The organism is Streptomyces sp. NPDC001407 (assembly GCF_042895325.1).
Taxonomy (GTDB): Bacteria; Actinomycetota; Actinomycetes; order Streptomycetales; family Streptomycetaceae; genus Streptomyces.
The window spans coordinates 46,734-133,354 of sequence record NZ_JBIAWF010000023.1 but is presented as its reverse complement, the minus strand read 5'-3'; the positions used below and the strand labels follow the sequence as shown (position 1 = coordinate 133,354).

Here is an 86,621-nt window from a genome sequence, read left to right as displayed (position 1 = left end):
CACGGCCGCTTCCTCACGCCATCACGAACGGCCGGAACACCGCCCACGTCACGGCCGACCAGCCACGATCAACAAGATCGTGTTACGAGCTCTAACGGGGCTCACGACTCGTACAGGTTCTTCTTGCTCAGCTCGTGCACATGATCGTGGTCGTGCGCGTGGGCGTGGCCGTGCGTGTGCCCATGCGCGTCCTCCGGCCCCGGTACGTGCGGCTCCGTCACCGGCAGCGAGGAGTCCGCCGAGAGGTCCCACGCCGAGGCGGACCGCCCCCGCGCCACCATTTCCGAGCCCAGCGCCGCGACCATCGCGCCGTTGTCCGTGCACAGCTTCGGGCGCGGCACGCGCAGCGTGATGCCGGCGTCCTCGCAGCGGCGGGCGGCCATGGCGCGCAGGCGCGTGTTCGCGGCGACCCCGCCGCCGATCATGAGGTGGTCGACGCCGTTGTCCTTGCAGGCCCGCACGGCCTTGCGGGTCAGGACGTCCACGACCGCCTCCTGGAAGGACGCCGCCACGTCCGCGACCGGCACCTCCTCGCCCGCCGCGCGCTTGGCCTCTATCCAGCGGGCCACGGCGGTCTTCAGGCCGGAGAACGAGAAGTCGTAGAGCGGGTCGCGCGAGCCGGTCAGGCCGCGCGGGAAGCGGATGGCGTCCGGGTCGCCCTCGCGCGCGTACCGGTCGATGACGGGGCCGCCGGGGAAGCCGAGGTTCAGCACGCGCGCGACCTTGTCGAACGCCTCGCCCGCCGCGTCGTCGATCGTCGAGCCCAGCGGCCGGACGTCGGAGGTGATGTCCGGCGCGAGGAGCAGCGAGGAGTGCCCGCCGGAGACCAGCAGGGCCATCGTCGGCTCGGGCAGCGCGCCGTGTTCGAGCTGGTCGACGCAGATGTGCGAGGCCAGATGATTCACGCCGTAAAGCGGCTTGCCCAGGGCGTACGCGTACGCCTTCGCGGCGGACACCCCGACGAGCAGGGCGCCGGCGAGGCCGGGGCCCGCCGTGACGGCGATGCCGTCCAGGTCCTTGGCGCTGACCCCCGCCTCCTTCAACGCCCGCTCGATCGTCGGGACCATCGCCTCCAGGTGGGCGCGGCTCGCGACCTCGGGCACCACGCCGCCGAAGCGGGCGTGCTCGTCGACGCTGGAGGCGACGGCGTCCGCGAGCAGCGTGTGGCCCCGGACGATGCCGACGCCCGTCTCGTCGCAGGAGGTCTCGATGCCGAGGACGAGGGGTTCGTCAGCTCTGGGAGCCATGGGTCATTCCTTGCACTGCGGAGTTCGGATCGGAAAGGCGCATCACGAGCGCGTCGACGTTACCGGGCTGGTAGTAGCCGCGGCGCACCCCGACCGGCTCGAAGCCGAAGCGCTCGTAGAGCCGCTGGGCGCGGGTGTTGTCCACGCGCACCTCGAGGAGGACCTCACGGCACTCGAAGGCGGTCGCCGTGGTGAGCAGCTCGGCGAGCAGCCGGGCGCCGAGGCCGGTGCTCCAGTGCTCGTAGGCGACGGCGATGGTCTGTACGTCGCCGGTACCGTCGATCGCGGCGAGACCCGCGTAACCGACGATGTGGCCGTCGGGGGCCTCGGCGACCACGTAGCGGCGGTTGGCACCCGCCCCGCGGGCGTGGGCCAGCTCGGACCAGAACAGGCCCTTGGACCAGGCGTCGTCCGGGAAGAGCACGCGCTCCAGCTCCAGCACCGGCCCGATGTCCCACCAGCGCATCTCGCGGATACGCACTGTCTCGGTCACTTCGGTGTGACCACCTTGTAGTTCGCGGGCACCTGCGCGTCCGGACGGCGCAGATAGAGCGGCTGGACCGGCAGGAACTCCCCGCCCGTCCGCAGCCTCTCCGCCGCCAGCGACGCCAGGGCGCCCGCCGACTGGTGCTCGGGCATGTCGGTGCGCACGTCCGTGAAGGCGTCGGGGTAGAGCAGCCCGCCCGCGCCGATGACGGTCAGCCCGGCGAGCGGCTCGGTGAGGTCGGCGGGGCGGTCCACGGCGGGCTCGGTGACGCGGGTACGCGCGTCGCCGTACCGCGCCCAGTAGACCTCCTTGCGGCGGGCGTCCGTCGCCACGACGAACTCGCCCTCCAGCCCCTGCTGCCCCGCCGCGTACGCGATCCCGTCGAGCGAGCACAGCCCGTGGACGGGGACGGAGAGCGCGGCGCCGAAGGTGGCGGCCGTCACGATGCCGACGCGCAGGCCGGTGTACGGGCCGGGGCCGACGCCGACGACGATGCCGGTCACGTCGGCCAGGGTGCGACCCGCCTCGCCGAGCACCCGGTCGACGGCGGGAAGCAGCAGCTCACCGTGCCTGCGAGCGTCCACCTGGCGCGATTCGGCGATGACTTTGTCGCCGTCGTGGAGGGCGGCAGTGACGGCGGGGGTTGCGGTATCAAGAGCGAGCAGCAGCACACTGACAGCCTACGGCGCGCCATGGGGCGGACGGTGCCCGCGCCCGCTCCCGCCGAGGGCGCGGCGGGGGCGTACGCGGGTGCTACGGTCAGCCGCATAGCCGTACGCAGGACGAAAGGGTGCGCAGCGTGGCACGCAGCAGCTCGGGAGCGATGGTGGCCGCGCTCACGGCGGTGGCCCTGGCCGGGGTCGGGTTTCTCGCCTATCAGGCGGACGCCGCGCCCGGACGCCCGCACGCCGCCGCTTCCGCTTCGCCCTCCGGCTCCGGCGAGGCGTCGCCCGGCCAGGACGCCGGCGGCAAGGACAAGCCCGCGCAGGACCCCGCCACGACCGTCCCGGCGAACTCCGGCACCGGGAAGCGGGTCGTGTACGCACTCGGGGCCAAGCGGGTGTGGCTGGTCGGCGCGAACGGGCAGCCGACCCGGTCCTTCGAGGTCGCGCCCAGCGCGGTGAACCCTGCGCCGGGATCCTACAAGGTGACCTCGCGGACGCCCACCGGCAACGGCTCGGACGGCGTCCCGATCGAGCACATCGTGCGCTTCCACCAGGACGCGGCCGGTGTCGTCTTCGGCTTCAGCGCGGCGGTCGACGGGTCGTCGCCGAAGCCCTCCGCCACGCAGAAGACCGGTGGCATCCGGGAGCAGCCGGCGGACGGGCGGGCCATGTGGGAGTTCGCGGTGAGCGGGGCGAGCGTGGTGGTGGTCCCGTAAGGGGTCACCGGCCGTCGGGGGCGGTGCGCCGTTCACCCTGACGGGTTTCTTTTTCCCTGCCGCGGTCGCTGCCGCGTTCGCTGTTGCGCTCGCTGTCGTGCGAGGCGGGGGCCTCTTCCTTCACGCCGCCGGACGGTTGCGTTCCTCTTCGGGTTCGGGTGCCCGCGGGGGCGTCGACACCGCGTCCGCCGCCGCGCACGCGGCCAGGAGATCTCGCATCGACAGAGGCCGCTCATCGGACCGCTCGTCGTGGCGGTCGGCAGCAGGCGCAGGCTCGGCGGCGGGTTCTCGGGCCGTCATGAGTGCCTCCTGAGGCAGCTGGGCAAGGTTAGGTAGACCTAACCGTGTCTCTGCCTTCCATGTGACCATGCCGGAGACCGCCCGCGCAACATCTTGCCGACGGCTTGTCGGAATGAAACGGCGTACGGCGGCGGGCCCCGTACCATCGACGGGTATGAACGCCCCGCATGACATCTCCACCGCCAACATCGCCCACCTCACCGTCAAGTCCGCCGAGGACATGCGGGACTTGGGCCGCAGGCTGGCCGCGCTGCTGCGGCCCGGCGATCTGGTCCTGCTCACGGGTGAGCTGGGCGCGGGCAAGACGACGCTGACCCGCGGGCTGGGCGAGGGCCTGGACGTACGGGGCGCCGTCACGTCCCCCACCTTCGTGATCGCCCGCGTCCACCCGCCGCTCGGCTCCGGCCCGGCCCTCGTCCACGTCGACGCCTACCGCCTCAACGGCGGCCTGGACGAGATGGAGGACCTCGACCTCGACGTCTCCCTGCCGGAGTCGGTCATCGTGGTGGAGTGGGGCGACGGCAAGGTCGAGGAGCTCTCGGACGACCGCCTGCACGTGGTGATCGAGCGGGCGGTGGGGGCGGAGGCGGATCTCTCCGAGGGGGCGGACGATGTGCGGGGGGTTCGCTTCGAGGGTGTGGGCGAGCGGTGGGCTGACGCGGACCTGGGTGGGCTGGGCTGATTTTTCGGGTGCGGGCCATTGCCGCCTGCGGCGGGCTTTGTTCCCCTACCCCGCCCCTTCCCGGCTGCATCTGATGTGCGGCTCCGCCGCGTGGGGGGCGCGTGCCCCAGGCCCCCGGCCGCGGGTGCGTTGGCGCCTGCGGCGCTTTCTTCCCCTACCCCGCCCCTTCCCGAAACTGGGGGCAAGCCCCCAGACCCCCGAAGCACGCTCCGCGCGCTGTCCTCAAACTCCCCCAGCTACCTCCCCCAGACTCCGTCCGGGGGTGCCCCCAGAGGTGCCCCCAACGGGCTGAATGTGCTGGCTACGGTCCGCACATCTCAGCCCGTCCGGGGTTTGAGGACGCGGCCGCAGGCCGCCCCCGCCGCAGGCGGCAACGGACCCGTAGCCGGAAAAGCTTCCGCTCAGACCCGCCGCCGCCCCGCCGAAACCCGCTCGCACGACGCACCCGCCGCAGCCGAAAGCAGCTCCATCAAGCAGCCGGAAACCACTTCCGGCTGCTCCATCATCGCCAAGTGCCCCACCCCCGGGAGCAGCACCAGACGGGCCCTCGGGAGGACCTCCGCGATCGCCTCCGAGTGCTTGCTCGGGATCATCAGGTCCTTCTCGCCACCGATGACCACGACGGGGCAGTCGGCGAACGTACAGAGCGCCTCCACCTTGTCGTGCTCCGCGAAGACTTGGTAGAACTCCGCGACGATGTCGACCGGGGTCGCCTCCAGGAGGCGTTCGGCGAAGCGGGTGACGGCCGGGTCCACGTCGCGGGAGCCGAAGGAGTAGCGGCGGATGAGGCCCGCGAAGAGGTCGGCGGTGGCCCGGCGGCCGCGCTCTACCAGTTCCGGCTGCGCGGTCATCACCTTGAAGACGCCCGGCAGCACCCGCCGCACCACGCTCATGCCCGCGGCCGGCAGCCCGTACGTGTTGGCCGCGAGGCCGCCCGAGGAGGTGCCGACGAAGGCAGTGCCGACGACTCGGTCGGCGATCAGCTCGGGGTACTGCGCGGCCAGCGCCATCATCGTCATGCCGCCCATGGAGTGCCCCACGAGCACCAGGGGCCCCTCGGGGGCGGCGGCGTCGATGACCGCCTTGAGGTCGCGGCCGAGCAGGTCGATGGAGACCGGGACGCTCCCGTCCAGCTGGGAGCGGCCGCGCTCCGAGCGGCCGTGGCTGCGCTGGTCCCAGAAGACCGTGCGGACGGCCCCGCGCAGGGCGGCCCGCTGGAAGTGCCAGGCGTCCTGGCTCAGGCAGTAACCATGGCTGAAAACCACGGTGACCGGAGGGGCCGTACGCCGTCCGAAGATCCGCTTCAGCAGCGTCTCCTGAGCGCCGCCCGAGGGGCCGGCCGGGCCGTCCTCCACCTCGTCGACCTCGTAGTAGAGCTCCGTGCCGTCCTCGGCGACCGCCCGGCCGGGCCGCCCCCGCAGCGTGCCGTACGGGCCCATCGAGTCCAGCGCGAGCCGGGCCTTGCGGCGTACCCCGCGCCCCACGGTCAGGCGCTCCACCGCCACGCCGACCGCGGCTCCGGCGGCCACCACGCCGATCGCGGCCGTGGCGACGCCCGCGCCCCGCCGCCACCCGGCGGACCCGACCGCATCCACCACGTCGGCCACCCCCGTCACACCGGTTCCGTCGGTGTTCGCGCTGTCGCTCATGCCGTGCCCCCCGTGTCCTAGCTCTCCTGCCCGATCACGTCCGTGCTCTCGTTCACGTTCTCCCGCGCGGCACCGTTCACACCCGCGCCCTCGTCCACCGTCTCACCTACATAGACGCGAGGCACCCGTCCGGTGATGCGCGTGACGACCTCATAGGCGATGGTTCCGGTCGCCCGTGCCCAGTCCTCGGCGGTCGGCTCGCCCCGGTCGCCCGGCCCGAACAGCACCGCCTCGTCGCCCGCACGCGCGCTGTCGCCGCCCAGGTCGACCACGAACTGGTCCATGGCCACCCGGCCCGCGACCGTCCGCCACTTGCCCCCGATCAGCACGGGCCCGGTCCCGGAGGCGGCCCGTGGGATCCCGTCCGCGTAGCCGACGGGAACGAGGGCGAGAGTAGTGGCACCCGGCGTGACGTAGTGATGCCCGTATGAGACACCGTGCCCGCCCGGCACGCGCTTGACGGAGGCGAGGGACGCGGACAGCGTCATCACGGGCCGCAGGCCGAGCTCGGCGGGCGTGCCGAGCTCGGGGCTCGGGGAGACGCCGTAGATCGCCAGGCCGGTGCGGACGAGGTCGAAGTGGCTCTCCGGGAGCGTGAGGGTCGCCGGGGAGTTGGCTATGTGCCGCACCTCCGGCTCGATGCCCTGCCCCTCGGCGTAGGCCACCGCGTCCTTGAAGACCCGCAGCTGCGCCTGGATGGACGGGTGGCCGGGCTCGTCCGCGCACGCGAAATGCGACCACAGGCCGGTGACCTCGATCAGGCCCTCGTCCTCCGCGGCGCGGGCGGCGGCGATCAGTTCCGGCCAGTCGTCGGGCTGGCAGCCGCTGCGGCCGAGGCCGGTGTCGATCTTCAGCTGTACGCGGGCGGTGCGGCCGCACGCGCGGGCGGCCTCGCTCACCTCGCGCACGGCCCACAGGCCGCTCACCGACACGTCGATGTCCGCCTCGACGGCCTCCCGCCAGGGCCCGCCCGGCGTCCACAGCCAGCACATCAGGCGGCCCCGGTCACCGGCCGCGCGCAGTGCCAGCGCCTCGTCCGGCGTGGCCGTGCCGATCCAGGCCGCACCCGCCTCGCGGGCCGCCCGGGCGCAGGGGATCGCGCCGTGGCCGTACGCGTCCGCCTTGACGACAGCCATCAGCTGCGCCCGGGGCGCACGGGCGCGCAGCAGGCGTACGTTGGCCCGCAGGGCGGCCAGGTCGACCAGGGCACGGGCGCGCATCGGTGTCTCGTTCATCCCCGTCAGTCTCTCAGGTGTCCGTTTCCGTGCGCCCCCACTGCCGGATCCACGGCAATACGGGGGCGTGCGGCAGGCCCGAAGGTGACACTGGGGAGCATGAGGACTGCGTACAGCGTCGAGACCGTACGGGCCGCCGAGCGCGCGCTCATGGCACAGCTCCCCCAGGGCGCCCTGATGCGGCGCGCGGCCGCCGGACTCGCGGCAGCCTGCGCGGATCTGCTGGGGCGTACGTACGGGACGCGGGTCGCGCTGCTCGTCGGGAGCGGGGACAACGGCGGGGACGCGCTCTACGCGGGCGCCCGGCTGGCCCGGCGCGGCGCGGGTGTCACCGCCGTCCTGCTCGCCCCGGAACGTACGCACGCGGGCGGCCTGGCCGCGCTGCGGGCGGCAGGCGGCCGGGTCGCCTCCGCCGAGGCCGCGGACCGGGCCGTGCGCCGGGCCGACCTCGTCATGGACGGGATCGTCGGGATCGGTGGCAAGGGCGGGCTGCGGCCGGAGGCGGAGGCGCTGGTGCGGGCCGCGTACGCCGGAGGCGGCCTGATCGTCTCCGTCGACCTGCCGAGCGGTGTCGACGCGGACACCGGCGAGGTGCACGGCGCGGCCGTCCACGCGGACGTGACCGTCACCTTCGGCGCGTACAAACCCGGCCTCCTGCTCGACCCCGCGCGCGAGCACGCGGGCGCGCTGCGGCTGGTCGACATCGGGCTGCATCTGCCGGCCGGGCCGGACGTCGAGGCGCTCCAGCACGCGGACGTCGCCTGGCTGCTGCCGCGTCCGCAGGCGGAGAGCGACAAGTACCGGCGCGGTGTCGTCGGCGTCGTCGCGGGCTCGGCCCGCTATCCGGGCGCCGCGGTGCTCGCCGTGGCCGGCGCGCTGCACGGGGGCGCGGGGGCCGTGCGCTACGTCGGCCCCGCGGCGGAGGCGGTCATCGCCCGCTTCCCCGAGACGCTCGTCTCCGCGGGCCCGCCGTCGAAGGCGGGGCGGGTGCAGGCGTGGGTCGTCGGCCCCGGTCTCGGTGACGGCGCCGAAGCGCGGCAGGCCCTGGAGGACGTCCTGGCCTCGGACGTCCCGGTCCTGATCGACGCGGACGGGCTCCGCCTGCTCTCCCCCGAGACCCTGCGGGCCCGCTCCGCCGGAACCGTCCTCACCCCGCACGCGGGCGAGGCCGCCGTCCTCCTCGGCCGGACCCGCGAACGCGTGGAGTCGGCCCGCCTGGTGTCCGTACGCGCCCTGGCCGAGCACTACGGCGCCACCGCCCTCCTCAAGGGCTCCACCACGGCGATCGCCTCCGCCGGCCGCGCGGTGCGCGTCAACCCCACGGGCACTCCCTGGCTCGCGACGGCGGGCAGCGGCGACGTCCTGTCGGGCCTGACGGGCGCCCTCCTGGCAGCGGGCCTCACGGGCTACGACGCGGCGTCGGTGGGCGCGTATCTCCACGGCCTGGCGGCGCGTTCCTTGGGCCAGGCCCCGGTCACGGCGTCGGCGGTGGCGGAGGCGCTGCGGGGGGTGTGGCGGGAAGTGGTGGAGGGGTGAGGGTCGCCTGATCCCCTTCGCCCGATCGAGTGATGGTGGGTACGGGTGCGTACCCGTACGCTGTCCGGGGACGGAAGGAGACCGAATCGTGGCAGATGCCAACATCCGCATCCCCGCCGAAGCACGCGACCGACTCGCAGAGGTCGCCGCGGCGGAAGGCCTGTCGCTGCGTTCCTATCTCGCCCGCCTCGCGGACGAGCTCCTCACCCCGGCCGAACGCGCCGAACGCGCCGAACGGACCCGGCAGTTGCTGCACACGTGGAACGGCTACGACCCCAGCGAGGACGACATGGTCCGGCTGGACGCCGATCTGGACCGGCGCCTCGCCGAGGCGATGCGGTGAGCGACCAGATCCACGTCCTGCTCGACGAAACGGCTCTGGCCGCCGCCGGCCAGGGCAACATCGTCGTCTCCCGGCTCATCCACCGCGCGGCCACGGAAGCGGGCTGGTATCTGTACGCCCCCACCTGCGCACTCGTGGAGGCCGACCGGGCACGGCCCGGCATCGCCGAGCACTTCGCGGCGCTGCCCGGCATCACGATCCTCGACCTGGACCTGCCCGCGGCCCTGGCCGTCGCCCGCGAGGCGACCTGGGCGGCCGCGCACACCCGGCACGCGGCCGAGCCGACACCCGAGCGCCCTGACGGCGCGTTCGTCGCGACCGCCGCCCCGAACCGATGGGCGGGGCAGCCGGTGCGGGTGCTCGACGTCAACCCCTGACGGCAGCACTCGCCCGGCTCGGCATCCGCAGCCCACGGCGCCGCGCGTGGTCTCACGAGCCGCGCTACGCGTGCCGCCGTTCCGCCGTCACCGTGAGTTCCGTGCCTGTGGGGAGGCGGTGGGCGTTGAGGACCGGGCCGCTGTGTTCCACGGAGATGCGGCAGGAGCGCAGACCCGCCAGGTGGGCCGCGTCCAGGGGTTCCGTCGAGGAGCCGCAGTAGAACCAGAGTTCCTCCAGGCCCGGAAAGGCGCGCGTCAGGTGGGCGAGGCCGGCGAGGTCGCAGGGCTCTTCGAGGAGCAGACGCCGCACGCGCGGCAGCGGTTCGGCACAGGCCAAGGTGGTCAAGGACTCGCCGATGGTTCTCAGTTCCCGGAGCGCCGGGAGGCGTTCCAGCCTCAGGCGGGCGCGCGCGGTGGTCTCGGCGCCGAAGTATGTCACCGAGCTGAGCGCGTGGCACCGGGCCGCGTCCCGCAACCGCAGTTCGGCGGACGGGCCCCAGCCCAGCCGCAGGTACTGGAGGTTCGGCGGCGGGGACAGCTCCAGGCCGGGCCGTGCGTTCATGAAGGGCCAGTCGAGGGTCAGCACCTCCAGGCTCGCCATGTCCGCCACCGCGTCCAGGTCGCCGGGCTCATGGCTGACCGCGAGGTTCAGCGTGTGGAGTGCCTGGCTGTTCACGGCGCGCAGGTGTGACCACCCGCGCGACTCGACGATGCCGAGCACCGAAAGCGGCGGGCAGGAGCGCAGCGCGCGGAGGTCGACGACCTCCGGGTTCGAGCGGTACGACAGGGTGTTGAGCACCGGCGTGCCCAGGTCCGTCAGATCGTCCGCCGTCAGCGCGCCCACGCACCGCACCCACGGCCGCCCGCCGAGCCGTTTCAGCGCGGAGACCTGGGCCTTCGACTGCACCACGAACTCCAGGGCCTCCAACCCCTCACCCTTATAGGCGAGTTTGGCTATCACGTCGTCGGCATAGTGGTCGGTGTCGAACCGGTCCCACGCCCAGGCGAGCTGGGCGCGCACCCCCAGGTCGCGGTGGTCGGCGTATTCGGACAGCAGGGGAATGGCCCGGGCATCGGCCGTCGTCGTCGCGGCCACGACGACGGCGTGCGCGACGTCGTCCGACTTGCTGCCGAATTTCTGCAGCCGTTCGCTGTCCGGCCCGGGCAGCAGATCGAGGATGACCCCGCCCGCCCGCGCCAGCACCTTCGCCGACTGCACGTCGCGCGGCGGCACCAGCCGCAGCGCCGCGTCGGCCACCCGTCGGCGTACGGCCGGGTCGAGCTCCGTCGCGTGCTCCAGGCAGGCCGCCGCCAGCAGCCGCAGCCGCTGCCGGTGCGGCTCGTCCCGGGCGGCCCGGTCCAGCAGCATCCCCAGCAGCTCGTCCCTGCCGCGCCGGTTCGCATGGCCGACCGCCATGCGCAGGACGTCCTCCCACTGGTCGTCGTGCGCGTGCTCGACCAGGACCCCGAAGTCGCCCTCGTCGACGGCCGCCTGGGCACCCAGGTAGTCCTGGAACGTGCGGTGGATGAAGTCCAGCGTGTCCGTCGTCGGCTGCCGCAACAGTCCGCTCCGCAGCACCAGATGGCGCAGGATGCCCGCCGCGTCCCCCTGCTCCGCCAGCGACGGCATGTACGGCAGCGCTCCCTCGACGATCCGTACGGCCTTGGGCCACTCGATCTCGGAACGGCCGTTGCGGATCAGCCAGTACGCGATCTTCTGCAAAAGCACGACCTGCTGGGCGTGGTCGAGCCCCGGCCCGGGTATGTCGCGCTCCCGGTCCCGCCGTACGAGCAGCAGCTCCAGCGCGGCGCGGTACAGCTCCATCCGGCCGTCCGGGAGGCTGCCGCGCCGGGAGCGGTTGAGCGCGCAGATCAGCGCGCACATCAGGGGGTTGGTGGCGAGCCGGCCGAGGTCCGGCTTGGTCACCACCGCCTTCGCGAGCGCCGCCCGGAAGGCCCCGATCCGCTCGCTGCCGCGCGCGCTCGCGGCAGCGTGCCAGCGGTCGATGAAGGCGGCGACGTCGCCACGGCTCATCGGTAGCAGCTCCAGCTCCGTGAACCCGGCGTCCGCGAGCCAGCCCTCCCGTACGGCGGAGGGGCGGGTCGTGATGACGTACCGGGCGTCCGGATAGGCGGCCAGCAGCTCCTTGATCCAGGCGAGGGTGCGGCGCCGGTCGGCCTCGGGGACCTCGTCCACCCCGTCGATCAGCAATAGGACACTGCCCTCGGCCAGCCGCCGCGTCACCCAGCCCCGGGCGGCGGGCTGCCCGGACAGCGGCCGGGCGGCGGTGTGCAGGAACTCCTCCGGCCCCGGCAGACCGCCCTGCCGGATGAGCGTCCGCAGCGGGAGCGGCAGCGGCACACAGTCACGTAAATGGTCCAGTCCGGGCGGGAGTTCGCCCTTCGCGGTGAGTGTGGTGAGCCACTGGAGCAGCGTCGTCTTGCCCGAGCCGGCGGCGCCGCGCAGCAGGACGCGGCGCTGCCCGGCGAGGGCCGCCTCGGCGCGGCGCGGGGAGGTCACCGGGGGACAGCGGTTCTCGGGCCGGTCCGCGCCGCGGCCGCCCATGTCGAAGCCCGTCGCCATGTCCCAGTGCGTGCCGCGCCCCGGCCGCCGCGCGAGCCGCTCGACGCCCGCCATCTCCAGGCTCAGGTAAGCCGGGCTGAGCGGCCACGTCTCCCCTTCGGTGTCGGACAGCGTCAGGCCGACGATCGTCAATTCCCCGGCACGGCTGCCGAGATACTCCCGCAGCCGCCGTTCGAACGTCTCCTCCTCGGCCTCAAGAGGCGAGGCCAGCGCCCGCGTCACCGGCTTGTGGCCGTGCTCGGCGCACAGATCCAGGAACTCCGGGTCCGACCACATGCGGAACATGGGCGTCACCACCAGCCGTCCGTGGCGCCAGGCGACCGGGTCCTCGCAGACGACACCGCACAGCAGGCCGCCCACGAAGACGGCCGCCCCGGACATGCCTTCCCACGGCGATCCGCCGTCGGCGAGCGGCGCCGGGGCACCATGGTCACTGTCCAGCACATGGCGGCCGCCGAGCAGCCCGCTGCCGGGCTTGAGGGTGCCGACGAGCTGTTCGGTGTCGAGCTCGCCGTACGCGTCCCGGGCCGCCTGCGGGAAGCCGATCGCCTGTGCGTCGCGCCAGACCCGCAGTTCGCCGACCCGCCCCCAGATCACCGGCTCGAAGCCGGCCGCCACCTCCGGCGGCACCAGGTCCCGCTCGGCGAGGAGCAGCGCGACGTCGCCCTTGTCGTCGTCCCGGCTCCACAGCGTCCGGGAGTTCACGAGCCCGACACCGCCGGGAACGGCCACCCGCACGGAGCCCTCGGCCACATGAGCGGCCGTCAGCACCAGACGTGGAGCGAGCAGATAGCCGCTGCCTTGCGTCCGCTGTCCGATGACTGCCGCGATGCGTTCCTTCGCCGGGTGCACGGTGCACAGGCTATCCAGCGCTCGGGCCCGACCGGCAGGTCATTCAGTACGCGACCGTGAACCGCACCCGCCGATGCTTCGGCCACTCCGCCTCGTCCAGCAGGGCCACCGCCAGATCCTCCATGGAGATCGCGGAGTTGCCCTCGGCGTCGACCAGGAGCTCGTCCGTGCCCAACCGGTAGGCGCCGGTGCGTTCGCCCGGTGCCAGCCGGGCCGCCGGGCTGAGGTAGACCCAGTCCACCGTCGTCTCCGCGCGGCAGACCGCCAGCTGTTCCGTGCCTGCCAGCGTGATGGGCCGGATGGCCGCGGGGGCGAGCGCCGGGTCGTCCCTCACCGCTCTGCCGCCGCTGCCCGGAACGGTCAGGCTGCCCGCGCCGCCGACGACCAGCAGCCGTACGCCGGTCCGGGCGAGCCCGGCCAGCAGGGCCCGCGTGGTGGCGGCGTGCTCGCTCTCGTGGCCGGGCGCCGGGCGGGTCGCGCTGATCACGAGGTCCTGGCCGGCGCTCAGGGCGGCCACGTCGTCGGCGACCGCGGCGTCACCGGTCCGCGCCTCGACCCCGGCGGGCAGGTGGGGGAAGCGGGCCGGGTCCCGTACGACAGCGGTCACTTCGTGGCCGCGGGACAGCGCCTCCGCCACCACGCGGCTCCCGACGTTCCCAGCCGCTCCGAAGACAGTGATGCGCATGGTTCCGAACTCCTTTGGTTCAACGGGTGGATGAGACACGGACGGCGTCGTCCCGTACAGGAAGAGGCACCGCCTCCGCCTGCGGGCGGCGGATCTGCGCCACGACCAGAGAGGCGAGGACGACGAGACCGCCGAGGGACTGCGCCGGGGTGAGTTCCTGGTCGAGGACGAGCCAGCCGAGCGCCGTGGCGACGACCGGGCTGAGCAGGCCGAGGAAGGTGACGTCGGTCGGGGGCAGGGCGCGTATCCCCCGGAACCACAGGGGGTAGGCGAGGGCGGCGCCGACGATCGCGAGGTAGGCGTAACCGGTCAGGTTCGCGCCGGTCAGCGACACCGGGGGCGGGCCCTCGACGAAGAGCGCGACCGGGAGCAGCAGCAGGCCGCCCGCGACGAGCTGCCAGCCGGTGGTCGCGAGCAGCGGCGCGGGCGAGGCCCAGCGCTTGCTGAGGATCACCCCGGTGGCCATGACGACCGCGCTGCCGAGCCCCGCCGCGATCCCGAGGGCGTCGAGCCGTGCATCGGCCTGGAGTACGAGCAGGCTGACACCGGCCACGCCCGCCGCGCCGGTGATCACCGTGCGGGCGGTCAGCCGCTCGCCGAGCAGTCCGGTGGCGAGGCAGGCGGCCAGCAGCGGCTGGAGCGCGCCGAGGGTGGCCGCGACGCCGCCCGGCAGGCGGTAGGCGGCGACGAAGATCAGCGCGAAGAACGCGCCGATGTTGAGCGCGCCCAGCACGAGCGCCCGCCACCACCATGAGCCGCGCGGCAGGCGGCGGGTGACGGCGACGAGGGCGAGCCCGGCGGGCAGCGCGCGGATCACCCCCGCGAGGAGGGGACGGCCGGGCGGCAGCAGCTCGGTGGTGACGAGGTAGGTGGAGCCCCAGATGGCGGGCGCCATGGCGGTCACGAGGATGATTCCGACGCGTTTGCTTAGCACTAAGCAAACATAGCTTTTCACTTAGCGCTAAGCAATGTTTCTTAGCGATGAGACAGTGGCTAGGCTGGGGACGTGGCAGATCAAGTGGACCGGATCCGGGAACAATGGGCCGCACAGCGCCCCGACCTCGACGTCTCCCCCATGGGCGTCATCGGCCGCCTCCAGCGGCTCTCACGGCTCGTCGACGCGGAGCTGCGCCGTACGTTCGCCGCGCACGACCTCGACATGGCGTCCTTCGACGTCCTCGCGACCCTGCGGCGCAGCGACCCCCCGCACCGGCTGACGCCCGCGGAGCTGATGCGGGCGTCGATGGTCACCTCGGGCGCGATCACCCAGCGCCTGGACCGCCTGGAGGCCCGCGCCCTCGTGGCCCGCACACCGAACGACTCGGACGGCCGAGGCGTGTACGTGACCCTCACCGAGGCGGGCCGCACCCTGATCGACAAGGCACTCCCGGACCACCTCGCGACGGAGAACCGCCTGCTGTCCCCCCTGACGACCACCCGCCGCGACGCACTGGCGGACGAACTCCGGGTGCTGCTGGAGTCGTTGGGGGACGTGCCGCGCTGACGGATACGCCGTTACGGCCACGGCGCGCCCGGGGCGTTCTCACCCCTCCCCCACCGGCTCGCCCTGTTCGCCTCCGCGACCTTCGCGCTCAGCTCTTCGGGCTGATGCGAGGCGCAGTCGCAAGAGCGCAGGGGTGAGCTCGGCTTGATGTCGATCCCGTGGGCGGTCGCCCAGACGTAGACGCCGCACAGCCCGCTCTGTGGTTCCGCCGCCGCGGGGCGGGGGGCCGGCTCGGGCTCCGGGACGGTGAGTTCGGGCGTACGTGCGCCGAATCTCGCCCTCGCCCAGTCGGCGACCCGGTGGATAAGCTTCGGCATGTTGACGCTCCAGGGTGTTGACCATGCCCCCGGGTCGTTCGCCCGGCCGCGGGGGTCCTCTGACCCCCTTAGCGTGCCGCCGCACAAGCGGGGCGACTTTCACGAAAAGTGAAAGCCTCCCCACTTGACGCGGCAGCCCTAAAGCCCCATCCAGCGCGCGAAGTTGGCGAGGGTGCCGTTGGCCGCTCGATCCGCCCGGCGCAGCGCCTCCACCGTCTCCCTTGCGTGCGGGTGGTAGCGCGTCTGCTGAGGAGCTGCGGCACGGGCCTTGAGCAAGGAGTCGAAGCACGCCTGACGGTCGCCCGTCCACAGCTGGGCCCGGCTCAGGTCGAGGTAGTAGTGACCGACCCGGTCAGGGAATGTCCGTCCGAATTCCGCAGGCAGCCGCATCGTCTCAGCGGCTTTCACCGCCCGCCCGTAGTTCCCCAACTCGGCTTCCATCGAGACTCGGTGGATCAAGGTGTTCGACGGCCCGAACGACAGGACGTAGTTCTGCGTATCGCCACCCAGCCGCTCGGCGGTCTCCCACGCCTCCTGCCACTGCGCTCGCGCGTTGTCCTCCTGCGCCTTACCCGCGGGACCGCTCCGCGCCGCCAGCATCGTGGCGCGCAGACGAAGATTCCCCTGCACGCACAGCGCCGACCGGTCACCACGCCGGGCACCTTCCTCCACGTCGGTCAGCGACCGCTCCATGAGCCGCAGCCCGACTTCGTGACGCCCTGTGTTGAAACTCGACTGGGCGCGCAGATAGGCGGTGAGGATGACCATGTACGGATCGCCGGAGCGCTCCGCGCTGTAGGACATCCGCGCCAGGACGATGTTGCCCAGGTCGAGGTGTCCAAGCTTGTACACCACGTCGTGCACGCAGCGATAGGCGTACGCGAGCAGGCGGTGAGCCCGCTCTTGCTGGCCACCACTGTGCTGGTGCGTCGCCTCGATCAACTCGTCGATGACCGGCGCCACTTTGGTGGCGGTCGTGAAATAGTCGGCGGCCCGGCGGGCCTCGCCGATGGCGCCCACATCCGCCGCGATGTCGGCCAGGGGGCGCGGCGGCAGCTCGGGGTCGAGCGGGACGTCCCAGTTCTCAAGGCTTGCCCGGATGGCCGCGAGGGGCGCGTCGAACCGATCCGCGCGCTGCTCCGCCGCGTACGGCTGGCCCACCAGGACACTGCTCTCGATGCCCAACGCGCGGGCGCAGGCGGCGACGACGGCGGGTGAAGCGGGCTTGTGTCCGCTCTCGACCTTGCTCAGCAGGCTGTAGGAGACGTTGGCCCTGTCGGCCAGACCGCGCTGCGTGAGGTGTGCGATATGGCGCTGTTCCGCGATGCGTGCGCCGATGTGCGTGTCATTGCTATCGGGCATACTTGGCTCCGTTCTGACTCGACACCAGAACGGTACCTCTGTCCACCAACAGGGGAACGGTGAACGGCTCCCGGGTAGTTGGGGGCCGTTCACCGCATCAGGGGTGCCGTCGGCCCCACGACGGACAACAGCCCCGGCGGAGCCGCAAGCCCGGGGCCCCGCCTCACTTCTCCGCGATCACCACCGCCGACGCCACGCCCGCGTCATGGCTCAGCGAGACGTGCCAGGACCGTACGCCCAGTTCCTCGGCGCGCGCCGCGACCGTGCCGGTGACCACCAGGCGTGGCTGGCCCGTCGACTCGGTGGTCACCTCCGCGTCCGTCCACAGCAGATTCCCCGGTGCACCCAACGCCTTGGCCACGGCCTCCTTCGCGGCGAAGCGGGCGGCGAGGGAGGCGATGCCCCGCCGCTCGCCGCCCGGCAGATACAGCTCGCGCTCGACGAAGAGCCGGCCGGCCAGGCCCGGCGTGCGGCGCAGGGCCGCGTCGAAGCGCTCGATCTCGGCGACGTCGATGCCCACTCCGACGATCATTCGACGGTCACCGACTTCGCGAGGTTGCGCGGCTGGTCGACCTCGTTGCCGCGCGCGGTGGCGAGCTCGCAGGCGAAGACCTGGAGCGGCACGGTGGCCACAAGGGGCTGGAGCAGCACGGGAGTCTGCGGGATCTCGATGAGGTGGTCGGCGTAGGGGCGTACGGCCGTGTCGCCCCGCTCGGCGATCACGATCGTCCGGGCGCCGCGCGCGCGGATCTCCTGGATGTTGGAGACGATCTTGTCGTGGAGCACCGAGCGGCCGCGCGGGGAGGGGACGACCACGACGACCGGCAGGTCCCGCTCGATCAGCGCGATCGGGCCGTGCTTGAGCTCACCGGCGGCGAAGCCCTCGGCGTGCATGTAGGCCAGCTCCTTGAGCTTCAAGGCGCCCTCCAGTGCCACCGGATAGCCCACGTGCCTGCCGAGGAAGAGCACCGTGTTCTTGTCCGCCAGGGAGCGGGCCAGCTCGCGTACGGGCTCCATCGTCTCCAGCACCTCGTCCACCTGCGTGGCGATGGCGGACAGCTCGCGCACGACCGAGCGGACCTCGTCGCCCCACTTCGTGCCGCGCACCTGGCCCAGGTACAGCGCGACGAGGTAGCAGGCGACCAGCTGGGTCAGGAACGCCTTGGTGGACGCCACGGCGACCTCGGGCCCGGCGTGGGTGTAGAGCACGGCGTCGGACTCGCGGGGGATCGTCGAGCCGTTGGTGTTGCAGATCGCCAGTACGCGCGCGCCCTGCTCCCGCGCGTGCCGCAGGGCCATCAGGGTGTCCATCGTCTCGCCGGACTGGCTGATCGCGATCACCAGCGTGCGCTGGTCGAGGATCGGGTCGCGGTAGCGGAACTCGCTCGCCAGCTCCGTCTCGCACGGGATCCGCGTCCAGTGCTCGATGGCGTACTTCGCGATCATGCCCGCGTGGTACGCCGTGCCGCACGCCACGATGACGACCTTGTCGACCTCGCGCAGCACGGAGGCGGGGATGCGCACCTCGTCCAGCGCCAGCGTGCCTGCCGCGTCGATCCGGCCGAGGAGGGTGTCCGCGACGGCCTTCGGCTGCTCGGCGATCTCCTTGAGCATGAAGTAGTCGTAGCCGCCCTTCTCGGCGGCGGAGGCGTCCCAGTCCACGTGGTACGCGCGGACCTCCGCGGGCGCGCCGTCGAAGTCCGTGACGGTCACGCCGTCGCGGCGCAGCTCCACGACCTGGTCCTGGCCGAGTTCGAGGGCGTCGCGGGTGTGGGCGATGAAGGCGGCGACGTCGGAGGCGAGGAAGGACTCGCCGTCACCGACGCCGACGACCAGCGGGGAGTTGCGGCGGGCGCCGACGACGACGTCCGGCTCGTCGGCGTGCACGGCGACGAGGGTGAACGCGCCCTCCAGCCGGCGGCACACCTGCCGCATCGACTCGGCGAGGTCGCCGCAGGAGGAGAACGCCTCGGACAGCAGGTGCGAGACGACCTCGGTGTCGGTCTCGGACGCCAGGGCGTGGCCGCGCTCGGCCAGCTCGGCGCGCAGCTCGGCGAAGTTCTCGATGATGCCGTTGTGGACGACCGCGACCCGGCCCGCGTTGTCGAGGTGCGGGTGGGCGTTGGCGTCGGTGGGCCCGCCGTGGGTGGCCCAGCGGGTGTGGCCGATGCCGGTGGGGCCGGACGGCAGCGGGCGGTCGGCGAGCTCCTTCTCCAGATTGGCGAGCTTGCCCGCCTTCTTGGCGGCCGCGAGCCCGCCGTCGGCGAGCACGGCGACCCCGGCCGAGTCATAGCCGCGGTACTCCAGGCGCTTCAGCCCGGCCAATACGACGTCGAGGGCGCACTGCCCTCCCACATAGCCAACGATTCCGCACATGCGCAGCAGCGTACGGCCCAGGGCCGGGCGGGTGCCCCCAATGGCGGAACGTGGGCGCACCGAAGTGTCCACGCGCCCCCGTACGCCCCTCAACGCCCCCGCTCGATGCGGTCGATCGCGTCCTGGACCAGTTCGAGGTACTCGACCTCCTCGCAGCGCGGCTTGCTGCCGAACTCATAGCGGTCCAGGCAGTCGCCCAGATCCTGGCCCAGATCCTCGTCCGGCAGCTCGGCGGCCAGCTCACCGGCCACCAGCGCGGCGAAGCCGTCACGGGGATCCGGCACCGCCCTGATCACCGGGGCGGGGCGCAGACGGCGCGCGAGACGGCGCAGGAAGTGGCGCAGGGAGACCCTTGCGGAGTTGCGCAGGGCGAGGAGAACGAACACGGCGTTCCTAGCGGGGGTCGGCGGCCGGTGGTGGGAGACGGTGGCCGGAGAGGGGGACCGTAGTCCTGACCCGCCAGTAGGTACAGGGTCCCCGCGGAACTTCACCGTCCGGCGTCACGCGACTCACCCAAAACCGGTGAGAACCCCCACATCCGCCACCCGGAAGTGAGCCGCGCGCCCCACCCGCGCACAATGGGCCCGTGCCGACCACCTCAGAGCAGCAGCAGCGCCGCCGCGACTCGTCCCCGTACGTGGACCTGACCCGCGCGGAGTGGAGCGCCCTGCGCGAGAACACCCCGCTGCCCCTGACCGCCGAGGAGGTCGAGCGGCTGCGCGGGCTCGGCGACGTCATCGACCTCGACGAGGTGCGCGACGTCTATCTGCCGCTCTCCCGGCTGCTGAACCTCTACGTCGGCGCCACCAGCCAGCTGCGCGGGACGCTCAACACCTTCCTGGGCGAGGCCGGGACCCGTGGCCACGGCTCGCAGCCGGGCACGCCCTTCGTCATAGGGGTCGCCGGCAGCGTCGCCGTCGGCAAGTCGACCACCGCGCGCCTCCTCCAGGCGCTGCTGGCCCGCTGGCCCGAGCACCCGCGCGTCGAGCTGGTCACCACGGACGGCTTCCTGCTGCCCAACGCCGAGCTGCACCGCCGGGGCCTGATGTCGCGGAAAGGTTTCCCCGAGTCCTACGACCGCCGGGCCCTCACCCGCTTCGTCGCCGACGTGAAGGCGGGCAAGGAGGAGGTGACCGCGCCCGTCTACTCCCACCTGATCTACGACATCGTCCCCGGCGAGCGGCTCACCGTGCACCGCCCGGACATCCTGATCATCGAGGGCCTCAACGTCCTCCAGCCCGCCCTCCCGGGCAAGGACGGACGCACGCGGGTGGGGCTCGCCGACTTCTTCGACTTCAGCGTCTACGTGGACGCGCGGGCCGAGGACATCGAGCGGTGGTACTACGAGCGGTTCAAGAAGCTGCGCCTGACGGCGTTTCAGGATCCGCACTCGTTCTTCCGGCGGTACACGCAGGTGCCGGAGGAGGAGGCGCTGGATTACGCGCGGCGCAACTGGCGGACCATCAACAAGCCGAATCTGCTGGAGAATGTGGCGCCGACGCGGGGACGCTCCAACCTGATCCTCCGGAAGGGGCCGGATCACAAGGTGCAGCGGCTGTCGCTGCGCAAGCTCTAGGGGTACGGGCCTCAAGGTCCGCCTGCTGCGGGCTGATTCCTCTTCCCCAGCCCCGCCCCTTCCCGCAGCATCTGATGCGCGGCTCCGCCGCGGCCGGGGCTCCGCCCCGGACCCCTGCCCGGGTGCGGCTCGAGTGCGCCTGCGGCGGGCCTTGTTCCCCTACCCGCCCCTTCCCGAACTGGGGCTGCGCCCCAGACCCCGAAGCACGCTTCGCGCGCTGTCCTCAAACTCCCCCAGCTACCTCCCCCAGACTCCGTCCGGGGGCACCTCCCAGCGGTAGCTGGGGGAGTTTGAGGACGAGCGCCGCAGGCGCTGCGCGTCAGCCGACGCACCCGCGCATCGGGGTCTGGGGCAGCGCCCCAGTTCGGGAAGGGGCGGGTAGGGGAAAAGGCCCGCCGCAGGCGCGAGCGGGCCGCAGCCGAAAAACCTACCCCAGCGCCGACTTGACCGCGTCAGCGAGCCGTTCCGCGACAGCCTGCGCCTGCTCGATGTCCGGTGCCTCGACCATGACCCGCACCAGCGGCTCCGTACCGGAGGAACGGAGAAGCACACGCCCCGTAGCCCCGAGCTCCGACTCCGCCGCGGCGACAGCCGAAGCAAGCTCCTCGGACGTCTTCACGCGCGACTTGTCGACATCCCGCACGTTGATCAGGATCTGCGGCAGTCGCTCCATGACACCGGCGAGGTCGGCCAGCGAGCGGCCCGTCGCGGCGACACGAGCCGCCAGCATCAGGCCGGTGAGGGTGCCGTCGCCGGTCGTCGCGTGGTCGAGGACGATGACGTGGCCGGACTGCTCGCCGCCGAGGGCGAAGCCGTGCGCCTTCATCTCCTCCAGCACATAGCGGTCGCCGACCGCGGTCTGGACGAGGTCGACGCCCTCGCGCTCCATGGCCAGCTTGAAGCCGAGGTTGGACATCACGGTGGCGACGACGGTGTTCTTGCGCAGCGAGCCCGCCTCGCGCATCGCGAGCGCGAGGACGGCCAGGATCTGGTCGCCGTCGACCTCGTTGCCCTTGGCGTCCACGGCCAGGCAGCGGTCGGCGTCACCGTCGTGGGCGACGCCCAGGTCGGCGCCGTGCTCGACGACGGCGGCGCGCAGCTTGTCCAGGTGGGTGGAGCCGCACTCGTGGTTGATGTTGAGACCGTCGGGCTCGGTGCCGATGGTGATCACCTCGGCGCCGGCCCGCGCGAACGCCTCGGGGGAGACCCGGGCGGCGGCACCGTGGGCGCCGTCGATGACGACCTTGAGGCCGTCCAGGCGGTTGGGCAGCACGCCGATGAGGTGGGCGACGTAGTTGTCGAAGCCCTGGTCGTACTCGCGGACGCGGCCGACACCGGCGCCGGTGGGCCGGTCCCAGGGCTCGCCGGAGGCGTGCGCCCGGTAGGTCTTCTCGATCCGGTCCTCCAGCTCGTCGGCGAGCTTGTGGCCGCCGCGGGCGAAGAACTTGACACCGTTGTCCGGCATGGCGTTGTGGCTGGCGGACAGCATCACACCGAGGTCCGCGCCGAGCGCCCCGGTGAGGTACGCCACGGCCGGCGTCGGCAGCACGCCGACCCGCAGGACGTCCACACCGGCGCTGGCGAGCCCGGCCACCACGGCGGCCTCCAGGAACTCCCCGGACGCGCGCGGGTCCCGGCCCACCACGGCCACGGGGCGGTGGCCCTCGAACGTACCCGCCTCGGCGAGCACATGCGCCGCGGCGACCGACAGACCGAGCGCCAGCTCGGCTGTCAGATCGGCGTTGGCCACACCGCGCACACCGTCCGTACCGAAGAGTCGTCCCACTGGTGTCCTCCGAAAAAACGCGGGGGTTACGGGGCCCGGGAGGGGCCCCCGCGAAAGAAAGGTGTCGAAACCGGAACCGGAGCGTTGCGCCCGGGTACATCCAGGTATACGCCCCGTGCCGCCGATAGCCGAACGCCCCGGCGGGCACGGAGCGTGCCGCCGGGGCGTTCGAGCAGAAGCAGCGAAGCCGCTGTTTAGCGCTTGCTGTACTGCGGAGCCTTGCGGGCCTTCTTCAGACCGGCCTTCTTGCGCTCGACCGCACGGTCGTCGCGGCTCAGGAAGCCGGCCTTCTTCAGCGGGCCGCGGTTGTTCTCCACGTCCGCCTCGTTCAGCGCGCGGGCCACACCGAGGCGCAGGGCGCCGGCCTGGCCGGACACGCCGCCACCCGCGATGCGGGCGACAACGTCGTAGCGGTCGTCGAGCTCGAGCACCTTGAAGGGCTCGTTGACTTCCTGCTGGTGCACCTTGTTGGGGAAGTAGTCCTCAAGGGTGCGGCCGTTGATCTTCCACTTGCCGGTGCCCGGGATGATCCGGACGCGGGCGATGGCGTTCTTGCGACGACCCAGGCCGGCGGCCGGCTGCGGGTCACCGAAACGGGACGCGAGCGACTCGGAGGTGTACTCCCCCTCGACGATCTCGGTCTCGGTGGTGTACTCCTCGACGCCAACCTCGTCGTCGATGACGGGGGTCTCGGCGGTGGTCTCAGCCACGATTCTCCTCAGATACTTTCTGTCTGGTCGGCGGTGGCCGGGACTAGCCCTGCTTGACCTGGGTGATCTCGAACGGGACGGGCTGCTGGGCGGCGTGCGGGTGCTCGCTGCCCGAGTAGACCTTCAGCTTCGAGAGCATCTGACGGCCGAGGGAGTTCTTGGGGATCATGCCCTTGATGGCCTTCTCGACGGCCTTCTCGGGGCTCTTGTCGAGCAGCTCGTCGTAACGAACCGCACGGAGACCACCCGGGAAGCCGGAGTGGCGGTACGCCAGCTTCTGGGTCTTCTTGTTGCCGGACAGGTGCACCTTGTCGGCGTTGATGATGATGACGAAGTCACCCATGTCCATGTGCGGGGCGTACACGGGCTTGTGCTTGCCACGCAGCAGGTTGGCGGCCTGGGAGGCCAGACGGCCCAGGACGACGTCCTGCGCGTCGATGATGTGCCACTGGCGCGTGACATCGCCGGGCTTGGGGCTGTACGTACGCACGGTCGTAGCCTTCGCTTCTTCAGTGAGTGTGGGTCCTGACACGTCTCTCCGGGCGGTCAACCGACACTGGCGGCGACTCGGGGACGCAACCCGAACGCGCACCGGTGGTTATCGGCCCGATGAGCAAGCGTAAGGGCCCCTCGCGTGAGAACGACCAAGCCAATACGCATAACGAACTCGTAGAGTACCGGTCGCCTACCGGCGGGGTCAAAACACATCGTCTCACCGGCGGCGGAGCCCGGCCAGCCAGCCCGTACGGGCCACGGCCCGTGGCCTTGCGCGGCACCGCTGCGCCTGCGGCGGGCGGCCTCAAGCGCCGGCCGGGCTGGATTTTCGTGCCCACCGCGGGCGTGTGCGGCCGAAGTGCGACATCAGCCACATTCAGCCCGTTGAGGGCACCTCTGGGGGCACCCCCGGACGGAGTCCGGGGGAGGTAGCTGGGGGAGTTTGAGGACAACGCGCGAAGCGTGTTGCGGGGTCTGGGGCGAAGCCCCCCGCGCGGCGGAGCCGCACATCAGATGCAGCCGGGAAGGGGCGGGGCAGGGGAAGAAAGCGCCGCAGGCGCCAACCGGCCCGCAGCCGGGGGCCTGGGGCACGTGCCCCAGTGCGGGAAGGGGCGGGGCCGGGGAAACTACCGCCGCCGTACCACCCGCGCCTCGTCCCACACCGGCTCCGACACCTCCCGCACCAGGCCGTCCGAACCGAAGACCACGAAGCGATCGAACGCACGAGCGAACCACCGGTCGTGCGTCACGGCGAGCACCGTGCCCTCGTAGGACTCCAGCCCCTCCTGGAGCGCCTCCGCCGACTCCAGGTCCAGGTTGTCCGTCGGCTCGTCCAGCAGCAGGGCCGTCGTCCCGGACAGCTCCAGGAGCAGGATCTGGAAGCGCGCCTGCTGCCCGCCCGACAGCTTCTCGAAGGGCTGGTCGCCCTGCTTCTCCAGCTCGTACCGCCGGAGCACGGACATCGCGCCGCCCCGGTCCTTCGCGTGCTCGGTCCACAGGATGTCCACCAGCGTGCGCCCCAGCAGCTCGGGGTGGGCGTGGGTCTGGGCGAAGTGCCCGGCCACCACGCGGGCGCCCAGCTTCCACGCGCCCGTGTGCGCCACGTCGTCACCGGCGAGCAGCCGCAGGAAGTGGGACTTGCCGGAGCCGTTCGAGCCGAGCACCGCGACCCGCTCGCCGTAGAAGACCTCCAGGTCGAACGGCTTCATCAGGCCCGTGAGCTCAAGCTTCTCGCAGGTCACGGCCCGGACGCCGGTGCGCCCGCCGCGCAGCCGCATCCGGATGTCCTGCTCGCGCGGCGGCTCCGGCGGCGGGCCGGCCTCCTCGAACTTCCGCAGCCGCGTCTGGGCGGCGGCGTAGCGCGAGGCCAGCTCGTGGCTGACCGCGGCCGCCTGCCGGAGGCTGATCACCAGCTTCTTCAGCTGGGCGTGCTTCTCGTCCCAGCGGCGGCGCAGCTCCTCGAAGCGCGCGAAGCGCTCCTTGCGCGCCTCGTGGTACGTGCCGAAGCCGCCGCCGTGCACCCAGACGTCCGACCCGGCCGGGCCCGGCTCGACGCTGATGATCTTCTCGGCGGCGCGGGCGAGCAGCTCACGGTCGTGGGAGACGAAGAGCACGGTCTTCTTCGTCTCGCGCAGCCGGTCCTCCAGCCAGCGCTTGCCGGGCACGTCGAGATAGTTGTCCGGCTCGTCGAGGAGCAGCACCTCGTCCGTGCCGCGCAGCAGCGACTCCAGGACGAGCCGCTTCTGCTCACCGCCGGAGAGCGTGCGCACCTCGCGCCACTGCGCCTTCTCGTACGGGACGCCGAGCGCGGCCATCGTGCACATGTCCCAGACGGTCTCCGCCTCGTAGCCACGCGCCTCGGCCCAGTCGGACAGGGCCTGGGCGTAGGCCATCTGCGCGGCCTCGTCGTCCCGCGTCATGATCGCGTTCTCGGCCTCGTCCACGGCCGCCGCCGCTTCCCTGATCCTCGGCTGCGCCACGGAGACCAGCAGGTCACGCACCGTACGGCCGTCCCGCACGGAGCCCACGAACTGCGGCATCACGCCGAGCCCGCCGGTGACCGAGACCGTGCCGCCGTGCGGCTGGAGCTCCCCGGAGATCAGCCGCAGCAGCGTCGTCTTGCCCGCGCCGTTCGCACCGACGAGCGCGACCGCGGCGCCCTCGCCGACCCGGAAGGAGACGTCACCGAGCAGCGCCCGGCCGTCCGGAAGATAGAACTCCAGGTGCGCTGCTTCGACGTGTCCCATGGATGGGATTGTCGCCGCCGGCGAGGGGTGCGACCAACCGGTTTACGATGCACGCCATGAGCTTTGGGCAGGGAGGGCCGTACGGCCCGGGGGAACCCCATCGGCCGACTCCGCAGTGGGGCCCGCCCCCGCCGCCGCAGACCCCGGACTGGTCGGCGCTCGCGGACGACGCCGCCGCCCGCGGCCGCCGCCGCAAGTGGCTCCTCTTCGGTGGCGGCGGCGCGCTCGCCGTGGTCGCGGTCGCCACCGCCGTGGCCGTCGCGGTCACCGGCTCGCACGGCGGCGGCAAGCAGTCCGGCCTGCCCGCGCCCGAGAAGCTGCCGAAGTCCTCCGGCGCCCCGGAGCCGTCCTTCTCCGAGGCCGCCCCGCCGCCCCCGCCGAACCCCCTCGACTTCATATCCAGCGCCGACAAGGACAAGGCGCCGCTGAGCACCGAGACCCTCTTCCCGCACACCAAGCCGGTCCTCTACAAGCGCAAGTACGAACGGACCGCCACCGCCACCACCACGGACTGCGCCTCCGCGACCCAGGGCGGGCTCGGCTCCGTCCTCACCGACAACGGCTGCCGCGAGGTGCTGCGCGCCACGTACGTACGGGACGGGATCGCGGTCACCGTCGGCGTCGCCGTCTTCGACGACAAGGCGGCCGCGGCCAAGGCGAAGGACCAGTCCTCGGGCAACATCGCCTCCCTCTCCGGCGACAACGACCCCGCCTTCTGCCGCGCGACGGCCTGCCGGCTGACGGCGAACGCGCAGGGGCGCTACGCGTACTTCACTGTGGCGGGGTACGCGAACGGGAAGGCGGTGGGCGAGAGCGATACCGCTGCGCTGACGGCCGGTCGTGACGTCTCGGACTACACGTTCCGCCGCATCATGTACCGCGCTCAGGCCCAGGCGGCGGACTCGGTACGGTCGGCTGCGCCGCGGGCTTAGCGGGTTTTTTCTTCCCCAGCCACGGGTGCGGGCCGGTTGGCGCCTGCGGCGGGCTTTGTTCCCCTGCCCCGCCCCTTCCCGAAACCGGGGCTTCGCCCCAGGCCCCTGACCGCGCTCCGCGCGGTGTCCTCAAACGCCGGACGGGCTGGATTGCACGGAACGTGGGTTCGTAACCTGCGGGCCGCGGACAACGAACTACGGTCCGCGCATCCAGCCCGGCCGGCGTTTGAGGCCGCCCGCCGCAGGCGGCGAACCGGCCCGCAGCCGGGGGCCTGGGGCACTCGCCCCAGTTTCGGGAAGGGGCGGGGCTGGGGAAGGAAAACCGTCACCCCGACGGATCCCCGTCCTCGTCGTCCTCCGCCGACCCCCCAGGCGCAGAGCCCGGAGAAGAAGCCTCCCCCGCCACCCCCCGAAGCTTCGCCACCTGCGCCCGCAAAAGCGCGGGCGGAATCGACACCCCGTCCGGATCCGAAAGGCTCGTCGCGAAGAACATCGCGAGCATCCGGCCCGACCGCACGGCAGTGATCAGGCTGGGGGCCCGCTCGGCCACGTTCTCCAGGCGGATGGCCACCGCCTCGTCACCCAGCTCGGGCGGGGACAGCGTGCGGACCGCCTCGAACTCCTGCGGCTCGCCCTCTCCCGTTCGCATCCGGAAACCGTCCGCGCAGGCCGCGGCCGCGGTCCGCAGGGCCTCCAGGGTGTCGGCCGCGCCGTCGCCCGCGTACTCCGAGACGCGGATCATGCCCATGAGGCCCTCGAAGTCCATGTCCTCGCCGGTCTTGGCGAAGGTGCGCACCACCGTCGCGGTGGGCGCGGGGCGCAGCTGGGAGCCCAGCGCGTCGGCCAGCGGCCGGCACGCCTCGGTGTCCGTGCGGGGCGTGCCCGCGCCCGCCGCGCCCTCGCCCGCCTTCTCGATCTGGAAGCCGGGCACCTCGTGCGCCCCCAGCTCCACATGTCTCAGCTCGGCCGGAGCCGCCGCCCGCACGGCGTCGGGCTCCCTCACCCCGGCCTTCTCCGTGCGGGGCACCCCACGGGGCCCGCCGCCATCGACACCGCACCCGGCCGTCAGCCCGAGGGCCACGACCGCGGATACCACCGCCACCATCGCCTTCACACCCCCAGCGTCCCAGCGCCCGCGGGGTCCGTCCGCTCGCCACGCCCGGCGCTCCGGTTACCCTCTGGACGGCTGTCCGAGCGCCTCCGGCGCACGGCCGGCGGGGGCGATCTCCCCCTTGACCCACGACCTGTGAGCCAAGCCACAATGTAGGCTTCGCAGGCAACCGATACCCCTCCCAACGGTCTTTACCGACGGATCGGACCGCACTCGACCAACACTTGGCCAAGCGGTCCGCACAAGGGGCACACCCGGACACCCAGGCCAGGGGGAAGGACGGACGCGGCGCCCGACGTGCCGCGCACACACCGCCATGAAGATCTCTTTCCTTTTGCAGAACGCCTACGGCATCGGCGGCACGATCCGCTCCACGTTCAACGTCGCCGGCGCCCTCGCGGCCCGGCACGACGTGGAGATCGTGTCGATCCACAGAACCGGTGGCACGCCCAAGCTCCCCCTGCACCGCAAGGTCAAGCTGGTCCACCTCATCGACACCCGCGCCGAGACCGGCGCCGACCGGGACAACCCGGCCCTGGAGCAGGACAGCGCGCTGGTCCCGCCCGTCGAGGCGAAGGGCGCGCAGTTCAGCGCGCTCACCGACAAGCGCGTCGCCGAGCACCTCGCCCGCACCGACGCCGATGTCGTGATCGCCACCCGGCCCGGCCTGGTGATGTATCTGGCGGAGTTCGGCCAGGACCGCTATCTCAAGATCGGCCAGGAGCACCGGATCTACGGCACGCACGAGCCGAACATCCGCGCCGCCCAGGACCTCGCCATCCCGAAGCTGGACGCCCACACCGCCGTCTCGGAGGCCGACGCGGCCACCCACCGCGAGCACTTCCCGGGTGTGAAGACCAAGCTGATCGCCCTGCCCAACGGCGTGCCCCCGTCCGAGGTCGAGCCCTCCGACGGCACCGCCAAGCTGGTCGTCGCCGCGGGCCGCCTCATCCCCGTCAAGCGCTACGACCTGCTGGTCAAGGCGTGGGCCACCGTCGCCGCCAACCGCCCCGACTGGAAGCTGCGGATCTACGGCCGCGGCCCCCAGCAGGCCAAGCTGCGCGAGCAGATCGACAAGCTCGGTCTCAACGAGCACATCCGCCTCATGGGCCCCCACTCCCCCATCGAGACCGAGTGGGCCAAGGGCTCCATCGCCGCCGTGACCTCCCGCGAGGAGTCCTTCGGCATGACGATCGTGGAGGCCATGAACTGTGGCGTGCCCGTCGTCGCCACCGACTGCCCGCACGGCCCCGGCGAGATCATCAGCGACGGCAAGGACGGCCTGCTCGTCACCAACCTCGACAGCGACGCCATCGCCAAGGGTCTGCTCAAGCTGATCGAGGACGACGAACTCCGGCACGCCATGGGCAAGGCCGCCCTGGTCTCCGCCGAGCGCTACCAGCCGGACGCCATCGCCCGCCGCTACGAGGACCTCATCGAGAGCCTCGGCGGCGACACCGGCACCACCCCGGCCCCCGCAGGCAGCGCCCCGAGCGAACCGCGCAAGCCCGCGCCGGTGCCGCTGTCGAAGGTGCTGCGCCGCACCGCCGGCAAGCTCATCCGCCCGCTGCGCCGCTCCGTCGCCAAGCCCGCCACCCCGGCGGTCAAGGCGGCCATAAAGGAGATCGTCCGCAAGCCGCTGCGCTGCACCGCTTCCTGCCGCGTCGACGCCGACGGCAATCTCGTCGTCTCCGTCGACCGCAAGGGCCTCTCCGGCGAGAAGCTGTCCCTGACGGTCACCCGCCGCAAGGAGGGCAAGCCGGTCAGCGTGCCGCTGAAGGCGGCCGCCGACGGCAAGGGCCCCTACACCGCGGTGCTCGACCGGCGCGAACTCCGCCTGGGCGAAGGCCGTTGGGACTTCCACGTCGTACGGGGCGACGACGGCGCCCGCCGCCGGGTCGTCTCCCACCTCGCGGAGGGCCGTGGCCTGGTGGAGCTGGAGCCCCTGGCCGGCACGCCGTTCACCTGGTGGGTGCCCTACCCCACCGTCGACGGCTTCCTCGCGCTGCGCGCCTGGAACCGCAAGGAGCACGCGGAGGCCCGCACGGTCCGGCAGGGCAACAACGCCCTGACGGTCGAAGGCACCCTGCACGGCACGGAGTTCACCGCAGGCAGTGAGCCCGTCCTCGTCGCCACCCCGCGCATCGAGGCGGCCTCGGCCGTGACCGCACCGGTGACGGTCGTCAACGGCACGGCCTTCACCTTCAACCTGCCGTACGCCGACCTGCGCCACGCCCGCGCGGGGGACGAGAACACCGTCTGGGACCTTGCGGTGCGCCCGGCCCCCGACGCCGAGCCGATCCGCGTCGCCCGGCTCATCGGCGACATCGTCGACCGGAACAAGACCGACATCTATCCGGTGATCGACGGCATCAAGCCGTACTTCACGGTCAACAGCGACCTGGCCGTCAGCTGCCCCGCTCCTGACGCTTCCTGACGTCGCATCAAAAAGCGCCGGGCGGGCTGGAGTTCCAGCCCGCCCGGCGCTTTCGCGAGGTCGTGGATCAGCAGCAACCCGCCCCGGGCAGGGTGCGCTTGTTGCGTGCCTCCCGGTTGCGCGCGGCGAGTTCGGAGTCGGCCGGATAGCCGACCTCTTCGAGCGTCAGCCCGTGCGGCCGTACGACATGCACCGCGGAATCGCGCACGCCCGCGGCCAGCACCTTGCCCGGCCAGTCGACCGGCCGGTGCCCGTCGCCGACGAACAGCAGCGCGCCCACCAACGAGCGCACCATGTTGTGGCAGAAGGCGTCGGCCTTCACGGTCGCGGTGACGACACCCGACGCGTCGCGCTCCCAACTCAAGCGCTGGAGCGTGCGGATGGTGGTCGCGCCCTCGCGCTTCTTGCAGTACGCGGCGAAGTCGTGCTCCCCGAGCAGCGCGCGCGAGGCGGCGTTCATCGCGTCGACGTCCAACGGCCAGTCGTGCCACAGGACATGACCGCGCAGCAGCGGGTCGACGCCGCCCACGTGGTCGGTCACCCGATAGGCGTACCGCCGCCAGATCGCCGAGAACCGGGCGTTGAAACCGGCCGGCGCCTCCGCGACCTTCCACACCCGCACATCGTGCGACAGCCGCCCGGCGAGCCGGCGCAGCAGCTTCTCCTCGTGCTCGGCCCACACCTCGGCCGGCAGGTCGACGTGCGCGACCTGCCCGCGGGCGTGCACACCGGAGTCCGTACGGCCGGCGACCGTCAGCTCATAGGTCTCGGACGACCGCGTCACCGTACGGAGGGCCGACTCGATCTCGCCCTGCACGGTGCGCAGGCCCGAGCGCTGCTTGGCCCAGCCGGAGAAGTCCTTGCCGTCGTACGACAGATCCAGCCGCACCCGCACAAAGCCGGGCTCAACTTCGTCACTCACCGAGAGTTCCTCGTTTCAAGAATTTGCGGCGCCACGAAAAACGCGGAACGGGCCCGCCCCCGAGGGAGCGGACCCGTCCGTGCACGCATCAGATGCGTCAGGCGTCCTTGGACTCCTCGGCCGGAGCCTCGGCAGCAGCCTCGGACTCCTTGACCGCACGCTTGGTGGCGGCCTCGGCCTCGGCGACGGTCGCCTTCTTCGCGATCTCACCCTCGACGAGCTCGATCACGGCCATCGGGGCGTTGTCGCCACGACGGTTGCCGACCTTGGTGATACGGGTGTAGCCACCCGGACGCTCGGCGAAGCGCGGGGCGATCTCGGTGAAGAGCGTGTGGACGATGCTCTTGTCCGTGATCGTCTGAAGAACCTGGCGACGGTTGTGGATGTCGCCCTTCTTCGCCTTGGTGATCAGACGCTCGGCCACGGGGCGCAGGCGACGGGCCTTGGCCTCGGTGGTGGTGATGCGGCCGTGCTCGAAGAGCGACTTGGCGAGGTTCGCCAGCATCAGCTTCTCGTGCGCGGCACCGCCGCCCAGACGGGCACCCTTGGTGGGACGCGGCATGGTGTTTCTCCTTTAGTCTGCCCCGGCCGTATCAGGTACCGGAGTCAGTATCCGAGCAGGCGGTCGCCTGTCGAAGATCCGGACAAGCCCCGAAGGGGCGGGTCCGGAAGGGGCGCGGGGAACCGCGCGATCAAGCACAGCGCACCCGCACCCAAGAACCGTCGGTCGGTCCCGAGCTCTTAGTACTGCTCGGTCTCGACGAACCCGGCATCCGCGTCGTCGTCCGCGCCAAAGGCGTCCGCCGCAGCGGTCGGGTCGAATCCGGGCGGGCTGTCCTTGAGGGCCAGGCCCATGCCGGCCAGCTTCGCCTTGACCTCGTCGATCGACTTCGCACCGAAGTTGCGGATGTCGAGCAGGTCGGCCTCGGAGCGGGCGACGAGCTCACCCACGGAGTGGATGCCCTCGCGCTTGAGGCAGTTGTAGGACCGAACGGTGAGCTCGAGCTCCTCGATCGGCAGCGCCAGGTCGGCGGCCAGGGCGGCGTCCGTCGGGGACGGGCCCATGTCGATGCCCTCGGCGTCGATGTTGAGCTCGCGGGCCAGACCGAACAGCTCGACCAGGGTCTTACCGGCGGACGCCATGGCGTCACGCGGGCGCATGGCCTGCTTGGTCTCGACGTCGACGATCAGCTTGTCGAAGTCGGTGCGCTGCTCGACTCGGGTCGCCTCGACCTTGTAGGTGACCTTGAGCACCGGCGAGTAGATGGAGTCGACCGGGATACGGCCGATCTCCTGGCCCACCTGCTTGTTCTGGACGGCGGAGACGTAGCCGCGACCGCGCTCGACGGTCAGCTCCATCTCCAGCTTGCCCTTGGCGTTCAGCGTCGCCAGGACCAGGTCGGGGTTGTGCACCTCGACGCCGGCCGGCGGGGCGATGTCCGCCGCGGTGACCAGGCCGGGACCCTGCTTGCGCAGGTACATCACGACCGGCTCGTCGTGCTCCGAGGAGACGACCAGCTGCTTGATGTTCAGGATGAGGTCGGTGACGTCCTCCTTGACGCCCGGCACGGTGGTGAACTCGTGCAGGACCCCGTCGATCCGGATGGACGTGACCGCCGCACCGGGAATCGAGGAGAGGAGCGTACGACGCAGGGAGTTACCGAGGGTGTAGCCGAAGCCCGGCTCCAGCGGCTCGATCACGAACCGGGAGCGGAACTCGTCGACGACCTCTTCGGTCAGCGAGGGGCGCTGAGCGATCAGCATGCGAAGCATCCTTCAGTCATGGACACCCACTATTTGATGTCCTGAGGTACTACAAGGGTACGGGCGGCACGGCTCCGGAGAGCCGTACCGCCCAGACCCAAAGGCAACCCGTGAGGCGGGCCGCTGCGTCAGACGCGGCGGCGCTTCGGCGGACGGCAGCCGTTGTGCGGGGTGGGGGTGACGTCCTGGATCGAGCCGACCTCGAGGCCGGTCGCCTGGAGCGAACGGATGGCGGTCTCGCGACCGGAACCCGGGCCCTTGACGAAGACGTCAACCTTGCGCATGCCGTGCTCCTGCGCGCGGCGGGCAGCCGACTCGGCGGCCATCTGCGCGGCGAACGGAGTGGACTTGCGGGAGCCCTTGAAGCCGACGTGGCCGGCGGAGGCCCAGGAGATCACGTTGCCGGACGGGTCCGTGATCGAAACGATGGTGTTGTTGAACGTGCTCTTGATGTGCGCGTGGCCGTGAGCGACGTTCTTCTTTTCCTTGCGACGCACCTTCTTGGCTGCGCCCTGACGTCCCTTGGGGGGCATGTCTTACTCCTGTGGAGTGGAGGTGATCGGTCCTACAGCGAAGACCGCGTGGTCAAGCGTCCGCTGAGGACTACTTCTTGCCCGGCTTCTTCTTGCCGGCGATCGCGCGACGCGGGCCCTTGCGGGTACGAGCGTTCGTGCTGGTGCGCTGACCGTGGACCGGCAGGCCACGACGGTGACGCAGACCCTGGTAGCAGCCGATCTCGACCTTGCGGCGGATGTCGGCCTGGATCTCGCGACGGAGGTCACCCTCGGTCTTGAGGTTGGCGTCCACGTACTCGCGGATCTTGACCAGGTCCTCTTCGGGAAGGTCACGAACGCGGGTGTTCGGGTTCACACCGGTCGCGGCGAGAGTCGCCTGCGACTGGGTGCGGCCGATACCGAAGACGTAGGTGAGTGCAACCTCCACGCGCTTGTCACGCGGGATGTCAACACCGGAAACGCGTGCCATTGAATGGCTCCAGTTGATTCTCGGGGGTCTTCCACAGTGCCGCTCTCGACCGCCGACCGCTCTTGATCAAGAGCGGTGGTACGTTCCGAGTCCCCGGCCCCCGCCGGAGGTGTCGCCAGCCGTGGCTGGACGGGCCCTGCGTATGTACGTATTGCTTGCGTCGCGCGAAGTAACTGCGAAGTGCAGGTTCTGCGTCAGCCCTGGCGCTGCTTGTGGCGCAGGTTGTCGCAGATGACCATGACCCGGCCGTGGCGGCGGATCACCTTGCACTTGTCGCAGATCTTCTTGACGCTCGGCTTGACCTTCATGGGATGTCAGGTTCTCCGGGTCAGTGCCGTCGCCCCACAGAGAGGGGGCTTCGACAAGATCTACTTGTAGCGGTAGACGATCCGGCCACGCGTCAGGTCGTAGGGAGAGAGCTCCACGACGACCCGGTCATCCGGGAGGATGCGGATGTAGTGCATCCGCATCTTGCCGCTGATGTGCGCGAGGACCTTGTGACCGTTCTGGAGCTCCACCTTGAACATCGCGTTCGGCAGAGACTCGATCACGGTGCCCTCGATCTCGATGGCACCTTGCTTCTTGGCCACGCTTCGCCTTTCGAATCGGCTACCTTGATCAACTCTCGTGATCGAACACGTCCTACGAAAAGCAGGCATGCGGATACACGAGAGCCGACGCGTCAGTCTACGTCAGGGCAACCCGAAAGACTAATCCAGGGGTGACTGCCCAGCCGCAGAGATCCTTATGCCAGCGGGTCCGGGGCGGCCACGATGCCGTACTCCGCCAGCTTCGCCTTGCCGCCGTCGACCGCCGTCAGGACCAGCGGGCCCTGCTCCGTCAGGGCGACGGAGTGCTCCCAGTGGGAGGACCAGGTCAGGTCGTCCGTGAGGACCGTCCAGTCGTCCTCCAGGACGTGCGTACGCGGCGTGCCGAGGCTCACCATCGGCTCGATGGCGATGCAGAAGCCGGGGACGAGCTTGGGGCCCTTGCCGCGCTTGCGGGAGACATAGTTCAGCAGGTGCGGGTCCATGTGCATCTCGCTGCCGATGCCGTGCCCGCCGTAGTCCTCGATGATCCCGTACTTCCCGGTGGCCGGGCGGGGCTGGCGGCGGATGTAGCCCTCGATGGCCTTGGAGATGTCCACCAGGCGGTTGCCGTTCTTCACGGCCGCGATGCCGGCCCACATCGACTCCTCGGTCACCCGGGAGAGCTCGACCAGCTCCGGAGCGTGACCGGTGCCCACGAAGGCCGTGAAGGCCGCGTCACCGTGCCAGCCGTCCACGATCGCGCCCGCGTCGATGGAGATGATGTCGCCGTCCTTCAGGACGGTCTTCGTGTCGGGGATGCCGTGGACGACGACCTCGTTCACCGAGGTGCAGATCGTCGCGGGGAAGCCGCCGTAGCCGAGGAAGTTCGACTTCGCGCCGTGCTCGGCCAGCACCTTGCGGGCGACCTCGTCCAGGTCCTTGGTCGTCGCACCCGGCACGGCCGCCTCCCGGGTGGCCGCGTGAATGGCGGCGACGACCAGTCCCGCCTCGCGCATCTTCGCGATCTGCTCGGGAGTCTTGATCTCCACCATTACGGCTGACGCCTTTCTCCGGAACGACTTGAAAAACGCGGGGGCGAACCCGCCACAACACCATACGGCCGCGATGCCCGGGCGGGCATCGCGGCCGTAGAGGACCTGCTTGGGATCAGGCTTCCTGAGGTGCGAGAGCGCCCATGGCGCGCTCCGTGACCTCGGTGACCTTGCCGAGGGCCGGGATCGTCACCACGAGGCCCTGCGCCTTGTAGTAGTCGATGATCGGCTCGGTCTCGGTGTGGTAGACCTCGAGACGCTTGCGGACGGTGTCCTCGCGGTCGTCGTCACGCTGGTACAGCTCGCCGCCGCAGGCGTCGCAGACGCCCTCGGCCTTCGGCTGGTTGTAGACGACGTGGAAGACGTGGCTGCTGTCGTTGCGGCAGATCCGCCGGCCGGCGATCCGCTTGACGACCTCGTCCTCCGGGACCTCCAGGTCCAGGACCGCGTCGAGCGCGAGGTCCTTGCCCTTGAGGTACGCGTCGAGCGCCTCGGCCTGTCCGACGTTGCGCGGGAAGCCGTCGAGCAGGAAGCCGCCCGCGGCGTCCTCCTGGTCCATCCGGTCCTCGGCCATGCTGATGGTCACCGAGTCCGGGACCAGCTGGCCGGCGCGCATGTACTCCTGCGCCTTCTGCCCGAGCGGCGTGCCCTGGCTGATGTTCGCCCGGAAAAGGTCACCCGTCGAGATGTGCGGGATCGCGAGATTCTTGGCGAGGTACGCGGCCTGCGTACCCTTGCCGGCGCCGGGCGGCCCGACGAGGACGATTCGCATCAGCGGAGGAACCCTTCGTAGTTGCGCTGCTGAAGCTGGCTCTCGATCTGCTTCACAGTCTCCAGACCGACACCCACGATGATCAGGATGCTGGTTCCCCCGAACGGGAAGTTCTGGTTCGCGTTGAGTGTGACCAGTGCCACGGTGGGCACCAGGGCGATCAGGCCCAGGTAGAGAGAGCCGGGCCACGTGATGCGGTTCAGCACGTAGCTCAGGTACTCCGCGGTGGGACGACCGGCCCGGATGCCCGGAATGAACCCACCATACTTCTTCATGTTGTCGGCAACTTCTTCGGGGTTGAAGGAGATCGCGACGTAGAAGAAGGCGAAGAAGACGATCAGCAGGAAGTACGTGACCATGTAGACGGGGTGGTCACCCTTGACGAGGTTGGAGTTGACCCACGTCGCCCAGCCCGCCTTGGAGCCGGTGAACTGCACCAGCAGCGCCGGGATGTACAGCAGCGACGAGGCGAAGATGACCGGGATCACGCCGGCCTGGTTCACCTTGAGCGGGATGTAGGTCGACGTGCCGCCGTAGGACCGGCGGCCGATCATGCGCTTCGCGTACTGCACGGGGATGCGGCGCTGGGCCTGCTCGACGAAGACGACGAGCGCGACCATGGCCAGGCCGCAGATGATGACGAGCCCGAACTCCAGCCAGCCGCCCATCAGCTTGCCCTGGAGCTTGATGCCCCACAGGCCGCTCGGGAAGCCCGCCGCGATGGACGTGAACATCAGGATGGACATGCCGTTGCCGATGCCGCGGTCGGTGATCAGCTCACCGAGCCACATGATCAGGCAGGTGCCCGCGGTCATGGTGATGACCATGGTGGCGGTGGCGAAGATGGACTTGTCCGGAACGATCTGGTTGCCGACCGCACAGCCGCTGAACAGCGCGCCGTTGCTCGCGGTGGCCACGAGGCCGGTGCCCTGGAGGATCGCGAGGGCGACGGTCAGATAACGCGTGTACTGCGTGATCTTGGCCTGCCCGGACTGCCCCTCCTTCTTGAGGGCCTCCAGCCGGGGAATGACCACGGTGAGCAGCTGCAGGATGATGCTTGCCGTGATGTACGGCATGATCCCGAGCGCGAAGATCGTGATGTGCAACAGCGCGCCACCGCTGAACATGTTCACGAGGCCGAAGAGGCCCTGGCCGCTCTTGGCCTGGTCCATACACGTCTGGACGTTGGAGTAGCTGACGCCCGGGACCGGTACATGCGCACCGAGCCTGAAGAGCACCATGATGCCCAGCGTGAACAGCAGCTTCTTGCGCAGGTCGGGCGTCTTGAACGCCCGGGCGAACGCGGTGAGCACGGTGCCTCCTGCGCCTCTCACGCGAGAACGCGAGAGGTGACGGTCTTGAGGATCGACGAATACATATCAGTCAAAATCCGCACGGACAGGGGCCGCGCGGAGGTTAACAGTGCACGCCACCTTACCGGCGACCGTGCCCCCCTTGGAACGACCAACCGGGGATGCCCCTTTTGGGACATCCCCGGTTGTCAGATCAACGAGCTCAGACGAGCTCGGTGACGGTGCCGCCGGCAGCGGCAATCTTCTCCTTGGCGGAGCCGGAGACGGCGTCGACCGTCACCTGCAGCGCCACGGAGATCTCGCCCTGGCCCAGGACCTTGACGAGCTGGTTCTTGCGAACCGCACCCTTGGCGACCAGGTCGGCCACCGTGACCTCGCCACCCTGCGGGTAGAGCGCGGCCAGCTTGTCCAGGTTCACGACCTGGAACTCGGTACGGAACGGGTTCTTGAAGCCCTTGAGCTTCGGGAGACGCATGTGGAGGGGCATCTGCCCACCCTCGAAGCGCTCCGGAACCTGGTAACGGGCCTTGGTGCCCTTGGTACCACGACCTGCGGTCTTACCCTTGGACGCCTCACCACGACCCACACGGGTCTTGGCGGTCTTGGCGCCCGGGGCGGGCCGGAGGTTGTGGACCTTCAGCGGGTTCTGCTCCGCCATGTCAGTCGACCTCCTCAACCGTCACGAGGTGGCGGACGGTCTGCACCATGCCGCGGATCTCGGGACGGTCCTCCTTGACGACCACGTCGTTCATGCGCTTGAGACCAAGCGAACGAAGGGTGTCGCGGTGGTTCTGCTTGCTACCGATGTAGGACTTGACCTGCGTGACCTTGAGGCGAGCCATTACGCACCCGCCCCTGCACGCGCCCGCAGCAGTGCGGCGGGGGCGACGTCCTCCAGCGGCAGGCCACGACGGGCCGCGATCTCCTCGGGGCGCTGAAGGCCCTGAAGCGCGGTCACCGTGGCGTGCACGATGTTGATCGGGTTCGAAGAACCGAGCGACTTCGACAGGATGTCGTGGACGCCGGCGCACTCGAGCACCGCACGCACCGGGCCACCGGCGATAACACCGGTACCGGGGGACGCGGGCTTGAGCAGGACGACACCAGCCGCCTTCTCGCCCTGGATCGGGTGCGGGATGGTGCCCTGGATGCGGGGGACCTTGAAGAAGTTCTTCTTGGCCTCTTCCACGCCCTTGGCGATGGCCGCGGGAACTTCCTTGGCCTTGCCGTATCCGACACCTACGGTGCCGTCACCGTCGCCCACCACGACCAGCGCGGTGAAGCTGAAGCGGCGACCACCCTTGACAACCTTGGCGACGCGGTTGATCGCGACAACGCGCTCAACGTACGCGGTCTTCTCGGCGGCAGCGCCACCGTCGCGACCCTTCCGGTCCCGCCGCTCGCCGCCACCGGCACCGCTTCCGCGGCGCTGGGGTCCAGCCATTGGATTTACCTCTCTCTGTTACGTCCGCTAGCTCCGGAACCGGGGCTTAGAACTTCAGCCCGGCTTCGCGGGCGGCGTCAGCCAGAGCGGCAATGCGCCCGGCGTACCTGTTGCCACCACGGTCGAACACGACGGCCTCGACACCGGCGGCCTTGGCGCGCTCGGCAACCAGGGCGCCGACCTGCTTGGCCTGCGCGGACTTGTCGCCCTCGCCACCACGGATCGAAGCGTCCAGGTTCGACGCCGACGCCAGGGTGTGACCCTTGATGTCGTCGATGACCTGAGCGGTGATACCGCGGTTCGAACGCGTCACGACGAGGCGCGGACGCTCCGCCGTACCCGAGACGTTCTTGCGAATGCGGACATGGCGGCGGGCCTTGGCGGCACGCTTGTAAGCGTCGCCCTTGGCGATCTTCACACCGTATGCCATGGCTTACTTACCAGCCTTTCCGACCTTGCGGCGGATGACCTCGCCGGCGTACTTGACGCCCTTGGCCTTGTACGGGTCGGGCTTCCGCAGCTTGCGGATGTTCGCCGCGACCTCGCCGACCTTCTGCTTGTCGATGCCCTCGACGCTGAGCTTGGTCGGGGACTCCACCTTGAAGGTGATGCCCTCGGGGGCCTCGATCAGGATCGGGTGGCTGTAGCCCAGGGCGAACTCCAGGTTGGAGCCCTTCGCCTGGACGCGGTAACCGACACCGCTGATCTCAAGAGCCTTGCTGTAGCCCGTGGTCACGCCGGTGATCATGTTCGCCACCAGCGTGCGGGACAGGCCGTGCAGGGCCTTGTTCTGACGCTCGTCGTTCGGGCGGGTGACGACAAGGGTGCCGTCCTCGGCCTTAGCGATCTCGATGGGCGCGGCGACAGCGTGCGTGAGGGAGCCCTTGGGGCCCTTCACGTGCACCGTGCGGCCATCGATGGTGACGTCCACACCAGCGGGAACCTGGATGGGCAGCCGTCCAATACGCGACATTGGCTATTCCTCCGTTCCCGATTACCAGACGTAGGCGAGGACTTCCCCACCCACGCCCTTCTTGCTGGCCTGCTGGCCGGTCAGGAGACCGTGGGACGTGGAGATGATCGCCACGCCCAGGCCGCCGAGGACCTTCGGCAGGTTGGTGGACTTTGCGTAGACCCGCAGGCCCGGCTTCGAGATGCGCTTGATGCCGGCGATCGAGCGCTCGCGGTTCGGGCCGAACTTCAGCTCGAGGGTCAGGGACTTGCCGACCTCGGCGTCCTCGACCTTCCAGCCGGTGATGTAGCCCTCCTGCTGGAGGATCTCCGCGATGTGCGACTTGATCTTGCTGTGCGGCATCGACACGGTGTCGTGGTATGCCGAGTTAGCGTTTCGCAGACGGGTCAGCATGTCTGCGATCGGATCGGTCATGGTCATGTTTGGCCTTCGGCCTCTCTCGCCGGGGTTTCCTATGTGCGCCATCCCTCTCCCCGATCAGTGTCGGGACGGGTGCGGCGCGGGGACCTTCGGCGTAGTAAGCGACTTTGCGGGCGGCGGGCGCCCAACCCTTCCACTCTACGCGAGTGGGGGCGGGGCCCCCGCCGACCAGATGCTTACCGAGAGCCCTGGTCAACCCAAGTGGGTTGTTACCAGGAGCTCTTGGTCACGCCCGGCAGCTCGCCACGGTGAGCCATCTCACGAAGGCACACGCGGCAGAGGCCGAACTTGCGGTAGACGGAGTGCGGACGGCCACAGCGCTGGCAGCGCGTGTAGGCACGCACACCGAACTTCGGCTTGCGGGCAGCCTTGGCAATAAGAGACTTCTTCGCCATCTCGCTTACGCCTCCTTGAAGGGGAAGCCGAGGTGACGAAGGAGGGCGCGACCCTCGTCGTCGTTGGTCGCCGTGGTCACCACGGTGATGTCCATACCCCGGACGCGGTCGATCTTGTCCTGGTCGATCTCGTGGAACATGACCTGCTCCGTGAGACCGAAGGTGTAGTTGCCCCGGCCGTCGAACTGCTTCGGGGACAGACCACGGAAGTCGCGGATGCGCGGCAGCGCGAGCGACAGCGTACGGTCCAGGAACTCCCACATGCGGTCACCACGGAGGGTGACGTGGCAGCCGATCGGCTGCCCCTCGCGCAGCTTGAACTGCGCGATCGACTTGCGGGCCTTGGTCACGGCCGGCTTCTGGCCCGTGATCGTGGTGAGGTCGCGGATGGCGCCCTCGATCAGCTTGGAGTCGCGGGCGGCGTCGCCCACACCCATGTTGACCACGATCTTGGTCAGGCCGGGGATCTGCATGACGTTCTCGTAGGAGAACTCCTCGCGGAGCTTCCCGGCGATCTCGTCACGGTAGCGCTGCTTGAGACGCGGTGCGTTGGTGGTGGCAGTCATCAGATGTCCTCACCGGTGCGCTTGGCAACGCGGATCTTGTTGCCCTCGTCGTCGAAGCGGTAACCGACACGAGTGACGACCTTCTTGCCGTCCTTCTCCACGATCAGCTGAACGTTGCTGACGTGGATGGGGGCCTCGGTCGTCACGATGCCGCCGGTCTTGGAACCACGAGCGGTCTGGCCGGCCTTGGTGTGCTTCTTGACCCGGTTGACACCCTCGACGAGAACACGGTCCTCAGCGGGCATGGCCTGAATGACCTTGCCCTGCTTGCCCTTGTCCTTACCGGTGATGACCTGAACCAGGTCGCCCTTCTTGATCTTCATCGGTTACAGCACCTCCGGCGCGAGCGAGACGATCTTCATGAACTTCTTCTCGCGCAGCTCTCGGCCCACGGGGCCGAAGATACGGGTGCCGCGGGGGTCACCGTCGTTCTTGAGAACGACAGCGGCGTTCTCGTCGAAGCGGATGTACGAGCCATCCGGACGGCGGCGCTCCTTGACGGTGCGAACGATGACCGCCTTGACGACGTCACCCTTCTTCACGTTGCCACCGGGGATCGCGTCCTTGACGGTGGCGACGATGACGTCACCGATGCCCGCGTAGCGGCGACCCGAACCACCGAGAACACGGATGCAAAGGATCTCCTTGGCACCAGTGTTGTCGGCGACCCGAAGTCGCGACTCCTGCTGGATCACGTCTATCTCCTGATCGTCTGCCGGTTCCCGGCGGGGGCCTCGAGTGAATCGAGACCCCACGCCGAGCCTGGCGGAACTTATCCGAGGGGAGACCCCCTCAGACGGTAATTGCGGAATTCCCTTGCGGGAATTTCCTTACTTGGCCTTCTCGAGGATCTCGACGATGCGCCAGCGCTTGCTCGCCGACAGCGGACGCGTCTCCATGATGAGGACGCGGTCGCCGACACCGGCAGCGTTCTGCTCGTCGTGCGCCTTGAGCTTGTTCGTACGGCGGATGACCTTGCCGTACAGCGCGTGCTTGACGCGGTCCTCGACAGCGACGACGACGGTCTTGTCCATCTTGTCGCTGACGACGAGACCCTCACGGGTCTTGCGGAAGCCGCGCTCGTTCGTCTCAGTCACATTCTTCTCGCTCATCAGGCGCTCTCCACCGTCTCGATGCCCAGCTCGCGCTCGCGCATCAGGGTGTAGATCCGGGCGATGTCCTTACGGACGGACTTGAGCCGACCGTGGTTCTCGAGCTGCCCGGTCGCCGCCTGGAAGCGGAGGTTGAACAGCTCTTCCTTGGCCTCACGGAGCTTCGCGACGAGGTCCTCGTCGTTCAGCTCACGCAGCTCGGTCGCCTTGATACCAGCGGCCATCACGACTCACCTGCCTCGCGCCGAACAATGCGGCACTTCATCGGAAGCTTGTGGGCGGCGCGGGTGAGCGCCTCACGAGCAACCTTCTCGTTCGGGAAAGACAGCTCGAACATCACCCGACCGGGCTTGACGTTCGCGATCCACCACTCCGGAGAACCCTTACCGGAACCCATGCGGGTTTCGGCCGGCTTCTTCGTCAGCGGGCGGTCGGGGTAGATGTTGATCCACACCTTGCCGCCGCGCTTGATGTGACGGGTCATGGCGATACGAGCGGACTCGATCTGCCGGTTCGTCACGTAGGCCGGGGTCAGGGCCTGGATGCCGTACTCACCGAAAGCGAGCTCGGTGCCACCCTTGGCCATGCCCGAGCGCTTCGGGTGGTGCTGCTTGCGGTGCTTGACCCTGCGAGGGATCAGCATGTCGGTCAGGCCTCCGTTCCGGTGGACTCAGCCGGAGCAGCGGCAGCGGCCTCGGCCTTGGGGGCCTCGGCACCTGCGCTGCTGCCCTGCTGCGGCTTGCGGCCGCGGCCGCCACGCTCGCCACCACGGCCACCGCGGGCCGGGCGGTCCTGGGCGCCGCCACGGGACGGGCGGTTGCCCGCACGCGCCGCGGCGTTCTCGGCGCGGACCTCGGCGATGTTCTTGACGTCGCCCTTGTAGATCCAGACCTTCACGCCGATGCGGCCGAAGGTGGTCTTGGCCTCGAAGAAGCCGTAGTCGACGTTCGCGCGGAGCGTGTGCAGGGGCACACGGCCCTCGCGGTAGAACTCCGAGCGGGACATCTCGGCGCCGCCGAGACGGCCACCGCACTGGATCTTGATGCCCTTGGCGCCGGCCTTCATCGTCGACTGCATGCTCTTGCGCATGGCGCGACGGAAGGAGACGCGGGAGGACAGCTGCTCGGCGACGGCCTGGGCCACCAGCTGAGCGTCCACCTCGGGGTTCTTGACCTCGAGGATGTTCAGCTGGACCTGCTTGCCGGTCAGCTTCTCCAGCTCGCCGCGGATGCGGTCGGCCTCGGCGCCGCGGCGGCCGATGACGATGCCCGGACGAGCGGTGTGGATGTCGACGCGGACGCGGTCGCGGGTGCGCTCGATCTCAACCTTCGAGATACCGGCGCGCTCCATGCCCTTCGTCATCATGCGACGAATGGCAACGTCTTCCTTGACGTAGTCCTTGTACAGCTTGTCGGCGTACCAGCGCGACTTGAAGTCGGTGGTGATGCCGAGGCGGAACCCGTGCGGGTTAACCTTCTGGCCCATTACCGGGTTCCTTCCTTGCTGCTGACGACCACGGTGATGTGGCTGGTCCGCTTACGGATCCGGTAGGCACGGCCCTGGGCACGCGGACGGAACCGCTTCAGGGTCGGGCCCTCGTCCACGTACGCCTCGCTGATGACCAGCGAAGAGGCGTCGGTGTGGTCGTAGTTGTGTGCAGCGTTGGCGATGGCGCTGTCCAGCACCTTGCCAACCGGCACGCTCGCGGCCTGCGGGGCGAAACGCAGGACCGCCTGAGCCTCCGTGGCGTCCATGCCACGGATGAGGTCCACCACGCGGCGGGCCTTCATGGGCGTGACGCGGATGTACCGCGCCTGGGCCCTGGCTTCCATGGTTGTCCCTTCGGTGTCAGTCATAGTCGTTCACACCCCGCCTTAGCGGCGCTTCGACTTGCGGTCGTCCTTGACGTGGCCGCGGAAGGTGCGGGTCGGCGAGAACTCGCCGAGCTTGTGGCCGACCATCGACTCGGTGACGAACACCGGGACGTGCGTCTTGCCGTTGTGCACCGCGAGCGTGTGGCCCAGCATGGCCGGCACGATCATGGAGCGACGGGACCAGGTCTTGATGACGTTCTTGGTACCAGCTTCGTTCTGGGCGTCCACCTTCTTGATGAGGTGGCCGTCGACGAAGGGTCCCTTCTTGAGACTACGCGGCATCTAAACCCGCTCCTAGCGCTTCTTGTTCGTCTTGCGGCGGCGGACGATGTACTTGTTGCTCGCCTTCTTGGGAGAACGAGTACGACCCTCCTTCTGACCCCACGGGGAGACCGGGTGGCGACCACCGGAGGTCTTACCCTCACCACCACCGTGCGGGTGGTCGACCGGGTTCATCGCCACACCACGCACGGTCGGGCGAACGCCCTTCCAGCGCATACGGCCGGCCTTGCCCCAGTTGATGTTCGACTGCTCGGCGTTGCCGACCTCGCCGACGGTGGCGCGGCAGCGGACGTCGACCAGGCGGACCTCACCGGACGGCATGCGCAGGTGGGCGTACTGGCCCTCCTTCGCCAGCAGCTGCACGGACGAACCGGCAGAGCGGGCGAACTTGGCGCCGCCACCGGGACGGAGCTCGATCGCGTGGATCGTCGTACCGACCGGGATGTTGCGCAGCGGCAGGTTGTTGCCCGGCTTGATGTCGGCGCCAGCGCCGTTCTCGATCCGGTCACCCTGCTGGAGCTTCGCGGGGGCGATGATGTAGCGCTTCTCGCCGTCTGCGTAGTGCAGCAGCGCGATGCGCGCGGTGCGGTTCGGGTCGTACTCGATGTGAGCGACCTTGGCCGGCACGCCGTCCTTGTCGTGACGACGGAAGTCGATCACGCGGTAGGCGCGCTTGTGGCCACCACCCTGGTGGCGAACGGTCACACGACCGGCGTTGTTACGGCCGCCCTTGCTGTGCAGGGGGCGGACCAGCGACTTCTCCGGCGTGGACCGCGTGATCTCGACAAAGTCGGCGACGCTGGAGCCACGACGGCCCGGGGTCGTCGGCTTGTACTTGCGGATACCCATTTCTCAGTCCTCGTCCGATTCCGGACGACTCGGACTCCGTTAGGAGACCGGGCCGCCGAAGATGTCGATACGGTCGCCCTCGGCGAGGGTCACGATGGCGCGCTTGGTGTTGGCGCGCTTGCCGAAACCGGTCTTGGTGCGCTTGCGCTTACCCTGACGGTTGATCGTGTTGACCCCGGTGACCTTGACCGAGAAGACCGCCTCGACGGCCTGCTTGATCTGGGTCTTGTTCGCGCGCGGGTCGACGATGAACGTGTACTTGTTCTCGTCGAGGAGCGCGTAGCTCTTCTCCGAAACCACCGGCTTGACCAGGATGTCACGGGGGTCCGTGTAGGTCTTGCTGGTGACCACGGCGACAGTCGCCTCGCTCATCAGGCGTCGCTCCCTTCGAGCTCGCCGGCCGTCTTCGCGGCCACGAAGGACTCGAAGGCGGCCTTCGTGAAGACCACGTCGTCCGAGACGAGCACGTCGTACGTGTTCAGCTGGCCCGGCTCCAGGATGTGGACCTGGGGCAGGTTGCGGGCGGACAGCCACGCGGCCTCGTCGGCACGGTCGACGACCAGGAGCAGGTTCTTGCGCTCCGAGATCTTGCCGAACAGCGACTTGGCGGCCTTGGTGGAAGCCGAGCCCTCGACCACGCCGGTGACGACGTGGATGCGGGAGTGACGCGCCCGGTCGGTGAGGGCACCGCGCAGGGCGGCGGCCTTCATCTTCTTCGGGGTCCGCTGCGAGTAGTCACGCGGCACGGGACCGTGCACGACGCCACCACCGGCGAACTGCGGCGCGCGGGTCGAGCCCTGACGGGCGCGACCGGTGCCCTTCTGGCGGTACGGCTTCTTGCCGCCGCCTCGGACCTCACCGCGGGTCTTGGTCTTGTGCGTGCCCTGACGGGCAGCGGCCAGCTGCGCGACGACGACCTGGTGGATCAGCGGAACGCTGACCTTCGCGTCGAAGATCTCCGTGGGGAGCTCGACGGTCCCGGCCTTGTCGCCTGCCGGCGAAAGGATGTCAATGGTGCTCATCGTTACCTCAGGCCCCCTTGGCCGCGGTACGGACCAGGACGAGGCCGCCGTTCGGACCAGGAACCGCGCCCTTGATCAGGAGCAGGCCCTTCTCCGCGTCAACGGCGTGGACGGTCAGGTTCTGGGTGGTGACCCGCTCGTTGCCCATACGGCCCGCCATGCGGAGGCCCTTGAACACACGGCCCGGGGTGGCGCAGCCACCGATGGAACCGGGGGAGCGGTGCTTGCGCTGGGTGCCGTGACCGGCGCCGAGGCCCTTGAAGTTGTGACGCTTCATGACACCGGCGAAGCCCTTGCCCTTGCTCTTGCCGGTGACGTCGACCTTGACGCCCGACTCGAACACGGCAGCGGTGATCTCCTGGCCGAGCGTGTACTCGCTGGCGTCAGCGGTACGCAGCTCCACCAGGTGGCGGCGCGGGGTGACGTCGGCCTTGGCGAAGTGACCCTTGAGGGGCTTGTTCACCTTGCGCGGGTCGATCTCGCCGAAGGCGATCTGGACCGACTCGTAGCCGTCGCTGTCGTTGGTGCGGACCTGGGTGACGACACAGGGCCCGGCCTTGACGACGGTCACCGGGACGACCCGGTTGTTCTCGTCCCAGACCTGGGTCATGCCGAGCTTCTCGCCCAGGACGCCCTTAATGTTCTTAGCCATCTCGCGCGTCACCTCAGAGCTTGATCTCGATGTCGACGCCCGCCGGCAGGTCGAGGCGCATGAGCGAGTCAACCGTCTTCGGCGTGGGGTCGAGGATGTCGATGAGGCGCTTGTGCGTGCGCATCTCGAAGTGCTCGCGCGAGTCCTTGTACTTGTGCGGCGACTTGATGACGCAGTACACGTTCTTCTCAGTGGGCAGCGGCACCGGGCCCGCGACCGACGCACCAGTGCGCGTCACCGTCTCGACGATCTTCTTCGCCGAGGAGTCGATGACCTCGTGGTCGTAGGCCTTGAGCCGGATGCGGATCTTCTGTCCCGCCATGGCTACTTCGTAGTCCTGTCTCTCGTAACGCTCTGGGACTCGGTGTGCTGCGCCTCTTGCGAGGCGCTGCCCTTCTCCGACCCACGCGGTCGGGCGTGTCGCGCCCCTTCCGGAAGATTTCCCGGAGGAAATTCCCTTACGAAGGGGGCTGTGGGGGAAGGACACCCACCGAGTGCCTGGCCGGGGCCGCGCCAACGCTTCCCGGAAGATTCCCGTACTTCCACCCCTGAAAAGGGGTGACGAGTACTGCGGGACTCGCTTCCAGTCCTCCCGGCGGGAGGCGCGCAAGCATCAGCTCACAACCGAGCAACCTGAACAGTGTGCCATACGCGCCCGAAGGGGCGCCAATCGCAGCCGAAGAAGGTACCCCGACCGGCTCAGTTGTCAAACCACCTCGCCGACATACGGGACACTATGGTCGCGTAGGCCCAGGCCGCCCACAAGCGGTCAGCCGGCCCGACCGTCGCGCCGGCACCCTGAGCCTCCCTGGCCTTACCCGCCTTTGCCGTGGTTTGCCGTGGTCTTGAGCAACCCGCGCGATCCCTCTCACGTCCTCTGACACGCTGGGGCAGCCGGGGACTGCGTGCTGCACAACGAGACGGAGTCACTTAGTTGAACACCTCACAGCGCATGGTGATATCCCGCCGGACCGCGCTCGCCGGCCTGGCCGCCACCTCCCTGGCGGTCGCGGCGGGGTGCAGCGGCGGCGGGGGCGGCCACAAGTCCAAGGCCTCCCCCAGCCCCATAAGGGCGGTGGACCCCCATGCCACGCAGTCGTTCAACGGCGTGAAGAACCCCCTGCTGCTCCAGGTCATGGCGCACCCCGACGACGACCTGTTCTTCATGAACCCCGACGCCCTGCACATCGTGGAGTCCGGGGTGCCCGTCGTCTCGGTCTATGTGACGGCCGGCGAGGCCGTGGGCCAGAACTGGATCGAGGGCATGCCCAAGGGCAAGCCCGACAAGGCCGCCTATTCCTCGGCCCGCCACCAGGGCCTGCGCCAGGCGTACGCGGAGATGCTGGGCGTGGACAAGTTCACGGGCTGGAAGAAGTCCGTCCTGGACCTCGGCAACGGCGTCGAGGCCGAGACCAACGAGCTGTCCAACGGCAACCGCCGCGCCCAGCTGGTCTTCCTCAACATCGCCATGCTCTCCGCCCACGAGATGCGGCTGCCGCTGCTGTGGGAACGCCCGTCCGCCGAGATGCAGAGCATGGTCGCCACGGGCTCCCCGTGCACCACGGTGAGCAAGTACACCCACAGCACGCTGGTGGACACGCTGGCCACGATCATGGACCGCTTCAAGCCGTCCGTGATCCACACGATGGACCCGGACCCCGACTACCAGGTCCACGACGCCACGCACCCCAAGGACAACGACTACGGCGCCTGCTCCGACCACCGCGACCACACGCCGACCGCCCTCTTCACCTGGAAGGCGATGTCGCAGTGGGTCGCCGACGCCACGAAGCGTGACGGGCACACCCCGCGCTTCGTGACCACGTCGTTCCGCGGCTACTACAACCAGCGCTGGCCGCACAATCTGCCGCCCGAGGTCGTGGAGCAGAAGCACCGCCTGGTCCAGGCGTACGGCGGCGACCCCAAGTGGGAGTGCGGCAACCCCGCGGGCTGCGGTGACTACGGCCAGGGCGGCGACCGCCCGATCAAGAACCGCAAGGGCTGGATCCGCTCCACGCACTACCGCTACGAGGGCGCCACCACGGCCCCGGACACCGATAAGTCGGGCCGTCTGGAGGCGTACGGCGTGCTCGGCATGCAGGCGGTGCGCTGGCAGGAGACCTCCGCCGGGAGCGGCCGCTGGGGCGACCCGCAGAACCTCGGCGGCGGCCCCCTCGCCCCCGCCCTGGCCTCCGTCAAGGACACGGCCGGGCGCAGGCTGCTGTTCGGCCTGCGGTTCTCGGCCCTGGCGGGCCAGGGCCGGCCGGACACCCGCGAGATCGTGGTGCTGGAGCAGGGCTCCCCCGACGGCGCGTTCAAGGACTGGAAGCCGCTCGGCAACCCCGAGCACAAGGCCGACCGCGGCCGCCGCGTCGGCATGCCCGCCGCGATCGCCACGCCGGACGGCCGGGTGCACCTCTTCGTCCGCAACGCCGGCAAGGGCGTATCCAGCCGCGTCCGCGAGGCCGACGGCAAGTGGGGCAAGTGGCAGAGCCTGCACGGCCAGGAGATCCAGGACGGCCTGACGCTGGCCCTGGACCAGGACAAGCGGGTGCACGTCTTCGGCACCGGCCGGGACACCGTGCACCACTGGAGCCAGGACGCGCCGGACAAGCCGGTCCGCGCGATGCCCCTCAAGGGCCTCCCCCAGCCCGGCGGGCTCCCCGGTGCCACCCTGGACCCGGACGGGCGCCTCGCGGTCGTCTACCGCACTCCCGAGGCCGCCCAGCCGTCCGTCCACCGCTTCAAGCCCGGCTCCGACGACGTCGCCACCACCGAGCTCAAGGAGTTCTCGGGCTACGGCCCGCTCGACGCCCACACCCTGGCCGTGCGCGGCGGCAGCGACACCGTGACCGTCCTCGGCCGGGCCGTCGACGGCAAGCTCCAGGTGGTGGACGCCGGCTCCGGCGACGCCTCGCCGAGGACCGGCCCCGACCAGGTCGCCGTGGGCACCCCCGCGGTCCTCACCGACGCCGGCCACCAGCTGTGCGTGGTGGCCATGGGCACGGACGCGAGCCCCTGGGTCTGGCGCCCCGAGAGCGGCTGACAGCCGCGCGGAAGCCCGTAGGACAGCCCCCGGAATTCACCCTCCGGGGGCTTTGCCTTATCCCCAGTACGAGCGATTTCCCGGCAGGAGACACGACCCGTCGTGGAAAAGCGGAAGGGCCCGCACATCCGAAGATGTGCGGGCCCTTCCCGACCGTTCAGGTCAGACCTTCAAGCAAGAAGACTTACTTGTTGATCTTGGTGACCTGGCCGGCGCCGACGGTGCGGCCGCCCTCACGGATGGTGAAGCGCAGGCCCTCCTCCATGGCGACGGGCTGGATCAGGGAGACGGACATCTCGGCGTTGTCGCCGGGCATGACCATCTCCGTGCCCTCCTTGAGGGTCACAACACCGGTCACGTCAGTCGTACGGAAGTAGAACTGCGGACGGTAGTTGTTGAAGAACGGGGTGTGACGGCCACCCTCGTCCTTCGACAGGATGTACGCCGTGGCCTCGAACTCGGTGTGCGGCGTGACCGAACCCGGCTTGATGATGCACTGGCCGCGCTCGACGTCCTCGCGCTTGATGCCACGGAGGAGCAGACCGACGTTCTCACCGGCCTGGCCCTCGTCGAGCAGCTTGCGGAACATCTCGATGCCGGTGACCGTGGTGGTGGTCTTCTCGGTCTTGATGCCGATGATGTCGACGGTCTCGTTGACCTTCAGGACACCACGCTCGATACGACCGGTGACGACGGTGCCACGACCGGTGATCGTGAAGACGTCCTCGATCGGCATCAGGAACGGCTTGTCGACGTCACGCTCGGGCTGCGGGATGTTCTCGTCGACGGCCTTCATCAGGCCGAGGAGCTTCTCGCCCCACTCCTTGTCGCCCTCGAGCGCCTTGAGCGCCGAGACCTGGACGACCGGAGCGTCGTCGCCGTTGAACTCGTACTCGTTGAGGAGCTCACGGACCTCGAGCTCGACGAGCTCCAGGATCTCCTCGTCGTCCACCATGTCGGCCTTGTTCAGGGCGACGACGATGTACGGAACGCCGGACTGGCGGGCCAGGAGCACGTGCTCCTTGGTCTGCGGCATCGGACCGTCGGTCGCGGCGACCACGAGGATCGCGCCGTCCATCTGGGCGGCACCGGTGATCATGTTCTTGATGTAGTCCGCGTGACCGGGGCAGTCGACGTGGGCGTAGTGACGCGACTCGGTCTGGTACTCAACGTGAGCGATCGAGATCGTGATACCACGCTGACGCTCTTCGGGCGCCTTGTCGATCTCGTCGAACGGCGTGAAGGGGTTGAGCTCCGGGTACGCGTCGTGCAGCACCTTGGTGATCGCCGCGGTAAGAGTGGTCTTACCGTGGTCGACGTGACCGATGGTGCCGATGTTGACGTGCGGCTTAGTCCGCTCGAACTTCGCCTTCGCCACTGGGTCCTCCTACGGAGTGGTTCTGTACGCCTTACTCATCGGCGCCAGGTGATCTTTGCTGGGGTGCCGTCCGCCGGGGCATCCGCCACGCATCGAAAGGAACACAGTCCTCACGGTACGCGGTGGAATGCCCCGACAGTCGGTGTAAAGCCTAAAGCGTGAGCTTTGCGTGCGGAGACGCGGTTACTCGCCCTTGGCCTTCGCGATGATCTCCTCGGCGACGTTCCTCGGAACCTCGGCGTAGGAGTCGAACTGCATCGAGTAGCTTGCGCGACCCGACGTCTTGCTGCGGAGGTCTCCGACGTAGCCGAACATCTCCGACAGCGGAACCAGGCCCTTGACGAGCTTGGCGCCGTGACGGTCCTCCATGGCCTGGATCTGGCCACGGCGGGAGTTGATGTCACCGATCACATCGCCCATGTAGTCCTCGGGGGTGGTGACCTCGACGGACATCATCGGCTCGAGCAGAGCCGGGGACGCCTTGCGAGCACCCTCCTTGAACGCCATGGAACCGGCGATCTTGAAGGCGAGTTCGGACGAGTCGACGTCGTGGAAGGCACCGTCGAGCAGCGTCACCTTGACGCCGGTCAGCGGGTAGCCGGCCAGCACGCCGAACTCCATGGCCTCCTGGCAACCCGCGTCCACGGACGGGATGTACTCCCGCGGGATGCGGCCACCGGTGACCTTGTTCTCGAACTCGTAGCCATCGCCCTCGAGGGGCTCGATGGCCATCTGCACCTTGGCGAACTGGCCGGAACCACCAGTCTGCTTCTTGTGCGTGTAGTCGATACGCTCGACGGCCTTGCGGATCGTCTCGCGGTACGCGACCTGCGGCTTGCCGACGTTCGCCTCGACGCGGAACTCACGGCGCATACGGTCGACCAGCACGTCGAGGTGCAGCTCGCCCATACCCGCGATGATGGTCTGGCCCGTCTCCTCGTCCGTGTGGACCTGGAAGGACGGGTCCTCCTCGGCGAGACGCTGGATGGCGACACCCAGCTTCTCCTGGTCGCCCTTGGACTTCGGCTCGATGGCGACCTGGATCACCGGGGCCGGGAAGTCCATGGACTCGAGGATGACCGGGTTCGACGCGTCACAGAGGGTCTCACCGGTGGTGGTCTGCTTCAGACCCATGACGGCGACGATGTCACCGGCACCCACCGACTCGATCTCCTCACGCTTGTTCGCGTGCATCCGGTAGATCTTGCCGATGCGCTCCTTCTTGCCCTTCACGGAGTTCTGCACCTGGGTGCCGGTCTCCATGCGGCCCGAGTAAACCCGGACGAAGGTGAGCTTGCCGAGGTGCGGGTCGCTCATGATCTTGAAGGCAAGGCCGGCGAACGGCTCGTCGTCGGACGGCTTGCGCTTCACGACCTCATCGGCGTCGTTGACCGCGTGGCCCTCGACGGCCTCGATGTCGAGCGGCGACGGCAGGTAGCGCACGACCGCGTCGAGCAGGGGCTGAACGCCCTTGTTCTTGAACGCGGTGCCACAGAACACCGGGGTGACGGTGACGGAGTCGGCGCCGCCCTTGGAGGCGAGCGTGATGCGGCGGATGGCCGCCATCAGCTGCTCCTCGGTGGGCTCCTTGCCCTCGAGGAACAGCTCCATCATCTCGTCGTCGTGCTCGGCGACGCCCTCGAGGAGCTTGCCGCGCCATTCCTCGGCGGCCTCGGTGTGCGTGGCCGGGATGTCGACGACGTCGTACATCTCGCCCTTGGCGGCCTCGGCGGACCAGACCAGCGCCTTCATCTGGACGAGGTCGACCACGCCCTTGAAGTCGGCCTCGGCACCGATCGGCAGCTGCATGACCAGCGGCACCGCACCGAGGCGGTCGACGATCATGTCGACGCAGCGGTGGAACTCGGCGCCGGTGCGGTCGAGCTTGTTGACGAAGCAGATACGCGGAACGCCGTAGCGGTCCGCCTGACGCCACACGGTCTCGGACTGGGGCTCAACACCGGCAACGCCGTCGAACACCGTCACGGCACCGTCGAGGACGCGCAGCGAGCGCTCCACCTCGACGGTGAAGTCGACGTGGCCCGGGGTGTCGATGATGTTGATGGTGTGGTCGACGTTGTTCAGCGGCCAGTGGCAGGTCGTCGCGGCAGACGTGATCGTGATGCCGCGCTCCTGCTCCTGCTCCATCCAGTCCATCGTGGCAGCGCCGTCGTGGACCTCACCGATCTTGTACGAAACACCGGTGTAGAACAGGATCCGCTCGGTGGTGGTCGTCTTGCCCGCGTCGATGTGGGCCATGATCCCGATGTTGCGGACCTTGGCCAGGTCAAGCGAAGTGGTGGCCATATGGCTCAGTCTTCTCTCGGTTCTCGATGGGGGTAGCGACTACCAGCGGTAGTGCGCGAAGGCCTTGTTGGACTCGGCCATCTTGTGCGTGTCCTCACGCTTCTTGACCGCGGCGCCCAGACCGTTGGAGGCGTCCAGGAGCTCGTTCATGAGGCGCTCGGTCATGGTCTTCTCGCGACGGGCGCGGGAGTAACCGACGACCCAGCGGAGCGCCAGGGTGGAGGCGCGGCCCGGACGGACCTCGACCGGCACCTGGTAGGTGGCGCCACCGACACGACGGGACTTGACCTCGAGAGCCGGCTTGACGTTCTCGAGGGCGCGCTTGAGGGTGATGACCGGGTCGTTACCGGTCTTCTCGCGCAGACCCTCCATGGCGCCGTACACGATGCGCTCGGCGGTGGAGCGCTTTCCGTGCAGCAGGATCTTGTTGATCAGGGAGGTGACAAGAGGAGAACCGTAGACCGGGTCGATGATGACCGGGCGCTTCGGGGCGGGGCCCTTACGAGGCATTCTTACTTCTCCTTCTTGGCGCCGTAGCGGCTGCGAGCCTGCTTACGGTTCTTGACGCCCTGCGTGTCGAGGGAGCCGCGGATGATCTTGTAGCGAACACCCGGCAGGTCCTTCACACGGCCACCGCGCACGAGCACGATGGAGTGCTCCTGCAGGTTGTGACCCTCACCCGGAATGTAAGCGGTGACCTCGATGCCGGAGGTCAGACGCACACGCGCGACCTTACGGAGCGCCGAGTTCGGCTTCTTCGGGGTGGTCGTGAAAACACGCGTGCAGACGCCACGACGCTGGGGCGAACCCTCGAGCGCGGGCGTCTTGTTCTTCTCGACCTTGTCCTGCCGGCCCTTTCGGACCAGCTGCTGGATCGTAGGCACCGTTTCTCCGGTTTCTGTGTGCCGATCACGATAAAACTAACCTGGGAGCAAACACCGACCCACGCGGTCGGGTGTGTCGAAGGCTGCAGACCACCGCCGAAGACGGCTAGGCGCAGATTTCGGTGTCTCGGACCGGTGACGGTCCGGGTCTCCCGCACGGTCTAAAGGCACGCACGAGAGCCCAGGGACACCCCAGGCACAAGGTCAGAGCGTACCTAGCGCATGGGCTGCGGTCAAAACAAATGCACACGCGGTGGACACCCCGGCGCGCGCGGCGCGGCGCGACCCGGGGCCCGTTTCCCCGGGCCCCGCACGGGCGACCGGGGCGTCGCCGAAGATGACGATCACTCTACCGGCCGAACGAGTGAGAGTGACAACACGCCGCAGGGCGGCCACCCCTCGAAAGGGATGACCGCCCTGTGCGTTCGACTTGCGACTTACTGGTTGTACGGACCGTAGTCGTAGTCCTCCAGCGGGACCGCCTGGCCGGAGCCGGTGCCGAAGGGCGAGTAGTCGATGTCGTCGTAGCCGACGGCCGAGTACATCGCGGCCTTGGCCTCCTCGGTGGGCTCCACCCGGATGTTGCGGTAGCGGGACAGGCCCGTACCGGCCGGGATGAGCTTACCGATGATGACGTTCTCCTTGAGGCCGATCAGGGAGTCCGACTTGGCGTTGATCGCCGCGTCGGTGAGCACCCGGGTCGTCTCCTGGAAGGACGCCGCCGACAGCCACGACTCGGTGGCGAGCGAGGCCTTGGTGATACCCATCAGCTGCGGACGGCCGGAGGCGGGGTGACCGCCCTCGGTGACCACACGACGGTTCTCGCCCTCGAAGCGCGAGCGCTCCACGAGCTCGCCCGGCAGCAGCTCCGCGTCGCCGGACTCGATGATCGTCACGCGGCGCAGCATCTGCCGGATGATGATCTCGATGTGCTTGTCGTGGATCGACACACCCTGCGAGTTGTAGACCTTCTGGACCTCGCCGACCAGGTGGACCTGGACGGCGCGCTGACCCAGGATGCGCAGAACGTCGTGCGGGTTGGTGGCACCGACGGTGAGCTTCTGGCCCACCTCGACGTGCTCACCCTCGCTGACCAGCAGACGGGCACGCTTGGAGATGCCGAAGGCGGTCTCCTCGGAGCCGTCGTCCGGGGTGACGACGATCTTCTTGGTCTTCTCGGTCTCCTCGATGCGGACGCGGCCGGCCGCCTCCGAGATCGGGGCGACACCCTTGGGCGTACGGGCCTCGAAGAGCTCGACGACACGGGGCAGACCCTGGGTGATGTCGTCACCGGCCACACCACCGGTGTGGAAGGTACGCATCGTCAGCTGGGTACCCGGCTCACCGATGGACTGGGCCGCGATGATGCCGACGGCCTCACCGATGTCGACCAGCTTGCCGGTGGCCAGCGAGCGGCCGTAGCAGAAGGCACAGGTGCCGACCGCGGACTCACAGGTGAGGACCGAGCGGGTCTTGACCGTCTCGACGCCGTGGGCGACGAGCTGGTCGATGAGCACATCGCCCAGGTCGACGTTGGCAGGCGCGATGACCTTGCCGTCGACGACGACGTCCTCGGCGAGCATGCGGGCGTAGACGCTGGTCTCGACGTCGTCCGCCTTGCGGAGCACGCCGTCGGCACCCTTGGACGCGATCTGCAGCTTGAGGCCACGCTCGGTGCCGCAGTCCTCCTCGCGGATGATCACGTCCTGCGAGACGTCCACCAGACGACGGGTCAGGTAACCCGAGTCGGCGGTACGCAGGGCGGTGTCCGCGAGACCCTTACGGGCACCGTGGGTGGAGATGAAGTACTCCAGCACGGACAGACCCTCACGGAACGACGCCTTAATGGGTCGCGGGATGGTCTCGTTCTTCGCGTTCGACACCAGACCACGCATACCGGCGATCTGACGCATCTGCATCATGTTTCCTCGGGCACCCGAGTCAACCATCATGAAGATGGGGTTCGTCTTGGGGAAGTTCGCGTTCATCGCCTCGGCGACCTCGTTGGTCGCCTTGGTCCAGATCGCGATGAGCTCCTGCGTGCGCTCGTCCTTGGTGATCAGACCGCGCTCGTACTGCTTCTGGACCTTCTCGTCCTGCGCCTCGTAGCCCTTGACGATCTCCTTCTTCGCCTCGGGAACGACGACGTCGGAGATGGCCACGGTGACACCGGAACGGGTCGCCCAGTGGAAACCGGCCGCCTTCAGGTTGTCGAGCGTCGCCGCCACGATGACCTTGGGGTAGCGCTCGGCCAGGTCGTTGACGATCTCGGAGAGCTGCTTCTTGCCCACCGAGTAGTCGACGAACGGGTAGTCCTCGGGCAGCAGCTCGTTGAAGAGCGCGCGGCCCAGCGTGGTGCGCAGGCGGAAGCTGTCCCCCTGCTGCCACTCCGGCTCGCCCTCCTCCTGCGCCGGCGGGGTCCAGCCACGCGGCGGGACGGTGCCGATCGGGAAGCGGATGTCGACCTTCGCCTGGAGCGAGAGCTCGCGGGCGTCGAACGCCATGATCGCCTCGGCGACCGAGCCGAAGGACCGGCCCTCGCCGATGACCTTGCGCTCCTCCTCGTCGGTGGTGAGGAAGAACAGGCCCAGCACCATGTCCTGGGTCGGCATGGTGACCGGACGGCCGTCGGCCGGCTTGAGGATGTTGTTCGAGGACAGCATCAGGATGCGGGCCTCGGCCTGCGCCTCCGCGGAGAGCGGCAGGTGGACGGCCATCTGGTCACCGTCGAAGTCCGCGTTGAACGCGGTGCAGACGAGCGGGTGGATCTGGATGGCCTTGCCCTCGACCAGCTGCGGCTCGAAGGCCTGGATGCCGAGGCGGTGCAGCGTGGGCGCACGGTTCAGCAGCACCGGGTGCTCGGCGATGACCTCTTCGAGGACGTCGTACACAACGGTGCGGCCGCGCTCGACCATGCGCTTGGCCGACTTGATGTTCTGCGCGTGGTTCAGGTCGACCAGGCGCTTCATCACGAACGGCTTGAAGAGCTCCAGCGCCATGGCCTTGGGCAGACCGCACTGGTGCAGCTTCAGCTGCGGACCGACGACGATGACGGAACGCGCGGAGTAGTCCACACGCTTACCGAGCAGGTTCTGACGGAAACGACCCTGCTTGCCCTTCAGCATGTCGCTGAGGGACTTCAGCGGGCGGTTGCCGGGACCGGTGACCGGGCGACCGCGGCGGCCGTTGTCGAACAGCGCGTCGACGGCCTCCTGAAGCATCCGCTTCTCGTTGTTCACGATGATCTCGGGGGCACCGAGGTCAAGGAGACGCTTGAGGCGGTTGTTGCGGTTGATCACACGGCGGTACAGGTCGTTCAGGTCGGAGGTCGCGAAGCGGCCACCGTCCAGCTGCACCATCGGACGCAGGTCCGGCGGGATCACGGGGATGCAGTCGAGCACCATGCCGCTGGGGCTGTTGCGGGTCTGCAGGAAGGCGGAGACGACCTTGAGGCGCTTGAGCGCACGGGTCTTCTTCTGGCCCTTGCCGGTCCGGATGATCTCGCGGAGGCGCTCGGCCTCCTCGTCGAGGTCGAAGGACTCCAGGCGCTTCTGGAGCGCGGCGGCGCCCATCGCACCCATGAAGTAGGTGCCGAAGCGGTCGCGCAGCTCGCGGTAGAGCAGCTCGTCGCCCTCGAGGTCCTGGACCTTGAGGTTCTTGAAGCGGCTCCACACCTCGTCGAGGCGGTCGATCTCGCGCTGCGCACGGTCGCGCAGCTGCTTCATCTCACGCTCGGCGCCCTCGCGCACCTTGCGGCGCACGTCGGCCTTGGCACCCTCGGCCTCCAGCTCGGCCAGGTCGGCCTCGAGCTTCTTGGCGCGGGCCTCCAGGTCGGCGTCGCGGCGCTGCTCGATCTGCTGGCGCTCGACGGAGACGTGGGCCTCCAGCGAGGGCAGGTCGCGCGTGCGGCGCTCCTCGTCCACCCACGTGATCATGTAGGCGGCGAAGTAGATGACCTTCTCGAGGTCCTTCGGGGCGAGGTCGAGCAGGTAGCCCAGGCGCGACGGGACGCCCTTGAAGTACCAGATGTGGGTGACGGGGGCGGCGAGCTCGATGTGGCCCATCCGCTCACGGCGCACCTTGGCGCGCGTGACCTCGACGCCACAGCGCTCACAGATGATGCCCTTGAAGCGGACACGCTTGTACTTGCCGCAGTAGCACTCCCAGTCCCGGGTCGGACCGAAGATCTTCTCGCAGAAGAGTCCGTCCTTCTCGGGCTTCAGGGTGCGGTAGTTGATGGTCTCCGGCTTCTTGACCTCGCCGTGGGACCAGGTTCGGATGTCGTCCGCGGTCGCCAGGCCGATCCGCAGCTCGTCGAAGAAGTTGACGTCGAGCACTGTTCGTCAATCCCTCTTTCAGGGTTTGTGCCCCCTCGCGCCAGCGAGTTAGTGGGCTCTACATCATGGTCTGGGGGTCCGGGGACGGTGGGGGGCTTCCGGAGAAGCCCCCCACCAGACCCGTCAGACCTCTTCGACGCTGCTCGGCTCGCGCCGGGACAGGTCGATACCGAGCTCTTCCGCCGCGCGGAAGACGTCCTCGTCCGTGTCGCGCATCTCGATGGACATGCCGTCCGAGGACAGCACCTCCACGTTGAGGCACAGCGACTGCATTTCCTTGATGAGCACCTTGAAGGACTCGGGAATGCCGGGCTCGGGGATGTTCTCGCCCTTGACGATGGCCTCGTAGACCTTCACGCGGCCGGTGACGTCGTCGGACTTGATGGTCAGCAGCTCCTGGAGGGCGTAGGCGGCGCCGTATGCCTCCAGCGCCCACACCTCCATCTCACCGAAGCGCTGGCCACCGAACTGGGCCTTACCACCCAGCGGCTGCTGGGTGATCATGGAGTACGGACCGGTCGAGCGGGCGTGCAGCTTGTCGTCGACCAGGTGGTGCAGCTTGAGGATGTACATGTACCCGACCGAGATCGGGTCCGGGAACGGCTCGCCGGAGCGGCCGTCGAACATCCGGGCCTTGCCGGAGGGCAGGACCAGGCGGTCACCGTCGCGGTTGGGGATCGTGGACTCGAAGAGACCGGCGATCTCGTCCTCGCGGGCACCGTCGAAGACCGGGGTCGCGACGTTGGTGCCGGCGGCGACCTCGTCAGCGCCGATCGCCTGGAGCCGCTTCATCCAGTCCTCGTCGCCCTCGACCTTCCAGCCGCGGCTGGCGAGCCAGCCGAGGTGGATCTCGAGGACCTGTCCCGGGTTCATTCGGGACGGGACACCGAGCGGGTTGAGGATGATGTCGACCGGGGTGCCGTCCTCGAGGAAGGGCATGTCCTCGACCGGAAGGATCTTGGAGATGACACCCTTGTTGCCGTGGCGGCCGGCGAGCTTGTCACCGTCGGTGATCTTGCGCTTCTGCGCGACGTAGACGCGGACCAGCTGGTTCACGCCCGGCGGCAGCTCGTCGCCCTCTTCGCGGTCGAAGACGCGGACGCCGATGACCTTGCCGATCTCACCGTGCGGCACCTTCAGCGAGGTGTCACGGACCTCACGGGCCTTCTCACCGAAGATCGCGCGGAGCAGGCGCTCCTCCGGGGTCAGCTCGGTCTCACCCTTGGGCGTGACCTTGCCGACGAGGATGTCGCCGGCGACGACCTCGGCACCGATACGGATGATGCCGCGCTCGTCGAGGTCGGCGAGGACCTCCTCGGAGACGTTCGGGATGTCCCGGGTGATCTCCTCCGGGCCGAGCTTGGTGTCACGGGCGTCGACCTCGTGCTCCTCGATGTGGATCGAGGAGAGGACGTCGTCCTGCACGAGGCGCTGCGACAGGATGATCGCGTCCTCGTAGTTGTGACCCTCCCACGGCATGAACGCCACGAGCAGGTTCTTGCCGAGCGCCATCTCGCCCTCGTCCGTGGACGGACCGTCGGCGAGCACCTGGCCGGACACCACGCGGGCGCCCTCGTCCACGACGACCTTCTGGTTGAAGGACGTGCCCTGGTTGGAGCGGGAGAACTTGGCGACCCGGTACGTGTTGTACGTGCCATCGTCGTTGGCGACGGTGACGTAGTCCGCGGAGACCTCCTGGACCACACCGTCCTTCTCCGCCTTGATGACGTCACCGGCGTCGACCGCGCAGCGGTACTCCATGCCGGTGCCGACCAGCGGGGCCTCCGCCTTGATCAGCGGAACGGCCTGGCGCATCATGTTCGATCCCATGAGCGCGCGGTTGGCGTCGTCGTGCTCGAGGAAGGGGATCATGGCGGTCGCGACCGACACCATCTGGCGCGGGGAGACGTCCATGTAGTCGACGTCGTCGCCGGCGATGTAGTCGATCTCGCCGCCACGGCGGCGGACCAGCACCCGGGACTCGGCGAAGCGCATGTCCTCGGTGAGGGGGGCGTTCGCCTGGGCGATGACGAAGCGGTCTTCCTCGTCGGCAGTCAGGTAGTCCACGTCATCGGTGACGACACCCTCGACGACCTTGCGGTACGGGGTCTCGACGAAGCCGAAGGCGTTGACGCGGCCGTACGAGGCGAGCGAGCCGATCAGACCGATGTTCGGGCCTTCGGGCGTCTCGATCGGGCACATGCGGCCGTAGTGCGACGGGTGCACGTCTCGCACCTCGAAGCCGGCCCGCTCACGGGACAGACCACCGGGGCCCAGCGCGGACAGACGGCGCTTGTGGGTCAGGCCCGACAGCGGGTTCGTCTGGTCCATGAACTGGGACAGCTGGCTGGTGCCGAAGAACTCCTTGATGGAGGCGACGACCGGCCGGATGTTGATCAGGGTCTGCGGCGTGATCGCCTCGACGTCCTGGGTGGTCATCCGCTCGCGGACGACGCGCTCCATACGAGCCAGACCCGTGCGGACCTGGTTCTGGATGAGCTCGCCGACGTTGCGCAGGCGACGGTTGCCGAAGTGGTCGATGTCGTCGGTCTCGACGACGATCGAGGTGCCGTTCTCGCCGACCGTCTCCAGCTCACCCGCGTGCAGCTTGACCAGGTACTTGATCGTCGCGATGACGTCGTCGACGGTCAGCACACCGGCGTCGAGGGGGGCGTCCGCGCCGAGCTTCTTGTTCACCTTGTAGCGGCCGACCTTCGCGAGGTCGTAGCGCTTGGGGTTGAAGTAGAGGTTCTCGAGCAGCGTCTGCGCGGCCTCGCGCGTCGGCGGCTCGCCCGGACGCAGCTTGCGGTAGATGTCGAGCAGCGCGTCGTCCTGGCCCTGGGTGTGGTCCTTCTCCAGGGTGGCGCGCATGGACTCGTACTCGCCGAACTCCTCGAGGATCTGCTCGGTCGTCCAACCGAGAGCCTTGAGCAGGACGGTCACGGACTGCTTGCGCTTGCGGTCGATGCGGACACCGACCATGTCGCGCTTGTCGACCTCCATCTCCAGCCAGGCACCCCGGGACGGGATGATCTTGGCGGTGAAGATGTCCTTGTCGGACGTCTTGTCGATGGAGGAGTCGAAGTAGACGCCCGGCGAGCGGACCAGCTGCGAGACGACGACACGCTCGGTGCCGTTGATGCAGAAGGTGCCCTTGTTGGTCATGAGCGGGAAGTCGCCCATGAAGACCGTCTGGGACTTGATCTCGCCGGTCTCATTGTTGGTGAACTCGGCGGTGACGAAGAGCGGGGCCGCGTACGTGAAGTCGCGCTCCTTGCACTCGTCGATGGAGTTCTTCGGCGGCTCGAAGCGGTGGTCGCGGAAGGTCAGCGACATCGACCCGGAGAAGTCCTCGATCGGGGAGATCTCTTCGAAGATCTCCTCCAGACCGGACTTGGTGGGGACGTCCTGACCGCTGTCCAGCGCAGCCTCGACGCGAGCCTTCCAGGCGGCGTTGCCGAGCAGCCAGTCGAAGCTCTCGGTCTGCAGCGCAAGGAGGTTCGGAACCTCGAGGGGCTCCTTGATCTTCGCAAAAGAGATGCGCAGCGGGGCGGTGCTGGCGCCGGTGTTCGTATTGGCAGTCGAGGCGTTGCGCGAGGCGGCCAAGAGGGGGTCCTTCCGAGGGCTCGGACTCACTACGCGCGTACCGGCCCCACTTCGTGCATTTGGATAGGAAATCCCAGGTCAGCGGGTTTCCATCGGCAGTGCTCGACAGTGGGCATGCCCCTGGTGACGGGCAGGGAGCAGCTAACAGGCAGCGCAAAGGGTCAGTGTAGCCACTTGGCCCACTGATGTCCAGAGCGGATTTCCGGAGACCGGTGCGATACCAATCTCTCCCTCCGGGATCCTGTTGTTCCTCAGTGCCTGGAGCAAGGCTTCCCTCTTCGCCGCCGATCCATGCCTCGCGCTGCGGATCGATGTGGCGACGCGTCCTGAGAATTGCGCGCGGCGTGCCGTTCGTCAAGGCCCCTCGGCCTACGGGTGCCCTCCGTGGCGCCCGAGCGCCTGCCGGTCGGCAGACACCGATGATCACCATACTCGCCCCTGGCCCCAGGGCAACAAGCCGTCGCGGGAACGCCCAAGGGCGACCACCCGCATGGGTGATCGCCCTTGAGACGTGAAACAAGGAGTCAGGAGACTCCGTGGGTCACTTGACCTCGACGGAGGCGCCGGCGCCCTTGAGGGCCTCGGCGGCCTTCTCCGCGGCGTCCTTGGCGACCTTCTCGAGGACCGGCTTCGGGGTGCCGTCGACGAGGTCCTTGGCCTCCTTCAGACCCAGGGAGGTCAGCTCGCGCACGACCTTGATGACCTGGATCTTCTTGTCACCGGCGGCGGTGAGGATGACGTCGAACTCGTCCTGCTCCTCGACGGCCTCGGCGGCACCGGCGGCGGCGCCACCGGCGGCGGCAACGGCGACGGGGGCGGCGGCGGTGACGTCGAAGCGCTCCTCGAAGGCCTTAACGAACTCGGAGAGCTCGATGAGGGTCATCTCGTCGAACTGGGCGAGCAGGTCGTCCTGGCTGAGCTTCGCCATGATGGCGGTCCTTCCACTAATTCGGCTGGTGCCGGATGTACATTTCGGCGGGCGTACTACGGGCCCGCTGCGACCGTGACGGACGCGAGTGGTTCAGGCGTGTGCCTGCCATGCCCCGGAGGGGCATGGTGCAACTACTCGGCAGCCTCGGCCTCGACGGGAGCCGGCGTACCGGCACCGCCCTGCTCGGCCTTCTTGGCACGAAGCGCCTCCGCGGTGCGGACGAACTTCGAGGGAAGCGCCTGGAAGAGCGCGGCAGCCTGGGACTGCTTGCCCTTCATGGCGCCCGCCAGCTTGGCGAGCAGAACCTCGCGGGACTCGAGGTCCGCAAGCTTCTTGATCTCATCGGCGGACAGCGCCTTGCCGTCAAGGACACCGCCCTTGATGATCAGGTTCGGGTTGTCCTTGGCGAAGTCACGAAGACCCTTCGCCGACTCCACCGGGTCACCGGTGACGAAGGCAACAGCCGTCGGACCAGCGAAGAGCTCGTCCTCCAGCGTGATCCCGGCCTCGTTGGCCGCGATCTTGGTCAGCGTGTTCTTCACCACGGCGTACTGGGCGTTCTCACCGAGCGAACGACGCAGCGTCTTGAGCTGCGCCACGGTGAGACCGCGGTACTCGGTCAGCACAGCGGCGTTGGAGCTGCGGAACTTGTCCGTCAGCTCGGCAACCGCGGCAGCCTTATCGGGCCTCGCCATGAGCCTCGGCCTCCTTCCGGGTGATTCGGACCGCTACGCGAAGGGACCTGGGCAAAACGAAACGCCCCGGCGCAGGCGCTCGGGGCGTGCACTCGACCGGCCGGACCAGAGGTCCTCACGGGAGTTCAACCACAAATCACCTGCGCAGGTCGCCCGCAGCTAGCGGATCCTTCGGCCACCACACCTTCACTACGAAGGCACAGCAACGACCAGCGGTCTTTGGCTTCTGGAACAAGGTACGGGAAGGGGCACCCCGAGGCAAATCGGCCGTGCTCAGACGCCCTGACCGCCCTGGCCACCCTTGGCGCCCTTCGCCGCCGCGGCGAGGTCCACGACCTCGGACTCGGGCGGCGCCTCCACGGTGACCGGCTTGTTCACGTCGCGGAACTTCATGGTCAGGTCCATCGGGCCCTTGGCCGTGGCGGCCCGGGTGCGGACCTGCTTGGTGTGGTCCTGTCCGTCGACCCAGATGTCCATCTGGAGCTTGTCGGCGCCCATCTTGGCGTACTCGTCCAGGGTCTTCTCCCGGCGCTCGCGCACCTCCGGGGACTTGCCCGCCAGGCTCTGGCGCATCTGGTCGAGGGTGACCGTGCCGGTGTAGTGCGTGGTCCGCACGCCGTCGATGGACTCCTCGCCCGCCTTGGTGAGGTCCTTGGCGCTGCCGATGCCGCTGGCGTCGTCGGCGGGGTTGCGGTCGGCCTGGCTGCCGAGCTTCGCCCGGGAGCCGGCGCCCTGCAGGCCGGAGACGTCGAACTTGATCCAGCGCGAGTCGCCCTTGGCCTCGTCGGACGCCCTCATGTAGAACGCGCCGCCGACCATCCGGAACTCGACCGCGCCGGACTCGTCGGCCGAGGCGCCCTCGACCCGCATCTTCATCCGCATGGCCCGGGACTTCATGTCCATGGCCGCCTCGCCGTCGATCGTGCCGGCCTCGGGCTGCCGTCCGGTCACGCTGTACGAGAGCGAGGTGATCTTCTCGGTCTTGGCGGTCGCCCGCCGCACCGCGGCCAGGGTGGTGGCGTCCGCGGGCTGCCGCTGTGCGCCGCTGCCCTCGGCCTCGGCCGAGGCACCGGCCGCCGGTGCCGCCTTGCTCTCCCCCGAGCCCGAACAGGCCGCGGTGCCGCACAGCAGCGCGGCGGACAGCACGGCGCCCGCCGCGTTGCGATAGGTCGAACGCATGGTCCCCCCAAGATCCTGGAAATACGACATCGACCGCCAAAAGCGATCACATGGCGATCATCAGGATCGTAGTCCCCGCCACTGACATCAACCCATCGAATTAACGAGTACCGAACAAAAGAGCCGGGCCCCACGCCTCCGGAGAGGTGTGGGGCCCGGCTCTTTGCAACGATCACTCGCTACGAGGGGTCGATTCAGACCGTCTCGTCCTCGACCAGGAGGTTGCGGGTGCGGTTGGAGTCCAGCGCGATGCTGGGGCCCATCGTCGTCGTGATGGACGCCTTCTTGATGTAGCGGCCCTTCGCGGCGGACGGCTTGAGGCGGGTGATCTCCTCGAGCGCGGCGGCGTAGTTCTCGACCAGCTTGGTCTCGTCGAACGACACCTTGCCGATGATGAAGTGCAGGTTCGAGTGCTTGTCGACGCGGAACTCGATCTTGCCGCCCTTGATGTCCGTGACAGCCTTCGCCACGTCCGGGGTGACCGTGCCGGTCTTCGGGTTCGGCATCAGACCACGCGGACCGAGCACGCGGCCGAGGCGGCCGACCTTGCCCATGAGGTCCGGGGTGGCGACGACGGCGTCGAAGTCCAGACGGCCCTTCGCAACCTCGTCGATCAGTTCGTCGGAGCCGACGATGTCGGCGCCGGCGGCTTCCGCGGCCGCAGCACGGTCACCGGTCGCGAAGACCAGGACCCGGGCGGTCTTACCGGTGCCGTGCGGGAGGTTCACGGTGCCGCGGACCATCTGGTCGGCCTTGCGCGGGTCGACACCCAGGCGCATGGCAACCTCGACGGTCGCGTCGAACTTGGTGGTGGAGGTTTCCTTCGCGAGACGGACGGCCTCGAGCGGGGCGTAAAGGCGCTCCGCCTCGATCTTGGCGTCCGCAGCGCGGAGAGTCTTGCTGCGCTTCACTGCTGCTCCTCAGTGGTTATGGAGTCGTGGTACGGACCAGCGCTGGCCCTTCCACGGTTACTGCGAGGTGGCTGTCAGCCCGCGCTCTTGTCGCTCGGGCTTCCTCACTCGCTCGCTGCGCGGACGGCCTCGCTACGCTCGGCCGGCCACTGCGCGAACTCGCTCGTCAGCCCTCGACCGTGACGCCCATGGAACGGGCGGTGCCGGCGATGATCTTCTCGGCGGCGTCCAGGTCGTTGGCGTTCAGGTCGGGCATCTTGGTGGTGGCGATCTCACGCACCTGGTCGCGGGTGATCTTCGCGACCTTCTTGGTGTGCGGCTCGCCGGAGCCCTTCTCCACGCCCGCGGCCTTGAGGATCAGCTTCGCGGCCGGCGGAGTCTTCGTGACGAAGGTGAAGGAACGGTCTTCGTAGACCGTGATCTCCACCGGCACGACCATGCCACGCTGCGACTCGGTCGCGGCGTTGTAGGCCTTGCAGAACTCCATGATGTTGACGCCGTGCTGACCCAGCGCGGGGCCGACCGGCGGGGCCGGGTTCGCGGCACCGGCGCTGATCTGGAGCTTGATAAGCCCCGTGATCTTCTTCTTCTTGGGAGGCATTGCTCTCTCCGGGTCCTAGTGAGAGTTTTTTTGCCGGCGCACAGTGCGCGCAGGCATACCGCACCACGATAACGGGTAACATGCTGCGGCCAAAAACCGAGCAGGTCAGACAGGCTGCGAGCAGCCGATCTGACCTGTTCGGAGGCGTATGTCCAGGAGGAACTAGTTCTTCTGGATCTGGTCGAAGCTGAGCTCGACCGGGGTCTCGCGGCCGAAGATCTCGACGAGGCCCTTGACCTTCTTCGAGTCGGCGTTGATCTCGTTGATCGTGGCCTGGAGGGTCGCGAACGGGCCGTCCGTGACGGTGACCGAGTCGCCCACCTCGAAGTCCAGCACCTGGACCTCGACCTTGCGGGACGGCGCCGGCTTGCCCTCGGCCTCGGCGGCCTCGCGGGCGGCCTTCTCCTCGGCCTCCGGGGCGAGCATCTTGACGATCTCGTCCAGGGTCAGCGGGTACGGGTCGTAGGCGTTGCCCACGAAGCCGGTGACACCCGGGGTGTTGCGCACGACGCCCCAGGACTCGTTCGTCAGGTCCATGCGCACCAGCACGTAGCCGGGGAGCTTGTTCTGGCGGACGGTGCGGCGGTCGCCGTTCTTGATCTGGACGACCTCTTCCTGCGGCACCTCGGCCTGGAAGATGTAGTCCTCGACGTTGAGCGAGACGGCGCGCTGCTCGAGGTTGGTCTTCACGCGGTTCTCGTAACCCGCGTAGGTGTGGATGACGTACCACTCACCGGGCAGACCGCGCAGCTCGTCGCGGAGCGCGGCGACGGGGTCGACCGGGGCCTGCTCCTCGGCGGGCACCTCGTCGGCCTCGACCGCGGCGGCGGCCTCGGACTCGGCGTCGCCCTCGACGTGCAGGGCGGCCTGCTCGGCGGGCTCGCCGGCGGCGGTCTCCTCGGCGTCGAGCTCGTCGATGCCGTCGGCGTTCTCGACGATCTCCTGCGCGGTGTCGTCGCCCTCGACCTCGGCCGAGGCAGCCGCGACCACGTCGGCCTCTGCCGCCTCGACGGAGTCGACGGCGTCGTTCAGGTTCGGGTCAGACACGTGGCTGCTTCTTCCTGGCTTCAAGGGGTGGAACGTGCGAAGGGGCGGCTCTGCAGAGAAGCAGCCGCCCTACGCGCGGGCTCAGCCGAAGACGTACTTGACGGCGTTGGAGAACCCATAGTCAATCACGGTGACCAGGCCAATGACGATGACGACAAAGACGATCACTACTGTGGTGTACGTCGAAAGCTGGTTCCGCGTGGGCCAGACGACCTTGCGGAGCTCTGCGACGATCTGGCGGTAGAACAGCGCGAGGCGGCCGAAGGGGCCCTTCTTCCCGCGCTTTCCGCCACGGCGGCCCTTCTTGGCGGCCACCTCGTCCTCGGGACGACCGCTCTCAGGCGTCGCGGTGGAGCCCAGGGCTTCCGTCACTACGTCCTCACCTGAATCCGGGTCGTGAGCCGTGCCGCGCCCGGTTGAGCCGCACGGCGGTGCATTTCAGTACGTACGCATGCACGCACCCTGGAAACGATGCGTGTAGCAGGGCCGAAGGGACTTGAACCCCCAACCGCTGGTTTTGGAGACCAGTGCTCTACCAATTGAGCTACGACCCTTTGTGGTTCCCCCAACCTACCGCATCCGGGCGTACGCACGGTGTGCGTGCAGCGGACGTGCCGGTGAGGGGCCAACGACGGATGAGTGTACGTGCTCCGGGGGCCCGCGTCGAACAGCGCCACCCGAGGCGCCCACGGCCCAGGCGCCGCAGGGGCACGGCGGACGCACGGCGGTGGCGGTGCGGGCAACTCGTGTGCCCCGGTCCCGCCCGGTCTGCGACGATGCCTGCATGAGCGCTGCGACTCCTTCCGAGCCCCCCGTACAGTCCCCCACCGAGCGCCGGGTGTCGGCCCGTATCGGATCGATCTCCGAGTCCGCCACCCTCGCCGTGGACGCCAAGGCCAAGGCCCTCAAGGCCGCCGGGCGCCCCGTGATCGGCTTCGGCGCGGGCGAGCCCGACTTCCCCACCCCCGGCTACATCGTCGAGGCCGCGGTGGAGGCGTGCCGCACTCCGAAGTACCACCGCTACACCCCCGCGGGCGGCCTGCCCGAGCTGAAGAACGCGATCGCCGCCAAGACGCTGCGCGACTCCGGCTATGAGGTCGACGCCTCCCAGGTGCTGGTCACCAACGGCGGCAAGCAGGCCATCTACGAGGCCTTCGCCGCGATCCTCGACCCGGGCGACGAGGTCATCGTGCCCGCCCCGTACTGGACCACCTACCCGGAGTCGATCCGCCTCGCGGGCGGTGTGCCGGTCGACGTCGTCGCCGACGAGACCACCGGCTACCGCGTCTCGGTCGAGCAGCTGGAGGCGGCCCGCACCGAGCGGACCAAGGTCCTGCTCTTCGTCTCCCCCTCGAACCCGACCGGCGCGGTCTACAGCCGCGAGCAGGTCGAGGAGATCGGCCGCTGGGCCGCCGAGCACGGCCTGTGGGTGCTGACGGACGAGATCTACGAGCACCTGGTCTACGGCGACGCGGAGTTCTGCTCCCTGCCGGTGGTCGTCCCGGAGCTGCGCGACAAGTGCATCGTGGTCAACGGCGTCGCCAAGACGTACGCGATGACGGGCTGGCGCGTGGGCTGGATCGTCGGCCCGAAGGACGTGATCAAGGCCGCGACCAACCTCCAGTCGCACGCCACGTCCAACGTCTCCAACGTCGCGCAGATCGCCGCCCTGGCCGCGGTCTCCGGTGACCTGGACGCCGTCGAGGAGATGAAGGTCGCCTTCGACCGCCGCCGCCGGACGATCGTGCGGATGCTCAACGAGATCGACGGCATCGTCTGCCCGGAGCCGGAGGGCGCGTTCTACGCCTACCCGTCCGTGAAGGGCCTGCTGGGCAAGGAGATCCGCGGCAAGCGGCCCGCCACCTCGGTGGAGCTGGCCGCGCTGATCCTCGACGAGGTCGAGGTCGCGGTGGTGCCGGGCGAGGCCTTCGGTACCCCGGGTTACCTGCGCCTGTCCTACGCCCTGGGCGACGAGGACCTGGCCGAGGGCATCTCCCGGATGCAGAAGCTGCTGGCGGAGGCCAAGGCCTGACGGCCGCTGCCCTTCACTGCCTTTCGCAGCCTTCGGCTGTTTTTCGCGGGTCCCCGGCCAGGTGCCGGGGGCCCGCAATTCTTTTCGGCCGGTTCCCGTTCAGGGAAAGTCCCTTCCGGTTCCGGGGCCCGTGCGGCAGGATCTCCCAATGGAGAGTGTTCGCGACGTCAAGCTGCTGCCGAAGGCCCATCTGCACCTGCACTTCACCGGGTCCATGCGCCCGTCGACCCTGCTGGAGCTGGCCGACAAATACGGGGTGCACCTGCCCGAGGCGCTCAGTGGCGGCGAACCTCCCCGGCTGCGCGCCACCGACGAACGCGGCTGGTTCCGCTTCCAGCGGCTCTACGACATCGCCCGGTCCTGCCTGCGCTCCCCCGAGGACATCCAGCGGCTGGTGCGCGAGGCCGCCGAGGAGGACGTGCGCGACGGTTCGGGCTGGCTGGAGATCCAGGTCGACCCCACTTCGTACGCGCCCCGGCTCGGCGGGCTGATCCCGGCGCTGGAGATCATCCTCGACGCCGTCGACAGCGCGTCACGGGACACCGGCCTCGGCATCCGCGTCATCGTCGCCGCGAACCGCATGAAGCACCCGCTGGACGCCCGCACGCTGGCCCGGCTCGCGGTGCGGTACGCCGACCGCGGCGTCATCGGCTTCGGGCTCTCCAACGACGAGCGGCGCGGCCTCGCCCGTGACTTCGACCGCGCCTTCGAGATCGCCCGGGAAGGCGGCCTGCTCGCCGCGCCGCACGGCGGCGAGCTCGCGGGCCCCAGCAGCGTCCGCGACTGCCTGGACGACCTGCGCGCGGGCCGCGTCGGGCACGGTGTGCGCGCCGCGGAGGACCCGCGGCTGCTCCGCAAGCTCGCGGAGCGCGGGGTGGCCTGCGAGGTCTGCCCGACGTCGAACGTGGCACTGGGCGTCTACGAGAAGCCGTCCGACGTGCCCCTGCGGGTGCTCTACGAGGCGGGCGTCCCGATAGCCCTGGGCGCCGACGACCCGCTGCTGTTCGGCTCGCGGCTGGCCGCGCAGTACGACGTGGCGCGCGAGCACCACGGCTTCACGGACGCGGAACTGGCGGAGCTGGCCCGCCAGTCGGTCCGGGCGTCGCGGGCGCCGGAGGACGTCCGGGAGAAGCTGCTGGCCGGTGTGGACGAGTGGCTGGCGGCTTAGCCCGGCGCGCGCGTCAGAGCGCGCAGCCCACCGTCACCGGCTCGTTGACGAGGGTCACGCCGAACGCCGCGTGGACGCCGTCGCGGACCTCGCGGGCGAGGGCCAGCAGGTCCTCCGTCGTGGCACCGCCGCGGTTCGTCAGCGCCAGGGTGTGCTTGGTGGAGATGCGGGCGGCTCCCGCGCCGTAGCCCTTGGTGTAGCCGGCCTTGTCGATCAGCCAGGCCGCGGAGGTCTTCATGAAGCCCTCCCCCGCCGGGTACGAGGGCGGCAGGACGCCCGCGCCGAGCCGCTCGGCGACCCGCTCCAGGAACGCCGCGTGCTCGGCCTCCGTGAGGATGGGGTTGGTGAAGAAGGAGCCCGCGGACCAGGTGTCGTGGTCCTCCGGGTCGAGCACCATGCCCTTGCCCGAGCGGAGCTTCAGCACCGTCTCCCTGGCCTTCGCGGCCGGTACGCGCTCCCCCGCCGCCACGCCGAGGGCGCGGGCCGTCTCGGCGTACTTGAGCGGCGCGGACAGCCCGTCCGCGTCCTCCAGCCGGAAGCGGACGCGGAGCACGACGTGGCGCGTGGGGTCCTGCTTGAAGCGGCTGTGGCGGTAGGAGAACGCGCACTCCTCGTTGGTGAGGGTGACGACCTCGTCAGTGCGGCGGTCGTAGGCGACGACCTCGGTGATGGTCGCGGAGACCTCCTGGCCGTACGCGCCGACGTTCTGGATCGGGGTGGCACCGGCGGAGCCGGGGATGCCGGCGAGGCACTCGATGCCGGCGAGCCCGGCCTCGACGGTGCGGGCCACGGCGTCGGACCAGTTCTCGCCTGCGGCGAGCTCCAGGTCGGTGCCGTCGAGGGTGAAGCCGGTGGTGGCGATGCGCAGGGCGGTGCCGTCGAAGCCCTTGTCGGAGACGACCAGGTTGCTGCCGCCGCCGATGATCAGCAGCGGGGTGCCGGCCGCGTCGGCTTCGCGTACGGCCGCGATCACCTCGTCGTCGGTGGTGGCGGTGACCAGGCGGGTCGCGGGGCCACCGAGACGGAAGGTGGTCAGGGGGGCGAGGGGGGCGTCGTGGAATTCCTGCACGCGCCCCAGAGTATGCGCTGCGCCGTGCGGGTGGCCGGGGGGTGCGGCCGCCGCCCGCAGCGGTAAGGGGCACCCGCCCATGGCGGGTGCCCCTTACTCAGCTGCTTCGGAGGGCGTTTCGGAGGGCGTCGCTCAGGTGAGCCTGACGACCGCGCGGGACATGCCGAGCACCTTCTGGCCCGCGCTCTTGACCAGCAGGTCGACGCGAACCGTACGGGTCTCGTCGTCCTTGGCCGCGACCTTGCCGCCGACCTCGATGACGGCGCCCTCGTCGTCGTTGGGCACGACGACCGGCTTGGTGAACCGCACGCCGTACTCGACGAGGGCACCCGGATCGCCGGTCCAGTCCGTCACCACGCGGGCCGCCTCGGCCATAGTGAACATGCCGTGCGCGATGACGTCCGGCAGCCCGACCTCCTTGGCGAACTTCTCGTTCCAGTGGATCGGGTTGAAGTCGCCCGAGGCGCCCGCGTAGCGCACGAGAGTGGCACGGGTCACCGGGAAGGACTGCACGGGCAGTTCGGTGCCGATCTCGACGTCGTCGTAGGAAATGCTCGCTGCCATCACGCCTCCTCGGCGGCGCGTGCCACCAGCATCGTGTGCGCGGTCACCACATGCTCACCGGACTCGTCGTGCACATCGCCACGGACGGTCACCAGGTCGTTGCCCGCCATGGACTTGATCGCCTCGATCTTGGAGGTGACCGTCAGCCGGTCGCCCGCGCGGACCGGGCGGGTGTAGGCGAACTTCTGGTCGCCGTGCACCACACGGTCGTAGTCCAGGCCCAGCTTCGGGTCCTGGACGACCTGGCCGGCGGCCTGGAAAGTGATCGCGAACACAAAGGTCGGCGGCGCGATCACATCCGGGTGTCCGAGGGCCTTGGCGGCCTCGGGGTCGGTGTAGACCGGGTTGGCATCACCGATGGCCTCGGCGAATTCGCGGATCTTCTCCCGGCCGACCTCGTACGGCTCGGTGGCCGGATAGGTCCGTCCGACGAAGGACTGGTCGAGTGCCATGGGCTCGGCACCTCCTGAAGGGGACTGCGATGGATTCCTGGGAACCGGTTCACGGGATCCGGGGATGCGGCGCGGATTTCGCGAACGGTCGCGGATACGCCATGAGGCCGCCCCCAAGATCTGGGGACGGCCTCATGAACGAGCCTGTGTTTAGCGCGTCTCGCGGTGCGCAGTGTGCGAGTTGCAGCGCGGGCAGTGCTTCTTCATCTCAAGACGGTCCGGGTCATTACGCCGGTTCTTCTTGGTGATGTAGTTCCGCTCCTTGCACTCCACGCAGGCCAGCGTGATCTTCGGGCGGACGTCGGTGGCAGCCACGTGAGTGCTCCTTGACGGATGGACGGATGAACGCAGACAAGAGTAGCCGACCGGAGGACCGACCCCACAATCGGCTACTACGTGTAGCGGTGACCGGACTTGAACCGGTGACACAGCGATTATGAGCCGCTTGCTCTACCGACTGAGCTACACCGCTTTGATGCGGGAGGGATCCCCGCCCGAAGGCGAGGAACCTCACACACCAGAGCCCCAATACGGAATCGAACCGTAGACCTTCTCCTTACCATGGAGACGCTCTGCCGACTGAGCTATTGGGGCGAGCGAGGAAGACATTACACGGTTGGCCGCCGAAGGTGAAATCCGTATCCGGAGGCCGCCCCGAGGGGCTCTTCGCGCCCCTCTCACACCACACCAGTACGACTATTCGTCGCTTGCTCGAAGCCGATCCGAACGCGCCCTAGGCTCGGAAGACGCTGCGTGATCATGCACGCCCCGGACCCCGGAGGAGCGCGATGCCCGACAGCCAGCCGCAGCCCCCGAGAAACCCCGGGGGTGACACCCCGCCCGTCCCCGGCGCCGCGCCCGGTGACAGCGCCCTGGTGCTGTGCGGCGCCCGGCTCGCCGACGGCCGCACCGTGGACGTACGGCTCAGCGGCGGGTACATCGAGGCCGTCGGGACCTCCGGCAGCCTCGCCCCCGGGCCGCGCGTCGACCTCGGCGGCTATCTGCTGCTGCCCGCCCCCGCCGAGCCCCACGGGCACGGCGACACCGCGCTCACGGCGGACGCCGACGGCCCCGTCCCGTACTCCGTCGAGGACGTCCAGCGCCGCGCCACCGAGGCGGCCCTGCTCCAGCTCGGCCACGGCGCCACCGCGCTGCGCACCCACGTGCGGATCGGCGACGTCCAGGGCCTGCGCTCGCTCGAAGCCGTGCTCCAGGCGCGGCGGGCGCTGCGCGGGCTCACCGACCTGACCACCGTGGCCGTCCCCCGGCTGCTCACCGGGCTCGCCGGGGCGGACGGGCTTGCCATGCTGCGGGACGCCGTGAAGATGGGCGCGGCCGTGGGTGGCTGCCCCGACCTGGACCCCGACCCCACCGGCTACGCCGAGGCCGTCCTTGACCTCGCCGCCGAGCACGGCTGCGCCGTCGACCTGCACACCGACGGCGCCGACCCGGCCCGCCTCGCCCGCCTCGCCGCGATGGCCGGCGGCCTGCGCCCCGGCGTCACCCTCGGCCCCTGCGGCGGCCTGGCCCGGCTGCCGTACGACCAGGCCGTGCGGGCCGCCGAGCAGCTGGCGGCCGCCGGAGTGACCGTGGTGTGCCTGCCGCAGGGCGACTGCGCCGCCCTGGAGCAGCGCGGGGCCCGGGTCTCGCGCTGCGCGCCGGTGCGGCTGCTGCGGGCGGCCGGGGTGCGGGTGACGGCGGGCAGCGGGGCGCTGCGCGACGCGGCCAACCCCGTCGGCCGCGGCGACCCCCTGGAGGCCGCCTTCCTGCTGGCCTCGCGCGGCGAGCTGCGCCCGCAGGAGGCCTACGAGGCTGTCAGCGGCTGCGCACGGGCCGCGATGGGGCTGCCGCCGGTCCGGGTGGAGGCGGGCTTCCCCGCGGAGCTCCTGGCCGTGCGGGGGCGCCGGATCGAGGGCGTGCTGTCGCTCGCGTACAGCCGTCTGGTGGTGCACCGGGGGCGCGTGGTCGCGCGGACGAGCGCGGTGCGGGAGTACTGCGATTCCTCGGCCGCCGCGGCGCTGGAGCTGCCGCGCCAGTCCTCGCGCGGCGGCGAGCCCTCCTGAGCCGCCGCTGATCAGGCCGGTTCGCGCCCTTCCGCCGCCCTTCCGCATGGCGGCGCGGGCCGTGGCGCGTACGGTCGGATCATGCGCATTGTCATCGCTGGTGGACATGGTCAGATCGCGCTGAGGCTGGAGCGTTTGCTCGCCGGGCGCGGGGACGAGGTCGCGGGGATCATCCGCAGGCCGGAGCAGGCGGGGGCCCTCCTCGCCGCGGGCGCGGAGCCGGTCGTGTGCGACCTGGAGTCGGCGTCGGTCGCCGACATCGCCCGGCACCTGGAGAGCGCCGACGCGGCCGTCTTCGCGGCCGGGGCGGGCCCGGGGAGCGGCATGGAACGCAAGGACACCGTGGACCGCGCCGCGGCCACCCTCTTCGCCGACGCGGCGGAGGCGGCGGGGGTCCGGCGCTTCGTGGTCGTCTCCTCGATGGGCGCCGACCGCGAGCCGCCGGAGGGCACCGATCCGGTCTTCGCCGCGTACCTCCGGGCGAAGGGCGCGGCCGACGCGGACGTACGGGCCCGGGCCGGGCTCGACTGGACGATCCTGCGGCCGGGCAGCCTCACCGACGAGCCCGGCACGGGCCGGGTCGCCCTGGGTGAGGCGACGGGCCACGGGCAGGTGTCCCGGGACGACGTGGCGGCGGTCCTGGCGGCGCTGCTGGCCGAACCCCGCACGGCGGGGCGCACGCTGGAGCTGATCGCGGGCGACACGCCGGTGGACGAGGCGGTGAAGAGCGTGGCGGAGGGCTGAGCCGGGGGGCCGAACGAGCCACTCCCGGGAAAGTGCGGGAGATCACATTCTCGTGGCGCCTCCGTGAATCCGACGGAGTATCCGGAAAACACAGAAGGGCCTTCTCCGGAGAGAAGGCCCTTCACATGTGGCGGCGCCAGGGTTCGAACCTGGGTAGGCTGAGCCGGCAGATTTACAGTCTGCTCCCTTTGGCCACTCGGGCACACCGCCAAGGGTTGCCGCCGCGGATTCCGCCTTGCGGTGGTGCTCCGTGGCAACGACGTAAACCATACCCGATGACCAGGGGTGGTCCGCCACTCGATTCATCACCCCTCGCGCGGGGTCCGGGTGACTAGGCTTGCGGAGCGGCCACGGGCCGTACCCCCTGATGGATCTACGTATGAGGAGCCAACTCAATATGGCCGACTCCAGTTTCGACATCGTCTCGAAGGTCGAGCGGCAGGAGGTCGACAACGCCCTCAACCAGGCCGCCAAGGAGATCTCGCAGCGCTACGACTTCAAGGGCGTCGGTGCCTCCATCGCGTGGTCCGGCGAGAAGATCGAGATGCGTGCCAATGCCGAGGAGCGGGTCAAGGCCGTCCTCGACATCTTCGAGACCAAGCTGGTCAAGCGGGGCATCTCGCTGAAGTCCCTGGACGCGGGCGAGCCGCAGGCCTCCGGCAAGGAGTACAAGATCTTCGCCTCGGTCGAGGAGGGGATCTCTCAGGAGAACGCGAAGAAGGTCGCCAAGATCATCCGCGACGAGGGCCCGAAGGGCGTCAAGGCGCAGGTCCAGGGCGACGAGCTGCGCGTCAGCTCCAAGAGCCGTGACGACCTCCAGGCCGTCCAGGCCCTCCTCAAGGGCAAGGACCTGGACTTCGCGATCCAGTTCGTCAACTACCGCTAGCCGCACCGGCCACGGACCGCCGTGGCACGGGACGCCGCACGACGAGGGCGCGCCGGGGAGGATCACTCCCCGGCGCGCCCTCGTCGTATGTCCGAGTCGTCTGTCCGGCGCGCGGCTCAGCGGGTGGCGAAGGGGCGGTCCGTCGGGACGATCTCGCGGCCCAGCGGCATCAGGGAGATCGGGATCAGCTTGAAGTTCGCGATGCCCAGCGGGATCCCGATGATCGTCAGGCACAGGGCGATACCGGTGAAGATGTGCCCGAGCGCCAGCCACCAGCCCGCGAACACGAACCAGATCACATTGCCGATCAGCGAGCCCGCCCCCGCGTCACGCCGCTCCACGGTCGTCCGCCCGAAGGGCCACAGGGCGAAGCCGGCGATGCGCAGGGAGGCGACGCCGAACGGGATCGTGATGATCAGGACACAGCAGATCAGACCCGCGACCACATAGCCGATCGCCATCCAAAGGCCGCAGAGGACCAGCCAGATGACATTCAGGATGAACCTCATGAAAAACAGCCTCCCACGCGAAACAAGCTCCTGGCGAGCAGGACGCTCGCGCGGCTGAGGGTGGTTGCGTGGGGCCGCTCGGGGCGGGCGGCCGGGCTCAGGCGCGGTGGCCCGCCATGCCTTCGAGGCGGCTGATGCGCTCGGCCATCGGGGGGTGGGTGGAGAAGAGCTTGGACAGGCCCTCGCCCGCGCGGAAGGGGTTCGCGATCATCATGTGGCTCGCGGTCTCGATGCGCGGCTCGGGGGGCAACGGGAGCCGCTGGGTGCCCGCTTCGAGCTTGCGCAGGGCGGAGGCGAGGGCCAGCGGGTCGCCGGTGAGGCGCGCGCCGGAGGCGTCCGCCTCGTACTCCCGGGAGCGGCTGACGGCGAGCTGGATGAGGGAGGCCGCGATGGGGCCCAGCAGCATGACCATGATCATGCCGACGATGCCGGGGCCCTCGTCGTCGTCCGATCTGCCGAAGGGGATCAGCCAGGCGAAGTTCACCAGGAACATCACCACGGAGGCGAGCGCGCCCGCGATCGAGGAGATCAGGATGTCGCGGTTGTAGACGTGGCTGAGCTCGTGGCCGATGACGCCGCGCAGCTCGCGCTCGTCGAGCAGGCGCAGGATGCCGTCGGTGCAGCAGACGGCGGCGTTGCGCGGATTGCGGCCGGTGGCGAAGGCGTTGGGCGCCTCGGTGGGTGAGATGTACAGCCGGGGCATGGGCTGGCGGGCGGCCGTGGAGAGCTCGCGCACCATGCGATAGAGCTGTGGCGCCTCGAACTCGCTCACCGGGCGGGCCCGCATCGCCCGCAGGGCCAGCTTGTCGCTGTTCCAATAGGCGTAGGCATTGGTGCCGAGGGCCACCACGACGGCGACGACCAGGCCCATACGCCCGAAGAGGCTGCCGATGACGATGATGAGCGCGGACAGTCCCCCGAGGAGGACCGCGGTCCTGAGCCCGTTGTGCCGGCGGTGCACGGTACGCCCTCCAAATGGTGCGGCAGGGGAACCCTTTTGCGGTGGTGCGCTGCCACTTCGCAGTGGAGCCTCCAGTGGAACCTTCCTGACCGATCAACGCCAGACGAAGGCCGCTGGTTCCCTTGCGCGCGCGAGGGGGTGCCTGGGCCGTACGGGTGGGGGCTCCTACAGCAACGCCCCCGAGGCGAAGCGCAGGACGAGCTGCGGGGCGCCGGACAGGGCGATGCCGGCGAGGGCCGCGAGGGCCGTCGCGGCGGCCAGCGGCAGCGGGATCCGCGCGGGCGCCGCCTCCTGCTCCGCCGCCTCGTCCTCCGGCGCGCGGAACAGCAGCGCCGTCCACTGGAGGTAGTAGTAGAGGGCGATCACGACGTTGACGGCCATGACGACCGCCAGCCAGCCCAGCCCCGCGTCCACGGCCGCGGAGAAGACGGTGACCTTGGCGAACAGCCCGATGATGCCGGGCGGCAGGCCGGCCAGGCAGAGCAGGAAGAAGCCGAGCGCCAGGGCCGCCAGGGGCCTGCGGGCGTAGAGGCCGCGGTAGTCCGCGACGCGGTGCGCCGGGTGCGTACGGGCGACGAGCGCGGCGACGGCGAAGGCGCCGAGGTTCACGGCCGCGTACATCAGGGCGTAGGCGACGGTGGAGCCGATGGAGTGGCCCGGGTCGTCGGTGTATCCGGCGGCCGCGATCGGCACCAGCAGATAGCCGGCCTGGCCGACGGAGGACCAGGCGAGGAGGCGTACGGCGCTGCGCGTGCGGTCCGGGCGCTGGCGCAGGGCGCCGGCGTTGCCGATGGTCATGGTGAGCGCGGCGAGGACGGCGAGGGCCGGTCCCCAGACGTCCGCGTAGGACGGGAACGCGACGACCGTCACGAGGATGAGGCCGGTGAAGCCGACCGCCTTGCCGACGACCGAGAGATAGGCCGCGATGGGCAGCGGGGCGCCCGCGTAGGTGTCGGGGACCCAGAAGTGGAAGGGGACGGCCGCGGTCTTGAAGGCGAAGCCGACGAGGGTCAGGGCCACGCCCGCCTGGGCGAGGGTGCCGAGGCGTGGGTCCACGTGGGTGAGGGCGTCGGCCACCTGGGTGAGGTGCAGGGTGCCGGTCGCGGCGTAGACGAAGCTGACGCCGAGGAGGGTCACGGCGGTGGCGGTGACCGAGGAGAGGAAGAACTTCAGGGCCGCCTCGGAGGAGCGGCTGTCGTCGCGGCGCAGGCCGACGAGGGCGAAGGCGGGCAGGGAGGCCACTTCGAGGGCGACGACGAGGGTCGCGAGGTCCCGGGAGGCGGGCAGCAGGGCCGCGCCCGCGACGGAGGACAGCAGCAGGAACCAGAACTCGCCCGAGGGGAGCGCGAAGTCGACGAGGTCGCTGACGGACAGCAGGGCCGTCAGCAGGGCGCCGCCCAGTACCAGGAGCTGGATGACGAGGGTGAAGTGGTCCGCTGTGTAGCTGCACGCGCGCGTGCCCGACGTCAGGCAGAAGGTGGAGCGGTCGCCGTCCAGGAGCGGCAGCAGGGAGAGCCCGGCGAGGGTGAGGCCGGCGATCGAGACCCCGCCGAGGAGGGGCTTCTTCCGCGCGGGCAGGAAGAGGTCGGCGACCAGGACGACGAGCGCCGTCACGGCGACGACGGTGGGCGGGGCGATGGCGAGCCAGTCGACGGACTGGACCGCGCTTCCGGCGAGGGGAACCATCAGTTGCCTCCTCGGAGGAGCTGCTGAACGGCCGGGTCGGTGAGGCCGAGGAGGGCCGCGGGCCAGAGTCCGGCGAGGACGGTGAGGGCGACGAGGGGCGTCCAGGCGGCGAACTCGTAGCTCTGGACGTCGGTGAGGGCGGGCGCGCCGCCGGGCCTGCCGTCGCCGTCGCCGCCCATGCACACCCGGCGCACCACGATCAGCATGTACGCGGCGGTGAGCAGCGTGCCGAGGCCGGCGAGCGCCATGTAGGTGAGGTAGGCGGGGCGGCTGAGGCCCTCGGCGGGGTGGAAGGAGCCGAGCATCGCGAGCATCTCGCCCCAGAATCCGGCGAGTCCGGGCAGCCCGAGCGAGGCGACGGCGCCGAAGGCGAGGAGGCCGCCGAGGCGCGGTGCCCTGCCGTAGAGCGCGGCGCCGGTGGCGCCGGAGAGGGCGTCGAGGTCGCTGGTGCCGTGCCGGTCCTTGATGGCGCCGACGAGGAAGAAGAGGAGGCCGGTGATGAGGCCGTGGGCGATGTTGGCGAAGAGGGCACCGTTGACGCCGGTGGGGGTGAGGGTGGCGATGCCCAGGAGGACGAAGCCCATGTGGCCCACCGAGGAGTAGGCGATCAGGCGCTTGAGGTCGCCCTTGGCGCCGCGGCGGGCGAGGGCGAGGCAGGCAAGCGAGCCGTAGATGATGCCGACGACCGCGAAGGCGGCGAGGTAGGGCGCGAAGATGTGCGCGCCACCGGGGGCGATGGGCAGGACGATGCGGACGAAGCCGTACGTGCCCATCTTCAGCAGGACGCCCGCGAGGAGGACGGAGCCGACGGTCGGGGCGGCGGTGTGGGCGTCGGGCAGCCAGCTGTGGAAGGGCCACATCGGGGCCTTGACGGCCAGTCCGGTGCCGATGGCCAGAACGGCGATGACCTGCGTGGTGTGGCTGAGCCCCGAGCCGTTGTCAGTGGCGAGTGCCACCATGTCGAAGGTGCCGCCCTTGATGCCGATGAGGAGGAGGCCGAGCAGCATCACGACGGAGCCGAGCAGGGTGTAGAGGATGAACCGCCAGGCGGCGCGCTCCCTGCCGTCGCCGCCCCAGCGGGCGATGAGGAAGTACATCGGGATGAGCACCATCTCGAACGCCAGGAAGAACAGCATCAGGTCGAGGACGGCGAAGCTCGCGAGGGTGCCGGCCTCCAGCACGAGGAGCAGCGCGACGAATGCCTTGGGAGACGGGCCCGACGGCATTTTGAAGTAGCTGTAGACCGCGCTGAGAAAGGTCAGCAGCGCGGTGAGCACGAGGAGGGGGAGCGAGACGCCGTCGACGCCGAGGTGGATCCGGATGCCGAGGGCGGGGATCCAGCTGATGTCGGTGGTGGCCTGCATCCGAGCGGGGTGGTCGTGGTCGAAGCCCGCGGCGAGGGCCACGGTCAGGGCCAGGACCACGCCGGTGACGGTGACGCCGTGGCGGAGCACGGCCTGCTCCGGGCTGCTGCCCTTGAGGCCGGGCGGGGCCGGGAGCAGGGCGGCGACGGCGCCGAGGAGGGGGACGACGACGGTCGCAGCGAGGAGGATCTGCATGACGGTATGACTCACGGTCAGGCTCCGGTGGCTACGAGCACGGCGGCGACGGCCAGGACGACGGAGCCGGCGAGCAGGGCGCTGAGATAGGTCTGCACATTGCCGGTCTGGGCGCGGCGGACGGCCGCGCCGAGCAGGCGGGGGGCGGTGCCGGCGCCGCTGACGTAGGCGTCGACGACCTCGCGGTCGAGGAAGCGGACGAGGCGGGCGGCGGCGCGTACGGGCCGTACGAAGAGCTGGGAGTAGACGGCGTCGAGGTGGAAGCCGGCGACGGCGTGGCGGTGCAGGGGGCCGAGGAGGAGGCGGCCGGGGTCGGCCACGTCGTGGGCGCCCGCGATGTGGCCGTAGGCCGCCACGTGGCTGGCGATGGTCTCCTCCTCGGAGACGTAGGGGGCCGCGTCCGGGTCGGCGGCGACGGCGCCCAGGGGTGCGCGCGTCGCGAGGGGGGCGGTGTGCCGCCAGGCCGCGTAGGTGAGGAGCCCGCCCACGAGGGCGCAGCCGGTGCCGAGGACGGAGGTGGTGAGGGTCGGGGTGAGGGAGCGTCCGTCGAAGAAGCCGGGGAGCTTCCACGCGGCGAGGCCGAGTCCGAGGGTGGGGAGGAAGAGGACCCACAGGACGGCGTTCATGACGGGGGGCTGCCTGCCGTGGTCGGGGGCCTCGGGGCCCTTGCCGTGGAAGGCGCGCAGCCACAGCCGGGTGGCGTAGGCGGCGGTGAGGAGGGCGGTGAGCAGCCCGGCGACGAGGACGGTCCAGCCGGCGGCGTGCGGGATGCCGTGCGCGTCGGCGCCGGTGGCGTGCTCGGCCGCGCCGAGGACGGCCTCCTTGGAGAAGAAGCCGCTGAACGGGGGGATCGCGGCCAGCGCGAGCAGGGCGACGGTCATCGTCCAGTACGCGTCGGGGATGCGCTTGGCGAGCCCGCCCATGCGGGCCATGGCGCCCAGCGAGTTGGTCCCGGCGGCGTGGATGATCACGCCTGCCCCGAGGAAGAGGAGGGCCTTGAACGCGCCGTGGGTGATGAGGTGGAAGACGGCCGCGTCGCGGTCGCCGACGGCGAGGGCGCCGGTCATGTAGCCGAGCTGGCCGACGGTCGAGTAGGCCAGGACGCGCTTGATGTCGTCCTGGGCGAGCGCGGCGAGCGCCGAGCCGATCATGGTGACCGCCGCCATCACGGCGAGCACCACCAGTGCCGCCGGGGAGGCCGTGAAGAGGGGGAGGAGCCGGGCGACGAAGTAGACACCGGCGGCGACCATGGTCGCCGCGTGGATCAGCGCGGAGACGGGTGTCGGGCCGGCCATCGCGTCGGGCAGCCAGGTGTGCAGCGGGAACTGCGCGGACTTGCCCGCGACGCCGGCGAGCAGCAGCAGCGCGATGAGCGTCGGGTGGCCGATCGAGCCGGCGGCGACGGCGCTGAGGATGCCGTTGATCCGGAACGTTCCGGCATCGGCGGCGAGCGCGAGGATGCCGATCAGGAAGGGCACGTCGCCGAGCTTGGTGACCAGGAACGCCTTGAGGGAGGCGCTGCGCGCGGCCTCGGTCTCCCAGTAGTGGCCGACCAGGAAGTACGAGCAGATGCCCATGATCTCCCAGCCGACCAGCAGCACCATGAGGTCGCCGGAGTAGACGACGAGCAGCATGGCGGAGGTGAAGAGGGAGACGAGGGCCGCGTAGGAGGGGTAGCGCGGGTCGTCGCGCAGATAGGCCGTGGAGTAGAGCTGGACGCAGGTCGCGACGACGCCGACGAGCACGGCCACGAGGACGGCGAAGCCGTCGAGGTGCAGGGCGAGGTCGATGGGCACGGACCCGGTGGGGGTGAGCCGCGTGGCGGCGTCGAGGGGCTCTCCCCCGCCCTGCCGGCACGCGACGACGACGGCGAGCACGGCCGCGGCGAGGACCGGCAGCACGGCGAGGGGCCGTACGAAGCCGGGCGCGCGGCGGCCGAGCAGGAGGCCCGCGGCGGCGCCGAGGAAGGGCAGCAGGGGGACGAGTACGGCGGTGGTCGTGGTCGTCACGCGGCGGCCTCCGCCTTCTCCTCGCGGTCACCGGGGCCGGTGCCGGGTCCGGGCGCGTCCTCGGCGAGGTCGCGGAGCCGGTCGACGTCGGCGGTGCCGCGGTTGCGGTACACGAGCAGCACGATCGCCAGGCCGATGCCGATCTCGGCGGCGGCGATGGCGATGATGAAGAGGGTGAGCGCCTGGCCCGCGTGGAGCGTGTCGCGCAGCCACACGTCGAAGGCGACGAGGTTGAGGTTGACGGCGTTGAGCATCAGCTCGACCGACATCAGGACGAGGATGGCGTTGCGCCGGGCGAGGACGCCGTAGAGGCCGGTGCAGAAGAGGAGGGCGGCGAGGACGGCGGGATAGACGAGGTGCATCAGCGCTTCCCCCCGGTCCTGCTGTCGCCTTCCTTGGCGTCGGCCTTGCGCCGCGAGAGGACGACCGCGCCGACGAGGGCCGCGAGCAGCAGCACGGAGAGGGCCTCGAAGGGCAGCACCCAGTGCCGGAAGAGGATCTCTCCGGAGACCTTGGTGGTGCCCTGCGGGGCGCCGTCGAGGTCGATCCAGGTCGTACGGAAGGCGTCGGCGACCACCCACACCAGGGCGACGGCCGCGGCGACCGCGACCCCGAGTGCGGGGTAGCGGTTGGCCGAGTCGGCGTCCGGTGAGCGGCCGATGGGGGCCTTGGTGAGCATCAGCCCGAAGAGCAGGAGGACGACGACGGAACCCACGTAGATCAGCACCTGCACCCAGGCGATGAACTCCGCCGTGAGCAGGAGGTACTCGACCGCGAGCCCGCCGAGGGTGACCACCAGCCACAGCGCGGCGTGCACCAGCTGCTTGGTGGTGACGGTGACCAAGGCCGCCCCGAAGGTGACCAGGCCGACCAGGAGGAAGGCGATCTCCACGCCGGACGTGGAGAGGAAGCCGTGCGTCTGCGCGGCGAGCGCGTGGGTGCCGTGCGCTTGCGCGGCGGCGAGCGCTGCGGGGCCGTGCGCCTGGGCGGCGAGCGCTGCGGGGCCGGTCACGCTTCTCCCTCCTCTTTCTCTTTCTCCTTCTCCCGCTGGGCCGCCATCTTCTCCGCGGTCTTGCGGGCCGCCGCGATCTCCTTCGGTTCCTCCGCCGCCGCGTCCAGCGCGGGCGGCTCCGGCACCGTCCACATCCACTCGCGCAGCTTGTCGCGCTCGTGGGTGAGGTCGTGGATGTCGGTCTCCGCGTACTCGAACTCCGGGGACCAGAAGAGCGCGTCGAAGGGGCACACCTCGATGCAGATGCCGCAGTACATGCAGAGCGAGAAGTCGATGGCGAACCGGTCGAGGACGTTCCGGCTGCGCTCGCGGCCGCCGGGGGCGGCCGGGGGCACCGTCTCCTTGTGGGAGTCGATGTAGATGCACCAGTCCGGGCACTCACGGGCGCACAGCATGCAGACCGTGCAGTTCTCCTCGAACAGGCCGATGACACCGCGGGTGCGGGGCGGCAGCTCGGGCTGCACGTCCGGGTACTGGGCCGTGACCGAACGCTTCGTCATCGTCCGCAGGGTGACGGCGAGGCCCTTGGCGAGGCCCGAGCCGAACAGGCGGGGCCGCCCGGAGGGCGTCGATGAGGGGCGGTGGTCGGGCGACGGGTCGGGCATTACTGGATCACCACCTTGACGACACCGGTCAGCGCGATCTGCGCCAGGGCGAGGGGGATGAGGACCGTCCAGGCCAGCTTCTGCAGCTGGTCCTCGCGCAGTCGGGGATAGGTGACGCGCAGCCAGATGACCACGAAGGCGAGGACGAGCGTCTTGAGCAGCGTCCACAGCCAGCCGAGGCCGTCGGCGCCGAACGGGCCGTGCCAGCCGCCGAGGAAGAGGACCGTCGTCAGACCGCAGAGGACGACGATGCCCGCGTACTCGGAGAGGAGGAACAGCGCGAAGCGGAGGCCGGTGTACTCGGTGTAGGCGCCGAAGATGATCTCGGAGTCCGCCACCGGCATGTCGAACGGCGGGCGTTGCAGCTCGGCGAGCCCGGCCGTGAAGAAGACGAGGCCGCCGACGATCTGCCAGGGCACCCACCACCAGTGGAAGGCGTCCACGATGCCCGGCAGCGAGACCGTGCCCGCCGCCATGGCGACCGAGGCGGCCGCGAGCAGCATCGGCAGTTCGTACGCCATCAGCTGTGCGGCCGTGCGGAGGCCGCCGAGCAGCGAGAACTTGTTCGCGGACGCCCAGCCGGCCATCAGCGAGCCGAGGACTCCGACGCCCATGACGGCCAGGACGAAGAAGATGCCGGCGTCGATGAACTGGCCGACGGCGTTGCCCGGTCCGACCGGGATCGCGATCAGCACCAGGAGGTACGGCAGGAGGGCGACGGCCGGTGCGAGCTGGAAGATCCGCCGGTCCGCGCCCGCGGGCACGACGTCTTCCTTCTGCGCGAACTTCACACCGTCCGCGACGAGCTGCGCCCAGCCGTGGAACCCACCGGCGTACATCGGCCCGAGCCGCCCCTGCATGTGGGCCATGACCTTGTGCTCGGTCTGCCCGATCGCCAGCGGCAGCACGAGGAAGACGGCGAACACGGCGACGAGGCGCAGCGCGACGTCGAGAGTGTCACTCACGGCTGTCGCCTCCTTCCACGTCCCCGGGCCGCGGCGCGCCGGGAGCGGGCTTCTGATCGTCTGCCGGCTGGTCTTCACCGGCTGGCTGGTCTGGGGTTCCGGCGGCTCCGGGCTCCGCGTCCACGGGGGGCGCGGACGGCGCCGGCTCCGCTCCCGCGGGGGCTACGGGCTCCGCCGCGCGGGGCCCGGACGCTGCTGGCTCCGCTCCCTCGGAAGGTGCGGCTTCCGCCGGGGCAGAACGCTCGGACGGTCGTTCCGCTCCCGCAGGGGGTACGGCCG

91 protein-coding genes and 4 tRNA genes are annotated in these 86,621 nt (G+C 69.8%); 15 read left to right on the top strand and 80 right to left on the bottom strand.

The window, feature by feature from the left end:
- Positions 1–101: 101 nt before the first annotated feature.
- The 3 genes from tsaD to tsaB are packed head-to-tail and all read right to left on the bottom strand — an operon-like array spanning position 102 to position 2,405.
- Positions 102–1,247, bottom strand: a complete 1,146-nt coding sequence (tsaD, locus tag ACFY1P_RS27515) for a tRNA (adenosine(37)-N6)-threonylcarbamoyltransferase complex transferase subunit TsaD (RefSeq protein WP_361526844.1) — start codon at positions 1,245–1,247, stop codon at positions 102–104.
- On the bottom strand, positions 1,231–1,713 hold the full coding sequence (rimI, locus tag ACFY1P_RS27510; protein WP_390752124.1) for a ribosomal protein S18-alanine N-acetyltransferase: 483 nt from the start codon (positions 1,711–1,713) through the stop codon (positions 1,231–1,233). Before rimI ends, tsaD begins: the two co-directional genes overlap by 17 nt.
- Before the next feature lie 23 nt (positions 1,714–1,736).
- Positions 1,737–2,405 carry a tRNA (adenosine(37)-N6)-threonylcarbamoyltransferase complex dimerization subunit type 1 TsaB gene (gene tsaB, locus ACFY1P_RS27505; RefSeq protein WP_361526842.1) on the bottom strand — a complete coding sequence of 223 codons (669 nt, stop codon included), beginning with the start codon at positions 2,403–2,405 and terminating at the stop codon, positions 1,737–1,739.
- A 128-nt stretch (positions 2,406–2,533) separates the two neighbouring features.
- Here tsaB and ACFY1P_RS27500 point away from each other — a divergent pair, with 128 nt between their 5' ends.
- Positions 2,534–3,115, top strand: a complete 582-nt coding sequence (locus ACFY1P_RS27500) for a hypothetical protein (RefSeq protein ID WP_361526840.1) — start codon at positions 2,534–2,536, stop codon at positions 3,113–3,115.
- Positions 3,116–3,235: 120 nt separating this feature from the next.
- Here the strand turns inward: ACFY1P_RS27500 and ACFY1P_RS27495 are convergent, their stop codons facing one another.
- Positions 3,236–3,415 (bottom strand): hypothetical protein, encoded by a 180-nt coding sequence (locus tag ACFY1P_RS27495; RefSeq protein ID WP_361526838.1) that lies wholly within the window; start codon positions 3,413–3,415, stop codon positions 3,236–3,238.
- Between the two features lie 154 nt (positions 3,416–3,569).
- Between ACFY1P_RS27495 and tsaE the strand changes: the two genes are divergently transcribed.
- Positions 3,570–4,097, top strand: a complete 528-nt coding sequence (gene tsaE / locus ACFY1P_RS27490; protein ID WP_361526836.1) for a tRNA (adenosine(37)-N6)-threonylcarbamoyltransferase complex ATPase subunit type 1 TsaE — start codon at positions 3,570–3,572, stop codon at positions 4,095–4,097.
- Positions 4,098–4,498: 401 nt separating this feature from the next.
- Here the strand turns inward: tsaE and ACFY1P_RS27485 are convergent, their stop codons facing one another.
- Both ACFY1P_RS27485 and alr read right to left on the bottom strand, forming a co-directional pair.
- Positions 4,499–5,746, bottom strand: coding sequence for an alpha/beta hydrolase (locus ACFY1P_RS27485; RefSeq protein WP_361526834.1), 1,248 nt, complete (start codon positions 5,744–5,746; stop codon positions 4,499–4,501).
- Between the two features lie 17 nt (positions 5,747–5,763).
- On the bottom strand, positions 5,764–6,981 hold the full coding sequence (gene alr, locus ACFY1P_RS27480; RefSeq protein ID WP_361526832.1) for an alanine racemase: 1,218 nt from the start codon (positions 6,979–6,981) through the stop codon (positions 5,764–5,766).
- A 99-nt stretch (positions 6,982–7,080) separates the two neighbouring features.
- On the opposite strand from alr, the gene ACFY1P_RS27475 reads away from it, so the two are divergent.
- From ACFY1P_RS27475 to ACFY1P_RS27465, 3 genes are all read left to right on the top strand, one after another.
- Complete coding sequence (locus ACFY1P_RS27475) at positions 7,081–8,517, top strand: NAD(P)H-hydrate dehydratase (RefSeq protein ID WP_390752121.1); 1,437 nt, start codon at positions 7,081–7,083, stop codon at positions 8,515–8,517.
- 88 nt (positions 8,518–8,605) lie between these two features.
- The gene (locus ACFY1P_RS27470) at positions 8,606–8,860 is read left to right on the top strand and encodes an Arc family DNA-binding protein (protein ID WP_361526827.1); all 255 of its coding nucleotides are present in this window, start codon (positions 8,606–8,608) and stop codon (positions 8,858–8,860) included.
- Positions 8,857–9,237 (top strand): hypothetical protein, encoded by a 381-nt coding sequence (locus ACFY1P_RS27465; protein ID WP_361526824.1) that lies wholly within the window; start codon positions 8,857–8,859, stop codon positions 9,235–9,237. The genes ACFY1P_RS27470 and ACFY1P_RS27465 overlap by 4 nt, the downstream gene beginning before the upstream one ends.
- Positions 9,238–9,301: 64 nt before the next feature.
- Here the strand turns inward: ACFY1P_RS27465 and ACFY1P_RS27460 are convergent, their stop codons facing one another.
- Genes ACFY1P_RS27460 through ACFY1P_RS27450 form a run of 3 tightly spaced genes read right to left on the bottom strand, consistent with a single transcriptional unit; the run spans position 9,302 to position 14,253 of the window.
- A complete protein-coding gene (locus ACFY1P_RS27460) occupies positions 9,302–12,673 on the bottom strand; it encodes an NACHT domain-containing protein (protein ID WP_390752120.1) in 3,372 nt (1,123 codons plus the stop codon).
- A gap of 43 nt (positions 12,674–12,716) precedes the next feature.
- Positions 12,717–13,358, bottom strand: coding sequence for an NAD(P)H-binding protein (locus ACFY1P_RS27455; protein ID WP_361526818.1), 642 nt, complete (start codon positions 13,356–13,358; stop codon positions 12,717–12,719).
- A 19-nt stretch (positions 13,359–13,377) separates the two neighbouring features.
- Positions 13,378–14,253 (bottom strand): EamA family transporter, encoded by an 876-nt coding sequence (locus ACFY1P_RS27450; protein WP_390752123.1) that lies wholly within the window; start codon positions 14,251–14,253, stop codon positions 13,378–13,380.
- A 111-nt stretch (positions 14,254–14,364) separates the two neighbouring features.
- Between ACFY1P_RS27450 and ACFY1P_RS27445 the strand changes: the two genes are divergently transcribed.
- Positions 14,365–14,862: a MarR family transcriptional regulator gene (locus ACFY1P_RS27445; RefSeq protein ID WP_361526812.1), complete on the top strand. Its 498-nt coding sequence runs from the start codon at positions 14,365–14,367 to the stop codon at positions 14,860–14,862.
- Between the two features lie 11 nt (positions 14,863–14,873).
- On the opposite strand, the gene ACFY1P_RS27440 is transcribed toward ACFY1P_RS27445, so the two are convergent.
- The 5 genes from ACFY1P_RS27440 to ACFY1P_RS27420 all read right to left on the bottom strand — a co-directional run bounded on the left by ACFY1P_RS27440 (position 14,874) and on the right by ACFY1P_RS27420 (position 19,303).
- Positions 14,874–15,179 carry a hypothetical protein gene (locus tag ACFY1P_RS27440; protein ID WP_390752119.1) on the bottom strand — a complete coding sequence of 102 codons (306 nt, stop codon included), beginning with the start codon at positions 15,177–15,179 and terminating at the stop codon, positions 14,874–14,876.
- Positions 15,180–15,317: 138 nt separating this feature from the next.
- The gene (locus ACFY1P_RS27435; RefSeq protein ID WP_390752118.1) at positions 15,318–16,541 is read right to left on the bottom strand and encodes a helix-turn-helix domain-containing protein; all 1,224 of its coding nucleotides are present in this window, start codon (positions 16,539–16,541) and stop codon (positions 15,318–15,320) included.
- A 163-nt stretch (positions 16,542–16,704) separates the two neighbouring features.
- Complete coding sequence (locus ACFY1P_RS27430; RefSeq protein ID WP_390752117.1) at positions 16,705–17,073, bottom strand: holo-ACP synthase; 369 nt, start codon at positions 17,071–17,073, stop codon at positions 16,705–16,707.
- Complete coding sequence (glmS, locus tag ACFY1P_RS27425) at positions 17,070–18,917, bottom strand: glutamine--fructose-6-phosphate transaminase (isomerizing) (protein WP_361526803.1); 1,848 nt, start codon at positions 18,915–18,917, stop codon at positions 17,070–17,072. Before glmS ends, ACFY1P_RS27430 begins: the two co-directional genes overlap by 4 nt.
- 89 nt (positions 18,918–19,006) lie before the next feature.
- A complete protein-coding gene (locus tag ACFY1P_RS27420; RefSeq protein WP_390752116.1) occupies positions 19,007–19,303 on the bottom strand; it encodes a hypothetical protein in 297 nt (98 codons plus the stop codon).
- Positions 19,304–19,503: 200 nt separating this feature from the next.
- Between ACFY1P_RS27420 and coaA the strand changes: the two genes are divergently transcribed.
- Positions 19,504–20,493, top strand: coding sequence for a type I pantothenate kinase (coaA, locus tag ACFY1P_RS27415; protein ID WP_361526800.1), 990 nt, complete (start codon positions 19,504–19,506; stop codon positions 20,491–20,493).
- A 427-nt stretch (positions 20,494–20,920) separates the two neighbouring features.
- Here coaA and glmM read toward each other — a convergent pair whose 3' ends face one another.
- From glmM to ACFY1P_RS27395, 4 genes are all read right to left on the bottom strand, one after another.
- A complete protein-coding gene (gene glmM, locus ACFY1P_RS27410; RefSeq protein ID WP_361521828.1) occupies positions 20,921–22,279 on the bottom strand; it encodes a phosphoglucosamine mutase in 1,359 nt (452 codons plus the stop codon).
- A 194-nt stretch (positions 22,280–22,473) separates the two neighbouring features.
- Positions 22,474–22,989, bottom strand: coding sequence for a 30S ribosomal protein S9 (gene rpsI, locus ACFY1P_RS27405; protein WP_361521831.1), 516 nt, complete (start codon positions 22,987–22,989; stop codon positions 22,474–22,476).
- A 43-nt stretch (positions 22,990–23,032) separates the two neighbouring features.
- Positions 23,033–23,479, bottom strand: coding sequence for a 50S ribosomal protein L13 (gene rplM / locus ACFY1P_RS27400; RefSeq protein WP_361521834.1), 447 nt, complete (start codon positions 23,477–23,479; stop codon positions 23,033–23,035).
- A 631-nt stretch (positions 23,480–24,110) separates the two neighbouring features.
- Complete coding sequence (locus ACFY1P_RS27395; RefSeq protein WP_390752115.1) at positions 24,111–25,730, bottom strand: ABC-F family ATP-binding cassette domain-containing protein; 1,620 nt, start codon at positions 25,728–25,730, stop codon at positions 24,111–24,113.
- Positions 25,731–25,786: 56 nt separating this feature from the next.
- Here ACFY1P_RS27395 and ACFY1P_RS27390 point away from each other — a divergent pair, with 56 nt between their 5' ends.
- Positions 25,787–26,662 carry a hypothetical protein gene (locus ACFY1P_RS27390; RefSeq protein ID WP_361521840.1) on the top strand — a complete coding sequence of 292 codons (876 nt, stop codon included), beginning with the start codon at positions 25,787–25,789 and terminating at the stop codon, positions 26,660–26,662.
- 325 nt (positions 26,663–26,987) lie between these two features.
- On the opposite strand, the gene ACFY1P_RS27385 is transcribed toward ACFY1P_RS27390, so the two are convergent.
- Positions 26,988–27,776, bottom strand: a complete 789-nt coding sequence (locus tag ACFY1P_RS27385) for a hypothetical protein (protein ID WP_361521843.1) — start codon at positions 27,774–27,776, stop codon at positions 26,988–26,990.
- A gap of 313 nt (positions 27,777–28,089) precedes the next feature.
- On the opposite strand from ACFY1P_RS27385, the gene ACFY1P_RS27380 reads away from it, so the two are divergent.
- Positions 28,090–30,210, top strand: coding sequence for a glycosyltransferase (locus ACFY1P_RS27380; RefSeq protein WP_390752114.1), 2,121 nt, complete (start codon positions 28,090–28,092; stop codon positions 30,208–30,210).
- Positions 30,211–30,277: 67 nt separating this feature from the next.
- On the opposite strand, the gene truA is transcribed toward ACFY1P_RS27380, so the two are convergent.
- The 31 genes from truA to rpsJ all read right to left on the bottom strand — a co-directional run bounded on the left by truA (position 30,278) and on the right by rpsJ (position 47,458).
- Positions 30,278–31,132, bottom strand: a complete 855-nt coding sequence (gene truA, locus ACFY1P_RS27375) for a tRNA pseudouridine(38-40) synthase TruA (protein WP_361521849.1) — start codon at positions 31,130–31,132, stop codon at positions 30,278–30,280.
- 97 nt (positions 31,133–31,229) lie between these two features.
- Positions 31,230–31,694: a 50S ribosomal protein L17 gene (gene rplQ, locus ACFY1P_RS27370; protein ID WP_361521852.1), complete on the bottom strand. Its 465-nt coding sequence runs from the start codon at positions 31,692–31,694 to the stop codon at positions 31,230–31,232.
- A 179-nt stretch (positions 31,695–31,873) separates the two neighbouring features.
- A complete protein-coding gene (locus ACFY1P_RS27365) occupies positions 31,874–32,896 on the bottom strand; it encodes a DNA-directed RNA polymerase subunit alpha (protein WP_004946635.1) in 1,023 nt (340 codons plus the stop codon).
- Between the two features lie 128 nt (positions 32,897–33,024).
- Positions 33,025–33,429: a 30S ribosomal protein S11 gene (gene rpsK, locus ACFY1P_RS27360; protein WP_003956432.1), complete on the bottom strand. Its 405-nt coding sequence runs from the start codon at positions 33,427–33,429 to the stop codon at positions 33,025–33,027.
- Positions 33,430–33,499: 70 nt separating this feature from the next.
- Positions 33,500–33,880, bottom strand: coding sequence for a 30S ribosomal protein S13 (gene rpsM, locus ACFY1P_RS27355; protein WP_030368393.1), 381 nt, complete (start codon positions 33,878–33,880; stop codon positions 33,500–33,502).
- A 194-nt stretch (positions 33,881–34,074) separates the two neighbouring features.
- Positions 34,075–34,188 (bottom strand): 50S ribosomal protein L36, encoded by a 114-nt coding sequence (gene rpmJ, locus ACFY1P_RS27350; protein WP_003956441.1) that lies wholly within the window; start codon positions 34,186–34,188, stop codon positions 34,075–34,077.
- A gap of 60 nt (positions 34,189–34,248) precedes the next feature.
- Positions 34,249–34,470 (bottom strand): translation initiation factor IF-1, encoded by a 222-nt coding sequence (gene infA / locus ACFY1P_RS27345; RefSeq protein ID WP_003956442.1) that lies wholly within the window; start codon positions 34,468–34,470, stop codon positions 34,249–34,251.
- 155 nt (positions 34,471–34,625) lie between these two features.
- Positions 34,626–35,462, bottom strand: a complete 837-nt coding sequence (gene map, locus ACFY1P_RS27340; protein ID WP_390752113.1) for a type I methionyl aminopeptidase — start codon at positions 35,460–35,462, stop codon at positions 34,626–34,628.
- Positions 35,463–35,577: 115 nt separating this feature from the next.
- Positions 35,578–36,234, bottom strand: coding sequence for an adenylate kinase (locus ACFY1P_RS27335; RefSeq protein ID WP_361521858.1), 657 nt, complete (start codon positions 36,232–36,234; stop codon positions 35,578–35,580).
- The gene (gene secY / locus ACFY1P_RS27330) at positions 36,234–37,547 is read right to left on the bottom strand and encodes a preprotein translocase subunit SecY (RefSeq protein WP_361521861.1); all 1,314 of its coding nucleotides are present in this window, start codon (positions 37,545–37,547) and stop codon (positions 36,234–36,236) included. Before secY ends, ACFY1P_RS27335 begins: the two co-directional genes overlap by 1 nt.
- A gap of 202 nt (positions 37,548–37,749) precedes the next feature.
- On the bottom strand, positions 37,750–38,205 hold the full coding sequence (rplO, locus tag ACFY1P_RS27325; RefSeq protein ID WP_361521864.1) for a 50S ribosomal protein L15: 456 nt from the start codon (positions 38,203–38,205) through the stop codon (positions 37,750–37,752).
- 1 nt (position 38,206) lies between these two features.
- Positions 38,207–38,389: a 50S ribosomal protein L30 gene (gene rpmD / locus ACFY1P_RS27320; protein ID WP_030368398.1), complete on the bottom strand. Its 183-nt coding sequence runs from the start codon at positions 38,387–38,389 to the stop codon at positions 38,207–38,209.
- Positions 38,389–38,991 (bottom strand): 30S ribosomal protein S5, encoded by a 603-nt coding sequence (gene rpsE, locus ACFY1P_RS27315; RefSeq protein ID WP_116212431.1) that lies wholly within the window; start codon positions 38,989–38,991, stop codon positions 38,389–38,391. The genes rpmD and rpsE overlap by 1 nt, the downstream gene beginning before the upstream one ends.
- Positions 38,992–39,037: 46 nt before the next feature.
- Positions 39,038–39,421, bottom strand: a complete 384-nt coding sequence (gene rplR, locus ACFY1P_RS27310) for a 50S ribosomal protein L18 (protein WP_116212433.1) — start codon at positions 39,419–39,421, stop codon at positions 39,038–39,040.
- 3 nt (positions 39,422–39,424) lie between these two features.
- Positions 39,425–39,964 (bottom strand): 50S ribosomal protein L6, encoded by a 540-nt coding sequence (rplF, locus tag ACFY1P_RS27305; protein ID WP_361521869.1) that lies wholly within the window; start codon positions 39,962–39,964, stop codon positions 39,425–39,427.
- A 21-nt stretch (positions 39,965–39,985) separates the two neighbouring features.
- Positions 39,986–40,384 (bottom strand): 30S ribosomal protein S8, encoded by a 399-nt coding sequence (rpsH, locus tag ACFY1P_RS27300; protein WP_116212436.1) that lies wholly within the window; start codon positions 40,382–40,384, stop codon positions 39,986–39,988.
- A 209-nt stretch (positions 40,385–40,593) separates the two neighbouring features.
- Complete coding sequence (locus ACFY1P_RS27295; RefSeq protein ID WP_030368403.1) at positions 40,594–40,779, bottom strand: type Z 30S ribosomal protein S14; 186 nt, start codon at positions 40,777–40,779, stop codon at positions 40,594–40,596.
- A 5-nt stretch (positions 40,780–40,784) separates the two neighbouring features.
- The gene (rplE, locus tag ACFY1P_RS27290; RefSeq protein ID WP_361521873.1) at positions 40,785–41,345 is read right to left on the bottom strand and encodes a 50S ribosomal protein L5; all 561 of its coding nucleotides are present in this window, start codon (positions 41,343–41,345) and stop codon (positions 40,785–40,787) included.
- Entirely contained in the window at positions 41,345–41,668 is a 324-nt protein-coding gene (gene rplX, locus ACFY1P_RS27285; protein WP_361521876.1) for a 50S ribosomal protein L24, read from the bottom strand. Before rplX ends, rplE begins: the two co-directional genes overlap by 1 nt.
- Before the next feature lie 3 nt (positions 41,669–41,671).
- On the bottom strand, positions 41,672–42,040 hold the full coding sequence (gene rplN / locus ACFY1P_RS27280; RefSeq protein ID WP_099199421.1) for a 50S ribosomal protein L14: 369 nt from the start codon (positions 42,038–42,040) through the stop codon (positions 41,672–41,674).
- A 135-nt stretch (positions 42,041–42,175) separates the two neighbouring features.
- Positions 42,176–42,457 carry a 30S ribosomal protein S17 gene (gene rpsQ, locus ACFY1P_RS27275; RefSeq protein WP_030026328.1) on the bottom strand — a complete coding sequence of 94 codons (282 nt, stop codon included), beginning with the start codon at positions 42,455–42,457 and terminating at the stop codon, positions 42,176–42,178.
- Positions 42,457–42,681, bottom strand: coding sequence for a 50S ribosomal protein L29 (gene rpmC, locus ACFY1P_RS27270; protein ID WP_030368408.1), 225 nt, complete (start codon positions 42,679–42,681; stop codon positions 42,457–42,459). The genes rpsQ and rpmC overlap by 1 nt, the downstream gene beginning before the upstream one ends.
- Complete coding sequence (rplP, locus tag ACFY1P_RS27265; RefSeq protein ID WP_087927565.1) at positions 42,681–43,100, bottom strand: 50S ribosomal protein L16; 420 nt, start codon at positions 43,098–43,100, stop codon at positions 42,681–42,683. The genes rpmC and rplP overlap by 1 nt, the downstream gene beginning before the upstream one ends.
- A gap of 5 nt (positions 43,101–43,105) precedes the next feature.
- Complete coding sequence (gene rpsC / locus ACFY1P_RS27260) at positions 43,106–43,942, bottom strand: 30S ribosomal protein S3 (RefSeq protein ID WP_361521880.1); 837 nt, start codon at positions 43,940–43,942, stop codon at positions 43,106–43,108.
- A complete protein-coding gene (gene rplV, locus ACFY1P_RS27255; RefSeq protein ID WP_004571827.1) occupies positions 43,942–44,289 on the bottom strand; it encodes a 50S ribosomal protein L22 in 348 nt (115 codons plus the stop codon). The genes rpsC and rplV overlap by 1 nt, the downstream gene beginning before the upstream one ends.
- 42 nt (positions 44,290–44,331) lie before the next feature.
- Complete coding sequence (rpsS, locus tag ACFY1P_RS27250; RefSeq protein WP_004950443.1) at positions 44,332–44,613, bottom strand: 30S ribosomal protein S19; 282 nt, start codon at positions 44,611–44,613, stop codon at positions 44,332–44,334.
- 12 nt (positions 44,614–44,625) lie between these two features.
- On the bottom strand, positions 44,626–45,462 hold the full coding sequence (gene rplB / locus ACFY1P_RS27245) for a 50S ribosomal protein L2 (RefSeq protein ID WP_301886639.1): 837 nt from the start codon (positions 45,460–45,462) through the stop codon (positions 44,626–44,628).
- Positions 45,463–45,501: 39 nt separating this feature from the next.
- Positions 45,502–45,834 (bottom strand): 50S ribosomal protein L23, encoded by a 333-nt coding sequence (gene rplW, locus ACFY1P_RS27240; RefSeq protein ID WP_116212450.1) that lies wholly within the window; start codon positions 45,832–45,834, stop codon positions 45,502–45,504.
- A complete protein-coding gene (gene rplD / locus ACFY1P_RS27235) occupies positions 45,834–46,484 on the bottom strand; it encodes a 50S ribosomal protein L4 (protein WP_361521883.1) in 651 nt (216 codons plus the stop codon). The genes rplW and rplD overlap by 1 nt, the downstream gene beginning before the upstream one ends.
- Positions 46,485–46,491: 7 nt before the next feature.
- A complete protein-coding gene (gene rplC / locus ACFY1P_RS27230; RefSeq protein WP_086567349.1) occupies positions 46,492–47,136 on the bottom strand; it encodes a 50S ribosomal protein L3 in 645 nt (214 codons plus the stop codon).
- 13 nt (positions 47,137–47,149) lie between these two features.
- Positions 47,150–47,458 (bottom strand): 30S ribosomal protein S10, encoded by a 309-nt coding sequence (gene rpsJ, locus ACFY1P_RS27225; protein WP_003948644.1) that lies wholly within the window; start codon positions 47,456–47,458, stop codon positions 47,150–47,152.
- 612 nt (positions 47,459–48,070) lie between these two features.
- On the opposite strand from rpsJ, the gene ACFY1P_RS27220 reads away from it, so the two are divergent.
- Positions 48,071–50,182 carry a PIG-L family deacetylase gene (locus ACFY1P_RS27220; RefSeq protein ID WP_390752112.1) on the top strand — a complete coding sequence of 704 codons (2,112 nt, stop codon included), beginning with the start codon at positions 48,071–48,073 and terminating at the stop codon, positions 50,180–50,182.
- Between the two features lie 184 nt (positions 50,183–50,366).
- On the opposite strand, the gene tuf is transcribed toward ACFY1P_RS27220, so the two are convergent.
- The 14 genes from tuf to ACFY1P_RS27150 all read right to left on the bottom strand — a co-directional run bounded on the left by tuf (position 50,367) and on the right by ACFY1P_RS27150 (position 68,612).
- Positions 50,367–51,560, bottom strand: coding sequence for an elongation factor Tu (gene tuf / locus ACFY1P_RS27215; protein WP_361521889.1), 1,194 nt, complete (start codon positions 51,558–51,560; stop codon positions 50,367–50,369).
- A 183-nt stretch (positions 51,561–51,743) separates the two neighbouring features.
- The gene (gene fusA / locus ACFY1P_RS27210) at positions 51,744–53,867 is read right to left on the bottom strand and encodes an elongation factor G (RefSeq protein ID WP_361521891.1); all 2,124 of its coding nucleotides are present in this window, start codon (positions 53,865–53,867) and stop codon (positions 51,744–51,746) included.
- Positions 53,868–53,906: 39 nt separating this feature from the next.
- Positions 53,907–54,377, bottom strand: a complete 471-nt coding sequence (rpsG, locus tag ACFY1P_RS27205; RefSeq protein WP_030368420.1) for a 30S ribosomal protein S7 — start codon at positions 54,375–54,377, stop codon at positions 53,907–53,909.
- A gap of 2 nt (positions 54,378–54,379) precedes the next feature.
- Positions 54,380–54,751, bottom strand: a complete 372-nt coding sequence (gene rpsL / locus ACFY1P_RS27200) for a 30S ribosomal protein S12 (protein ID WP_003948652.1) — start codon at positions 54,749–54,751, stop codon at positions 54,380–54,382.
- A gap of 437 nt (positions 54,752–55,188) precedes the next feature.
- Positions 55,189–59,088: a DNA-directed RNA polymerase subunit beta' gene (locus ACFY1P_RS27195; protein WP_361521895.1), complete on the bottom strand. Its 3,900-nt coding sequence runs from the start codon at positions 59,086–59,088 to the stop codon at positions 55,189–55,191.
- A 123-nt stretch (positions 59,089–59,211) separates the two neighbouring features.
- Positions 59,212–62,694, bottom strand: coding sequence for a DNA-directed RNA polymerase subunit beta (gene rpoB, locus ACFY1P_RS27190; protein WP_361521898.1), 3,483 nt, complete (start codon positions 62,692–62,694; stop codon positions 59,212–59,214).
- A gap of 541 nt (positions 62,695–63,235) precedes the next feature.
- Positions 63,236–63,622 (bottom strand): 50S ribosomal protein L7/L12, encoded by a 387-nt coding sequence (gene rplL / locus ACFY1P_RS27185; RefSeq protein WP_361521901.1) that lies wholly within the window; start codon positions 63,620–63,622, stop codon positions 63,236–63,238.
- A 134-nt stretch (positions 63,623–63,756) separates the two neighbouring features.
- Positions 63,757–64,320 carry a 50S ribosomal protein L10 gene (gene rplJ / locus ACFY1P_RS27180; protein ID WP_361521904.1) on the bottom strand — a complete coding sequence of 188 codons (564 nt, stop codon included), beginning with the start codon at positions 64,318–64,320 and terminating at the stop codon, positions 63,757–63,759.
- 273 nt (positions 64,321–64,593) lie between these two features.
- Entirely contained in the window at positions 64,594–65,499 is a 906-nt protein-coding gene (locus ACFY1P_RS27175) for a DUF1396 domain-containing protein (protein WP_390752111.1), read from the bottom strand.
- A gap of 194 nt (positions 65,500–65,693) precedes the next feature.
- Positions 65,694–66,410: a 50S ribosomal protein L1 gene (rplA, locus tag ACFY1P_RS27170; protein ID WP_361521910.1), complete on the bottom strand. Its 717-nt coding sequence runs from the start codon at positions 66,408–66,410 to the stop codon at positions 65,694–65,696.
- A 166-nt stretch (positions 66,411–66,576) separates the two neighbouring features.
- Positions 66,577–67,011 (bottom strand): 50S ribosomal protein L11, encoded by a 435-nt coding sequence (rplK, locus tag ACFY1P_RS27165; protein WP_366003524.1) that lies wholly within the window; start codon positions 67,009–67,011, stop codon positions 66,577–66,579.
- A 162-nt stretch (positions 67,012–67,173) separates the two neighbouring features.
- Complete coding sequence (gene nusG, locus ACFY1P_RS27160) at positions 67,174–68,058, bottom strand: transcription termination/antitermination protein NusG (protein ID WP_361521916.1); 885 nt, start codon at positions 68,056–68,058, stop codon at positions 67,174–67,176.
- Positions 68,059–68,139: 81 nt separating this feature from the next.
- Positions 68,140–68,430, bottom strand: a complete 291-nt coding sequence (gene secE, locus ACFY1P_RS27155) for a preprotein translocase subunit SecE (protein WP_361521919.1) — start codon at positions 68,428–68,430, stop codon at positions 68,140–68,142.
- A 109-nt stretch (positions 68,431–68,539) separates the two neighbouring features.
- A tRNA-Trp gene (locus ACFY1P_RS27150) sits at positions 68,540–68,612 on the bottom strand.
- Positions 68,613–68,842: 230 nt separating this feature from the next.
- Between ACFY1P_RS27150 and ACFY1P_RS27145 the strand changes: the two genes are divergently transcribed.
- Entirely contained in the window at positions 68,843–70,090 is a 1,248-nt protein-coding gene (locus ACFY1P_RS27145; protein ID WP_390752110.1) for a pyridoxal phosphate-dependent aminotransferase, read from the top strand.
- Between the two features lie 148 nt (positions 70,091–70,238).
- Entirely contained in the window at positions 70,239–71,258 is a 1,020-nt protein-coding gene (locus ACFY1P_RS27140; protein ID WP_361521925.1) for an adenosine deaminase, read from the top strand.
- Between the two features lie 13 nt (positions 71,259–71,271).
- Here ACFY1P_RS27140 and ACFY1P_RS27135 read toward each other — a convergent pair whose 3' ends face one another.
- From ACFY1P_RS27135 to ACFY1P_RS27110, 6 genes are all read right to left on the bottom strand, one after another.
- A complete protein-coding gene (locus ACFY1P_RS27135) occupies positions 71,272–72,327 on the bottom strand; it encodes a UDP-N-acetylmuramate dehydrogenase (protein WP_361521928.1) in 1,056 nt (351 codons plus the stop codon).
- A 132-nt stretch (positions 72,328–72,459) separates the two neighbouring features.
- Positions 72,460–72,891, bottom strand: coding sequence for a MaoC family dehydratase (locus ACFY1P_RS27130; RefSeq protein ID WP_361521931.1), 432 nt, complete (start codon positions 72,889–72,891; stop codon positions 72,460–72,462).
- Positions 72,891–73,343 (bottom strand): MaoC family dehydratase N-terminal domain-containing protein, encoded by a 453-nt coding sequence (locus tag ACFY1P_RS27125; protein WP_361521934.1) that lies wholly within the window; start codon positions 73,341–73,343, stop codon positions 72,891–72,893. The genes ACFY1P_RS27130 and ACFY1P_RS27125 overlap by 1 nt, the downstream gene beginning before the upstream one ends.
- A 150-nt stretch (positions 73,344–73,493) precedes the next feature.
- The gene (rpmG, locus tag ACFY1P_RS27120) at positions 73,494–73,658 is read right to left on the bottom strand and encodes a 50S ribosomal protein L33 (RefSeq protein ID WP_006604855.1); all 165 of its coding nucleotides are present in this window, start codon (positions 73,656–73,658) and stop codon (positions 73,494–73,496) included.
- Between the two features lie 84 nt (positions 73,659–73,742).
- Positions 73,743–73,815, bottom strand: a tRNA-Met gene (locus tag ACFY1P_RS27115).
- A gap of 49 nt (positions 73,816–73,864) precedes the next feature.
- A tRNA-Thr gene (locus ACFY1P_RS27110) sits at positions 73,865–73,937 on the bottom strand.
- A gap of 194 nt (positions 73,938–74,131) precedes the next feature.
- Between ACFY1P_RS27110 and ACFY1P_RS27105 the strand changes: the two genes are divergently transcribed.
- Both ACFY1P_RS27105 and ACFY1P_RS27100 read left to right on the top strand, forming a co-directional pair.
- Positions 74,132–75,406: an amidohydrolase family protein gene (locus ACFY1P_RS27105; protein ID WP_390752109.1), complete on the top strand. Its 1,275-nt coding sequence runs from the start codon at positions 74,132–74,134 to the stop codon at positions 75,404–75,406.
- Between the two features lie 81 nt (positions 75,407–75,487).
- Positions 75,488–76,150, top strand: coding sequence for an NAD(P)H-binding protein (locus tag ACFY1P_RS27100; RefSeq protein ID WP_361521940.1), 663 nt, complete (start codon positions 75,488–75,490; stop codon positions 76,148–76,150).
- Positions 76,151–76,278: 128 nt separating this feature from the next.
- On the opposite strand, the gene ACFY1P_RS27095 is transcribed toward ACFY1P_RS27100, so the two are convergent.
- Positions 76,279–76,360 (bottom strand) — tRNA-Tyr (locus tag ACFY1P_RS27095).
- A 187-nt stretch (positions 76,361–76,547) separates the two neighbouring features.
- Between ACFY1P_RS27095 and ACFY1P_RS27090 the strand changes: the two genes are divergently transcribed.
- Complete coding sequence (locus tag ACFY1P_RS27090) at positions 76,548–77,036, top strand: YajQ family cyclic di-GMP-binding protein (RefSeq protein ID WP_361521943.1); 489 nt, start codon at positions 76,548–76,550, stop codon at positions 77,034–77,036.
- Positions 77,037–77,152: 116 nt separating this feature from the next.
- On the opposite strand, the gene ACFY1P_RS27085 is transcribed toward ACFY1P_RS27090, so the two are convergent.
- The 9 genes from ACFY1P_RS27085 to ACFY1P_RS27045 form a co-directional block, all read right to left on the bottom strand.
- Entirely contained in the window at positions 77,153–77,545 is a 393-nt protein-coding gene (locus tag ACFY1P_RS27085; protein WP_361533002.1) for a YccF domain-containing protein, read from the bottom strand.
- A gap of 97 nt (positions 77,546–77,642) precedes the next feature.
- Entirely contained in the window at positions 77,643–78,506 is an 864-nt protein-coding gene (gene htpX, locus ACFY1P_RS27080; RefSeq protein ID WP_390752108.1) for a zinc metalloprotease HtpX, read from the bottom strand.
- Positions 78,507–78,671: 165 nt separating this feature from the next.
- Positions 78,672–80,192, bottom strand: a complete 1,521-nt coding sequence (locus tag ACFY1P_RS27075; RefSeq protein WP_361532996.1) for an NADH-quinone oxidoreductase subunit N — start codon at positions 80,190–80,192, stop codon at positions 78,672–78,674.
- Positions 80,192–81,751 carry a NuoM family protein gene (locus ACFY1P_RS27070; RefSeq protein ID WP_390752122.1) on the bottom strand — a complete coding sequence of 520 codons (1,560 nt, stop codon included), beginning with the start codon at positions 81,749–81,751 and terminating at the stop codon, positions 80,192–80,194. The genes ACFY1P_RS27075 and ACFY1P_RS27070 overlap by 1 nt, the downstream gene beginning before the upstream one ends.
- Before the next feature lie 17 nt (positions 81,752–81,768).
- A complete protein-coding gene (locus ACFY1P_RS27065) occupies positions 81,769–83,760 on the bottom strand; it encodes an NADH-quinone oxidoreductase subunit L (RefSeq protein ID WP_390752107.1) in 1,992 nt (663 codons plus the stop codon).
- Complete coding sequence (gene nuoK, locus ACFY1P_RS27060; protein WP_361532990.1) at positions 83,757–84,122, bottom strand: NADH-quinone oxidoreductase subunit NuoK; 366 nt, start codon at positions 84,120–84,122, stop codon at positions 83,757–83,759. The genes ACFY1P_RS27065 and nuoK overlap by 4 nt, the downstream gene beginning before the upstream one ends.
- Positions 84,122–84,772, bottom strand: coding sequence for an NADH-quinone oxidoreductase subunit J (locus ACFY1P_RS27055; protein WP_390752106.1), 651 nt, complete (start codon positions 84,770–84,772; stop codon positions 84,122–84,124). Before ACFY1P_RS27055 ends, nuoK begins: the two co-directional genes overlap by 1 nt.
- Positions 84,769–85,377, bottom strand: a complete 609-nt coding sequence (locus tag ACFY1P_RS27050) for a NuoI/complex I 23 kDa subunit family protein (RefSeq protein ID WP_390752105.1) — start codon at positions 85,375–85,377, stop codon at positions 84,769–84,771. The genes ACFY1P_RS27055 and ACFY1P_RS27050 overlap by 4 nt, the downstream gene beginning before the upstream one ends.
- On the bottom strand, positions 85,377–86,342 hold the full coding sequence (locus ACFY1P_RS27045; protein WP_361532987.1) for a complex I subunit 1 family protein: 966 nt from the start codon (positions 86,340–86,342) through the stop codon (positions 85,377–85,379). Before ACFY1P_RS27045 ends, ACFY1P_RS27050 begins: the two co-directional genes overlap by 1 nt.
- Positions 86,343–86,621: the final 279 nt, after the last annotated feature.

Excerpts from the sequence above, each read along its gene's own strand:
- tsaD (WP_361526844.1), bottom strand. The coding sequence starts at position 1,247 with ATGGCTCCCAGAGCTGACGAACCCCTCGTCCTCGGCATCGAGACCTCC.
- rimI (WP_390752124.1), bottom strand. The coding sequence starts at position 1,713 with ATGCGCTGGTGGGACATCGGGCCGGTGCTGGAGCTGGAGCGCGTGCTC.
- ACFY1P_RS27495 (WP_361526838.1), bottom strand. The coding sequence starts at position 3,415 with ATGACGGCCCGAGAACCCGCCGCCGAGCCTGCGCCTGCTGCCGACCGC.
- tsaE (WP_361526836.1), top strand. The coding sequence starts at position 3,570 with ATGAACGCCCCGCATGACATCTCCACCGCCAACATCGCCCACCTCACC.
- ACFY1P_RS27485 (WP_361526834.1), bottom strand. The coding sequence starts at position 5,746 with ATGAGCGACAGCGCGAACACCGACGGAACCGGTGTGACGGGGGTGGCC.
- alr (WP_361526832.1), bottom strand. The coding sequence starts at position 6,981 with ATGAACGAGACACCGATGCGCGCCCGTGCCCTGGTCGACCTGGCCGCC.
- ACFY1P_RS27475 (WP_390752121.1), top strand. The coding sequence starts at position 7,081 with ATGAGGACTGCGTACAGCGTCGAGACCGTACGGGCCGCCGAGCGCGCG.
- ACFY1P_RS27455 (WP_361526818.1), bottom strand. The coding sequence starts at position 13,358 with ATGCGCATCACTGTCTTCGGAGCGGCTGGGAACGTCGGGAGCCGCGTG.
- ACFY1P_RS27450 (WP_390752123.1), bottom strand. The coding sequence starts at position 14,253 with ATGGCGCCCGCCATCTGGGGCTCCACCTACCTCGTCACCACCGAGCTG.
- ACFY1P_RS27440 (WP_390752119.1), bottom strand. The coding sequence starts at position 15,179 with ATGCCGAAGCTTATCCACCGGGTCGCCGACTGGGCGAGGGCGAGATTC.
- ACFY1P_RS27435 (WP_390752118.1), bottom strand. The coding sequence starts at position 16,541 with ATGCCCGATAGCAATGACACGCACATCGGCGCACGCATCGCGGAACAG.
- ACFY1P_RS27430 (WP_390752117.1), bottom strand. The coding sequence starts at position 17,073 with ATGATCGTCGGAGTGGGCATCGACGTCGCCGAGATCGAGCGCTTCGAC.
- glmS (WP_361526803.1), bottom strand. The coding sequence starts at position 18,917 with ATGTGCGGAATCGTTGGCTATGTGGGAGGGCAGTGCGCCCTCGACGTC.
- ACFY1P_RS27395 (WP_390752115.1), bottom strand. The coding sequence starts at position 25,730 with ATGGGACACGTCGAAGCAGCGCACCTGGAGTTCTATCTTCCGGACGGC.
- ACFY1P_RS27390 (WP_361521840.1), top strand. The coding sequence starts at position 25,787 with ATGAGCTTTGGGCAGGGAGGGCCGTACGGCCCGGGGGAACCCCATCGG.
- ACFY1P_RS27380 (WP_390752114.1), top strand. The coding sequence starts at position 28,090 with ATGAAGATCTCTTTCCTTTTGCAGAACGCCTACGGCATCGGCGGCACG.
- rplQ (WP_361521852.1), bottom strand. The coding sequence starts at position 31,694 with ATGCCGCGTCCCACCAAGGGTGCCCGTCTGGGCGGCGGTGCCGCGCAC.
- ACFY1P_RS27365 (WP_004946635.1), bottom strand. The coding sequence starts at position 32,896 with ATGCTGATCGCTCAGCGCCCCTCGCTGACCGAAGAGGTCGTCGACGAG.
- rpsK (WP_003956432.1), bottom strand. The coding sequence starts at position 33,429 with ATGCCCCCCAAGGGACGTCAGGGCGCAGCCAAGAAGGTGCGTCGCAAG.
- rpsM (WP_030368393.1), bottom strand. The coding sequence starts at position 33,880 with ATGGCACGCGTTTCCGGTGTTGACATCCCGCGTGACAAGCGCGTGGAG.
- rpmJ (WP_003956441.1), bottom strand. The coding sequence starts at position 34,188 with ATGAAGGTCAAGCCGAGCGTCAAGAAGATCTGCGACAAGTGCAAGGTG.
- map (WP_390752113.1), bottom strand. The coding sequence starts at position 35,462 with ATGGTGGAGATCAAGACTCCCGAGCAGATCGCGAAGATGCGCGAGGCG.
- ACFY1P_RS27335 (WP_361521858.1), bottom strand. The coding sequence starts at position 36,234 with ATGCGAATCGTCCTCGTCGGGCCGCCCGGCGCCGGCAAGGGTACGCAG.
- rplO (WP_361521864.1), bottom strand. The coding sequence starts at position 38,205 with ATGGCGGAGCAGAACCCGCTGAAGGTCCACAACCTCCGGCCCGCCCCG.
- rpmD (WP_030368398.1), bottom strand. The coding sequence starts at position 38,389 with ATGGCTCGCCTCAAGGTCACGCAGGTCAAGTCCTACATCGGTAGCAAG.
- rpsE (WP_116212431.1), bottom strand. The coding sequence starts at position 38,991 with ATGGCTGGACCCCAGCGCCGCGGAAGCGGTGCCGGTGGCGGCGAGCGG.
- rplR (WP_116212433.1), bottom strand. The coding sequence starts at position 39,421 with ATGGCATACGGTGTGAAGATCGCCAAGGGCGACGCTTACAAGCGTGCC.
- rplF (WP_361521869.1), bottom strand. The coding sequence starts at position 39,964 with ATGTCGCGTATTGGACGGCTGCCCATCCAGGTTCCCGCTGGTGTGGAC.
- rpsH (WP_116212436.1), bottom strand. The coding sequence starts at position 40,384 with ATGACCATGACCGATCCGATCGCAGACATGCTGACCCGTCTGCGAAAC.
- ACFY1P_RS27295 (WP_030368403.1), bottom strand. The coding sequence starts at position 40,779 with ATGGCGAAGAAGTCTCTTATTGCCAAGGCTGCCCGCAAGCCGAAGTTC.
- rplE (WP_361521873.1), bottom strand. The coding sequence starts at position 41,345 with ATGACTGCCACCACCAACGCACCGCGTCTCAAGCAGCGCTACCGTGAC.
- rplX (WP_361521876.1), bottom strand. The coding sequence starts at position 41,668 with ATGAAGATCAAGAAGGGCGACCTGGTTCAGGTCATCACCGGTAAGGAC.
- rpsQ (WP_030026328.1), bottom strand. The coding sequence starts at position 42,457 with ATGAGCGAGAAGAATGTGACTGAGACGAACGAGCGCGGCTTCCGCAAG.
- rpmC (WP_030368408.1), bottom strand. The coding sequence starts at position 42,681 with ATGGCCGCTGGTATCAAGGCGACCGAGCTGCGTGAGCTGAACGACGAG.
- rplP (WP_087927565.1), bottom strand. The coding sequence starts at position 43,100 with ATGCTGATCCCTCGCAGGGTCAAGCACCGCAAGCAGCACCACCCGAAG.
- rpsC (WP_361521880.1), bottom strand. The coding sequence starts at position 43,942 with ATGGGCCAGAAGGTTAACCCGCACGGGTTCCGCCTCGGCATCACCACC.
- rplV (WP_004571827.1), bottom strand. The coding sequence starts at position 44,289 with ATGGAAGCCAGGGCCCAGGCGCGGTACATCCGCGTCACGCCCATGAAG.
- rpsS (WP_004950443.1), bottom strand. The coding sequence starts at position 44,613 with ATGCCGCGTAGTCTCAAGAAGGGACCCTTCGTCGACGGCCACCTCATC.
- rplB (WP_301886639.1), bottom strand. The coding sequence starts at position 45,462 with ATGGGTATCCGCAAGTACAAGCCGACGACCCCGGGCCGTCGTGGCTCC.
- rplW (WP_116212450.1), bottom strand. The coding sequence starts at position 45,834 with ATGAGCGAGGCGACTGTCGCCGTGGTCACCAGCAAGACCTACACGGAC.
- rplD (WP_361521883.1), bottom strand. The coding sequence starts at position 46,484 with ATGAGCACCATTGACATCCTTTCGCCGGCAGGCGACAAGGCCGGGACC.
- rplC (WP_086567349.1), bottom strand. The coding sequence starts at position 47,136 with ATGGCTAAGAACATTAAGGGCGTCCTGGGCGAGAAGCTCGGCATGACC.
- rpsJ (WP_003948644.1), bottom strand. The coding sequence starts at position 47,458 with ATGGCGGGACAGAAGATCCGCATCCGGCTCAAGGCCTACGACCACGAG.
- fusA (WP_361521891.1), bottom strand. The coding sequence starts at position 53,867 with ATGGCCACCACTTCGCTTGACCTGGCCAAGGTCCGCAACATCGGGATC.
- rpsG (WP_030368420.1), bottom strand. The coding sequence starts at position 54,377 with ATGCCTCGTAAGGGCCCCGCCCCGAAGCGCCCGGTCATCATCGACCCG.
- rplL (WP_361521901.1), bottom strand. The coding sequence starts at position 63,622 with ATGGCGAAGCTCAGCCAGGACGACCTGCTCGCCCAGTTCGACGAGATG.
- rplJ (WP_361521904.1), bottom strand. The coding sequence starts at position 64,320 with ATGGCGAGGCCCGATAAGGCTGCCGCGGTTGCCGAGCTGACGGACAAG.
- ACFY1P_RS27175 (WP_390752111.1), bottom strand. The coding sequence starts at position 65,499 with ATGCGTTCGACCTATCGCAACGCGGCGGGCGCCGTGCTGTCCGCCGCG.
- rplK (WP_366003524.1), bottom strand. The coding sequence starts at position 67,011 with ATGCCTCCCAAGAAGAAGAAGATCACGGGGCTTATCAAGCTCCAGATC.
- ACFY1P_RS27145 (WP_390752110.1), top strand. The coding sequence starts at position 68,843 with ATGAGCGCTGCGACTCCTTCCGAGCCCCCCGTACAGTCCCCCACCGAG.
- ACFY1P_RS27140 (WP_361521925.1), top strand. The coding sequence starts at position 70,239 with ATGGAGAGTGTTCGCGACGTCAAGCTGCTGCCGAAGGCCCATCTGCAC.
- ACFY1P_RS27130 (WP_361521931.1), bottom strand. The coding sequence starts at position 72,891 with ATGGCAGCGAGCATTTCCTACGACGACGTCGAGATCGGCACCGAACTG.
- ACFY1P_RS27125 (WP_361521934.1), bottom strand. The coding sequence starts at position 73,343 with ATGGCACTCGACCAGTCCTTCGTCGGACGGACCTATCCGGCCACCGAG.
- ACFY1P_RS27105 (WP_390752109.1), top strand. The coding sequence starts at position 74,132 with ATGCCCGACAGCCAGCCGCAGCCCCCGAGAAACCCCGGGGGTGACACC.
- ACFY1P_RS27100 (WP_361521940.1), top strand. The coding sequence starts at position 75,488 with ATGCGCATTGTCATCGCTGGTGGACATGGTCAGATCGCGCTGAGGCTG.
- ACFY1P_RS27090 (WP_361521943.1), top strand. The coding sequence starts at position 76,548 with ATGGCCGACTCCAGTTTCGACATCGTCTCGAAGGTCGAGCGGCAGGAG.
- ACFY1P_RS27085 (WP_361533002.1), bottom strand. The coding sequence starts at position 77,545 with ATGAGGTTCATCCTGAATGTCATCTGGCTGGTCCTCTGCGGCCTTTGG.
- ACFY1P_RS27075 (WP_361532996.1), bottom strand. The coding sequence starts at position 80,192 with ATGGTTCCCCTCGCCGGAAGCGCGGTCCAGTCCGTCGACTGGCTCGCC.
- ACFY1P_RS27070 (WP_390752122.1), bottom strand. The coding sequence starts at position 81,751 with ATGCAGATCCTCCTCGCTGCGACCGTCGTCGTCCCCCTCCTCGGCGCC.
- nuoK (WP_361532990.1), bottom strand. The coding sequence starts at position 84,122 with ATGCACCTCGTCTATCCCGCCGTCCTCGCCGCCCTCCTCTTCTGCACC.
- ACFY1P_RS27050 (WP_390752105.1), bottom strand. The coding sequence starts at position 85,377 with ATGCCCGACCCGTCGCCCGACCACCGCCCCTCATCGACGCCCTCCGGG.